Below are 112,633 nucleotides of genomic sequence, written 5' to 3'. Positions count from 1 at the left end.
GCGGTGTCGACGCCTCTGGAGGACGAGACGTCTCGTCAAAGGCCAGTCCGATCGTCGAATAGGACGCGGCCGGCGGCGTTTCGCCGATAAACGGCGAGGCGGCGGTCGCGCCGCCGAGCGATGCGCAATGCACGACGCAACAGACGTCGCCGTGCCGCGCCGGACGTGCGGGCGTCGCCGGATCGCCGGAAAGCGGCCCGGAAGCCTTGCTGAAGCAGATCGTGTTGGCGAAAAGGCCCGAACCGCGTCCGCTGAACGAAACGCCGACCGCGAGGCCTTGCAAAACAAACAGATAGGCGACGAGCAGCGTGACTGCCGTCGAACCGTACTGCGATGTTTTGACTTCGCTGCGCGTGCTCATAGCCCGTCGAAGCTATTCACTGATCTTGTCAAGGTCAATGGCGCCGCCGCGCGCCGGCGGCAATTAAGGGTTCGGGCCGCCCAGAGCGCTTATCGATCACATGGAATCATGGGCGCCAACTTTTTCGGCACCTGCTCTCGTCAGGGGGCCCAGGGCCCCCCGGCTTCCGACGCGCGCTCGTAAGCCTTTTGCGCCTCGATGGCGTCGAATACAGCGCGGAGCGCTTCCCTGACGCCGACGCGGCTCGCGGACGAAAGGAGCAGGGGCGCCGGATGGCGATCGTGCGTCTCGGGCCCGGCGGAGGCGATCGCCCGCTTCAGCCGCTCCCGCTGTTTCTTGAGATGGTCCGCGTCGACCGCATCGATCTTTGAAAGCGCGACGATTTCCGGCTTCTCGGCGAGACCGGCGCCATAGGCGGCGAGTTCGCCGCGGACGATCTTGTAATCCTTGCCGGCATGTTCGCCGGTCGCGTCGATGAGATGCAGCAGCGCCCGGCACCGCTCGACATGGCCGAGAAAGCGGTCGCCGAGGCCGTGGCCCTCATGCGCGCCCTCGATCAAACCCGGAATGTCCGCCAGAACGAGTTCCCTGTCGTCGATGCGCACGACGCCGAGACCGGGATAAAGCGTCGTGAAAGGATAGTCGGCGATCTTGGGCTTCGCCGCCGTCACCGTCGCCAGAAAGGTCGACTTGCCGGCGTTGGGCAGGCCGATCAGCCCCGAGTCGGCGATGAGTTTCAGCCGCAGGATGATGGTGCGCTCCTGGCCCTCGAGGCCCGGATTGGCGCGCCGCGGCGCCCGGTTGGTCGAGGTGGTGAAATGCGCGTTGCCGAAGCCGCCATTGCCGCCTTTGCAGATGACGACGCGCTGCCCAACCTCCGTCATGTCGGCGATGAGGGTTTCCCCATCCTCCTCAAAGATTTGTGTCCCGACCGGCACTTTCAGCACGGCGTCGGCGCCGCGTCCGCCGGCGCGGTTCTTGCCCATGCCGTGGCCGCCGGTCTTGGCCTTGAAGTGCTGCTGGTAGCGATAATCGATCAGCGTGTTGAGCCCGGCGACGCATTCGGCGACGACGTCGCCGCCGCGCCCGCCGTCGCCGCCGTCCGGTCCGCCGAATTCAATGAACTTCTCGCGCCGAAAGGAGACGGATCCCGCGCCGCCGTCGCCGGAGCGTACAAAAACGCGGGCCTGGTCGAGGAATTTCATCTGCCGCTCACGGTGAAAAGAATCGCGGCCGGCGGGCGCCGAACAGCGTATGCGCTTCGCCGCGCTTTAATTCGAAGAGCTCGACTTCCATTTCGCCGCCGCGCGCAGGCGCCGGCCGCATGCCGCGGCCCGTGCGGTGGAACCCCAGCTTCTCATGCACATGCAACGAGGAGCGATTATCCGGCCGCGCGGCGGAGACGATCCGATCCAGCGACGTGATTCCGAAGGCGAGGTCGATGAGGGCTCTGGCCGCCTCGGTCGTATAGCCCTGTCCCCAATAGGGCTTGCCCAGCCAATATCCAAGCGTCGCCGAGCCGCGACGGTCGGCGCCATGCAGGCTCACAAGCCCGATCGGCTCGTTGGGCCGATTCTTCGGGGTGATGACGAGATGGAGGCCGCCGCCGGCGCCGTTCTCCTGGCGCACCGATGCGATGAACGCGTCGGCGTCGTGTGGCGCATAAGGATGCGGGATGCTGGCGGTCATCAACGCGACGTCGGGATCGCCGACGTGCTGGCGAATCTCGTCGGCGTCAGCGGCGCGCGGCCAACGCAGCCACAGTCGTTCAGTCTCCAGCCGAAAAACGTCGTCGCGGGTAATTTCGGGAAACATTCATTGCTCCAAGCGACATCGGAAATATTGGCCTAAGAGCCTGAAAGGAGTGCGCTCCCCACTGGCCCTTCACGGCGCTTCCGGACATCTCGCCTGAAACGTTCCCGCCTGAATTCGCGAGAGTGGTAGTCGAGACGACTGTCCGCCGGAAGGCCGGCGGCGGGTCGTCCCCTACCGCCTTACTCGGCTGCTGCGGCGGGCGCCGGCGCCACCGATACGCTAGCGCGTCCGCCGCTGGACTTGAATTCGACGACTCCGTCGACGAGCGCAAAAAGCGTGTGGTCCTTGCCCATGCCGACATTGCGGCCTGGGCGCCACTTCGTGCCGCGTTGGCGCACGATAATATTGCCGCCGATGACGGCTTCCCCGCCGAATTTCTTGACGCCGAGGCGCCGCCCGTCCGAATCGCGGCCGTTGCGCGACGAGCCGCCTGCCTTTTTGTGAGCCATGGTCTTGCTCCGATCTTCCTATGCGGCGACTGGGGCCGCTTTATTCTGGGTGTCGCGAGAGGGCGGTCAGCTCTCGATCGCGGTGATTCTCACGAGCGTCAGGTCCTGGCGATGACCGCGCTTGCGCTTGGAATTCTGCCGGCGGCGCTTCTTGAAGGCGATCGACTTGGCGCTGCGGGTCTGCTCGGCGATCTCGCCGGAGACTTTCGCGCCGGCGATCGTCGGGGCGCCGACCTTGGGGCTGTCGCCCCCCAGCATGAGCACTTCGTCGAAGGTGACGGCGTCGCCAGGCGCGCCGTCGAGCGCCATGACGGTGATCACGTCCCCAGCGGCGACGCTATATTGCTTGCCGCCGGTTTTGATGACTGCGAACATCTTTTTTTCCTGTGTTCGTCCCGACGCTGGCGTTTCCGCCGGCCGGCTTCTTGGCAGTTAGTGGCTTCGCCTCGAACTTGCGCCAGGCGCAAACGAAAAGCGCGGCGAAACCGCCGCGCCGAAGCGACGTTCATCTACCCTTCAAAACCGGCGACTGTCAATATGTGGGGCGGTTGGGCATCTCAGTTTGAAATTTCAGCTTTGGGTAAAACAGAAGCTTTGCTGGCAGGGTTCTATTGCATCTGAGGCGTTGACTCTCTTGTCGCGATCCAGATGACGTGCCGGGCGCCGCCACGTTGGCCGTTGGCGCGCACCTTGACTTCATCCACGCGGAACCCGGCTTTGCGGAGGCGCGACGTGAAATTCCGATCCGGCCCCGATGACCAGACGGCCAACACCCCATCAGGGCGCAGCGCCTTGCGGGCCGCCCTCAATCCCTCGATATCGTAAAGTCCGTCATTGGCTTCGCGAATCAGGCCCTCGGGGCCATTATCGACATCGAGAAGGATTGCGTCATAAGTCGAGCGGCCAGACCGGATCAGGCGTCCAACATCCGCTTCCTCGATGCTGACGCGCGGATCCGTCAGGCTGGCGCCGAAGACTTCCGCCATCGGACCGCGCGCCCAGTCCACGACCGCCGGAATGAGTTCGGCGACAACGATCCGCGCTTTCGCCCCGAGGACAGTGAGCGCGGCGCGCAGCGTGAAGCCCATCCCCAGCCCGCCGATCAGAACGCACGGCTGTGGGCGCGCCTGAATTCTCTCGCAAGAGAGCGTGGCGAGCGCCTCCTCCGAGCCACTGAGGCGACTGTTCATCAGTTCGATATTGCCCAGCATGATCGAGAATTCTGCGCCGCGACGCTTGAGGCGGAGTTCGCCCTCGCCGCCGGGTATCGGCGCTGTGTCGAGCAGGGTCCAGGGAATCACTGATAACTCTCCGTTGGAGTTCGAACCCTTCACGAAAAATGGCGCAGCAGCGATAGGCCGGCGAGGAGGCCGGCCACCGCAAGGCCGACCGACGCCACGACATAGAAGGTCGCCATCGCCAGTTCGCCGCGCTCGTAGAGCAAAACCGTCTCGAGCGAGAACGCCGAAAAAGTGGTGAAGCCGCCAAGGATCCCGGTCGTGAGGAACAGGCGCCAGTTCTGAGACGCCTCGCCCTGGAAGGCGAAATAACCGACGATCACGCCCATCAGGAACGAGCCGAGCACGTTCACGGTCAGCGTCCCGAACGGAAAACCAACGCCGATCAGTCGGGCAAGAAGAAGATTGACCCCGTGGCGCGCGGCCGCGGCCAGTCCCCCGCCAGCAAATACAATGAAGAAGCCCATGACGTCGTCCTTTCGAGCGAGCGGACGACAAACATGCTGCGGCAAGGCGGCGTTTCAGACGCGCTCCTCCCGCAGGACGCGCGTCCTTGCGGCAGGAGCCATCAGCCTTCATCAGGCGGTTACCGGGAGCCCCATCCCGTGTGGAAGGCAGCATAGTCGAGCCGGCGCGAGCGATCAACGCCCCGGTCGCCAGCCGCAGTCAGGGCTTCGAACTCGGGTTAATTTCAGCTCCGTCATGCCCCGCCTTGTGCCGGGCATCCACGCCGGTCAACCGCGAAACGCATCGCGCGGAGACGGTAGGTTCGGCTCATATCCTCACATTTGCCTCGCGTCATCGCGTGGATGGCCGCGACAAGCGCGGCCATGACGCGGTGAGATGACGCCTCTCTAACCCGGATTCGGAGCCCGGCAGCCGCCGGTCATCGCCCGAGGGGAACGCTCGTCGGACATCGGCGTTATCCAACCGTTACGAAAGCATTTTTTGGAGAATTGCTATGCATTTACGTCTTGGCTTGCGCCTCTGCGCGCTCCTACCTTCGACCTTATTCGTGCTCTTCATAGCGACGTCATCGCCGGCGGTCGCCGCCGGCGGGGTCGGCGCCAAGTGCGGCGGCTTTGTGGGCCTTCACTGCGCGAAGGGCCTCTGGTGCGAGATGCGCCCGGGCTCCTGCCGCGTCGCCGACGCGTTCGGCCATTGCGCCGTCAGGCCGCACTTCTGTCCTCGCATTTTCAGGCCGGTTTGCGGGTGCGACGGCCGCACCTACGCCAACGACTGCGCGCGCCGCGCCGCGATGGTCAATAAGCGGCACAATGGTCGGTGCAGGGGCCATCACTGACCGCGCTTCGAAGCAACAAATTAAAGGAGGAGGATATGACGAAAATACTTTGGACATTAGCGAGCGCCCTGGCGCTCTCGCTCTTTGTTTCCGCGCCCGCCTCGGCCGCCAAGGTCGGCGAGATGTGCGCAGGCATCGCCGGCATTCAGTGCGACAAGGGCTTGTGGTGCGACCCCGAGCCGGGTCAATGCGGCGGAGCGGACATCGCCGGCAAGTGCGTGGAGGTTTCACAGATCTGCACCAAGGACTATCGCCCGGTCTGCGGCTGTGACGATAAAACCTACGGCAACGACTGCACGCGCATTGCCGCGAAGATCGCGAAAAAGTCCGACGGCGAGTGCCCGAAACCTTACAGGTGAGACCTGGAGATGGCGCGGCGCAATTGGGCCGCGCCATTTCTTCGGCTAGTTGAAGCAGCCGCTGGCCTGCATCTGCGCGAACCAGATCGCGCAGGCCGCCTTGGCGTTCTCGTAACGCCGACGGGGGGAGCCGCCGCCGTAACCGCCGTAACCGCCATACCCACCGTAGCCGCCATCGCCGTCATAATCGCCGTCGTCGTCGCCGCCGGGATAGCCGCCGCGATAGCCACGACCATAGCCTTGACCATAACCTTGGCCATAGCCCGGACCATAACCGCCGCCGCCGCGCCCGTACTGATGCTGGCGCATGCAGGTGTTGTAGTTTTCAGCGATCGCGAGGCACAGCGGCGCATTGGCCGCCTGCGCGATCGGCGTGAAGAGGATGCCGAGCGCGCAAGCCGCGCCGACGATAGAATAGGTCACGAGCCGCATGCGGCGTTTTCCTTGTTTGCGCCCCCCAGCGCTTTTGCCACTGCATCTTCGCGCGCGTCGGCTGAAACCAAGCTGAACGGCGTCTCAGCGCGCCGCGATCACCAGCCGGCGATGCGTCGGCATGACGTATCGCCCGCGCCAAAAGCGTAATGATCGCCGCAGGCGAAGGCCACCGGAGGTTCGCCGGTCTGTTCGAAGATGTCGTAGCCCTGCTTCAGATTGCGCCAGAATTCGGTCCAGTGCTGATAATTGCCGCCCGCGCCGACGAAGGCGAGCCAGCTGCCGCCGGTTTCCCGAGCGATCGCCTGCTCCGTCAAGCGGAAGGGAAAAATATGCACCTGCACTTCGTGCTGGCCGGCGCGCATCGCCGCCTCGACGAAGGCGTAGATTTCCTCGATGCCGCGGTCGGTCATGGCGAAGCAGCCGACCGACTTGCACGCGCCATGCACCATGACGAGGCCGCCGGTCCGGCCGTTCTGGCGATCGAAGGCGTTCGGATAGCCGACGTTGAACGCGCGGTGATAATTTGAATGCGGGTGCAGCTGCTTCGCCGAGACGCTGTAGAAGCCCTCCGGCGACTGGTAGTCGGCTTCCTTGAGCTTCGGCCCGAGCCTGCCTGACCATTTGCAAATTGGATAGGTCTTGTAGAGCGAGAAGCGGCTGTTGCTCTTTCGAAGCCAAAGCTCGAGCTGCCCTTCCTGCTTGAAGATCCGCACGAAGACCTGATCGCCCATGCCGAAGCGGATCGGGGCCTCCTGCTGAAACGCGTCCTCGGGCGCCGCCCGCAGAGTCGGCTCGACGGCGCGCGCCACCTGGGTCGGCGGCGCCGACGCAGGCGCCGACTCTTGCGCCGTCGGCGTCGCCTCAACCGCGGCTCTCGCCGACGACTCCTGCGGCCGCGCCGGCGGCAGCGGCGCATTGGCGAGCGCCGGCGCCGACGCCGGGACCTCGGCGGGCGCGGCCGGGGTCGCCTCGGCGGTTTGCGGCGGCTCAGCAGGAGCTGCCGCTGCCGTCTCGGCGAATTTGTCGGCAAGCTCGGCGAGATTGGCCGGTCGCGACGGGGGCAGCGGCGTGGGCTTTTCTACAATCTCCGGTCGCGCGGGCGGCGGCGCGGGCGGGAAGGACACCGACCCTTCGACGCCGTCGCCGCCTTGCGGCAGCGCCGCGACCTCGGCGGACGGCTCTTGCGGCGGCGGCGCGGCGACTGGCGGAGCAGGGGCAAAAGCGCCGGGCTTTATCCGCAAGGCCATGCGGCGCAGGCCGGTCGGCAGCGCGCCGCTCCAGGCGCTGCGCGCGGCGTCGCCGCGGACGGGAGAGGTGCTCCCAGCGTCGGGCATATAGCGGAGCGCCACGACTCCGCCGACGAGCGCGGCGAGGGCGAGCGCCGCCAGCGCCAAATGGGTCCGTCGCGGCGTCATGCGCCTATGCAAGCCTCTCACGGAGATTCTGAACTTCGAGCCTGGGCTGAGCAAGAACACCCGGAAAAAGGCGCTTTAGTGGCCTGCGAAGGCGACGAGCGTGCGCACCGGGACGCCGAGCGCCTGGAGCCTTTTCACGCCGGCGAGATCGGGCAGGTCGATGACGAAACAGGCGGCGACGACGTCCGCGCCGCCTTGGCGCAGGAGCTTCACCGCGCCCTCGGCGGTGCCGCCGGTGGCGATCAGATCGTCGACGAGAATGACGCGCTCGCCGGGGGACACCGCGTCTTCATGCATCTCCATTTCGTCGACGCCATATTCGAGCTCATAGGCGACCGAGACGACGCGATGCGGCAGCTTGCCCTTCTTGCGGATCGGGATGAAGCCGGCGGAAAGCTGATGCGCCACCGCGCCCCCCAGGATGAAGCCGCGCGCCTCCATGCCCGCGACCTTGTCGATCTTGCCGCCGCACCAGGGCTGTACGAGTTCGTCGACCGCCTTGCGGAACGCCTTGGCGTCGCCGAGCAGGGTGGTGATGTCGCGAAACAGGATTCCCTTCTTGGGATAGTCGGGAATGGTGCGAATGGCGGCGGCAAGCGGCATGAAACGGCCTTGCGATCGGCGGCGAGTGTGGCCGCGTGGAATGGACATGGCGAAACCGCCACGGTGAGAGGAATACACGGATGGCGGGGCGGGGCGCAAATGGGGGGGCGCGCGCCGGGGATCTGAATGGGAGGAACAATAACAAAACCTGACCGCAAAGGGCCGGCTACGAGGCTCCACGGCAAAAGCGGGCTGGGTCGTTAAGAACCATGCAAAAGCTTGCGGGTGATTTTGCGCCGACCGTGTACGACGCGAACAATGCTCACTGTGTCGTCGCCGGCAGCGTGGCGATAGATCACGAGATAAGGAACGACCACCCCGACTCGAATGTGCGCCCCGAGCTTCGGCCGCGCTTCGCAACTGTCAGGATGCTCGGCAAGCCTGTCGTAAAGACTTTCGATGCGAAAGTTGTATTTTTCGGCGGCGCGATAGCCTGCCTCACGTGTGATGTCTGCGAGAATCTCCGCCGTATCCGCGTCGGCAAGTTCGGTAACGATAACGCGAGTCATCGCCCTTTGAGCGCGGCGAGACGGGCGGCGTTACGCGCCTTGTGCTCCTCAATCGAAATAGTCTCGCCGCGTTCAAGCGCGGCCAGGCCTTCCTCAACGAGGGGCTTTGCCCAAGCCAAATCGTCTTTTTCAAGTTCACGCTCGACGATGCGCTCGTCGATGAGCTGACGGGCGGCCTCCTCGATCGAGGGAAAATCGCCGGTCGCGACATGCGCTTGAAGCCAAGCTTCTTGGTCGGGGGTGAGGGTGATCGCCATGAGCTTCCTATATCATGAAACGCCTTTGCCCTTCACCCTTCCCATCACCGCGTCGAGCTTCTTCAACAATTCCGGATCGCGCGCCTCGGAGGCGGTGACGATGGCGTTGTCGAGCGCGCGGTCGGAGCCGATCGGGCAGAGTTCGTGCTCGCGCGGAAAATCGGTCAGAACCCGCGCCAGCAAGCGCGCGACCGTCGCCGAATTCTTCTGAACGACCGCAATCACCGAGGCGATGTCGACATTGTCGTGCTCGGGATGCCAGCAGTCGAAATCCGTCACCATGGCGACGGTGGCGTAGGAGATTTCAGCCTCGCGCGCGAGCTTGGCTTCCGGCATCGCCGTCATGCCGATCACGTCATAGCCCGCGGCCTTATAGGTGAGCGATTCGGCATAGGACGAAAACTGCGGGCCTTCCATGCAGACATAGGTTCCGCCGGCGACATGTTCGATGTTCTCGTCTTTCGCCGCGGCGCCGATGCGCGCGGACAGCAGCGGCGCGATCGGATGCGCCATCGATACATGCGCGACGCAGCCGTCGCCAAAGAAGGAGGATTGCCGCGCGAAGGTGCGATCGACGAATTGATCGATCAGCACGAAGAGACCGGGAAAAAGCTCCGATCTGAACGAGCCGCAGGCCGAGACCGAAATCAGATCGGTGACGCCGGCGCGCTTCATCGCGTCGATGTTCGCGCGATAGTTGATGGTCGAGGGCGAGAGCCGATGGCCGCGCCCGTGCCGCGGCAAAAAGACCGCCTGGGTCGCGCCGAGTTCGCCAAAGACGAGTTCGTCGGAAGGCTCGCCCCAGGGCGTCGCGACCCGCTCGCGGCGGATGTTGGCGAGCCCCGGCAGATCATAAACGCCTGACCCGCCGATTATTCCGACGACCGCTTTGGTCATGAATATGTCTCCCTCGATAGCTGTTGCTTGGCCGGGTTTTGGGCCGGCGCCAAAAATCGCGGCAATGTGACAGGGTTGCGCCCCCAAAACGCCTGTGTTAGGGGACGCTCGCCTTGGAGCTGGGGCGCAGCGGCCCTCGTTCCTTTTCCTACAGCATCCGTCGTTTGAGGCTAACCGCTTAATCGTCGCGACCGTGCAACTTGCACTGCGAGCGGCGTCTCCAAACGGCGTAGATTGACGAGCGAACCAAGTGGCTCAAGACGGGGATTCCTTATCGGGCGTTGCAGGTCGCTACGCCTCCGCACTCTATGATTTGGCGACGGAAAATAACGCCGCCGATGACGTCGCCGCGGCGCTCGATCGATTCAAGACTCTGCTGGACGGCAGCGCCGATCTCAAGCGCATGGTCAAAAGCCCCGTGTTCTCCGCCAAGGAGCAGCTCGACGTCCTCGAGCCGGTTCTCAACAAGGGCCAGATCACCGGCATCGCCGCCAATTTCATCCGTCTCGTCGCCGCCAAGCGACGTCTCTTCATCATCTCCGACATGATCGCCGCCTATCGCCGCCTGCACGACAAGGCGAAGGGCCTGGTGCGCGCCGACGTGACGATCGCGGCGGCGCTGAAGCCGGATCATGAAGCCGCGCTGCGCGAGACGCTCGCCGGCGTCACCGGCGGCAAGACCATCGATCTCAAGGTGACGACGGATCCGTCGATCCTCGGCGGTCTGATCGTCAAAATCGGTTCACGCATGGTCGACGCCTCTGTGCGCACCAAGCTCAACTCAATCCGCACACGCATGAAAGAGGTCGGCTGATGGATATCCGCGCCGCAGAAATTTCCGCGATCCTCAAGAAGGAGATCGCCAACTTTGGCGCCGAGGCCGAAGTCACCGAGGTCGGCCAGGTTCTGTCCGTCGGCGACGGCATCGCGCGCGTCTACGGACTGGACAATGTGCAGGCCGGCGAGACCGTCGAATTCCAGGACGGCACCAAGGGCATGGCGCTCAATCTCGAAACCGACAATGTCGGCATCGTGATTTTCGGCGACGACCGCCACATCAAGGAAGGCCAGACGGTCAAGCGCACCGGCGCCATCGTCGAGGTTCCGGTCGGCAAGGAGCTCCTGGGCCGCGTCGTCGACGCGCTCGGCAATCCGATCGACGGCAAGGGCCCGATCAAGACGGCGCAGCGTTCGCGCGTCGACGTAAAGGCGCCCGGCATCATTCCGCGCAAATCCGTGCATGAGCCGATGGCGACGGGCTTGAAGGCCGTCGACGCGCTGATCCCGATCGGCCGCGGCCAGCGCGAACTGATCATCGGCGATCGCCAGACCGGCAAGACCGCCATCGCGCTCGACACGATCCTTAATCAGAAATCGCTGAACGACGGCGACGACGAGAAGTCGAAGCTCTACTGCGTCTATGTCGCCATCGGCCAGAAGCGCTCGACCGTGGCGCAATTCGTCAAGGTGCTCGAAGAGCGCGGCGCGCTCGAATATTCGATCATCGTCGCCGCGACGGCCTCGGATCCGGCGCCGATGCAGTTCCTCGCGCCCTTCTCCGGTTGCGCGATGGGCGAATATTTCCGCGACAACGGCATGCATGCCGTCATCATCTATGACGATCTGTCGAAGCAGGCCGTCGCCTACCGCCAGATGTCGCTGCTGCTGCGCCGTCCGCCGGGCCGCGAAGCCTATCCGGGCGACGTCTTCTATCTGCATTCGCGCCTGCTCGAGCGCGCCGCGAAGCTTTCCGACGATCGCGGGGCCGGATCGCTCACCGCGCTGCCGGTCATCGAGACGCAGGCGAACGACGTGTCGGCCTATATTCCGACGAACGTGATCTCGATCACCGACGGCCAGATCTTCCTTGAGACCGATCTCTTCTACCAGGGCATTCGTCCCGCGGTGAACGTCGGCCTCTCGGTGTCGCGCGTCGGCTCGTCGGCGCAGACCAAGGCGACCAAGAAGGTCGCCGGCAAGATCAAGGGCGAACTCGCGCAGTATCGCGAAATGGCCGCCTTCGCCCAGTTCGGCTCGGACCTCGACGCGGTGACGCAGCGGCTCCTGAATCGCGGCGCCCGCCTCACCGAACTCTTGAAGCAGCCGCAGTTCTCGCCCTTGAAGATGGAAGAGCAGACCTGCGTGATCTACGCCGGCGTCAACGGCTATCTCGATCCGCTGCCGGTCAATCGCGTGCGCGCGTTCGAGGACGGCTTGCTCGCGCTGCTGCGCTCGCAGCACAGCGACATTCTCGAGAGCATCCGCACGACGAAGGATCTCACCGACGAGACCGCGGCGAAACTCAAGAACGTCGTCGAGAGCTTTGCGAAGAGCTTCGCTTAACGCGCGCCCGGCCATATGGGCGTTGGTGAAACGAGACAGGCAAAAACGATATGCCCTCGCTAAAGGATCTTCGAAACCGCATCTCCTCCGTCAAGGCGACGCAGAAGATCACCAAGGCCATGCAAATGGTCGCCGCCGCGAAATTGCGCCGCGCCCAATCGGCGGCGGAGGCGGCGCGTCCCTATGCCGAGCGCATGGAGTCGGTGCTGGCCAATCTCGCGTCCAGCGTGACGGCGGGCGGACCTCCGCTCTTGGCCGGCAATGGCAAGGACGAGACGCATCTCCTCGTCGTCGCCACCGCCGAGCGCGGCCTGTGCGGCGCCTTCAATTCCTCCATCGTGCGACTCGCCCGCGAGCACATCGCGCGGCTTCAGGATCAGGGCAAGACCGTCAAGATCCTCTGCGTCGGCAAGAAGGGTTTCGAGCAGCTCCGCCGCCAGTATGAGCGCAACATCATCGAGGTCATCGAGCTGCGCGGCGTCAAGCAGATGGGCTTCGACACCGCCGATGAGATCGGCAAGAAGATCATCCGCATGTTCGAAGAGGGCGACTTCGACGTCGCGACGCTGTTCTTCTCGCGCTTCAAATCGGTGATCGCTCAAATTCCGACCGCGCAGCAGCTTATCCCGGCGCAAATTCCCTCGAACGAAAACGCGCCGCCCGTCGAAGGTCCGCAGGCGTCTTATGAATATGAGCCGGGACAGGACGAAATTCTCTCGACGCTGCTGCCGCGCAACATCTCAGTGCAGGTGTTCCGCGCGCTGCTCGAAAACGCCGCCTCGGAACAAGGCGCCCGCATGAGCGCGATGGACAATGCGACGCGCAACGCTGGCGATATGATCAAGAAGCAGACGACGATCTACAACAGGTCGCGTCAGGCGATGATCACCAAGGAGCTCATCGAAATCATCTCGGGCGCCGAGGCGCTCTGAGGCATTTTAGGACGAGGACCAAACATGGCCGCCAATAAGCCCAGCGGGCGCATCACCCAAGTCATCGGCGCCGTCGTCGACGTGCAGTTCGACGGGAATTTGCCTGAGATTCTGAACGCGCTCGAGACGACGAACCAAGGCAATCGCCTCGTTCTCGAAGTCGCGCAGCATTTGGGCGAAAATTCCGTGCGCACCATCGCCATGGATTCGTCCGAAGGCCTCGTGCGCGGTCAGGAAGTCACCGACACCGGCGCGCCGATTTCGGTTCCGGTCGGCGACGAGACGCTTGGCCGCATCATCAACGTCATCGGCGAGCCGGTCGACGAGGCGGGCCCGATGCTGACGAAGTCGCGCCGCGCCATCCACCAGCCGGCGCCCTCCTACGCCGAGCAGGCGACGGAAGCGCAGATCCTCGAGACCGGCATCAAGGTCGTCGATCTGCTCGCGCCTTACGCCAAGGGCGGCAAGATCGGCCTGTTCGGCGGCGCGGGCGTCGGCAAGACCGTGCTGATCATGGAGCTCATCAACAACATCGCCAAGGCGCATGGCGGCTATTCCGTTTTCGCCGGCGTCGGCGAGCGCACCCGCGAAGGCAACGACCTCTATCACGAGATGATTGAGGGCGGCGTCAACAAGAAGGGCGGCGGCGAAGGCTCGAAATGCGCGCTGGTCTACGGCCAGATGAACGAGCCGCCGGGCGCGCGCATGCGCGTCGCGCTGTCAGGCCTCACCGTCGCCGAAGATTTCCGCGACCGCGGCATGGACGTGCTGTTCTTCGTCGACAACATCTTCCGCTTCACCCAGGCGGGTTCGGAAGTCTCGGCGCTTCTTGGCCGCATCCCTTCGGCGGTGGGCTATCAACCGACGCTCGCCACCGACATGGGCGCGCTGCAGGAGCGCATCACCACGACGACCAAGGGCTCGATCACTTCGGTGCAGGCGATTTACGTCCCGGCCGACGATCTGACCGATCCGGCGCCCGCCACCTCCTTCGCCCATTTGGACGCCACGACCGTGCTGTCGCGTTCGATCGCGGAAAAGGGCATTTATCCGGCGGTCGATCCGCTCGATTCGACGTCGCGCATGCTGTCGCCGGCCATCGTCGGCGAGGAGCATTACGACGTCGCGCGTAAGGTGCAGTCGACGCTGCAGCGCTATAAGTCGCTGCAGGACATCATCGCCATTCTCGGCATGGACGAACTCTCCGAAGAGGACAAGCTCGTCGTCGCCCGCGCCCGCAAGATCGAGCGCTTTCTGTCGCAGCCCTTCCATGTCGCGGAAGTGTTCACGGGTTCGCCCGGCAAGCTCGTCGCGCTCGCCGATACGATCAAGGGCTTCAAGGGCCTCGTCGAAGGCGAATATGACCATCTGCCGGAAGCGGCTTTCTACATGGTCGGCTCGATCGAAGAGGCGGTGGAGAAGGCCGCCAAGCTCGCTAAGGAAGCGGCGTAACTTTTACAAAACGTCTGGCCGGACGTGCTCCGGCCAGGTCGCAGATCAGTTTTCGTGGATGGCCGGGTCAAGCCCAGCCATGACGGGCTGGACGCAAAGCGCCGTCGGAGAACATCATGGCCGCATTCCACTTCGAACTCGTCTCTCCCGAGAAGCATCTCTTCTCCGGCGAAGTCGAGTCGGTCGTCGCGCCCGGCGCCGACGGCCAGTTCACCGTGCTCAAGGACCATGCGCCGGTCATGACCACGCTGAAGGCCGGCGTGGTGACCGTTTCCGGCGGCGAGGGCAAGGTTGAAAAGCTTTTCGTGCGTGGGGGATTCGCTGACGTCAACGCGTCCGGCTTCACCATTCTCGCCGAACAGGCGATTCCTCTTGCCGAAATCGACGTCGCCAAGGTCGACGCCGACATTCGGAACGCACGCGAAGACATCGCCGACGCCAAGTCTGACGAAGCGCGTCTCGCCGCTTCCGACAAGCTCGCGCAGTTGCAGGAACTGCGCGCGGCGATCGGCGGCTAATCAGACCGCAGGGAAAGCCACATCCTCTCTACAGCGTTTGCCGAATCTCTCCGCGTCATGCCCGCGCTTGTCGCGGGCATCCACGTGAAGCCGTCCGGCGAGAGTCTCAACGTTTAAGCATCCTCTCGGCGTGGATGGCCGGGACAAGCCCGGCCATGACGGCTGAGTGATTGCGCAACGACATTAGAGCCTGCTTCCACTCGAGTGTCTCTTCGTCGCCATCCACTTCCTCTTCGCGTCATGCCAGCTTGTCGCGGGCATGCGCGGGGCGCTCTCACGCGGAACCGCTCAACGCAGCGTGAACTATGTCTCGTTCACGTCTTCCGACGCCGGCTCCTCGAGCTCCGCTTCAATCATGTCGCCGTGCCGCTCCGCCGGCGCGAGCTCGGATCGTGATTGGGCGACGTCGCGGATCGCCTCTCCAATCTCCGGATTGCGCTTGGTCAGCGTCTGCAGATCATAGGCGTCGAGGATAAGGAGTTTCGTTGGCGCAGTGGCCCGCACGTCGGCGGTGCGCGATGTTTTGTGCAGCACGGCGATCTCGCCGAAGAACTGCCCTTCGCCAAGTTTGACGTTTTCGCGCGCAAGCTCGACCTCAACCTCGCCCTCGGCGATGAAATACATCGAATGGGCGGGGTCGCCCTTGCGCACGATCATTGCTCCCCGGGGGATGGACTGCGCCCGAAGATAGCGCATGATCTCGGCGATCCCGGCCGCATCGAGGCCGCGAAACAGCGGCACGCTGGCGACCATCGTCCAGGTGACGACGAATTCGCGGCGGTGAATTTCTTCGGCGAAGGCGGTGGCGAGAATGCCGACCGGCAGGCCCAGCAGCAGAAAGCCGGTCACCATGGCGAAGGAGGCGATGAGCTTGCCCGCCAGCGTGAGCGGGATGACTTCGCCATAGCCGACGGTCGTCACCGTTTCGATCGCCCACCACATGGCGTCCGGAATCGTGCCGAATTTTTCGGGCTGCGCCTCATGTTCGGCGATATGCATCGCGGTCGAATAGAAGAGAACCGCGCCGAACAGAATGATCAGCCAGGCGAGCAGCGCCTTGCGCTCGGCCTCGATCACCGCCAGCAAGGTGCGGATGCCGGGAGAATAGCGCGCGAATTTGAAGAACCGCAGCAGGCGCAGCATCAAAAAGACGCGCAGATCCGCCGAGAAGTAGAACGAGAGATAGAAGGGCAGGAAGGCGGCGAGGTCGATCAGCGCCCAGCCTGATGTGATGAAGGCGAGCCGCGCCGCCGTCGGCGAGCGGCCGGCATAGAGCGCATGTTCGGGCGCGCACCAGACGCGCAAGACGTATTCGAGCGTGAAGGCGGCGACGGCGACATATTCGATAAGGTCGAAGACATCCGCATAGCTGTCACTGTATTCCGGCACCGATTCGAAAATCACCGAAACGACCGACAGCAGGACGAGCCCAATCAGCCCGCGATGCACGACGCGCGCGAGCCGGTCGTGGCTGCCGCCGTCCAGGACGACGTGGACGCGTCGCCGCAACAAAGCCAGACCGCGCCGCCGGTCCGGCTCGTTCATGGCGCGTCCGCTTTTCCGCGCAACGTGTCCTCGACGGAGGCGAGCGCCTGATCGATGGCCGCGGCGTTGGGGCCGCCCGCCTGCGCAAGGTCGGGGCGGCCGCCGCCGCCCTTGCCGCCGAGCATAACGCTTGCGACGCGCACGAAATCCACGGCGCTGTATTTCTCGGTGAGATCGTCGGTGACGCCGACGACAATGCCGGCCTTGCCGTCGGGCGAGGCGCTGGCGATCGCGACGACGCCCGAGCCGATCGCCTTCTTGGCGTCGTCGACCATCGACTTCAAGTCCTTGGCCTCGATGCCTTCGACCGCGCGCGCCAGCAGCTTGACGCCGCCGATGTCGCGCGGCTTATCGGCGGCGCCGTCGACAGCGCCCCCGCCCATCGCGAGCTTGCGTTTGGCGTCCGCGAGTTCGCGTTCAAGCCGTTTGCGTTCGTCGAGAAGAGCCGCAAGCCGCGCCGGCGCGTCTTCGACCGGGGCGCGCATCAGCGCCGCCATGTCGCGCAGCGCGCGCGATTGCGCGACAAGCTGGCTGCGCGCGCCCTCGGCGGTGCGCGCCTCGATGCGGCGCACGCCGGACGCGACCGCGCCCTCGCCGACGATGGCGACGAGGCCGATGTCGCCGGTACGGGCGACATGCGTGCCGCCGCACAGCTCGACGGAGAAGGGATGCGCGGCGCCGGGACTCACCGGGCCCATCGAGACGACGCGCACTTCGTCGCCGTATTTCTCGCCAAAGAGCGCGCGCGCGCCGGAGCGAATGGCGTCGTCCTGCGCCATCACCCGCGTCTCGACGGGCGCATTGTCCTGAACGATTTCATTGGCGAGCGTCTCGACGCGCGCCAGCTCCTCATCGGTGAGCGGCTTGGGATGGGTGAAGTCGAAACGCAGCCGATCTGGCGCAACGAGCGACCCCCTTTGCGCCACATGCTCGCCGAGCACCTGCCGCAGCGCCTCATGAAGAATATGGGTGGCCGAATGGTTGGCGCGCGACTGGGTGCGGCGCTCGTGATCGACGTCGAGCTCGAGCGCGAGGCCGGGCGTGATCTCGCCCTCTTCGACGACGCCCTCGTGAACGATGAGGTCGCCGAGCTTCTTAACGGTGTTTTCGACGCGAAAGCGCAGGCCGCGGGCGCGCATCACGCCGACATCGCCGACCTGTCCGCCCGACTCGCCGTAGAAGGGGGTCTGATTGAGGATCAGCGCCCCGCGCGCGCCCTCCTTCAGCGAAAAGGCCTCGCCGCCGTCATGAATGATGGCGGTGACGACGCCCTCGCTTCTTTCGGTTTCGTAGCCGAGGAATTCGGTCGCGCCGAGACGTTCCTTCAGCGCGAACCAGAGCGCTTCGGTCGCGGTTTCGCCGGAGCCGGCCCAGGCCTTGCGCGCGTCGGCCCGCTGGCGCTCCATCGCGGCGTTGAAGATTTCCTTGTCGACGCCGATGCCGCGCGGACGTAAGGCGTCCTCGGTGAGATCGAGCGGAAAGCCGTAAGTGTCGTAGAGTTTGAACGCCGTTTCGCCGGAGAGCTTGTCGCCCTGGCCGAGCGCCGCCGTCTCTTCGTCGAGGATCGCGAGGCCTCGCGCGAGCGTGGCGCGAAAGCGCGTTTCTTCGGAAAGCAGCGTATCGGCGATCAGCGACTGCGCGCGAACGAGCTCCGGATAGGCCTGGCCCATCTCGGCGACGAGCGTCGGCGCCAGCTTCCACATCAGCGGTTCTTTCGCGCCGAGCAGCTGCGCGTGCCGCATGGCGCGGCGCATGATTCGGCGCAGCACATAGCCGCGGCCTTCGTTCGACGGCGTGACGCCGTCGGCGACGAGGAAGGAGGAGGCGCGCAGATGGTCGGCGATGACGCGATGGCTCGCGCCCTGCGGGCCGTCGACCGGCGCGCCGGTGAAATCGGCGACCGCGCCGGTCAGCGCGCGGAAGAGATCGATGTCGTAATTGGAGGTCACGCCCTGCATCAGCGCGGCGATGCGCTCCAATCCCATGCCGGTGTCGATCGAGGGGCGCGGCAGCGGGGCGCGTTGCCCCGGCGCCACCTGCTCATATTGCATGAAGACGAGGTTCCAGAATTCCAGGAATCTGTCGCCGTCCTCGTCCGGACTGCCGGGCGGACCGCCTTTGAGCGTCTCGCCCTGGTCGTAGAAGATCTCCGAGCAGGGGCCGCAGGGACCGGTGTCGCCCATGCTCCAGAAATTGTCAGAACTGGCGATGCGGATGATCCGACTGTCGTTGAAGCCGGCGATCTTTTTCCACAGATCATAGGCCTCGTCGTCGTCGTGATAGACGGTGACGAGCAGCCGATCGACGTTGAGCCCGAATTCGCGCGTAATGAGGTTCCAGGCGAGTTCGATCGCGCCTTCCTTGAAATAGTCGCCGAAGGAGAAATTGCCCAGCATTTCAAAGAAGGTGTGATGGCGCGCGGTGTAGCCGACATTGTCGAGGTCGTTATGCTTGCCGCCGGCGCGCACGCATTTTTGCGCCGAGGCGGCGCGCGCATAGGCGCGCTTTTCGACGCCGGTGAAGACGTTCTTGAATTGCACCATGCCGGCGTTGGTGAACATCAACGTCGGATCATTGTGCGGCACGAGCGACGATGAGGCGACTTTCTCGTGCCCCTTGTGCGCGAAATAGTCGAGGAAGGCGGTGCGGATCTGGTTGACGCCACTCATGCGGTCACGGCTCGCGAATGCGCTCCCGTCGCCGAAGCGGCTTCTGCGCCGATGCGGGAGACGCGTTTAAACAATAACCTGGAGCGGCTTTTCGTTTCAACGAAACAGGGACGGCCCGAGGTTGCGGCGAAGGCTGCGGCAGGCGGCGCCGTCGCGCGCTTCGTCCTGCGCGATATGACAGTTTCGGGGGGAAACGGCAATGGCGAGGGGACCGTTAGGACCCCTGCGCTGTTCCAATCGCGGGCGCGCGAAGCGCCGCTTGACGCGCCGGCTGACTGCGACGCGTGAGCCGGCTAAGCCTCGCCCGCCTCGTTGTCATCGGGCGCGTCAAGAATACGCTCGGCGATCAGCCCGGCGTTCTCGCGGATCGCCTGTTCGATGCGCTGCGCGGCCTCGGGGTTTTGCTTCAAAAAGCTCTTGGCGTTCTCGCGGCCCTGGCCGAGCCTCTGGCTGTCGTAGGAGAACCAGGCGCCCGACTTCTCGACGACGCCGGCCTTGACGCCAAGATCGATCAATTCGCCGAATTTGGAGACGCCCTCGCCATACATGATGTCGAATTCGACCTGTTTGAACGGCGGCGCGACCTTGTTCTTGACCACTTTGACGCGGGTCTGGTTGCCGGTCGTCTCGTCGCGGTCCTTGATCGCGCCGATACGGCGGATGTCGAGCCGCACCGAGGCGTAGAATTTCAGCGCATTGCCGCCGGTCGTCGTCTCGGGCGAACCGTACATCACGCCGATCTTCATGCGGATCTGATTGATGAAGATGACGAGCGTGTTGGAGCGGGCGATCGAGGCGGTGAGCTTGCGCAGCGCCTGGCTCATCAGCCGCGCCTGCAGGCCGGGCTGCACGTCGCCCATCTCGCCCTCGATTTCGGCGCGGGGCGTCAGCGCCGCCACCGAATCGACGACGAGCACGTCGACGGCGCCCGAGCGCACCAGCGTGTCGGTGATCTCAAGCGCCTGCTCGCCGGTGTCGGGCTGCGAAATCAGGAGATCTTCGAGATTGACGCCCAGCTTGCGGGCGTAGATCGGGTCGAGCGCATGTTCCGCGTCGACGAAGGCGCAGACGCCGCCCAATTTTTGCGCCTCGGCGATGACATGCAAGGTGAGGGTGGTCTTGCCGGAGGATTCCGGCCCGTAGATCTCAACGACGCGGCCGCGCGGCAGGCCGCCGACGCCCAGCGCGATGTCGAGTCCCAGCGAGCCGGTCGAGATCGTCTCGATCTCAACGGCCTTCTGGTTCTTGCCGAGCCGCATGATCGAGCCTTTGCCGAAAGCGCGCTCGATCTGCGACAGAGCGGCGTCGAGCGCCTTGGTCTTGTCCACGGACGTCCCTTCCACGAGGCGGAGATTGGCTTGGCTCACGGCTGAAAATTCCTTCTGACAGGTTAGCTAGGCGCAGGCAATGCGGCTGCGAGGGGCGGGCCAAACGCGCCAAGGCGAGAAGGGGGACGGCGCGCTTGACCCTGACCTCCAGTGTGCACGATTTGTTCTTTTTGCCAAGTTCTTTTTTTGTTCGGGCTGGATCGAGCAGGTGATCTCGTTAAGCAAACAATTCGCGATCCCGAATCTTTCTGGCGTTTGTAAAGTCCTCAAGCCACCAAGGCTCCTCGGTCGGCGCGCGAGGCGGTCTAGCCAGCTTAAGTTGCTTCCTGGCGGCGGCGGCCTCCTCTTGCGCCACCCTGAAATGGTAGTGATCGAAGATGCGTATCGCCTCAATGACGTAGGAAACGGCGATGCGCCGATCCCGGATCAGGAGAAGATTTTCTCCATTCTTCAGATCGGCAGGGGAGGAGAAGTTATAGGATCCCAGATAAACGCGAGCGCTCGGTTTATCGAAATCGATAACGAGGAATTTATGGTGCATTCGGATGCCCCCTCCACCCGTGGGCTCCTCCGAAAAGGGTTCCGGAACGTTCTTGCCCAGCTTCTCAGGGAAAACCGGGGCGACGTTGCCGTCAGGCTTCTGCAAATCGATGCCGCCGACTTCGCGATCCGAAATGCCGTAAACAAAAAGGGCGTCGTCCTCGGTGACCTTTTTTATCGCATCGAATATCGGCCCCGGCGTCTGATACAGAAACGCCAGCGAATAAAACAAACACGAGGTGGTTTTATCGTGGATGTCATCAGCGACCTTCTTCAGTAGGGCGTTCTTGGTCGCGTGCGGCGAAAATGATAGTTTCGCGTCGATATCCGGCAAGTCCAGGTCGCCCCATTTGGCGCAATCGGTTTGGCCAAAGACTCTGGCTTCATCGGACTGCCAATAATTTTGGAAAGCTGCGCGAGATTGCTTTACTGCGCTCTTTCCTTGCAACACAAGCGCATTGTTGGATTGAACATAAAACCCGCGCCAACTGAAATTGGTCGAGCCACAAACGACCTTCTTCAGCTTGGAGCCGTCGACAACGATCGTCTTGTTGTGTTGAAGGCTGGCCATGTGCTGACGCTTGACATTATCGGCGCCAGCCGAAGCCATTAGCCGTTCTGCAGCCTCGTTCTCGCTGGAGCCCTCTTCGCCGTGATCCTTGCTGTCATCAATGATGATTTTCAGCCGCTTCCCTAGTTTCTCGAGACGCGACACGATTTCAGGCAAGTTCAGATCATACGCTACAACGAACACCTGCGCCTTCCGATCCGCAATCGCCTCATCAAGCGTTTCGAGGATTGCGTCGCGCGCCTCGAACCCCATCCATCGGTATGCTTCAGACGCCTTCGGATGAGTCGGCGCGAAGTCGAGCCCTTCTGCGGCCTTGCCCGGCAATAGTTTTGAGATAGGACCTGCCGACTCATATCTGTCGACGAACGCTTGAGATGACACAAAGCCGCGGGTGAATGTAACGTTGAGCACGTCCGGATAGGTTTCGCGCCGCAACTCTATCGCGGCTTCCTGCGCTACGCCGTAACTGAGCTCATCGAGCTCGTTCATGAAGACCGGCGTCACCCGATAGACGAATTCTCCCGAAAGCTCAGCGTTACGCGGAAAATGAACCCATCGGAACTTCTGGATCGGTGACCGCATGGTCGTTAGACTGGCTGGATCAATCGAACCATCATTGGCTGGAAACCCCAACCGGTTCTTCAATGCAAAAAAACGATCGCCACCGGGTTCTTTGTATTCGATGGCGAAGCCGACAAACTCGTTTGGTGGTCTGCCTTTCTTCCAATTCATCGCAATCAGCGTCATGCCATCTCCCCGGTGGAGCTTTAATGTAAAAAGCGCTTCAGAATTTTTGCCGCTAACCTGAAAATCACTTGCCATCGGAATCTCCCTCAGTAGAGAATAGCAATCAGTTCGAGCATCTGTATTTGTCACCTCGGCGACAAATAGGCTTATTGATATTATTGCGTAATTAGTACTGCAAGTTGCGGCCGCTCCGAATGGCTGAAGCCCGACCCGCCGCAGGATAAAACCTAGAATTAAGTCACGTCTGCCGAGAACCTCAAAAAATCATGCCCTCTGAAACTCCCGCCTCACCGCCCGCGCTTCCTCCCTTCCGCGAGCGGGCGCCCTGGTTTGGCGGCGATCTGCAGACGTTGCGCAACATCATCATCGGCGGGCCGCCGGAGCTTCCCGGCGGCGAGCGGCTGCTGCTCGCCATGCCCGATGGCGATCGTCTCGCGGCGCGGCTCGACCGGCCGGGCGCGGAGACGAACGCGCCGCTCATCGTTCTGACGCATGGGCTCGCCGGCTCCGAATCCAGCCGGCATGGAATGGCCACGGCGCGCTATCTCGTGAGCCAAGGCTGGCCGGTGCTGCGCCTCAATCTGCGCGGCGCCGCGCCCTCGCGCGCCACCTCGGGCGGGCGCTACCACGCCGGCAAGACCGAGGATCTCGTCGCGGCGCTGCGCGGCCTGCCGGCGGAACTCGTCAGTCGCGGCATTGTGCTCATCGGCAATTCGCTCGGCGGCAATCTCGTGCTGAAATTCATGGGCGAAGGCGGCCATGGGTTGCCGGTTCTCGCCGCCGTCGCCGTGTCGACGCCGATCGACCTCGCGGCGTCCTGCGCCCGGCTGATGGCGCGGCGCAATTTCGTCTATCATCGCTACATGCTCGATGAGATGAAACGCGAAGCGCTGGCGCCGAGCGCCGCGCTCACCGCCGCCGAGCGCGCCGCGATCGCCGGTGCCCGAACGCTTTACGAATTCGATGATCGCTTCGTCGCGCCGCATTTCGGCTACCGGGGCGCGCCGGACTATTACGAATCCAACGCCGCGAAGAATTTCCTCGCCGGCGCCACGCTGCCGACGCTGATCCTGCACGCGCTGGACGATCCCTGGGTGCCGGCGGAGAGTTATGCGGCGATCGACTGGTCGACTCTGCCGATGATCGAGGCGGCGCTGACGCAGGGCGGGGGACACATGGGCTTCCATGGCGTGGGGAGCCTGACGCCCTGGCATGATCGCGCTGCGGCGCATTGGCTGACGCAAAAGGGTCTCGGCCCGCAAGGCATGTTCGAGACGAAATGAGATCGCAGCAATGAATGCACGCCAGACGATGGTGTTCGGCGACAACGCGGGCGACTATCGCGCCTTTCGCCCGCATTATCCCGACGCGCTTTTCGCGTGGCTCGCAAGCGTCGCGAAACAGGATCGTCTCGCCTGGGATTGCGGCGCGGGAAGCGGGCAGGCGCTCGGGCTGTCGCGCCATTTCACGCGCGTGCTCGCGACGGACCCCGATCCCCGACAGCTGGCGCTCGCGCCAAAGGAGCCCAATGTCGATTATCGTCTGGCGCGCGCGGAAGATGATCTCGGCCTGCGTGCCGAGGTCGATCTCATCGCCTGCGCCTGTTCGATCCACTGGTTCGACCTGCCGAAATTTTACGCAAATGCGCGGCGCGCCTTGCGCCCCGAGGGGATCATCGCGGCATGGACCTACGACTGGCCGCGAACGCATGTCGAGCCGCTCGATTCGATCCTGCGCCGGCTGAAGGAGGATATTCTCGGCCCCTTTTGGGCGGAGAATTCGGCGCTCTATTTCAATCGCTACGAGACCTTGCCGTTCCCGTTCAAGGAGATTGATTGCCCGCTGTTTCAGACGCCCATCGCCCGATCGAAAAGCGAGTTCGTCAGCTTTCTGAAGACCTGGTCCGCGGTCGAGAAATACAGACTGCATTATGGCCGCGATCCGCTGGCGCTCGTCGATCGCGAGTTGGAGGAGGTCTGGCGCGCGCATCCGCCGGATATGCCGCTGTGCGTCCCGCTTTACATGCGCTGCGGCGTTAACACACCGTAAACTTAAGAATTGGCGCTCGCTATCCTACGTGTCGCCCGCAGCTTTCCCTAATTTTGCCCGTTTGTTGGCGACGATGAAGAGTCGTCGCGTTGAGCCAATGCCGTATCGCCCGAGGGGATCGTTCAGCAAAGGACAGCAATATGCTTGAGGCTGGCAAAATTTATAAAGTCACGACGCTTGTGAATTGCGAAGGCGCCTGGGACGAAGAGATCGATTTGTGGACCGTCACAGCGGTCGAAGGCACCTGCGCCAAGCTCAGCAATGAGAGTCGCGAAAACAGAATCGTCGACACGGCGTCCTGGAATTTCGTCAAAGCCGAAGCGGTCGAATAGGTTTCGCTTCGTCGGCTGTCGGGGGACGATGTCGTCCCCGCGACGAAGCATCGCCATCGCGCTTTGGCGGGCGCCGAAGCGCTGCTATTTGCACTTCATCAGCCGGGCGTCTTTCGTTAAGCCGGATTCGCTGCACAAGCCGAAGTGCCTGTCGGCGTCGTCGTTGTTCGGACAGCCGCCGCCGGATTGTTTGTCGTAAGCGGCGAAATAATAACTGTCGAAGTTCTGCTGGCGCGTTTTCCACGTGCTGAAATAATCAATTTCCGACTCGATGTTCATGTCCTTCATGCCGGCGTTGTTTCCACAGCTCGGCCAGCCTTCCTCGGTGACGATGACCGGCTTCGCGGTTTTGCTCGCTAAGTTGGTGACAGTGGCCTGAATGTCGTTTGCGACGCTCCTGCCGTTGACCTTCTCGGGCGAGCCGCCCCAGAACGGATAGATATTCGCGCCGATGACGGGGACGCTCTGCAGCACTTTTTGAGGATCGCTGGCGACGAGGCGAATCCAATCCGGCGCGCGTTGCGCCGTCGTCACCACAACCTTGTTGTTGGTCTTACTCCTGAGCGTGTTCATGTCGGCCACGATTCGCTGCTGCATCGCCGGCTGCGGATTGCCTTGCCAATTGAACATGTCTTCATTGCCGACGACGAATGCGATGACCGTTCCGGGGTAGCGGAAATTAGCGTCGACGGCGGCGCTGATCTGCGACTGCGTCCAGTCGGGATGATCGGGAAATTCGAAAACGCCGAGCATCAGGCGCATGTTTCTTGCCGACGCCAACTCAGCGATGCTCACGCATTGCTGCCCGTTGATCGTGCAATAGGTCGAGTAGAATGTTTTGACGCGCGAAAAGCCCAGCGTCCTGATCTGGGTGAGATCGTCGGCGACGACCTTCTTCATCGTCGCGACGTCATTTGCCTTCTGCGCCGCCAGGTAGGCGCCGCTGTGCGCAGGATCGTAATTTATGCCGTTCTCGGCGGCGTAGGCGTGGGACGACGCGAAGAAAAAAGCCGCAAGTGCGGCTCCAAACCAAGCCTTCATAAACTCCTCCAAAGACTATGTGAAACTGCTATTGAGCTTAACTTAGTCCGAGCTTTTAAAAACGTGGTAGCCGTGACAAATCCACTTTTCCACCACTTTTTGGAGAGTGGGTCCAACAAAGAGCGCAGCGCTTCGTCTTTGCCTGCTTGAGTGAAGCGGCCATCAAAGGGCTCATGCGCGCGAATTGCCCGAGGGGATTTCAATGTCGCAATTCACCGTCAACGCCGCACGCATCGATCCCTACAAAAACTTCAAGTTCCGATTGAAGTGGGACGGACGCTATGTCGCGGGCGTCTCGCTCGTCGGGCCGTTGCGGCGCACGACTGAAGTTATTGAATATCGGGAGGGCGGCAGCCCGTCATTGGCGCGCAAGCTGCCGGGCGTGACGACCTTCGCGCCGATCGTCGTCGAACGCGGCGTCTCACATGATCTTGAATTCGAGCGCTGGGTGAACAAGGTCTGGAGTCTTGACGGCGCGGCGGGCGTTGAATCTTCGCTCAAGGATTTCCGCAAGGACGTGGTCCTCGAACTTCTCAACGAAGCAGGCCAGGTGGCGATCGCCTATCTCATCCGCCGCTGTTGGCCGTCTTGCTTCGAGGCGTTGCCGACGCTCGACGCCAATGGCTCCGCTGTCGCCATTCAGCGGCTCGTGCTCGAAAACGAAGGCTGGGAGCGCGACCTTTCCGTCGCGGAGCCCGTCGAGCCGTCCTACGAGTGAGTTTCTGCAGACGGTCGTTGTAGCTCGGCGGCGACAGCCGCGCTATGAAGGAGCGAGTCGGCGTCGACGCCGCGCGCATCGGGAGGCGGGGATGTATAAGAAAATTCTGGTGGCGGTGGAGATCGGCGAGGACGAGGTCACGCAGCTCGCGCTCGACGCGGCGGTGGCGCTCGCAAAAGTGGAGCATGAGGCTGAGCTTCGGCTCATCAATGTCCAGCCGCTCGTTCCGGTGGCCTTCATTGACTACATTCCGCCCAATTTCGACGAGGAGATGCGCGAGGCGACCGAAAAGGACCTCGCCGTGCTGCGTGGTAAGATCGCCTATCCGGCGGAGCGCGTCTCCTCGATCGTGCGCTTCGGCGCCGTCTACCCCGAAGTGCTCGCCGAAGCCGAGGAATGGGGCGCGGACCTTATCGTGGTCGGTTCGCATCGTCCGACGATGGCGACCTATCTCTTGGGCTCCAACGCCAAGACCATCGTGCGTCACGCCAAATGTTCGGTGCTTATCGTGCGCAAATAGGGCGCGGTGACAGGCTCGGGGCGCGCGGCTAGACTTCGATGATGTTCCGATTCGCGCCTCTGGCGTTTACGACTTGCCTCTTGCTCGCCGCGGGCGCCGCTGCGGCGAAAGCGCCTGTCGACGCTCAATTGCTGAAGCGCGGACGGGCGATCGCGCAAGAAAATTGCGGCCGCTGCCATGCGGTCGGCCCGCGCGGCGAGAGCGCCAATCCGAAGTCGCCGCCATTTCGCCATCTGGCGCGGAAGTATCCGCTGAATAATCTCGAAGAGGCGCTCGCCGAGGGCATCGTGGTCGGCCACGAGGGCGTGGAGATGCCGCCGTTCCGGCTCAGCGCCGCGCAGATCGAAGCGCTGCTCGTCTATCTCAACTCCATTCAGAGATAGACCTGCGCGACCGCTGGCGCGGGAATGAATCGCGATGGTTGAACTCCCAATCGACACGCTCTACGCGGGGTGCCCGCGCGAGATCGCCCCCGGCCGCAAAAGCGCGATCTGCAAGGAGCCGCTTGAGCCGCCCTGGCGCATCGAGGCGGAAGGGCTCGTCGGCGATCGGCAGGCGGATCGGCGTTATCATGGCGGCGTCGAGAAAGCGCTGCACCACTATCCGCGCGAGCATTACGACGCCTGGCGCGCGGATGTGCCGGAACTTGCGCAAGAATGGCGTCCCGCCGCCTTTGGCGAGAACATCTCGACGCTCGGGCTCACCGAAGCCGAGGTCTGCGTCGGCGACGTCTTCGCGCTCGGCGGCGCGCGCCTGCAGGTGAGCCAGGGACGACAGCCCTGCCTGACCCTCAATTTTCGCTTTGATCGGCGCGACATGGCGCGGCGCACGCAGGAGACGATGCGCTGCGGCTGGTATTACCGCGTTCTCGAAACGGGCGCGGCGCAGCCCGGCGACTTGCTGCGGCTCATGGAGCGGCCGCGTGCCGATTGGCCGCTCTCGCGCCTATTCGCGCTGCTCCATGACCGCACGCAGGCTTACGATGAACTCTCTGAAATGGCCGCGCTGCCGGAGCTGGCGGAAAGCTGGCGGGCGCTCGCGCGCAGGCGAATCGAAAGCCGCAAGGTCGAAGACTGGAGGCGGCGGCTCGGAGGATAGGCGCAAAGGAGCTTTGGCGACAAAGTCGTTTGCGCCGGGCGGCGCCATGCGCGACGTTGACGCTGCGGCCTTCGACCATGCTAGGCGCTGCACATAGCTTGCAGGCAGGCGATGAAAGACTTGGACAGGAAGCAACATCCGGCGGTGCGTCGATTGCTGGATCTGATGGATCCGATCGGCTACCTGCTCACCGAACTCTTCCACCTTCTGGGACTGTTCGCGATCGGCGGCGCGACTGTCTGGGCGGCGGCGAAAGCGTTTCTCGAAATGGCGACGAAGGGTCACGCTTCGATCGAAGATTTGCTGCTGCTCTTTATCTATCTCGAAATCGGCTCGATGGTCGGCATCTATTTCCGCACCAACCACATGCCGGTGCGCTTTCTCCTCTATGTCGGCATCACGGCGCTCACCCGTCACATGATCGGCTATGTGCAGACGGAATCGGTCCCGGACGTCGGCATACTGATCCTCGCGGGCGCGACGCTCATTCTCTCGCTCGCCGTCCTCACGATCCGCTATGCCTCGGCGCGATTTCCCTCCAAGGCGTCGGACGGAATGGACGGCTGAACGCGCCCCTGAGGCGCGCCCCCGCCGTAGCGGCGGAAGCGCGGGAGACGATGCGTTATTTCTTCATTTGCGAGAGCGCATCGGCGCAATCCGGCGAGACTTCGGCCTTATGCGCCTGAAAACAGGCGAGGATGCGCCCGCCGCCAGGCATGATGCCGCTGCACAGCCTCGAATAGTCCGATTTGCATCTTACCTTCACGTCGTCGGGAATATCGCTTGCCGCCATGGCCTGCACGGGCGCGACGCTGGCGAAGAGGGCGATCAGCAACAGGCATACGGAATGGCGCATGTAGTTTTTCCTGGGTTGGGGTTGGAGACGAAGGCGATCGGTCGGGAGTGGGATTGTGACCCGCCTGCCGCGATCAGGGCAAGAGGGCGAGGAGGGCGGGCGGCGAGCCGAGCGGCGGCTGACCCGCAGCGCTTCAAAACGCCGCGCTCCGCCCTTTGCGGCCACGGCTTTGCGAGACAGGCCGCTCTAGTCTAAGAGAAAATGGCAAAATAGCCGAGGAAAGAATGTCCGCGATACCGAACTTTGCATCAATTCCCTTTGCGCCCGTCGCGCCCGAGCAGGAGCCAAAGCCCCGCCGCTGGCTGACGCCGGAAGGGATCGAGGTGAAGAACGCCTATGGCCCGCAAGATATCGAGGGCCTCGCCTTCGTCGACGGCTATCCGGGCGTCGCGCCTTACGTGCGCGGACCCTATCCGACGATGTATGTCGCCCAGCCCTGGACGATCCGCCAATATGCGGGCTTCTCCACGGCCGAGGACTCGAACGCCTTCTACCGGCGAAACCTCGCCGCCGGACAGAAGGGCCTCTCCGTCGCCTTCGATCTCGCGACCCATCGCGGCTATGATTCCGACCATCCGCGCGTGATGGGCGACGTCGGCATGGCGGGCGTCGCGATCGACTCGATCTACGACATGCGCACGCTGTTCGACGGCATTCCGCTCGATCAGATGTCCGTGTCGATGACCATGAACGGCGCGGTGCTGCCCGTTCTCGCGCTCTTCATCGTCGCGGCGGAAGAGCAGGGCGTGCCTGCCGAAAAGCTGACCGGCACGATCCAGAACGACATCCTCAAAGAATTCATGGTGCGCAACACCTACATCTACCCGCCCGACCCGTCGATGCGCATCGTGTCGGATATTTTCGCCTATACCTCCAAGCATATGCCGAAGTTCAATTCGATCTCGATCTCCGGCTATCACATGCAGGAGGCCGGCGCCTCGGCCGATCTCGAACTGGGCTACACGCTCGCCGACGGCGTCGAATATGTGCGCGCCGGCGTCGCAGCCGGCCTCGACATCGACGCCTTTGCGCCGCGTCTTTCCTTCTTCTTCGCCATCGGCATGAATTTCTTCATGGAGGTCGCGAAGCTGCGCGCCGCGCGCCTGCTCTGGGCGCGGCTGATGAAGGATTTGGGCGCCAAGTCCGAGAAGAGCATGACCCTGCGCACGCACTGCCAGACCTCCGGCTGGTCGCTGACGGCGCAGGACGTTTACGTCAACGCGATCCGCACTTGCGTCGAGGCGATGGCGGCGACGCAAGGGCATACGCAGTCGCTGCACACCAATGCGCTCGACGAGGCGCTCGCGCTGCCGACCGACTTTTCCGCCCGCATCGCGCGTAACACGCAGATCGTGCTGCAAGAGGAGAGCGGCACGACGCGGATCATCGATCCCTGGGGCGGTTCTTACTATGTCGAACGCCTGACCGCGGAGCTCGCCAAAGGGGCGTGGAAACATATCGAGGAGATCGAAACGCTAGGCGGCATGGCGAAGGCGATCGCCGCGGGCGTGCCCAAGCAGCGCATCGAAGAGGCGGCCGCGAAGACGCAAGCGCGCATCGACAGCGGAACGCAGGTCGTCGTCGGCGTGAACAAATATCAGCCGGTGAACGACGCCAAGCCCAATGTGCTGAAGGTCGACAACGCCGCCGTGCGCGCCGCGCAGCTCGATAAACTCAAGCGGCTGCGTGAAGAGCGCGACGAAGCGAAGACGCAAGCAGCGCTCGACGCGCTGACCGACGGCGCCACGTCGGGCGCCAATCTTCTCGATCTCGCGGTCAAGGCGGCGCGGGCGAAGGCCAGCGTCGGCGAGATCTCTTTCGCGCTCGAAAAAGTATTCTCCCGCCATCAGCCGAAGGCCAATGTGATTTCGGGAGTCTATGCGAAGGAAGCCGGCAAGGAGAGCGTTCATCTTGGCCGCGTCATCGGCATGACGCGCGACTTTGAGGACAACACAGGGCGCAAGCCGCGCATTCTCGTCGCCAAGATGGGTCAGGACGGCCACGATCGCGGCCAGAAGGTCATCGCCTCGGCCTTCGCCGACATGGGGTTCGACGTCGTGATCGGCGATCTCTTTGCGACGCCTGATGAAGTCGCCAGGAAAGCGGCGGAAGCCGACGTGCATATCGTCGGCGTCTCAACGATGACCGCCGGCCATCTGACTCTGACGCCGGAACTGCGCGACGCGCTCAAGCGCGCCGGGCGCGGCGACATCATGATGGTCGTTGGCGGCGTCATCCCGCCCGACGATTTCCAGGCGTTGTATGATTCTGGCGCGGCGGCGATCTTCCCGCCCGGCACCAATATTCCGCTGGCGGCGGAGAAGTTGCTGTATGAGCTGAATATCCGTCTGGGCTTTGCGCAGCGCGAAGTGGCGAAGGCGGTTTAGCCGAGTATCTCTAAGGAGTGATTGAGGGGCGGAAGGCGCCCCCACCCGGCGCGGCTTGAGCCGCGCCACCCTCCCCGAAAGGGGGAGGGATCGAACACGAAGGCCGTCGTCTTTCCTTGATAAGTTACTGCAATTTCGTGTCCGTCCGTTACGCGCGACGCTGATGCAGCGCCAATCCCTCCCCCTTGTGGGGAGGGTGGTTCGCGAAGCGAACCGGGTGGGGGCCTTCGATGCATGACGCCGCCTCTCCGTGTCCTATCTATTCGTACGTAAGCTAGGGAGCCGGGCGATGGACGAAGACGCTTTCAACATGGCGGTGCGGAAGTTTCTCAAGGAGGTGGGCGTCACCTCGCAGCGCGAGATCGAACGCATCGTGCGCGAACATAAGGCTTCGGGCGATCGATTGAAGCTGCGCATGACGTTGACGGCGGAAGGAACGCCGCTCAACCACGTCGTTGAAAGCGAGATCGACGTTCACTGAGCCAATCAGGATCGCCTTTGAGATGCAACCGCGCATTGCGCGGCTGCACTGCTCTTAGTCTCCAGACATCATAGCCAGGTCTGGACCGGGAGCTGTCACCAGCAGGTGCAGCCGCCGCCGTAGCCGTAGGCCGGGACAGCCGCGCCGTAGTAGCCCGGGGTGGCCGCGCCGTAGTAGCCAGGGTAGCCATAGCCGTACGGGGCGCTGGTCGCCGCGCCGAGCGCGAGTCCGGTGGCCAGGCCTGCGACGCCTAACCCTAGCCCGGCGCCTGAGCCCCAGTAGCCGCCGCGGCCCCAACCGCCGCCGTAACCCCAGTGGCGGCCCCATCCGCCTCCACCCCATCCGCCGCCACCCCAACGGCTCCACGCGGAGGCCGGGGTCGCGACCGACAACGCGCCAACAAGCATGGTTGCGGCGAGAGCAGTCGTAAGAAGCTTGCGTGAGTTTTTCATTCCAAAATCTCCAGGTCCTCAGGTGAGGAGCCCCCCGAGCACGCCTAACGCGACACCAGTACTGTTGTTCCGGGCGCAAAGGTGGGCGGGGAGGGCTTTATCCTGCGGAGGCCGAGGCTTGCGGATTGCACTTTCAACGCTGGAGCAAGGAAAAATCACAGGAATTCTATCGCGCTATCCAGAAACTTGCTGCTTGCGGTTCACGCTCGCCGGGCGCGGTGTGGAAACGTGCAAAATCGATCGGCCCGTGACGGCGCGCGCTGCGTGAGCGAGCGATCAGAACAAAGCGCGCTGATTTGAAACGATCGCAAAAATCGCCAGACCGGCGATGAGCGAGGTTTCTCTATGCTATGGAAGTTTTGGCGAGAGAGACGGGACTTGAACCCGCGACCTCCGGCGTGACAGGCCGGCGCTCTAACCAACTGAGCTACTCCCCCGCGAGCGCGCGCACGCGAGAGGCGCCAGATAGCGCAGCCGCATCTTGAGGTCAAGGAACTTCGCGAACGCGAAGCCTCAGACGAAGCGCCGCGGGGCCGGGCAAGCCGTGCGCGCGCCCCGCGGCTCGGCGTCTTTCCCTGACCTTCCTTTGCCTTTCCTTTGCGCCTGCATTAAGCCTCGCGCCATATAAGGAGACAGATGTTGGACGACGACATGCGCAGGCGGCGTATCCGGGTGCGCGCCTGGCGGCGAGGCATGCGCGAGATGGACATCCTATTGGGAGGCTTCGTCGACGCGCGCGTCGAGACGCTTCCCGCGCAGGCGCTTGACGAACTCGAGACTCTGCTCGACTTGCCGGACGCCGCGGTGTTCCGGTGGCTCTCGGGGGCTGAACAGCCGCCGGCCGAGCGCGACACGCCGCTTCTGCGGCAGATCATCGCCTTCCATCAACACGACGGGCCGATCCATTGAGCGCGGCTGCGACAAAGCTCAAGAAAGCGGCCGCGGGACTTCAAGCGGCGCGTTCCGGCCTCGTCAAAGGCGAAAGGCTGATTTTCGCCCATGCGCCGGACGGCTTCGACGCTTTCGTCAGCGCCGATCTTGCGCGCGCGCTCGCACGCGAGTCGGAAGGACATGCGGCGGTCTTCGTGCATGTCGCGCGCGACGGCGCGCGGTCGGCGGCCTTTCGCACCGCCCTGCGTTTCGCCAATCCCGACGTCGAAATCCTCGACATTCCGGGATGGGACTGCCAGCCCTACGATCGCGTGTCGCCGCACGCGGGCGTCGTGGCGCGGCGCATGACGGCGCTTTCGCGTCTGACACGGGCAAAATCCTCATCCGAACGTCCGCGCGTCGTCACGACCACCGTCGATTGCCTGCTGCAGCGCGTTCCGCCGCAGAGGATGGTCGCCGCGGAAAGCTTCGCCGCCGCGCCCGGCAATGTCGTGAAGCTCGACGAACTGGCGCTTTGGCTGGAGTCGAACGGCTATCTGCGCGCCAGCACCGTGCGCGAGACCGGCGAATACGCGCAGCGCGGCGGCATTGTCGATCTTTATCCGCCGGGGCTGCCGGCCCCGATCCGTCTCGATTTCTTTGGCGAAACGCTCGAATCGATCCGCTCGTTCGATCCCGATACGCAACGCGCAACGGGGCAGCTCCGTTCGCTCGACCTGACGCCCATGAGCGAACTGCGGCTGACGAGCGAGACGATGCGCCGCTTCCGGCAGTCCTACGCTGCGCGCTTTGGCGGGCAGACGCGCGGCGACGCCCTTTATGAGGCTGTCAGCGAAGGCCGGCGCTTCCACGGGATGGAGCATTGGCTGCCGCTCTTCTATGAGCGGATGGATACGCTCTTCGACTATCTGGGCGAGGCGCCTGTCGTACTCGATCCGCTTGTCGAGGATGCGGCGGCGGAGCGCGTCAAGCAGATCGAGGATTATTACGACGCGCGCAAACATGCGCATGATCTCGATCCCGCCGCCTCAAACTATAAGCCGCTCGAACCACGCGCGCTCTATCTGTCGCTCGAGGAATGGCGCGCGGCCATCGAGGGACGCGCGGCGGCGCAATTCACGCCTTTCGCGGCGCATGACGGCGAGAAAGTCATTGACTGCGGCGCGCGGCCCGGCCGCGACTTTGCGCCCGAGCGCAACACGCCCGACGTCAATGTCTTCCAGGCGGCCGCCGACCATGTCGAGGCGCTGCGCGACGCAGGCAGAACGGTCGTCGTCACCGGTTGGTCCGAGGGCTCCTGCGAGCGGCTCGGCCATGTGCTTGCGGAACACGGCTTGCCCGACTTGCCGCGCGTCGCGTCGCTTCCGCAGGCGTTGTCGAAGGCGGTCTCCATAGCCGTTCTCGGGATCGAACATGGCTTCGAGACGGATGCCTACGCGGTTCTGGGCGAGCAGGACATTCTTGGCGATCGCTTCGTTCGTCGCCGGCGCAAACGCAAGCCCAACGAAAATCTCCTGGGCGAAGTCGCCGCGCTCGCGGCCGGCGATCTCGTCGTGCATGTCGATCACGGCATCGGCCGTTTTATCGGCCTTGAGACGATCTCCGCCGCCGGCGCGCCGCATGATTGCCTCGAGCTCCACTACGCTGGCGGCGATAAGCTCTATCTGCCGGTCGAAAACATCGAACTCTTGACGCGCTATGGCGGCGAGGACGCCGAAGCGCAGCTCGATCGGCTTGGCGGCGCCGGCTGGCAGTCGCGCAAGTCGCGGATGAAGAATCGCATCCGCGAAATGGCGAAGGGGCTCATCGAGATCGCGGCGCAGCGGCAATTGCGCGAGGCGCCGAAGCTCGCCCCGCCCGAAGGACTCTACGACGAATTCTGCGCGCGCTTTCCTTATGATGAAACCGAGGATCAGCTCGCCGCCATCGATGCGACGCTCGATGATCTCGCCGCCGGCCGGCCGATGGATCGACTCGTTTGCGGCGACGTTGGTTTTGGCAAGACCGAGGTCGCGCTGCGCGCCGCCTTCTGCGCCGCCATCAATGGCAAGCAGGTCGCCGTCGTCGCGCCCACCACCTTGCTTGCGCGCCAGCACTACAAGACCTTCACCGAGCGCTTCGCCGGCCTGCCGGTGCGCATCGGACGATTGTCGCGCATGGTCGGAGCCGCGGAAACGCGCGAGACGAAGAAGGATCTCGCCGAAGGCCGCATCGAGATTTTAATCGGCACGCATGCCGTGCTCGGCAAGACGGTGAGCTTTAAGGATCTTGGACTCGTCATCATCGACGAGGAGCAGCATTTCGGCGTCGGCCATAAGGAACGGCTGAAAGAATTGCGCGCCGAGGTGCATGTTCTGACGCTCTCGGCGACGCCGATACCGCGCACGCTGCAGCTCGCGATGACGGGCGTGCGTGAGCTTTCGATCATCGCGACGCCGCCGGTCGACCGGCTGGCGGTGCGCAGCTTCGTCTCGCCCTTCGATTCGCTCATTGTGCGCGAAGCGCTGCTGCGCGAGCGCTATCGCGGCGGCCAGGCTTTCTTCGTCTGTCCGCGCATCGAGGACCTCGAGGAGGCCGCAGCGTTTCTGCGCGAAAACGTGCCTGAGTCAAAATTCGTCCTGGCGCATGGGCAGATGAGCGCGAGCGAACTCGAGGACAAGATGTCGGCCTTCTGCGAAGGCAAATTCGACATTCTGCTGTCAACGACGATCGTCGAGTCGGGCCTGGACATCCCACGCGCCAATACGCTGATCGTCTGGCGCGCCGATATGTTCGGCCTCGCGCAGCTCTATCAGCTGCGTGGCCGCGTCGGCCGCGCCAAATTGCGCGCCTACGCGCTGTTCACGACGCCCGCAACCCGCACGATCACGCCTCAAGCGCAAAAGCGTCTGGACGTGCTGCAGTCGCTCGATACGCTTGGCGCGGGCTTCCAGCTCGCCAGTCACGATCTCGACATTCGCGGCGCCGGCAATCTGCTTGGCGACGAGCAGTCGGGACATATCAGGGAGGTGGGCTACGAGCTTTACCAGCAGATGCTCGCCGACGCGATCACGCTGTTGAAAGCTGGAATCGAGGAGCCGCAGGAGGAAGCCTGGTCGCCGACGATCGCGATCGGCGCGCCGGTGACGATACCGGAAGATTATGTCGCCGACCTCACGCTGCGCCTGCAGCTCTATCGCCGTTTGTCGACGCTCGAAACGGATCAAGACATCGAAGCGTTCGCCGCCGAGATGATCGACCGTTTCGGCCCGATCCCGCCGGAGGTGGAACAGTTGCTCGAGATCGTCGCGATCAAGGCGCTCTGCCGGCGCGCCCATGTCGAAAAGATCGACGCCGGCCCCAAGGGCGTCATCGTCGCGTTCCGCGAAGACAAATTCGCAAACCCGGCGGGGCTCGTGCGTTATGTCGCGGAGCAGCGGTCAAGCGCCAAGGTGCGTCCCGACATGCGCGTTGTGTTCATCCGCGAGTTCGAGAACACGAAACAGCGCCTCGCCGGCACGCGCCAAATTCTGCGCGCGCTCGTCGAGATCGCGGAGAAGAAGGCCGCGTGAGTTTTGCGCCGCAACCCAGCGGCGGCATTTCGCTTGTGCGAAGAAAAGTAAGTTGGCGCGACCATTATTGAAGGATTTGCGACATCAAGAGGTTTGCGCCCAACCGTTTTTTGCGTCGCGGGACTTGTTCGAAAAAGCAAAGTTCGCTTGCGAAATTTCATGCGACTGCGTGACGATTCGCCCATCGCCTCACGGCTTGATCTGTGACAAAGTTGCAGACGTTCAACGGCGCCTGATGCTCGGTTAGGCGCTCAACATGCGCGAAACTCCACCAATGATTCGTCGCGCCAGCGACGACAGGAGCGACCGCGACAAACATTTCAAGGGAGGGCGCCATGACGACGCGAAAACAAGCCTCGCGGGGAAAATTGCTTGCGGCGAGCGCCGCCGCTTTGCTTCTCGCAGCTGGAGTATCGGTGGCGCAGGCGCAGCAGGGCGGCGCCGAACACACTGGCATGGACCATAACAAGATGGACCATGGCGCCATGGAGCATGGCAAAATGGACCACGGCGGCGGCGGCGCCCCGGCGCAGTGGGCGGACCCCGGCAAGGCGCAATCAGGCGGCGCTGAATCCGGCAAGGCCGACGAGCAGAAGAGCGAAGCGGGCAAGGCCGACGAAGGTCATGCAGGCCATCACGGCGGCATGTCGGGCATGGGCCAGGGCGGCGGCCAGAGCGGCGGCATGGGCGGCATGGGTGGCGGCATGGGCGGCGGCATGTCGGGCATGAGCCACGGCGGCGGCAAGGAGGGCGGCAAGGCCGGCGACGGCATGAGCGGCATGTCGCATGCCGGCGGCGGGATGATGAACAAAATGGTCTGCGGCTTCGCCGAACATGTCGATGGGCGGCTCGCCTATCTCAAGGCGGAGTTGAAACTGACGGCGACGCAAACCGGCGCCTGGAGCGCCTTCGACGAGGCATGGCGCGCCGCGGCGCAAAAGGCGAAGCAAAAATGCGACGCCGCCGACATGCGCATGGATCATTCCAAGCCGGAAGTGTTGAACAAGCTCACGATGATGGAGAACCATATGGTCGACCATCTCGAGGTCGTGCGCGCGCAAAAGGCTGCGATCGAGTCGCTCTTCACCGGTTTGAGCGATGAGCAGAAGAAGACCGCAAATGAGACGCTGAGCGGCATCATGAAGGTCGGCATGTCCATGGGCGACATGATGGGCGGCATGGGCGGCGGCATGATGGGCGGCGGCATGGGCGGCATGTCGCATTCCGGCGGCGGCATGGGCGGCATGGGCGGCATGCAGCATTAGTCGGCGTAACATCGCTCCCGGCGGGCCGAAGGCCCGACCGGGAGTGCGTTGAATAGACGGCTTTTCAGATTGAGTTTGATACACGGCTCTGGATTTGAGAATGCGCTTTGCGGCCGCGCGTCTTCAGCCGCTCTACTCCACCGAGAACTCGCGCATCATGCCAGCGTCCTCATGTTCGAGGTTGTGGCAGTGATACATGAAACGCCCTTTGAAATCGCCGAACGGCTTGATGATCCGCAGCCGCTCGCCCGGCGTGACGAGCACGGTGTCCTTTAGGCCGCTGTCAATGAGGCCCTCGCGGATAGAGGCGTAGGCGTCCTCGTCGCCTTCAAAGCGGCGCTCGACAATCTCGAATGGCTGGCCGTGCAGATGGATGGGATGCGCCATCGACATCATTCCCATGCCGCCCATCCCCATGCCGCCCATGCCGCCCATGCCGCCCATGCCGCCCATGCCGCCCATGCGGCCGCGCATCATGCGGCCGCCCATCATGCCGCCGCCCATCATGCCCATGCCGCCCATGCCCATCCCGCCCATGCCGCCGTGCTCATGGAAAATTTCGATGAGCTGCGTCGTGTCGACGGGGATGCGCTCGCGTGGCTGGATGTCATCGTGACCGTAAGGTCGTCCGTTCAGGAACATCGCCATATGCGCCATGGTGATGGCGATCGGCATCGGATCGTCGAGATTGGCGATCTCTTCCTTGCGAAAACGCCGTATCGTCGAGAGCTTTTCCGGTAGTTTCCACGAGTCGGTTGCAGCTTTCGTCACCCTGGCCGTAAATAAAGGGAATTCCTCGCCCATCGCGAGATCGCTTCCCATCATGCGCTGCGCCATCGGGGGAATCAGACCGTAGAATTCTCCACTCAGCATCGTCAGCTTCGCGCCTTGCGGACGTCCGCTGAAATCGACGATGAGATCGACGCGCTCGGCGGGCGCGAGCATCACATAGGGCCGCGTCTCCGCCTTCTCCAATAGGCCGCCGTCGACGCCGATCACGGTCAGCGGAGTCCGGTCGTCCCAGCACAGTTTGTAGATGCGCGCATTCGAGCCGTTGAGGAGTCGCAGACGATAGGCGCGGCTCGCAACGTCGAGCGTGAAGTCGCTTCGTCCATTGACGAGCACGCGGTCGCCATAAAAACCGAACATGCTCGTATGCATGTCGCCGCCGTAGGCGAGCTGATTGTCGTCGTCGAACGAGCGATCCTGGATGACGAGCGGAATTTCGAATTCGCCGGACGGCAGTCCGAGCGCGCGCTCTTCCTCGTCCTCGACGATGATGGCGCCGGCCAGGCCGCGATAGACTTGCGTCGCTGTCTTCTCGTGCGTGTGCGGATGATAGAAATACATCCCGGCGCGATTGCGGATCTCGAATTCGTAGACGTAAGTTTCGCCGGGATCGATCGCCGCCGCCGGATGGCCGTCCATGAGCATCGGCACATGCAGGCCGTGCCAATGCGTGATGGTTTCCTCCGGCAATTCGTTGCGAAGCCGAATGCGAACCTTTTGTCCCTTTTTGAAACGCAGCAGGGGGCCGACGTAAGCGTCAGGCAGCGCCGTCAGCGCATCCTGCGGACCTTTGATCAGATTGCCGACGTAGCGCCACACCCGCGTGGCTTTGCCCGTCAAGATGGAGGTTTCGTCACGCTTGCAGATTAATTCGAGTTCAATATCCGGCGTGAAAGCGTCGGACGCTCGGTTCGGCGCAATCCGGCGCATCGCATGACCCTGGCCCAAGGCCGGAGCGCTGATCGTCGCCGCTACGCCCGCGCCGATGAGAAATCCCCGGCGCGACAAGGGCCTAAAGCGTTTCATGCATCCCCCTGAGCGGCGTTCGAGCGCCACTTAAATTAGATACTGCTTATATATGCGGTCCCGGCGCATTGATAACTGCGGCAAATGGCGTCATGTTTTTGCGGGGGCGCGTTTTTGCCCAAAGGCGGCTATAATTTTAAAGTGACGCCCCCCGATCACCGACACAGTTCGATTATGCAAGCAGCGGCGGCGCTGGAGAGCGGCTTTCCATCCCAATGAACGACAGCAGCGGACAACGCGCCTTTAGCGCGACCTTGGCCGTGGACGCCCTTCGGCGGCGCCGCGCGCTCTTGGTGCGCCCGCGCTTCCTCCTGTTTCTGCTGCTGTGCCTGCTGGCGCATCTCTGCGTCCTGGCGTTCCTGCTCTTGGAAGACTGGCGCTCGGCCCGCGAAGCGCCGCGGATCGTCGAGGAAACTCCCGTCGAGGTGATCACCGAACCGCCCGCGCCGAAGCAGGAAGAGCCTCCTGCGCCCGAGCCGGAAAAGCCGCCGGAGCAGCAAAAGCAGCAGCAGAAGCCGCCGCCGCCTCCACCGCCCGTGGAAGAGGAAAAGCCGGCTTTCGACGCCCCCGAGGCCGAGAGCAAGACCAAATCCGACGTTAGCGCGCCGGAGGAGAAGGACATCAAGACGCCGAAGAACGCGGAGGAGAAGGACGCGCCCAAGGACGACAAGCCTCAGGGCATGAAGGACGCCGAGGACGAAGACGGAAAGGCGAAGGCTCCGGAGGAGACCAAGGAAACGCCGCTCGAGGACAAGAGCGACGCCGAGATCATCGAGCAGGCCGCGCCCGAAAAGAAGCCGCAGGAAAAGCCCGACCCGAACGAAAAGGGGTCGGTGAAGAAAGGCGAGGCGAACTCCATCGCCGATCAGCTCGCGGCGCTCGCGCCGATCCCCGACTACAAGCTCGCCGCGCCGCGCAAGTTCTCGCCGGTTGGCGGCGGCCATGCGAAGACGACCTATCTGACGATTCTCTACGGCCTGATCATGCCGCATATGCGTATTCCGCCGCGCGTGCGCGGGAGCGGCGCGATAGGCAGGGGCGCGGTTGTCTTTTACATCGACGAGATGGGCAACCTCACCCATCAGGCTGTGCACCAGCCGAGCGGCGCGCCAGATCTCGACGCCGCCGCTCTTGCAGCCGTGCGCCGCGCTGCGCCTTTCCCGGCGCCGCCGCGCGGCCTGCCGCACTCGATGATCTTCAGCTACGCGACAAAGTAGACCTGTCGCCAGGGTGAATTTTGGATGTCATCCTGGCGCGCACTTTATGCGCGATCGGAAAACCCGAGCAATTCCAGGATGTGTTCCGTCTCTCTGGGTTCCCGGTCAGGCGCGAACCGCTCGATTCACGCATCATACGACATCCGTTCGAATGGCTCGGATGTCATTCCCGACGCTCGCGAAGCGAGCGATCGGGAATCCAGAGCAAGACGAGCATTCCTGGATTGGCTCTGGATTCCCGGTCAGGCCTTCGGCCTGCCGGGAATGACAAGACCCAAGCGAACGGATCAGGCGGAATTCGCATCAGACGAGCGCGATCGCCGAGACGAGGCGCCCATAGTCGGGCTCGCGGCGATGGACGCTGCGGCGGTAGCTGAAGCAGCGCGCTTCATCGGCGTAAGTGTCGACGCCGAGGTCTTCGAAAGAGGCGACGTCCAGCGTCGCGACGCGTGAGGCGATGAACCCCGGCAGATCGAAGGTGGCATGGCCTTCGCGCGCCGTCGGCGTAAAGAAGCGCGAAAAGGACTCGTGCGCTTCGCGAAACTGATCGATGAATTCCGGCCCGACTTCATAGCTCGTCGCGCCGATCGCCGGGCCGAGCGCGACATGGATGTTGGCGCGGCGCGCGCCATGCGCCTCCATCTCTCTGACGGTCGCTTCGATGACGCCGCCGAGCGCGCCCTTCCAGCCGGCGTGGCAAGCGCCGATGACGGCCGCCTTCGCGTCGGCGAAAAGCAACATGCCGCAGTCGGCGCCGGTGACGCCGAGCGCGAGCGAGACTTCCGCCGTCACCACGCCGTCGCATCGCGGCCGCGCGTCGGCGCTCCACGGTTCGCGCACGGCGCGCGCCTCCGCGGAATGGATCTGGAACGGCACCAGCAGGCGCTCGGCCTCAACGCCGAGACGCGCCGCCATGCGGGCGCGATTCTCCTCGACATGCGGCGGCGCGTCGCGCGAGCCGACGCCGCCATTGAGCGAGGCGTAGACGCCTTGGGACACGCCGCCGTCGCGGGTGAAAAAGGCGTGGCGCAGGCCGGGCAGGCTGAGATTTCGCGCGGTCAGCGCAGGCGTTTCGAACGTCATCGCGTCAGATGTTACACGAAAAATCCCGGCAGGTCGGGCATGTCGGGATGCGTCACCGCCATCACCTTAAACAGTCCGCCCATCTGATGGCGCGCATCGTCGACGCCGGCGAGACGTTCGAAGGCGTCGATGATCGACTGCGCCTGTTCGGGCGTCGCCTTTTTCGACAAGGTCTCGGCGCGGCGTTCGATGCCAAGCTGCAGCAGAAATTGCGCTTGCGTGACCGGGCCCATCACCTTGGCGCCGCGCGCGCGCGCGGCGCGCGCCAGAGCCGCGAAATCGACATGCGCGGTCAGATCCGCATCTCCCGGGGTAGCGAGCGGATCGACATAGGCGTGGCGGGACACCGCCTGCAGGCTTTCGCCAAGCGACGTCTGCTCATAGCCATAGTCAATGAGCAGCAGCGCGCCGCCCTCGGCGACGAGGCGCGCGGCGATGTCGCCGATGAGCTTTTGGCTTGCGGCGCTGACTTCTATGATTGAGCCGTCGAGCGCCGGAACATTGAGCGTCGGTTCGATCTGATCGGACAGTCCGAAGGCGAGTTCGCCTTGAGCGTCGAGCCCGACAAGTTGTTCGCGCCAGCCGCCGGCGGTCTTGACGAAGTGCCTGACGGGCAGGGCGTCGAAAAACTCGTTGGCGAGGATGAAGGCCGGACCGGGCGGCGTCTCGGCAAAATCCAAATGCCACTGGATCGGCTTTGCGGCCCTGGCCAGCGTCTGGCGTTGCGTCTCGCGCAGAACCGGACTGGTTTCGACGAGATGCACGCTGACGGCGGAATAGAAGTTGGGCGCGATCGGCGTCACCCGCAGCACGTCCGACATCAGCGTGCCGCGGCCGGGTCCGAGTTCGACAAGCCTTGCCTCAGTCGGCGCGCCCGCGGCGCGCCAGGCCTCGGTGACCCAGACGCCGAGCAATTCGCCAAACATCTGGCTGATCTCCGGCGCGGTGACGAAATCGCCGCCCGCGCCGAATGGATCGCGCGTCATGTAATAGCCGTAGCGCGGATGCGTCAGACAGAGCGACATGTAGCGCTCGAGCGTCATCGGACCGTCATGCGCAATCGTCTCGACGATCTCTCTCTTTAAGGCGCTCATGCCGTGGCGCTCCTTGGGCGCAGCGCGAACAGGATCGCCGCGGCGCCAATCAAAACAAGCGGCGTCGAAAGGACCATGCCCATGGTCAATCCATGGGGCAGCGCTTCCTGCACCGGGTCGGGTTCACGAAAAAACTCGCAGAAAATGCGCGCCAGTCCGTAGCCGACGCCAAAAAGGCCGGTGGCGAGACCCGGGTGTTTGAGCGCGCCGTGGCGCGCGGCGAGCCACAACAGCAGGCCCAGCGCCACGCCTTCAAGCCCCGCCTCATAAAGCTGGCTGGGATGGCGCGGGATGTCGCCCGCGCCGGGAAAGACCATCGCCCAGGGAACGTCGGTTTCGCGCCCCCACATCTCGGGCTTAATGAAATTGGCGAGGCGGCCGAAGAAAAGTCCGATCGGCGCCACCACCGCGCAAATGTCGCTCACGGTGAGCAGCGGCATGCCGCTGCGGCGCGCGTAAAGGACCATGCCGATGGTCGCCCCGACGAGGCCGCCGTGGAAGGCCATGCCGCCCTTCCATGTCTGGAAAATTTCCAATGGGTGCGCGAGGTAAAAGCCCGGATCGTAGATCAGCACATGCCCCAGTCGTCCGCCGATGACGACGCCGAAGGCGACGAAGACAAGAAGATCATCGAGAGACTCTCGGCTTGGTCGCGGTTGGCCGCGCTTCCAGAGCGCGTCGTTGGCGGCGAGTGCGCGCAAGCCGAGCCAGCCGAAGATGAAGCCGCCGATATAGGCGAGCGCATACCACCGCAGCGGCACGGGCCCGATGTTGACGGCGACAGGATCGATCACGGGAAAGGGAAGCACAAAAATCGCCATTAACCAGGTCCGGGCGCGGGCGCGCGTTTCGAACCTACACGTCCAGCCTGTCTTTTACTCGTCGGCCCTGCGGATGTCATGTCCCCTAAAGGTGAAGCGCCCTCGCAGCGTGCGTTCAGAGGCGGTCCCTCGTCAGCGGCTCTCAGGATGAGGGGCCTCAGCTCTGCATTTTGCATGCTCGATGAAGCAGCCCTCATGCTGAGGAGGTCGCGAAGCGACCGTCTCGAAGCACGAGGGCTGCGATGCCGAATGCAACTACGCCGCCAATTTCTGCGGCATGAACCGTCCGTAGAAAGTTTCGCCTTTCGCCGCCATGTCGCGCAGCAGTTGCGGCGGCTCGAAACGCTTGCCGTATGTCGCGGCGAGCTTGTCGCACAGCGCGACAAAGGCCTTCGCGCCCATGCCGTCGATGTAGGAGATGACGCCGCCGGTGAAGGGCGCGAAGCCGAATCCGAGAATGGAGCCGACGTCGGCCTCGCGCGGATCGGTGACGACGCCCTCCGCCATGGCGCGCGCCGCCTCGACCGCCTGCGTGACGAGAAAGCGCTGCTTCATTTCGGCGACGTCGAGCGTATCGGGGTCGATCTCATTCTGCGCCAGGGCCGAGAGACCGGGCCAGAGGCTTTTCGTTCCATTGGCGTGATAGTCGTAAAAGCCCTTGCCGTTCTTGCGGCCGAAGCGGCTGTTTTCCTCGACCATGAAGCGCAGCACGCGTTCTTGCGCGGGATCGACGGAGCCTTCGCCGAGGTCCTTCTTCGTCGCCTGCAGGATTTTCCACCCGAGATCGAGCGCGACTTCGTCATTGAGCGACAACGGCCCGACCGGCATGCCGGCCATGCGGGCGACATTTTCGATCATCGCCGGCGGCACGCCGTCGACAAGCATGATCTGCCCTTCGCGAACATAATTGAGCACGCAGCGATTGGCGAAGAAGCCGCGCGAGTCGTTGACGACGATCGGCGTCTTCTTGATGATGCGGACGAAGTCGAGCGCCGTGGCCAGCGCGCGATCGCTCGTTTTCTCGCCCATGATCACTTCGACGAGCAGCATCTTCTCGACCGGCGAGAAGAAATGGATGCCGATGAAGTTCTCGGGCTTCTGCGTGGTTTCCGCGAGCGATGTAATCGGCAGCGTCGAGGTGTTCGAGGCGAAGATCACGTCGGCGCCCACAACCTCCTGCGCGCGCTTGGTGACGTCCGCCTTGACCGCGCGATCCTCGAAGACGGCTTCGAGGACGAGATCGCAGCCTTTGAGCGCGGCATAATCGGCGGTGGCGACGACGCGCGCCATCAGCGAATCCTTGTCGGCGGCGGTGGCGCGGCCCTTGCTGACGGAGCTCGAGATGAGCTTGTCGATCGTGGCCACGCCCTTGTCGGCGCTTTCCTGATCGCGGTCGATGAGAACGACGTCGAGGCCGTTCAGCGCGCTGATATAGCCGACGCCCGCGCCCATGAAGCCCGCGCCGATAATGCCGATCTTCTTAAGATTCGTCGGGCCGACGTCCTTGGGCCGATGTGCGCCCTTGTCCAAATCGTTCTTCGAGAGAAACAGCGAGCGGATCATCGCCGCCGCTTCCTTCGAGCGCAGGATATGTGCGAACCAGCGCGACTCGACGGTCAGCGCCTGGTCCATCGGCAATTGCAGCCCTTCATAGACGGCGTGCAGAATGGCCTTGGCGGCGGGATAATTGTCGTAGGTCTCGCGGCGATAAATGGCGTTGGCGGCAGGCCAGATCATCATGCCGGTCGGCGAGAACACCCTGCCGGACGGAGTCTTGAACTCCTTGGCGTCCCACGGCGCCTGCGCCTTGCCGCCGTTGACGATAAAGGCGCGGGCGCGATCGACGATCTCGGCCTTCGGCGCGATCTCGTGCACAAGCTTGGCGCCGAGCGCGGCTCTCGGCTTGATCTGATCGCCCCTGAACAGGAATTGCAGCGCATCGCCCGTCTGCATGATGCGCGAAACACGCTGCGTGCCGCCGGCGCCCGGAAAGAGCCCGACCTTGATTTCCGGCAGCCCGACCTTTGTCTTGTCGTCGTCGGCCATGACGCGGTAGTGGCAAGCGAGCGCAAGTTCGAAGGCGCCGCCAAGGCAGACGCCGTGAATGGCGACGGCGAAAGGTTTGCCGCAGGTTTCCAGTTTGCGGTAGAGCAGCGAAAGGCGGCGCGAAAACTCGAAGAAATGCTTGTTCGCCGCGTCTTCGCCCTGCTCCTTGAGCGCCCTGGCGTATTGCGCGGCGCCATGCTGCAGCATGGAAAGATCGGCGCCGCCGGAAAAGGCGGTCTTGCCCGACGCGATCACGCAGCCTTTGACGTCGGGCGCGGCGACCACCGCGTCGATGAGCTGCTCCAGCTCGTCCATCACTTCGGGCGTGATGACGTTCATCGTGCGCTCGGGCATGTCCCAGGTCGCAACCGCGACGCCGTCGGGATCGATTACGAATTTGAAATTCTGGAGGTTCATCGAAGACTCCCTTGAACGAGCGATTTGCGGCGCCGAGACCGAACGTATGGATCGTTATTCCGGCAGCGTAACTGCGCCGGCATCGTCGAGAGGGAAGCCTGGGTTCCATGCGACTTCCCAGAAGTGTCCGTCGAGGTCTCGGAAATAACCCGCATATCCGCCCCAGAATGCTTCTTGCGCCGGCTTTACAATCGTCGCCCCGGCGGATGTCGCCTCCGCAAGGACGGCGTCGACATCCTGTTTCGAGCGCGTGTTGTAGGCGAGCGTGACGCCGCTAAACCCGCGCCCATCGGGCGGCGCTCCGGCGTCCGCCGCCAATTTCAATCGGGGATAAAGCGATATGGCGACGCCGCCGCACTGGAAAAACGAGACGCCCTGCACCTGTTTGACCGATCGGCGCCAGCCCAGCCGTTCAAAAAAGGCCGTGCTCTCTGCAAGATCGTTCACGCCGAGCGTAATAAGGGAGATTCTTTGTTCCATTATCGTGCGGCTCCGCGCCAGGATCACACCCGCTCCACAATCGTCGCCGTGCCCATGCCGGCGCCGATGCAGAGCGTGACGAGCGCGGTCGATTTTCCCGTGCGCTCCAATTCGTCGATTGCGATTCCAATCAGCATGGCGCCGGTCGCGCCGAGCGGATGGCCCATGGCGATGGCGCCGCCATTGACGTTGACCTTCGCCGGGTCGAGGTCGAAGGCTTCGAGGTAGCGCAGCACGACGGCCGCGAAGGCTTCGTTCACTTCGAAAAGATCGATGTCGTCGACGGTCATGCCGGCGCGACGCAGCACTTTCTTTGTCACGTCGACAGGGCCGGTGAGCATCAGCGCCGGGTCTGAACCGATATTGGCGTAGGCGCGAATCTTCACGCGAGGTTTCATGCCGAGCTTCTCGCCCGCCTCTTTCGAACCGACGAGCACTGCTGCGGCGCCGTCGACGATGCCCGACGAATTGCCGGCATGATGCACGTAATTCAATTTCTCGACTTCGGGATGCGCCTGAATCGCCACGGCGTCGAAGCCGCCCTGTTCCGCGTAAAAGGCGAAGGACGGCTTTAGCGCCGCGAGCGACTGCATGTCGGTTCCCGGCCGCATATGTTCGTCGCGGTCGAGCAGGGTGATTCCGTTGACGTCCTTCACCGGCACGATCGAATGTTTGAAGCGGCCTTCTTCCCAGGCCTTCGCCGCGCGCTTTTGCGATTCGACGGCATAGGCGTCGACGTCATCGCGCGAGAAACCGTATTTTGTCGCGATGAGATCGGCCGACACGCCCTGCGGCATGAAGTAGGAGGGAATGGCGATCGTCGGATCGACGGGCCAAGCGCCGCCGGACGCGCCGATGCCGACGCGGCTCATGCTCTCGACGCCGCCGCCGATCGCAAGATCATGCTGGCCGGACATGATCTCGCCGGCGGCGAAATTCACCGAATCCAATCCGGACGCGCAGAAGCGGTTGATCTGCACGCCGGGGACTTTGTACGAATAGCCCGATGAAATCGCCGCGGCGCGGGCGATGTCGCCGCCGGCTTCGCCGACCGGATCGACGCAGCCGAGGATCACGTCGTCGATTTCGGGACCTTCGAGCTTGTTGCGCTCCCTGACCGCTTGCAGCGCCGTGACGGCGAGGCCGAGCGAAGAGACCTCATGCAGCGAGCCGTCCGGCTTGCCGCGACCGCGCGGCGTGCGAACGGCGTCATAGATAAAAGCATCGGCCATGAAGCGTTCCTCTTCTCGAATCTTTCCAGCGCGTCCCTCTCCCGCTTGCGGGAGAGGATGGCCCCTTAAAACATCTCCTCGGCGAGCGACATCATCGTGTCGGCGCCGGTTGAAATGCGCGTCAGGCGCAGGCCCGTTTCCGGCAACATGCGCTCCATGTAGAAGCGCGCGGTCAGGAGCTTGGCGTCCATGCGCGCCGCTTCATGAGGCTCGCGCGCCTTCTTCTCCATCGCCGCCTGCGCGATCTTCACCCACATCACGCCGAGCGCGACGCGGCCGAAGAGATGCATATAGTCGTAAGAAGCGGCGCCGGCGTTGTCGGGCTTCGTCATGGCGTTCTGCATCAGCCACATCGTCGCCTTTTGCAGATCATCGAGTGCCGCCTTCACCGGCGCGGCGAAGGACTTCATCGCTTCGTCCGAAGCGAGCGGCGCCAACAGCTCCGTCGTGTCCTTGAAATAGGCCATGATCGCGCGGCCGCCGTCGCGCGGCAGCTTGCGGCCGACGAGGTCGAGCGCCTGGATGCCATTGGCGCCCTCGTAGATCATGCTGATGCGCGCATCGCGCACGAACTGCTCCATGCCCCATTCGCGAATATAGCCGTGTCCGCCGAGCACCTGCTGGGCCTTGACGGTGTTTTCGAAGCCGATGTCGGTGAGCACGCCCTTGAGCACGGGCGTGAGCAGGCCGAGCCGGTCTTCCGCCGCCTGGCGCGAGGCCGCGTCATCTGATCGATGCGCGATGTCGCTGTCGAGCGCGGCCGACAGCGCGAAGCCGCGCGCCGCTTCGTTGAAGGCCTTCATCTCGAGCAGCATCCGCCGCACGTCCGGATGCACGATGATCGGGTCGGCCGGCTTTCCGGGGTCTTTCGGTCCGGAAAGCGCGCGGCCTTGCAGACGCTCCTTGGCGTATTGCGCCGCGTTTTGGTAGGCGACCTCGGACTGGGCGAGGCCTTGCATGGCGACGCCGAGCCGCGCCTCGTTCATCATCACGAACATGGCGTTCAGTCCGCGATTGGCTTCGCCGACGAGAAAGCCTTGCGCGCCGTCGTAATTCATCACGCAGGTGGCGTTGCCGTGGATGCCCATCTTTTCTTCGATGGAGCCGCAGCTGACGCCGTTGCGCGCTCCAAGCACGCCGTCGCCGTCGACCAGGAACTTCGGCACGACGAAGAGCGAGATTCCTTTGACGCCAGCGGGCGCGCCTTCGATGCGCGCGAGCACGAGATGCACGATGTTTTCGGTCAGATCGTGCTCGCCGGCGGAGATGAAGATTTTTTGTCCGGTGATCGAATAGGAGCCGTCGCCGCGCGGCGTCGCCTTGGTCGTCAGCAGTCCGAGATCGGTGCCGCATTGCGGCTCAGTCAGATTCATCGTGCCTGACCAGCGGCCTTCGGCCATCTTGGGCACATAAAGCTTCTTCTGCTCGTCGTCGCCATGGCGCAGCAGAGCGGCGAGCGCGCCTTGGGTCAGACCCGGATACATGGCGAAGGACATATTCGCGGAGGAGGCGAACTCGTTCATCGCCATGGCGAGCGTATAGGGCAGGCCCTGTCCGCCATATTCTTCGGGCACGGCGAGACTGATCCAGCCTCCTTGAGCGAAAGCGTCATGCGCCTCCTTGAAGCCCGGCGGGGTGGAGACGGAGGCGTCGGCGTGGCGCTTGCAGCCCTTTTCGTCGCCAATCTGGTTGAGCGGCGCGAGCGCCTCCTCGCAGATCTTTCCCCCCTCCAGGAGGATTTGCGACAGGACGTCCGGCGTTACGTCCGCGAAGCCTGGGAGATTGCCGAAACGCTGAAAATTCAAGACATCATTTAGCAGGAAGAGGGTGTCGTCTACAGGCGCCTTGTAGCTCGGCATCAACGCCTCCTTGCAAGCCGGCGCTTGGGGCCGAGCCGTCGCGCCGCGATTCTCTCGGGCTGCGTCATAGGTAGAGAGGCGCCGGCGCGGGCGCAAGCGAGCCGCTGTGTGACAATCGTGAACGCGACGGGTCTTTAGAGCCGTTTCTTAACGGCTTCTTTACTGCGATCGACGGAAAGTCACGGCGGTCGGCGGCCCGCGCCGACAGTAGCGCGCGATTCGCGCGTTCCACCGCGTTTTTGTCACAATTTCCACGGGTCGGTCCCGCCGGACAGCCACATGACCAAGGCGCAATTTCCTGATCAGGGTCGTCCGAATTCCGAGTCGCCCGAAGATAAGCGCGAGACCGGACATCGGGGGGGAAATCTTCCCAACGCGGAAGAGCCACGCGACGAGAACCGTGGCGTCGACGAAGACTCCATCTGGCGGTCGATCGCCGCGCTCTCCAAAAGCCGTATCGAGAGCCAGCTCGGCGAGCAGCCGGCCGCGAATGCGCGGCCGATTCGCAGCGCGCTGGCGGAGCTCGAAGCGCGGCTCTCGCGGCTATCGGGCGAACATCGCGGCGCCGACGTCGAGAAGACGCTGCGCGGCCTTGATCAGCATCTCGCCGATATTGCAGGACGCCTGGACGACGATACGGCGCGCAGGCGCGTAGCGAAGCCAGCGGTGACGTCGGGCGCCTCAGCCGGCTCGCGGAACGCCAGCTCTCCGGACGGTGGGCGCGAGGCGCGCAGCGCGGATGCGGCCGCCCGGCCAATTCTGGAAGCGTTCGCAAAAATCGCGCAGCGCCCACGCGCGCTCGACGACGCCCTCGGCGGATCTGAGAACGCGTCCGGATCGCGCTTTGAGGCGTTGCAGCGCTCGATCGATTCCGTCACGCAGGGTTTAGACAGCTTTCGCGAGGACGCCGCCGAGCGCGGCGACCAGCAGCTCGTGATGATGCGACAAATCGAAAACGTCCGTCGCGAACTCCAGGATATGGCGCAAGCCATCGGCGAACTCGCGCCGCGCGCATCCGTCGCCGCCATCGAAACGGCGATGGGCGATCTCCGCCAGGGCATCGAGTCGCAACGCGGCCGCGGCGTTCCAGACGAGACGCTCGCGCCTGCCGAAAGAATCATCGGCGAATTGCGTGCCGTGATCGAAGATCTCGATCCGACGCCCATCGTGCGTAACCTGCGCGCCGACGTCGAAACGATCGGCTTCAGGCTCGAGAAGCTGCAGAATGGAGACGTTGCGAACGCTTCGGCTGTGCGCGACCTCGCGCGTGAAACTCATGAGATCAAGGAACAGCTGACGGCGCTTATGGCGCGCCCGCTGCCGCTTGAGAGGATCGAAACACGCATCATCGACGTCACGCAGCGAGTCGACGCGCTGGCGCTTTCACGTGGCGCGTCCGGCGCGGATCTCGGCGAAGTGGTCAAGGCGATCCGCTCCATCGTCGCGGCGGAAACAGGCAAGGGACTGGAGACCTTCAACAAGCGGCTGGAGCGGCTCGCGCGCAAGCTTGACGTCGTCGTCGAACAAACGGCGGCGGCGCGATTCGATGAAATCGGCGCGCGCATCGACGAACTCGGCAAGACGCTGACTCAGCGCATCGATCGCGGCGCCGCGAACATGGCCCCCCTCGAAGCGCTCATCACAACCCTCGCCAAAAAAATCGATACGGCGCTGGACGGCGACAGTCACGCCTCGGCGTTCGAGGAGATTGGCCGCAGGTTCGATCGCTTCGAGTCCCGCGTCCGCGACAGCGCGCCGACAGAATCGCTCGCGCGCATCGAGGCCATGCTTGCCGAACAGAACGCCGAGCGTCAGTTCGCCGATCTCGCCCAGCGCATCGACGAGCTACGACAGACGATCGCCGCGCGGTTGGAAAACCCCGGGAGCTTCGGCGATTCCGAACATTTCGCCGCGCTCGAGAATTTGGTGCGCGGCCTCGACAGAAAAATGGACGCCGCGTTCGCCGCCGATGCGCGGGACCTCGATCTTCAGGCTGTCGAGCGTCAGCTCGCGCAGCTTTCGTTCAAGATCGACCGGCTCGACGATCCATTCTCAGCGCCGAGATTTGGCGAACAGAACGCTCGGCTCGACGAAATCGTCGAGCGCCTCGACCGGATGCACGCCGCATTCGCGCAGCGGGTCGAAGAGGACGAGAGCGTCGAGAAACGAGAGGGCGAGTTGGCGGCTCTCGTCGGGTCGCTCGCCGACCGCATGAAACAGTCGGCTGATCCCACGGCCGATGACGGCGCGCTCAAGTCGCTTGAAACTCAGATCCGCGCCCTGGCGCAGCGGCTCGAACGGATCGACGCGGGGAGCGGCGCGCTCATCGGCTTTGAGTCGAAGATCAACGATCTTTTCGCGCGCCTGGAGGACACGCGGTCCGCAACGACGCAGGCGGCGGAGGCGGCGGTTCGCCGGGCCGCCACGGAGGTTCTCCGCGATGCGGCGGGCGTTCAGCCGGCGGCCGTGCGCGTCGCTGTGCAGCGCGAATTGAGCGAATTGCTCAGGACGCAAGACGCGAGCGGTCAACGCACGAATGAGACGCTGACGGCGGTGCATCAAACGCTCGAGCGCGTCGTCAAACGTCTAGGCGTGGTCGATGACGAATTGACCGAGAAGCGCGGCGTCGCGCGGCGCTCGCCCGATGCAGAACTCGGGGTCGAATTTTGCGGCGATGATGCACGCGAGCGTCTCGGCGCTCCGTCTGCCGCTGACGCCTCAGATGCTGACGGCGAAGCCTTGGCGCCGGTCGATCCGATGGAGTTCCTGCTGCCGGTCGGCGAGAGCGTCGTGGAACGGCGTGAGCCTTTCATTGCGCCGCCAGGATCGGACGCCGATCAGGCCGCGCATCGCAACTCGATTCAGTCGGACTTCATCGCCGCCGCGCGCCGCGCCGCGCAAACGCCTGCGGCCGAAGCTGACGCTCAGTCGGCCGAAGCGGCGCGCCACGCGGGACAGGCTCAGGAAAAGCCGCAGGGCGCCGCCGTCGTCAATTTCAGCGCCCTCATCCAAGACCGCAAGCGTCCGCTGCTCTTAGGCATTGGCGCGGTCATGCTGCTGATCGGCGCCTATCAGATCGCGCGCATGGAGGGGCAGGGCGGCTTGACGCTCGGGCCGTCGCTCAGACAGCAGGAGGCGAAGGCGCCAGCCAAGGCGGTTCGGCCGGCGTTGTCGCCGGAAAAGCGTCTAGCCTCTAACAGCGCCTCGTCGCCGGCGGTCGCCCAACGCCCGACCAAAGAACTTCCCTCTGGCGCGGCGCCGGCGGCGTCGGTCGCGCGACCCATCGTTGCGCAGCAGAACATCGATCCGACCCCCACCGGAACGATCGAGGCGCCGCCGCTCTCGCCCGGCGACGCCTTGGCGACGATCGAGCGCCTCGCCGTCGAGGGCAATCCGGCCGCCCAATACGAAATGGGCGCGCGTCTTGTCGAGGGACGCGGCGCCGCGCGCGACGCCAAAGCGGCCGCGCATTGGTTTGAAAAGGCGGCCGAAATGGGCCTGGCGCTCGCCCAGTACCGGTTGGGTTCGATGTATGAGAGGGGCGTTGGGGTCGCGCGCGACTACGCCCGCGCCAGGCAATGGTACGAGCGCGCGGCCGAGTCCGGCAACGCCCGCGCCATGCATAATGTCGCCGTGCTTCTCGCCGAGGGCGGCGACGGCAAGCCGGATTACGCCGCCGCTGCCGAGTGGTTCCGTCGGGCGGCCGAATACGGCATCCGAGACAGCCAGTTCAATCTCGGCATCCTCTACGCTCGGGGCCTTGGGATCGGCCGCGATCTGCAGCAATCCTACGTTTGGTTTTCCGCCGCAGCCGACCAGGGCGATGAAGACGCGGCCAAAAAGCGCGACGAAATAGGCGCTCGGCTCGATTCCAAGGAGCTTGCCGCGGCTAAGGCGCTGGCGGCCGCGTTCCGCGCCAAAACACCGACGTCGGAGGCGAATGACGCGCCGGCGCTCCGGACAGGCGGCGGCGAGGGCGCGAGGGAGCAGGCGCCGCTCAAGCCGACGCCGAAGTCGCCTTCCGGCAAGCCGCGGGTCTCGCAGCTTTGAAGCTTCGCTTGGCGGGCCATTAACGATTCGTCTACGGGATCGCTCCTATTGTCCCATCGAGCGAGCTTGCCGGCGCAGCGCGTGCGGACATATGGCTCGCCCGTCTTGGGAGAATACGATGCGCAGAACTATTGCGACGCTTTCGGCGGCTTTGGCTCTCGGCGCCGCAGCCCTGGCGCCGATTGCCCCGGCGCACGCTGATTCCGCCGGCCCCGCCATTGCGGCGGGCATTGGCGGGTTTGCGCTTGGCGCCATCACCGGCGGGGCGCTCGCCAACTCGGGGCCGCCCGTGGTCTATGCGCCTGCGCCCGTCTATGTCGCGCCGCCGCCGGTGTGCTGGGTCGAGCGCCGTCCGGTCTTCGACGAATATGGCGAGGTGATCGGCTCCCGCCCGCGCCGCGTCTGCGAGTGACGCGGTCTTTTCACGACCGATGCGGCTCATGAAAAAGCCGCGTCCTTACGCTAGAATTCGCGGGATGAAGGCACATCATCTTCTGGCGGCGCTTGCCGCGCTCATGCTCACGGCCGCGCCGGCCCGCGCCGAATGGTCGAGCTGCCTCTCCAGCCTGCGCTCGGCGGCGGCCAGCGCCGGCGTCGGCCAGCAGACGATCGCGTCGGCGACGAATGGGCTCACCCCCAACGACGCCGTCAGCTTCATGGACAAGCAGCCGGAGTTTACGACGCCCGTCTGGGACTATGTCGCCGGGCTCGTCGACGAGGAGCGCGTCGACGAAGGGCGCGTGATGCTGCATCAGCATGCCCGCGCGCTGCACGCGGCTGAAAGCCGCTACGGCGTGGACGCTCCGACGATCGTCGCCGTGTGGGGCGTCGAATCCGATTTCGGCAAGAGTTTCGGCAAGCGCCCCGTGGTGCAGAGCCTCGCGACGCTGGCCTGCGAAGCGCCGCGCCGCAACGACTATTGGCGCAAGGAATTCATCGCCGCGCTCAAAGTCCTCGACCACGGCGATATCGCGCCGGAGGAGTTCTACGGCTCCTGGGCCGGCGCCTTCGGCCATACGCAATTCATGCCGTCGACCTTTCTCGGCATGGCGGTCGATCTTGACGGCGACGGGCGGCGCAATATCGCCAGCTCCGCAGCCGACTCGCTCGGCTCGACGGCGAATTATCTGCGCAAGAGCGGCTGGCATTCCGGAACGCCTTGGGGCTTCGAGGTGCGTCTGCCGGAAACCTATTCCGGACCTTCTGGACGCAAAGGCCGCCAATCGATGGGCTACTGGCAGTCGCGCGGCGTGACGCGCCTCGATGGCGGCGGCCTTGGCGAGGGAACTGCGGCGCTGCTCTTGCCGGCGGGGCGGAACGGACCCGCGTTCCTGGTGACGAAAAATTTCGACGCGGTCTACGCCTATAACGCCTCTGAGTCTTACGCGCTGGCGATCTGCGTCCTGTCCGACAGGCTGCGCGGAAGGCCGGGCATTCAGACGCCGTGGCCGACAGACGATCCGGGCCTCTCCCGCGCCGAGCGCCGCGAATTGCAAGCGCTTCTGACCCGCAGCGGCTACGACGTCGGCGACTCCGATGGCGTGATCGGAACGAAAACCAAAGAGGCGATCGCCGATTTTCAGTCGCGCGCCGGCTTGCAGCGTAATGGCCGCGCCGGCCTAAAGGTTCTTAACGCCTTGCGCGGACGATAGCGCCGGCGACGCCTCCACCTTGAAGTCGGGCTCGGCGGCCGTTTCGTTGACCAATCTGAGGTCGTCGGCGATCCACGCCTTCGTCAGCTCCCAAACGACGGCGAGCACGACCGGTCCTGCAAACAGGCCGGCGATGCCATGCGCGAGAACGCCGCCGATCACGCCCACGAAAATCACTGGTATTGGGGTCGACAGCCCATGCGCGAAAATGAACGGCTTCAGCACATTGTCCACGTAATTGACGCTGAGCATGCAGACCGTCAGCGCCAGCGCCGGCCCGGTCGCTAACGTCGTCCACCCCCAGAAGATGACGGGCGCGACGACGAGCAACGGCCCGATCTGAATAATGCCGAGGACGAGGATGGCGAGAGTCAAAAGGCTCGCGCCCGGCACGTCGGCGAGATACATGCCGGCGCCGCCAACGACGGCCTGCAAGAGCGACAGGCCCATGACGCCGCGCGAAACCGCGTTGATCGTTGCGCCGGCGAGATCGACGAATTTCTCGCCGCTCGAAGGATCGATCCGCCGCGACAGCGCGCGGGCCCCTGCGAGCATTTGCGGCGCGGCGGCGAGAATGAAGCCCATGAGCAGGACGGAGACCAGAAATTTGAGCGTGCCCGCGCCGGCGCTCTTCGCCATGTCCAGCAAGAATTCCCCGGCGGGCTTCAGCTGCGGCAAAACTTGGGTGAAGGCGCTGCGCAGATTGGTCGAGGCCAGCAGCCAGAATGAATAGAGCTGCTCGCCGATGAATGGCCAATCCTTGATCGACGGCGGCGGCGGCGGAACGGCGATATCGCCGGTTTCAATGCCCGCCATCACCGCCTTGATGGGGTCGATGGCGCCGACGGCCATCCAGGTGACGGGCCCGATGATCAGCACGAGGCCGGCGATCGTCATCAAAATGGCGGCGGCGATCGGCCGGCCGCCCAATATTTCGGCCACAATGCGAAAGATCGGATAGAGCGCGACGGCAAGTACGACGCTCCACAGAATAATCGCCGCGAAAGGCAGAACGATGATGAAGGTCCAGTAGATCAGCGCGCCGATCGCGAACAGCCGGATTGCCAGTTCGATGACCAGCGTATTGAAGCGGCGGTCGGAGCCGTTGAGGCCATTGGTCGGATCGTTCACCGGCGTTCTCTCTTCGCGATTTTGCGTCGCAATAGAGTGAAGACTTGGCGGGCGTCTGACAAGAGGAGCAGTTTGGGCGTCACCGGGCGGGTCGGTTCCGGGCGGGCCTGCAGCCCCGTCCGAAGGCCAACCGAAGCCCTGCGGGTTCAACCGGCCCTAATAGTCGCCGCTTCCAACCAAAGGATGGATGCCGCCGGCGCCGCTGTGATCGGCGTTCTGCCGATTGCGCTTGCCGGTTTTTGTCGCCTGGTCCGATTTTGCGGCCGAAACGGATTTGCCGGTGGATTTCGAGGACGCCGCGGAGGCGGGCGGCGCAGCAATTGCGCAAGCGACAATCAAAGCAAGAATGTAACGCATGGGGTTACTCCCTGGGCCAGGAGGTCCATCGACCAGGGCCCAGCCATTAGTTAGCACAATTCGCCGCGCAGGCGAGCGAGTGGGGCGCGAACCCGCGGCGCTTCGACAAGCCTTGCGCATTCTGCGATAGACTATCCGCTCCACATCGAAAGATTCGAGCCGCATGACCATCCGCCTCCACCAGGGCGATCTCCCCGAGGGGATCGGCGCTGGCGCCATTGTTGCGATCGACACCGAGACTTTGGGCCTCAATCCGCATCGTGACCGTCTGTGCCTGGCGCAGCTTTCCTTCGGCGACGGCAACGCCGAGCTCGTCCAGTTCGGGCGCGGTCAGACGCGCGCGCCCAATCTCGAGCGCCTGCTCGCCGACCCGGCCATTTTGAAGCTCTTCCACTTCGCCCGTTTCGACATTGGCATATTGGCCAAGACCTTCGGCTTCGTTCCGGCGCCGGTCTATTGCACCAAGATCGCCTCCAAGCTCGCCCGCACCTATACGGACCGGCACGGCCTAAAGGATCTCGTGCGCGAGCTTCTTGGCGTCGAGATTTCGAAGCAGCAACAGTCGTCGGACTGGGGCGCGCCGGTTCTTTCCGACGCGCAGCAGACCTATGCGGCGTCGGACGTCCTCTATCTGCACCAGCTCAAGGACAAGCTCGACGCCATGCTGGTCCGTGAGGGCCGCGCCGAACTGGCGCAGGCCTGTTTCGACTTTCTTCCCGCCCGCGCCCGGCTCGACCTCGCCGGCTGGCCGGAAACGGATATTTTTGCCCATGAGTAAGGCTCTGGCGATCGAGGCTTTGGCTTTGCCTCGAATTCGCCACCTGCACGCCTCATGATCACGTCATGACCGACGTCTTGCCGGCGCCCAGCGCCCGCGATCGCCTGGGCGGCCTTGTTGCGCCGCGCCAGAGTGCCTTTCCGGAGGCGCTGCGCCACACGACGCGCGTTGCGCACCTGCGCCGCTGGATCCTTTGGGGGGCGGGCGGCGTCGTTGGCATCGTCGGCCTCGGCCTTCTGATCAGCTCGCTGCGGTTTCTGCCCGCCGATCTGAGCCTCGCGCGCGTCGCGCTCAAGGGATCCCGCATCGTCATCGAGAGCCCCAAGCTCGTCGGCTATCGCAAGGACGGGCGTCCCTACGAGGTGCGCGCGCTCGTGGGCACGCAAGATCTGGCGAAGCCTGATGTCTTCGAACTCGATCAGCTCGAGGTCCGGGTCGAGAACGCCAAGGACAATTCCATCGTCCTGAAGGCGGCGAAGGGCGTCTACAATCGGAAAGCCGATCGGGCCGATATGACCGGCGGCGTCAATATCCACGAAGACAACAACTTCGATATGAAGCTCGAGTCGGCGGTCATGGATTTCAAGGACAGCGTGATGACGTCCGACAAGCCCGTGCTGTTGAAGATCGACGGCGGCGAGGTCACCGCGCAGTCTGTCGCATTTTCCCAAAAGGACCGTCACGCGAGTTTCGCGGGCGGCGTCCATTCGGTGCTATACGGTGAGGGCGATGCGCCTTCGCAAACTTCGGGCGCAGCGATCAAGGATTAAATGCGCCGCCACCTCTTCGTTCTCTCCCTAGCTGCGCTCGTCGCCGCGACGCCGGCCAGCGCCGCGGGCCGCTCGGGCGGCATTCTGCCGGGCGCCTCCGCCAAGGATCCGCTCAACATCGACGCGGGCAAGCTCGATTATTTCGAGAAGGAGCAGAAGCTCATCTACTCCGGCAGCGTGATCGTCACGAATGGGCCCTCGACGCTCAAGGCCTCGCGCCTCATCATTTTTCTCGAGGGAAAGGGCGCCGGACAACCCGCCGCGACGACCAACGACCGCGTCAAACATATCGACGCCGAAGGTCCAGTGACGCTGGTTTCAAAGGACCAGATCGGCACGGGCGACCGGGGCAGCTACGACAAGGCCGAAAACAAGGTATATCTCATCGGCAACGTCACGCTCACCCAGGCCGAGAACATCGTGAAAGGCGATAAGCTCGTCTATGACGTGACGACCGGCATGGCGACCGTTCAGGGCGGCGCGGCCCAGGGGGGCCGGGTGCGCAGCACCTTCACCCCGAAAAACCAATAAGGCTTTTAAGACTTAGTGGGAGGCGGACGTCACCAACTCGTCGAGCATCCGCTTGCGCTTCGCCTCGTAGTAGTACCCGCCGGCGTAAAGCTTGATCGCCCGGCCTTCATCGCCGCCGCTGACCTTATAGGCGTTGGCGAGATACGGCACCGCGAAAGCAAGATTGGTGTCGGCGTCGAGAAGACCGCTCGCCGGGCCCTGATAGCCCATGTGCCGCGCCGTGTCGTGGCGGATCTGCATCAACCCCCAATAGGGTCCGTGCCGGGCGCTGGGATTGTAATTGCTCTCGCGGCGGATCGAGCGATGAATGAGCGATTCCGGAATGTCATAGACGCGGGCGTAATGGGAAATTCGCGCATGCAGCGCATCCTGGCCGGTAAGCTCGGTCGCCTTGGCGGCCTCTTCATAGGCGGCGGGAGCTGACGCGACGGGCGACTCCTGCGGCGCGCAGCCCGCGAGCGGCAGAGCGCCGATGGCGAAAAAGGCAGCGGCTCGGCGGAATAGTCTCATCTAAAAAATCCCTCGTGGCCGCCCACGGCCCAGCTGGGAAATGCGCCACGCGCAGATGGCGAATTCGTGGCGGCCACGCTTCGGGGACATTGATTTCTGTGGGCGGCCGACTACCTGGCCAAGGCTCCTGACCCTGACAAGCGCTCCAGAGATGAGGCGGATGATGGCGCAAAGGCAGCCGAAAAGCCGCGCGCCGGCAAAAACTTCAAAGACGGCGACCAACTACTGGTCGGGCGAGGTCACGAGCCACAGCGACGCGCTCGATCTCGATGCGGGGGTGTTCACATGGGACGACCCCGTGAAAATCGCCCGCTCCCTGAAGCGGTCGGCGGAGGCGAGCGAGCGGCGCAAAGCGGACCCGTTCCGTTCCGCCATGTCGATGCTGACCTTCTACATCAACAGGGCTGGCAAGGATTTGCCCGACGCGCGCCGACAGGTGCTGGAGCAGGCGAAGGACGAGCTGCGCAAGGCGTTTGGACGCACGCCTTACTAAGCGCAGATTGACGCTTCGATCGAGGGGGTATTACTCTTCTTGCGCGAGTATTACCCTTTGGCGCCATGAGCACAAAAGTCACCATAAAGGGCCAGGTCACCTTGCCAAAGGCCGTACGCGAAGCGGCTGGCATCCGGCCCGGCGACCGCGTCAGCGTGCGCGCAAGGCCGGAGGGCGGTGTGCTGGTGGAGCGAAGCGATCCAGCTCAGGCGGACCCCGCGGCGCTGAAGGCGGCGAGGAGCAAGATTGAGCGGGCGCTCGCCGCGCTGGATCGCAAGGGCGTGAAATTTCGAACGACGACTGACGAGTGGATGCGTCTCCTGCGGGGCGACGATTGACGCTTGTCGACACCAATATCTTCATCGACCTGCTGACGCGCAATGCCGATTGGTTTGAAGCGTCGCAGCAGGCGCTCGAACGAAGAATGTCGCTTGGACCGATCTTGATCGTCGATGCCGTCTTTGCGGAACTGGCGACCGGCTTTACGGCCGAAGCCGATTGTTCCGACTTTTTAGGTACGCTCGGGGCTGAACATTCGGCGATGTCGCGTCAAGCCCTCTGGCGCGCCGGGCAGGCGTTTCGCGACTATCGGATACGCGGCGGCGCCAAGACGAACGTATTGGCGGATTTCTTCATCGGCGCGCAGGCGGAAACTCTCGGCGCTCCCCTGCTGACCCGAGACGTTGCGAGTTATCGGACGTATTTCCCGGAGGTCGCGATTGTAACGCCCGGCTGAGAATGGAGCAGGCTATTCAAGCAAGACGAACTTGAATTGAGAAGCTTTTGCGGCGTATGCAAGCACACCGCCAAAGTGCATCAGCCTCTTACCGCGCGAACTTCTTATATTTCAGCCGGTGCGGAATGACGCTGTCGATCCCGAGGCGCCGCTTCTTGTCTTCCTCGTAATCGGCGAAGTTGCCTTCGAACCATTCGACATGGCTGTCGCCTTCATAGGCGAGAATATGCGTCGCGATGCGGTCGAGGAAAAAGCGGTCATGCGAGATGATGACGGCGCAGCCGGCGAAATCGACGAGCGCCTCTTCGAGCGCGCGCAGCGTGTCGACGTCGAGATCGTTGGTCGGCTCGTCGAGCAGCAGCACATTGGCGCCGCTCTTCAGCATCTTGGCGAGGTGCACGCGGTTGCGTTCGCCGCCTGAAAGCTGCCCGACCTTCTTTTGCTGATCGGCGCCTTTGAAATTGAAGGCCGAACAATAGGCGCGGCTGTTGATCTCGCGCTTGCCGAGATAGATCACCTCATTGCCGTCCGAGATTTCCTCCCAGACGGACTTGTTGGCGTGCAGCGCGTCGCGCGACTGGTCGACATAGCCGAGCTGCACGCTGTCGCCGATCTCGATCGTCCCGTTGTCGGGCTTCTCTTGTCCGGTGATCATGCGAAACAGCGTCGTCTTGCCGGCGCCGTTCGGCCCGATCACCCCGACGATGCCGCCGGGCGGCAATTTGAAGGAGAGATCGTCGATCAGAAGCGTGTCGCCATAGCCTTTCGACAGATGGTCGAAGTCGATGACATTGTCGCCGAGACGCTCGGCCACCGGAATGACGATCTGCGCGGTCGTCGGCGCCTTGTCGTTCTGCTTGGCGACGAGTTCCTCATAGCGCTGAATGCGGGCCTTGCTTTTCGCCTGCCGCGCCTTTGGCGAAGCGGCGATCCACTCGCTCTCGGCTTCAAGCGCGCGTTGGCGCGCCTTGTCCTCGGAGGACTCCTGAGCCAGCCGCTTCTGCTTCTGCTTCAGCCAGCTGGTGTAATTGCCCTCGTAGGGGATGCCGCGGCCGCGATCGAGCTCCAATATCCATCCGGTGACATTGTCCAAGAAATAGCGATCGTGGGTGACGATCAGGATTGCGCCGGGATACTGGCGCAGATGTCCTTCGAGCCAGTTGACGGTTTCAGCGTCGAGATGGTTCGTCGGTTCGTCGAGGAGCAGCATTTCCGGCTGTTCGAGCAGCAATTTGCACAGCGCGACGCGACGCCGCTCGCCGCCTGAAAGCTTGGTGACGTCAGCGTCGTCTGGCGGACAGCCGAGCGCGTCCATCGCCTGGTCGACCTGGCTGTCCAAGTCCCAGAGACCTTTGGCCTCGATTTCGTCCTGGAGCTTTGTCATCTCATCGGCGGTCTCGTCCGAATAATTCATGGCGAGATCGTTATAACGATCGAGAATGGCCTTCTTGTCGGCGACGCCGAGCATGACATTGCCGCGCACGTCGAGCGTCGGGTCGAGCTGCGGCTCCTGCGGCAGATAGCCGACCCGCGCGCCCTCGGCGACGAAGCCCTCGCCAGAATATTCCTTGTCGGCGCCCGCCATAATTCGCAGCAGCGTCGATTTGCCGGAGCCGTTGACGCCCAGAACGCCGATCTTCGCGTCGGGGTAAAAGGAGAGGTTGATGTTCTCCAAGACCTTCTTGCCGCCCGGATAGGTCTTGCTGAGGCCCTGCATGTGATAGATGAACTGCCGCGCCATATCGCCTCGCAAAGAGAGATTGCGCTGTCTTTAGAGCATTTTCACTCCGGGAGGGAAGCCGTCTGGGGCCTCGACGAGTCAGAAAAATGCCCCCGACGGCTGGTCGGGGGCATTTGTCCCGCAGGTGTCCCGCAGGCGCTGCGCTCAGGTTCGCATGAAGCTCAGAACCGTGGCGCTAAGGGTGCTGCCCGTGAGCACGATCGTCGAGCCGAGCGCAAGCAGCGCGACCAGGTTCAGGGTCAAATCGGCGGGATTGCCGGCAAGCGCCAGAATGCCGAGGACGATCGCCGCCAGACCTGCGAGCGCCTGAATGCCCGCTGAACCCGACGCCATTTCGCTCGCCAGCATCTCGGCGCCGACATGTTGCGACTGTCCGATCGCGGTCTCCATCTGAGCGGAAGCGCGTCGCAGCACATAGAGGCGCCAGACAGCGTTGCTGCTCAGCAACAGAGCGGTGCCATAGCCGATCGCGGCGACCGGGGTCAGGATTGCCGGACTGATTCCAAGGAGCGACAGAACGCCCAGCACAATACCGGCGGCGCCGACGAGGAAGACGAGCGCGAGACTATTGCCGCCCATCTGCTCGACGGAAGCGGTGCGAACGCCGCCGGGAAACACGACCTGCATATATTCCGACAGCATAGCCCCGCCCTGAATTAACAATGCGACGCCAAACACGATCGTCGCGATCGCGACCATCATGGGGGGCGCTATTCCAACTAAACCGCAAATCACAAGGACGATGGTGGCGACGCCGCCAATGGCGTCAATAAGGCCGCCATAGGCGACCGCATTGTCGTGCGTTGCGATATCTCGGGTAATGGACATGTGGGACACTCCAGCCGCTAGCCCCCGGACCGATAGCTAGCGGCGCTTACGCAACGGGCAAGCACAGCATTTCGGGAGCGGATTGCCTTTTGGCGTCCGCGCGCTCTAGAAGCGGAAACGAAGCAACCGGGCGAGTTTAATGAATGTTCTTCTGATCGGATCGGGCGGCCGCGAGCATGCGATCTCCAATGCGCTAACAAAAAGCCCGCTGCTGACGCGGCTCTATATCGCGCCAGGCAATCCTGGGACGGCTCGCGTGGGAGATAACGTCGATCTCGACGTCGCCAACCACCCCGCCGCGATCGACTTTTGTCGCGATGCGGGAATTGCGCTCGTCGTTGTCGGACCCGAGCAGCCGCTGATCGGCGGTCTCGTCGACGAATTGGAAAAGCACGGGGTCCTCGCCTTCGGACCGACGCAGGCGGCGGCTCAGCTGGAAGGCTCCAAAGGTTTCACAAAGGATTTGTGTCGCGACTACGGGATTCCGACCGCGAGCTATGCGCGGTTTGCTGCGCTTGAGCCGGCGCTACACTATCTGCGTGAGCAAGGTGCGCCGATCGTCGTCAAGGCGGACGGGCTCGCCGCCGGCAAAGGCGTCGTCGTGGCTGGGACGCTTGAGGAAGCGGAATGCGCTGTTCAGGCCATGTTCGCGGGCGCGTTCGGCCTGTCGGGCGCGGAGGTCGTCATTGAGGAATGTCTCGTAGGCGAAGAGGCGTCGTTCTTTGCAATTTGCGACGGCGTTCGCGCGCTGCCGTTCGCGACGGCGCAGGATCATAAGCGAGTCGGCGACGGCGACACGGGACCAAACACGGGCGGCATGGGCGCCTATTCGCCGGCTTCCGTCGTGACGCCCGATATCGAAGCGCGCGTTATGGCCGAGATCATCGAGCCGACGATGCGCGCCATGCGCGACAGGGGCGCGCCCTTCAAGGGCGTGCTCTACGCCGGACTCATGCTGACGCGGGACGGACCGAAGCTCATCGAATACAATTGCCGTTTCGGCGACCCCGAGGCGCAGGTCATTCTGCCCCGTCTCGAGGGCGATCTTCTTGAGCTGATGCTTGACGCCGCCCGGGGCGGATCGCCTTCGCAGCGACCGCGGTTTTCGCCGCTCGCGGCGCTGACGGTCGTGCTGGCGGCGAAAAACTATCCGGGAACGCCGATGACCGGATCGGAAATCCGCAACGTCGAATGCGCCGAAGCCGTCGAGGGCGTCGCGATCACCCACGCCGGCACGCGCGAGGAAGGCGGCCGCCTGCTCGCCGCCGGGGGTCGCGTGCTGAATGTCACGGCGTTAGGCGAAAGCGTCGCCGAGGCCCAGGCGCGCGCTTACGCGGCGGTCGACCTCATCGATTGGCCGGGCGGCTTTTGCCGCCGCGACATCGGCTGGCGCGAAGTCGCGCGCGAACGAAAGTCCACCTGAGCGTGGACGCGCCCCCCGCGCCCAGCCAAGAGCCGGCCCGCTACATCACATAGATTTTGTCCGGCAGTTCGTCGCCGCTCACGCCGGGCGGCGCATGCCGCGCCAGGAGTCGCGCGCATTCCTCTATCGCCGCGACAAAGCCGTCCGCCAGCCGTTCGCGTTGCAAGTCTCGAAGCAGCAGATCGAGAGCGGCCTGCCATTCATCATTGCTGATCTTTGCGGCGATGGCGTCATCCGCGACGATGCGCGCGTAACGCTCGGCGAATGAGACGAATATGAGCACGCCCGTGCGCGCCTTGGTGGCGGAGACGCCGCGCGAGAAAAATTGTTCAATCGCCTCACGCGCGGCGCGGGCGCGCTTCACGGCGCGCGGCGTCAAGAAAAAGCGCACCGGTCCCCATGAAACGACGAGCGTGGCGACGATAAAGATGGCGATCTGCGCTGCGAAAATCTCACGAGGCGAAAGTTCGGTGAAAAGCAGCATGGGCCAAGGCGACGCTAGCGCGATAAATGCGCCCCAGAGCGGGGGCACGAAGGCGTAATCGGATGAGCGACGCGCCAGCACGCAGACGATCTCGCCGGAGGTTTTTTCTTCGGCCCGGTGAATAGCCTCCGCGATGCGCTCGAAGTCGTCCGCCGTGAGCTGCATCACCAATCCCCCGAAGCGCCGCCGCCGCCCGATGAGCCACCGCCGCCGGAAAAGCCGCCGCCGTCTCCGAAACCGCCTCCCCCTCCCCACCCGCCGCGAGAATCATCCCCCCAGAAGCCGCCGCTTGGGGGCAAGACGATGAAAGGGGGGCCGCCGCGCCTGTAACTCCGCTGGTACCGTTGCCGGCCGCGCGCGCTACGCGCCATCCAGACCACGATGAACAGAAACAGGGCGAAAAAAATGAGCGGGGAAAGCTCATCGAAGGTCGTGGACTGCGGGCCGCGCGCGCGTTTCGTCCATTCGGCGGAATCGCCGGAGAGCACCTCGATGATCCCCTCGACGCCGCGTTCGATCCCCGCGCCGAAGTCCCGCGCTTTGAATCGCGGCGCCACCGCGCTTGTCAAAATGATCTTCGATAGCGCGTCGGTGAGCGTTCCTTCAAGGCCATAGCCGACTTCGATGCGCATTTTGCGCTCGTTCGGCGCCACCAGAAACAGCACGCCATTGTTCTTTTTTGCTTCACCGAGCTTCCACGCGCGAAACAGGCCGTTGGCGTAGGTTTCGACGTCCAGGCCGTCCAGCGAATTGACAGAGGCGACGACGAGCTGAATGCCGGATTTATCCTCGAGATCCCTCAGCTTTGTCTCGATCGCGCTTTTCGTTGACGGCGGAATGACATCGGCCTGGTCAACCACCCGACCAGTGAGCAGCGGATAATTCACCGCCGCGAAGGCCAGCGACGCGACAAGAAAGAAGAGCGGCGCGAGCCAGCGCGCGGCGCCGCGCATGGCTATTTGCCTTCGCACCGGGCGCAGCGCCCGGCGATTTCCACGACGCGCGTGCGGGCGCTGAAATGCGCCGCTCCGACGAGAGCCGCGAGTTCGCGGGCAAATCCTGGCGACGTCGCCTCTTTCACCTCGCCGCATTGCTCGCAAATGATGAAAACGACCGGCTCCTCGGCCTCATGCGCGTGGCCGCAGACGATATAGGCGTTTTTTGACGCAAGCCGATGCGCAAGGCCGTTGTCCATGAGGTAGCCGAGCGCGCGATAGACGGAGACGGGCGCGGGCCGCTTGCCCTCTTCGTCGGCCATGAGATCGATCATCTCATAAGCGCCGACCGGCCGGTTCGCTTGCGTGAGAATGTCGAGCGCGCGCCGGCGCGCCGGCGTCAGGCCGGCGACCTTGGACCGTGTGGGGCTTTTTGTCGAACGGCTGCTCATTGCGCCAATTTAGGGGGCTCCGACGTAAAAAACGAGGCTTTAGCGTTTGGCGCAGGCCGCGGCGAATTTCTTGAATTTCTCCGCGGCGTCGGCGAGGGGCGCCGATCGCTTTGTTCCGCCAACGGCGATGTCGAGCGTTTCCCCGCCGACCATCGCCGCGAAGATCGGGTCTTTCGCCGGCAGGCTCCCTTCGAAGCTCGGCACGCCCGCTTCTTCATTGGGCACGAGCTTGCCGGCGACCTTCGCCGTCTTTTCGCCGACCGAAAAGATCGCCGTCGACTTGCCTCCCGCTTTGAGCTTGTTGCTTGTTTCGGCGATCCAGATTTTGACCAAGCCGCTCCCTGGCGCGCAGGTGAAGCTCCCAAGGCTGTCGTCGCTTTCCGGCACCCCATAGCCAAGATAGATGCTGTCGGCGTTTTTCTCCTCCAGTCCGCCAAGCGTCCAGACGCGCTGGTCGGTTTGCGCGCAGAGACCTGATAGCCCCAGAAAAGAAAGGACGCCCGTCAGGGCGAATGTTCGCTTCACGCTGTTTCTCCTGCGCCGACGTGGGCCGCGTCGCGCCGCCTTGCGCTCGGGCCCGCGGCGCCTATAGTCCGCGCGCAAATCGCCTCCCGCCGAGCCAGAGCCAAAATGACCCGCCAGAAAAAAGAAATCAAACGCGTCGTCCTCGCCTATTCCGGGGGGCTCGACACCTCGATCATTTTGAAATGGCTCCAGACGACCTATGGCGCGGAAGTCATCACTTTCACCGCCGATCTCGGTCAGGGCGAGGAACTCGAGCCCGCGCGCGAGAAGGCTCTGCTGCTGGGCGTGAAGCCTGAAAACATCTTCATCGAAGATCTGCGCGAAGAATTTGTGCGCGATTACGTCTTCCCGATGTTCCGCGCCAACGCCCAATATGAGGGGCTCTATCTGCTTGGCACCTCGATCGCGCGCCCGCTCATCGCCAAGAAGCAGATCGAGATCGCGCGCAAAATGGGCGCCGACGCGGTCTGCCATGGCGCGACCGGCAAGGGCAACGACCAGGTGCGGTTCGAACTCGGCTATTACGCGCTCGAGCCCGATATCACCGTAATCGCGCCATGGCGCGAATGGGACTTCGTCTCGCGCGCCGATCTCATCGCCTTCGCCGAAAAGAACCAGATCCCGATCGCCAAGGACAAGCGCGGCGAAGCGCCGTTCTCGACCGACGCCAATCTTCTGCACACGTCTTCGGAAGGGAAGGTGCTCGAAGATCCGACTCAGGAAACGCCCGATTACGTCTATTCGCGCACCGGCGATCCCGAAGATGCGCCGAACGAGCCGCAATATGTCACGATCGACTTCGAGAAGGGCGACGCGTCGGCCGTGGACGGCGTCAAGCTTTCGCCGGCGGCGCTTCTCGCCAAGCTCAATGATCTGGGGCGTCTTCACGGGATCGGGCGACTCGATCTCGTCGAAAATCGCTTCGTCGGCATGAAGTCGCGCGGCATGTATGAGACGCCGGGCGGCGCGATTCTGCTCGTCGCGCACCGCGGAATCGAAAGCCTGACGCTCGACCGCGGCGCCGCGCATCTCAAAGACGAGTTGATGCCGCGCTACGCCGAATTGATCTATAACGGCTTCTGGTTCGCGCCGGAGCGCGAGATGCTGCAGGCCGCGATCGACAAGAGCCAGGAGCATGTCACGGGCCGCGTGCGCATCAAGCTCTACAAGGGCTCGGCGACGCTCGTCGGTCGCGAAAGCCCCTGGTCGCTTTACGATCAGGACCTTGTCACTTTCGAAGAAGGCGGAACCTACGACCAGCGCGACGCGGAAGGTTTCATCAAGCTCAACGCGCTGCGCCTGCGCACGCTGGCCAAGCGCGCGGCGCGGGGAGCGAAGCAATAACGGACCGCGCGGATGATTTTCTCGCGGAACGCTTGCCGCTGGATCAAGACGCAGCTGCGCTCATTCGCGCGCCGTCACGCACGCTTACCTCGATCGCCGATCTGGTTGACGCGCGCCTCATGAGCGAGGTCAACGGTCTCGATCAGGTGGCGCAGCGCTACAGCATCGCCGTCACGCCGGAGATCGTGGCGCTGATCGACCCCGACGATCCGAATGATCCGATTGCGCGGCAATTTATTCCCGATCTTCGCGAGGTCGCGACGACGCGGCAGGAACGCGCCGATCCGATCGGCGACGACGCGCATTCGCCGCTGCCGGGGATCGTGCATCGCTATCCCGACCGCGTGCTCCTAAAACTGCTGTCCGTCTGTCCCGTCTACTGCCGTTTTTGTTTCCGGCGCGAGACGGTCGGTCGCGGCAAAGGCGATCTGCTGCCCGAGCGTCACGTCGCGGCGGCGCTCGACTACATCGCGCGGCGACCGCAGATTTTCGAAGTGATCCTCACCGGCGGCGATCCCTTGATGCTGTCGGCGCGTCGACTCGGCGCCGTATCGCGCCGGCTTGCCGCAGTCCCGCACGTTCAGCTGTTGCGCGTCCATACGCGCGCGCCGACGGTCGCGCCCGATCTCGTGACGCGCGATCGGCTTGCAGCGCTTCGCGAAAGCGGCAAGACGCTGTTCATCGCCTTGCATGTCAATCATGCGCGCGAATTGACCGAGCCGGCGCGCGCGGCGATCGCTCGGTTGCGCGAGGCCGGCGCAGTCCTTCTCTCCCAGACCGTGCTGCTCAAGGGCGTCAATGACGACGTCGACGTCTTGGAGCGGCTGATGCGCGATTTGGCAGGTTTGGGCGTTCGGCCCTATTATCTGCACCATCCAGATCTCGCGCCGGGGACCGCGCATTTTCGGCTCAGCCTCGCGGCGGGCAGGCGAATTTACGCAGAGCTCTCGCGCCGCGTGACCAGCGTTGCGCTGCCGGCCTATGTGCTCGACATTCCCGGCGGGTTTGGCAAGGCGCGGGTCGCCGAGGGCGCCGCCGCGCCGGACGGGCAGGGGGGGTGGACCGTGGTCGACCGGAACGGCGACAAACGGTCCTACCGCGACGAACTCGAACCGCCGCAAGATTGACCTTTCGCCTGCGTGCTCGAAACCGGTTTGATCGGCTCGCTCCACCCAAGGACCGCATGTGCGCATACTGACGCTCCTGATCGCCATCCTGATTGCGACGCTCGCCGCCCCCGGACTGCGCGCCGACGAAGCGCCGGCTTCGATCGAACAGTTCAACGCGCGTCTCGATCGCGCGCGCGCCACGTTGGACGAGGTGCAGAAGACGCTTGAGCAGCCCGAGCTTTCCGACGCCGCGCTGCGCAGTCTGCGCGCGCGTATCGAACCCTTGCCGCACGAACTGGAAGAAACGATCGAAAAGCTGACGCCGCGTCTTGCCGCGATCGATGCGCGGTTGAAGGAGCTTGCGCCCGCCGCCGCAAAACCCCAGGAGCCGCCAAAAGAGGCTCCAAAAGCGCTTGAGAAGCCGGCGGAGTTCAAGCCCCAGGCCAAACCTGCTGTAAAGAACGGCGCCGCGAATCCGCCGCCGGCGAGAGGGCCGCCGGTCCCCGCGCCCGAAGCGACGCCGAACGGGCCCGAATCCGCCGACGCGGCCGCGCGCGTCAGCGCTGACGCCGAACTCCAAGAGCAGCGTCGCCTGTACGACGCGGTCGACGCGACTCTCAAACGCGCGCGCGCCATGTTGCTCGAAACGCGGCAGGTCGCCGTCACGATCGTCGCGCGCCAGCGCGGGCTCTTTGCGAAGAATCTTTTTCTGCGCACGGACGGTCTATTCTCGCCGTCGCTGTGGCGCGCCGCGCTCGACGGGGCGCCCGCCGTGATCAGCGATTCTGCGACCTTTCTTTCCGATCGAACGGCGAACGTCGTAGATCGCGTCAACAATGGTCGACGCGCGCAGTTTTTGGCCATAATTTTTTTGATCGCAGCGAGCGTCGCCTTGGCGCTCTTCATGGCGCGACGCGTCGTAAGGCGTTCGGAGGACGAGTCTGCTCCGACGCCTTTGCGCAAAGCGGCCGCCGCCGGATGGACGGCGCTCGTCATAGTGGCCGCGCCGGTCGCGGCGGTCGGCGCGTTAAGCCTCGCCTTCGACGCCTATGATCTTATCGACGCCGCGCTCGAGCCGATCTGGCGACGCTTTGTCGAGGGCGTGGCGCGCATCGCCTTCGCCTACGCCATCGCGCGCGCGGTCCTTGCTCCCGCGCATCCGAACTGGCGGCTGATTGATCCGGGCGATCGGCTTGCGAAACGTCTCACGCAACTCGTCACGCTGGCCGCGGTGACTCTTTCCGCGGCGCGTTTCCTGGAGCAGTTGGAAGAGTCCGTGCAGGGGGGGCTTCCTATCGTGATCGTGACGCGCGGCCTCGGCGTTATGATCGTCGCGGCGCTCATCGCGATCGCGCTCTTCAATCTGCCGAGCCGAGTCGAAGCCGAGGAAGGCGCCGCTGTCGCCACCCCCGAGGGTCGCGACTGGATGAGCGCCGCGCGCTTCTTCGGCGCTCTTATCGTGCTCGTGCTCGTCGGGGCGTGCGCGGCCGGCTATGTCACTTTCGCCAATTTCGTCATTCTGCAGATCGGCTGGACGGCAGCGGTCATCGCCATTCTGTATGTCGTCGTCACCCTCTCGCGCGGCGGCATCGAGGCGGCGCTTGCGCCGACGAGTTTCCTCGGTCGCAAAATGATCAGCGGTCTTGGCGTGCGCCGTGAGCAGCTCGCGCCGCTCGCCGTGCTCCTGTCCGGCATTGTCACGCTCCTCTGTTTCCTCGCGGCGGCGTTGGTGGCGCTTGCGCCGCTCGGCTATGAGTCGGGCGATTTCCTGGGCAATATTCGCTCGGCGTTCGTTTCCTTCAAGATCGGCGACGTCACGATTTCTCCTTCAAGCGCGCTTGTGGCGATGTTGCTCTTCGCTGCGGCGCTCGCCGCAACACAGGGGCTGCGGCGCTGGCTTGACGCGCGTTTTCTGCCGCTCACCCGACTCGATCTCGGTTTGCGCAACTCCATCAGCGCGACGCTTGGCTACGCCGGCTTCATTTTCGCGGCGGCGCTCGCACTGTCCTATGTCGGGCTCGGGTTCGAAAAACTCGCGATCGTCGCCGGCGCGCTCTCGGTCGGCATCGGCTTTGGCCTGCAATCGATCGTCAACAATTTCGTCTCCGGCCTCATCCTGCTGTGGGAGCGCGCCATTCGCGTCGGCGACTGGGTCGTGGTCGGCGACGAGCAGGGCTATGTCAAACGCATCAATGTCCGCTCCACCGAGATCGAGACCTTCGATCGCGCGACGATGATCGTGCCGAATTCGAATCTCGTCGCGGGCGTCGTGAAGAACTGGCTGCGCGGCGACAAGGTCGGCCGCATCAAGATCGCCATTTCGCCGCATGTCGGCGTCGATCCGGAAAGGATGCGCGACATTCTTCTTGCGGCGGCGCGCGCGCAGGAAAGCGTTTTGCGGATACCCGCGCCGCAGGTGATGTTCCTCGGCATGGAGGCGAACATCTTTAAATTCGAGCTTTGGTGCTACGTCGAGGATGTCGAGCAGTCCGCGCGCGTGCGCAGCGACCTGCACTTCGATCTCTATGAGCGCCTCCACGACGCCGGAATCTCGATCGGTCCGGCGGCTTCGCCGCCGCCGCCGACAATCGTCAACATACCCGAACTCGACAAGCTGGCCGCAGCGGCCGTGGCGAGCGCGCTGGCGATCGAAGCCAATCTGGCGGGCGGCAAGAGCGAAGATGAGCGGACCGAACGGTCCGACGACCCGAAGGAGGACGCTGCGACGCCGGACGATGCGCAAGCAAAGTAATGCGCAACCAAAGTAAATCCTGCCATTCATTGTTTCTCAAACAATGAGGCGCGAGATGCGCTCGATGTCTTTGTTGTCTCCTCTCCGCATCGCCACTCTCCTCGCGTTCGGCGCGCTTGCCGGCTGCAACGCCGGGCAAGAGCCTGCGCCTCGGTCGACCGGGCCGGAGCCGCCGATGTATCGTTCGTTGGCGGCAACCGGCGCGCACGTCGATCCCGTGACCGCGCGCGACATGATCTCGCTTTATCGACGCAACAGCGGGCTCGGCGCTCTGACCCTGGATGACGGACTGCAACGCGTCGCGGAGGCGCAGGCGCGGGACATGGCGCAGAGCGGCGATCTTGCGGCGCGCGGCGAACTCGGGGACCGCCTCGCAGGCGCCGGCATTCAAACGCCGGCGGCCGTGGAGAATGTATCGGCGGGCTACCGCACGCTGGCGGAAGCTTTTTCCGGCTGGCGCGATTCCGCGCCGCATAATGCGCGCATGCTCGATAAGCGCGTGAAACGGATGGGCATCGCGACGGCGTACGCGGTCGGGGCGAAATATAAGGTCTACTGGGCGCTTGTTCTTGCCGACTGAGGTCAGGCGCGGACCCGGCGCCTGGGCTTGCCGCCGCCCGGCGGCGCGCCGCATGACTCCGGAGCGGGCTTCTCCTGCGGAGTGACCAGGGCGTCCTCCATCCGCACATATCGCACGCCGAGAAAGAACAGGATCTGTGCGTCGCGTTCGGGCGCCTCGCGGCGTTTCGACGCCGCTCTCGTGCGCGGCTGGAAGGCGATGACCTTCCCCATGGCGATTTCTCCAAGCTCGTTCCGCCGACGATGAATCAGCCGTCCCTAACGATTAGGAATTGGCGAGGGTTAATGCTCCGTCAACGACCGGATGCTAAATTTTCTGCAAGTTGCGTATGGGTTCGAGTGGTGAAGTGATGGGCGCCGATAGAGAACAGCGTCGGATGGTCGACGCGTCGCTGCTTCGAGCGGTCGTCGATCAGTTTGTCGAGCGATCGATGCATCCGACGGCCGACATCCGGCAGTTCGAACAGCTCGCGCTCGGGCTCATCGATATTGTCGATGCTGAGACAGTGGCCCGTGCGGCGCTGCCGCTCTGCTTCCATCCCGAAACGCCCGCCTCGATTTTCGCGCGTCTTTTCGATAAGGGCGGCGCTGCGGCCGCGCTTGCCTTTCAATTCGCGCCTAAGCTCGCGCAGCGGGACATGATCGCCACCGCCGAGCAGGGGCCGGCGCAATTCGCGGCGGCCGTCGCCCGCCGCCGCGACCTTGATCGGGAGACGATGCTGGCGCTTGCCTCACGCCGCGAGGGCGAGGTGCTTCGCGGGCTTGCGGGCAATCTCGCCGCGCATTTCGATTCGGCGTCCAGGCGCGCACTGGTCGTGGCGGCGCGCGATGATCTGACGCTTGCGCGCATGTTGCTCGACCGCGACGATCTTGATCTCGATCCAGAACCGCTTTTCCTTGCGGCGAACAGACTTGAGCGCACGGCGATCGTGCTCAACGCCTGCCGCCAAATATTGGCGAGCGGCGCGACGGAAGCGCCGCTTCGCGCCGACCACGCTTTCGTCGAGAAACTGGAAGCCGCGGCGCAACGCCATGATCGCAACGCGATGGCCGCTCTCCTCTCCGAGGCGCTTGAGTGCCGAAAGGAACGCGCGCGCGCGCTTGTCGTCGATCATCTTGGCGAGGCGCTCGCTCTGGCGCTTAATGCGATCGGCGTACCGCTCGAATCGGCGACGCGCATTCTTCTTTGCGCCGAGCCTGGCGCTGCCCGTGACGTCGAGGTCGTGCAGGCGTTGCTCGGCGTGATGCGCTCGACGCCGCAGCGCGCGGCGGCGCGCATCGTGGGCGCAATGACCGGCGCGGCGCGATCGGAGCGCGAAAATTCACGCCGTGCGGCGCGAGAAGATCTGGGTGCGCTGACGCGGCGTCGCGCGGCGCCGCAGCAATCACTGGCGCGGCCATCGCGCAAACTCGATCAATCCGCTTAGAGCGCCTGTCGGCTTTTTCGCAAACCTGCTTGCGCTAAGCGGCGAGGTCGACGAACACGCGGCCGTCCGGGTCCTCGATCTCGACGATCCAAAGGTCCGGGTCGAACATGATCTCGCGCTTGAGCCTCTGCTCGGCCTCCCCCGGATCGAGCCAGTCGCCTGCATGGACGCGCGCGAACAGCCGATCGACTCCCTCCGGCGGCTCTTCGCTCTGCGGGGCAGGGCCATAGACGGCGGCGCGCCCATCAAGCCGATCGAGTTTGACAAAGATCGCGCCGGCTTCGGCGGCGCCGCGCCGGCGCAGCATGGCGACCGCGCCTTGCACCTCAGCTCGGCGGATCAGCGCGGAAACGAATATGTCGGATCTCAGTCGCATGGCCGCAAACTAGCGCTTGAGCGGCGGGATTGTCGAACGCGCGCGACTCAAGGGAGGGGGAGGTGAGAGCGCGCCGCAAGCTGCTGCAGCACTTTCGGCGTGATCCGGCCCTTGACCGGCAGTCCGGCGTCGCCCTCGAACTTCTCCAAGGCGTGGCGCGTCGCGCCGCTGAGAACGCCGTCGGAGCGCACCACGTAGCCGAGCTTCAGGAGCGCGCGCTGTGCATAAAGAACGTTTTTGTCGACAGGCGCAGTTTTGTCGGTGCTAGCGGCCTTGTCCGCCTTTTCGACTTTCTCCGCCTTATCGGCCCTGTCGGCGCTTGCCTTAAGCGGCGGCGGATCGCCGACGATCAGCAGGCCGATCGCGTCCCGCTTCTTGTCCGCTGTGTGCGGCGGATCCGCTTTCGCCGGCGCGCTCTTGCCCCCATCTGGGCTTTTGGCGACGTCAAGCTTTTCGATCTTGCTGGCGATGAGGTCTTTCGGAGTGGCGCGCGCGGGGGCATTCGCGTCTCGCTCCGTGCGGGCTTCGACGGCGGGCGCGCGCGCCGGCGGCGTTGGCGCGCGCAGGACCGCGTTCGAAGACTGAGTCGAGAAGAGCGGCGCCGGATGTCTTCCGTCCTGGAGGAACAGCGCGTTCATAGGCACGCCGATCGCCGCCACGGCGGCGATGCCGAGGATGAGCGTGACGCCGATCGACTTCGCGCCGAACATGCGCGCAAGGATTGAGCGACGCCCAGTGCGTCGTGTGTCGCGCGGCGGGGCGCGATCGGCGGGGGAAGCCTGAAAGCGAGAGGCGTAGAGCGAGGCGTCACGCAATTTTCTTCACCGTTGCTGGTTCTGCGCCGCCGACCGCGGCCACGCTGAGCGGCGCGCCGAGTCGGGCGATCGTCTGGATTTTTGCCGGACCGCCGGTTGCGCCGCTGTTACGGCAGTTGAGCGGCAGGCGCACGGAAACCGCCGTGCCGACCTGCAGGCCGCTTTCGATGGTGATCGAACCGCCGTGCAGCCCCACGAGTCCGCACACCATGGAAAGGCCGAGGCCAGTTCCCTCGCGCCCGCTGTCGAGCGACGCGCGCGTCTGAAAGAAGGGATCGCCGAGCCGCGCGAGATCGCCTGCGGCGATGCCTGCTCCATCGTCGGCGACGGTGACGACGACGTGATTTCCTTCAAGCAGAAGCGCCAGCTTCACCGTGCCGCCGCGCGGCGTGAATTTCACTGCGTTAGAGAGCAGGTTGATCAGGATCTGTCTGCAGCCGCGTTTGTCGGCGACGATCTCGCCAAGGGTTTCGGCATATTCGCGCGCGAGCGTCACGCCAGACTGATCGGCCTGCAGCTGCATCATGTCGCAGCACTGATCGGCGAGCGTCGGCAGGGCGAAGGACTCAGGGGCGATTTCCATCGCGCCGGATTCGATCTTGGACAGGTCCAGGATGGAGTTGACGATCTCGAGCAGATGGTTGCCGGAGTCGCTGATGATCGACGCATACTCCCGCTGTTTGGCGGGTTCGGAAGGCGCAATCTTGTCGGTCGCCAACATTTGGGAAAAGCCGATGATGGCGTTGAGCGGCGTGCGCAGCTCATGGCTGACATTGGCGAGAAGGCGCACGTTGCTGGTTGCAGCGCGCTCGGCTGCCGCATGAGCCGCCGCAAGCGCGATATCGGCTTCGAGCGTGGCGTGTACGTCTCGCAGGGCGCAGACGACGGCCTCCGCTGCGCATTCCTCGTCGTTTGATTGAGCGCGGCGCAGGCGCGCCTCGAAAGAGTTGAAAACGGGCGCGACGAATTCGCTGGACGCATTGCGCGCAACGCCAACCTGAACGCGAACGGCCGCGGGCGCCACCGCCTTGCCGTCGACGGCGTCGGAGACCGCCTTGAGGAAGCTCGGCCGGTCGGCGACGTGAATCCGCGTGAAGAATTCACGGCCGACCAGATCGCGCTTGAGATCAAAGACGTGGCGCCCGTCGCCCAGGACCGCGTTGACGACGCCGGCGCGATCGAGGTGCAGCAGGATGTCGCCAACGGCGCCTGTCAGGAGCATGAGGTCGCGGTCGTTGCGCGCTTCGGCGCGGGTGCGAGCCTGCTCGACCCGGACGGCGCCGAAGACGAGAGCGGCGATATAGAGAAACAGCGGCGCTCCGAGAAGGATCGTCGTCGTTGCATGTTCCGTCAACAGTTCGTGCGGCGCCTGCAGATTGAGACCGGCTGTCAGCGCGAGGGCGGCGATGGCGACCACTTCTATGACGATGACTGTCCCGACGTGCGGCGTCAGGGCAGCCTCAACGAGCGCAACGAGCAGCAGCGCGATTGAAAGCGCGTCGTAGCCCGGCATTAGCGCGTGGATCGCTGTCGCCATCGTCAGCCAGCCGCCGATCGAGAGGCTCCGCGCGATACGCAAATCTCCCGTGCGCGACAACACCATCACGGAGGCGAGTGGGATCTGCGCCAGAAGGAAAAGGACCAACTCGCTTGTCGTCGGCGCGCCATCAAAGAAAAGAAACAGCGGCGCCGAGAGCAGGACGCAGGCGGAGACGGTGAGCCGAGCGACGATGAACGCCCGATGACGCGCCTCTTCCACCGGTCGTCCGGCGACCCGCTCATGCAAGGCGGCGTCCACGCAAGACGGGTAGTGGCTGTCCTCGGCGATGCTACTCAAGGCGTACGCTCCTTATCGCCAACAGCGATAGCAGGGCGTCCTTAAGCAGCCGCTAAGCCGATGCGAAAGCTTCCACCGTTGCTCGGCGACGCATCGACATGGTTTGCAGTTTATTGCCGTGACTTTCAGGGAAAGAATTGAAGGCGCGTTTACGAAGGCTCAACCCCGCCGCGCCATCACTTACAAGAAAACCGCTTTCGCTAATGGAGACGAGTTTGGTTTTTCTCGCCAAATGCGCGATTTGCATTCTCCTCGTCTGCGTCGCTCTGCAATGGCGCGCTGATCACGCGCCAGTTGCGCCGAAAAGCGCAGCCGTCCGCGCCTCTGCGCCGCAGCACGCGGCTGGCTTCGTACAGGACGCGATCGAGAAAGCGTCCGCGCTGATTCGCGCCGGCGGCGACGCGCTCGCCGGCGCCGCGCGCGATAAATGTCTGGCGGCGCCGCGCGACTGCCTCTCGGCGGCGCAGCGCGTGCAGTCGGGTCGCGCGCAGTAACAGCCAATCCACGAGGGCGCAGTGTGCAATAGCTGCGCAGCTGCGCCGGTTTTGCAGAATCAATTTTTTGACACTAAACATGTTCGCGCTTGGCGCGCGATTTTGAGGCCGAACCGCCACCGAGGCCATTCCGTTTTTGCTCGCGCGACCCGTTCGCACATCGCGAGCCATCCTCTCCCTAAAGGAGGCGGCCATGTCCGAAGAAACTTCCTCGCAACCCGAAGATACGGTTTCCCGCTCCGAACTGACCAATCTGCAGGAGCAGCTCAAAGCGACGCGCATGGAGCGCGACCGGCAGATTTTCGAGAAGTCCGAGATCGTGGCGAAGGCGAACGCCTACGCCAAGGAGCGCGACGATGTTCGCGACAGCCTGGCGGCGATGACCGCGGAGCGCGACCGCCTCGCCGCGGAAAGCGCCGGGGCGTCGACGAAAGCGCTTGAGACGTCTCGGCAGCTCGAAGCCGCCAATCGCCGGGCCGACGAGGCGACGGCGGAGGTCGTGCGGCTGCGCCACGCGATCGCCAACGCGCCTTCGTCCGATCCCGCAGTCGTGCTGTGGGGCCTCATCTCGGAAAAGACCAGGGATGGCGTCGCCTGGGTCAGGGGCAAATTCCCCGCCGACAGCCCGGCTTTGCCCTGGTTCGACAAGACGGTCTCGCTCGTGACCCAGATCGGCTGCATGGCCGTGAGGGCGACGGACGCCTTCATCCGTTGGGCCGTGCCCAAAGCTATCGAGCTTTTTAATAAGGGCAAGGCGGAGCTCGAGGCGCGGATGGAGAAGAAGTAGCTTTCCCGAAGGCTTCGGCGGCGCCCTGGGGCGCCCGCCTGGGAATGAAATGATGCCGTGCGCGGGCTGGCGCGCCCTTTCATTCCTTGGCGGGCGCTGCTATCCCCGCGCACATGACCGCCCACAAGATCGAAAACATCCGCAATTTCTCGATTGTCGCGCATATCGACCACGGCAAATCGACCCTGGCCGACCGGCTCATTCAGGAGACAGGGACGGTCGCCGCGCGCGACATGGTCGAGCAGGTGCTCGATTCGATGGACATCGAGCGCGAGCGCGGCATCACCATCAAAGCGCAGACGGTGCGCCTCAACTACAAGGCCAAGGACGGCAAGGATTACGTCCTCAATCTGATGGACACGCCGGGCCACGTCGACTTCGCCTATGAGGTGTCCCGCTCGCTGAAGGCCTGCGAAGGCTCGCTGCTTGTCGTCGACGCCTCTCAGGGGGTCGAAGCGCAGACGCTCGCCAACGTCTATCAGGCGATCGACGCCGGCCATGAGATCGTTCCCGTCCTCAACAAGATCGATCTGCCGGCGGCCGAGCCCGACCGCATCAAGGAGCAGATCGAGGAGGTCATCGGGCTCGACGCCTCGGGCGCGGTGCTCATTTCGGCCAAGACCGGCATCGGCATTCCCGACGTGCTCGAGGCGATCGTCACGCGCCTGCCGCCGCCAAATGGCGACGAGAAGGCGCCTTTGAAGGCGCTGCTCGTCGACAGCTGGTATGACGCTTATCTCGGCGTCGTCGTGCTGGTGCGAATCTTCGATGGAACCCTGAAGAAGGGCCAGAAGATCAAGATGATGGCGGCCGACGCCCATTACGAAGTGGATAAGATCGGCGTCTTTCGTCCCAAAATGCAGGATGTCGCGGCGCTTGGTCCCGGCGAAGTCGGCTTCATCACGGCGCAGATCAAGCAGGTGGCGGATACGCGCGTCGGCGACACGATCACCGACGACAAGAAGCCGACCGCCGAGGCGCTCCCGGGCTTCAAGCCGGCGCAGCCCGTGGTGTTCTGCGGATTGTTCCCCGTGGACGCCGCCGATTTCGAGGATTTGCGCGCGGCGATCGGCAAGCTGCGCCTGAACGACGCCAGCTTCTCTTATGAGATGGAGACGTCAGCCGCGCTCGGCTTCGGATTCCGCTGCGGTTTCCTGGGCCTGCTCCATCTCGAAATCATTCAGGAGCGGCTGCAGCGGGAATTCGATCTCGATCTCATCGCGACGGCCCCGTCGGTCATCTACAAGATCAGCATGACCAACGGCGACGAGATCGAGCTGCACAATCCGGCCGACATGCCGGACGTCGTGAAGATCGAGGAGATCAATGAGCCCTGGATCAGGGCGACGATCCTGACGCCCGACGACTATCTCGGCTCGGTGCTGAAACTCTGTCAGGACCGGCGCGGCGTGCAGGTCGATCTCAACTATGTCGGCAAGCGCGCCATGGCGGTCTACGATCTGCCGCTCAACGAGGTGGTGTTTGATTTCTATGACCGGCTGAAGTCGATCTCGAAGGGCTATGCGTCCTTCGATTATCAGATCACCGACTATCGCGCCGGCGATCTCGTGAAGCTCAGCATTCTCGTCAACGCCGAGCCGGTCGACGCACTGTCAATGCTCGTCCATCGCACCCGCGCTGACTCGCGCGGCCGCGCCATGTGCGAGAAGCTGAAAGAGCTGATCCCGCCGCATATGTTCCAGGTGCCGATTCAGGCGGCCATTGGCGGCAAAATCATCGCGCGCGAAACCGTGCGCGCCTTCCGCAAAGACGTGACTGCGAAATGTTACGGCGGCGACGTTAGCCGCAAGCGCAAGCTCCTGGAGAAGCAGAAGGAAGGCAAGAAGAAGATGCGCCAGTTCGGCCGCGTCGAGATTCCGCAGGAGGCGTTCATCGCCGCGCTGAAAATGGAGGAGTAGGGGCGGCGCCAACGCGCTCGAAGGTTCGCGTGAATACCTCCCCCTTGCGGGGAGGTCGATCGCCGCAGGCGATCGGGTGGGGGTGAAAACCCAACATCCTTGAGGTTTCACCCCACCCGGCTCGCTTCGCTCGCCACCCTCCCCGTAAAGGGGAGGGATTCGCGCCTCTTCCGAATCTCGCGTTCTTCAGCGCCCGGACAAGCCCGGCCATGACGCGTTGAACCCTACTCCCTTGCTAGCGCGATCATCACGGCGCCGATCAGCATCACCGCCGCGCCAAGCAGCCGGCTGCTTGACTCTTCCTTCAGCACACGTCCGCTCGCGACAACCGTGAATAGCGCCGACAGACGCTTGATGGCGATGACATAAGGCGTGAACAGCACGGTGAGCGCCCACATCTGCAAAGTGTTGCCAAAGGCCATCGCCGAACCCGCGCCGATGGCGTAACGCAAATCGAACGCGCTTGGCGCGGCGCGCCGCCCGGCAAGCCAATAGAGCAGGGCGCAAAACGCGATGACGATCGTCACCGCCGCGATCCAGATCAGCGGCGTCGACGCCTTGACGCCGAGCTTGTCGATATTGGCGGTGACGCTCCAGATCACCGCGGTGCCGATCATCATCCGCGCGCCCTTGTCGCGCGCGAAGACATGGAAGTTGAAACGGCGCCCGCTTTCTTGGTCAACATCGAGCAAGCCGACGCCGAGCACGGTGAACAGCACGCCGAAGACGCCCATCGGCGGCGCGTGCTCGCCGGTCATGATCGGCGAGGTGAACAGCATCAACACAGGGGTGAGCAGCACAAGCGGCGCGACCAGCGATGCGTCGGACAGTCGAAAGGCGCGGATATACAGCACATAGGCGATGACGTTGAGCGCGCCCGACCAGGCCAGCAGAGTCCAAAAACCAGGCTTCGTGAGCGACTCCAGCGTCTCGCGCGGCGCGCTGAGCAGGCCCGGATAGAGGACGAGGCAAGCAAGGCTCAGCAGGACAGCGCCCGCGCACCATTGTGCGGCGAGAATGGCGCGATCGTCGGCCGTTCGCGTCGCGGCCTTGGTGCCGAGATCAGTGACGGATTGGCAGATGGCGGTGACGAGCGAGGCGAAGAGAGCGAGAAGCGCGAGGTCCATGGCGCGCTATAGCGCATGATCAGCGAGAGTGGGAACTGCGTTGCGAGCTAGTTTCTCGTGTCATTCCCGACGCGCGCTTTGCGCGCGATCGGGAATCCAGAGCGAGAAGTTCAGCACCCTGGATTCCCGGGCGAGCCTCCGGCTCGCCGGGAATGACATGCTGGTATACTAAAGCGGCCTCACGCGCCCGGCTTCACCGCGGTCACCAGCGTGTCGACGCCGTCGCGGAATTCAACCGCGACCGGCGCGAAGCCCGCGGCGCGCAACTGCTCGAGCGCCGGCTCGAAAGGCATAATGTGCAGAGGCGATTCGTCGCTCAAGAGATGCACAATCCAGTCTTCGAGCAGATCGAGTCGGTTCATCTTCGTGAAAATCTTGAACCAACCCCGCACCACGGCTTGCGTATCGGCAAGATGCGCCGCCGGGTCGTCCATCGCGTAGCGGTCGCCGTTGACGAAAATTCCGCCCGGCTTCAGGACGCGGAAAATCTGCGAAACCGCGGCCTTACGGTAGTCGTCAGGGAAGTTATGGATCGCGTAATTCGAAATGACGACATCCATGCGCGCATCGGGCAGCGCGCGGAGCGCCGTCAGCGCATCGGCTTCGACAAATTCGACGCGTCCCGCCAAGGCGTATTCGGCGAGATTGGTTCGCGCCTGATCGAGCATTTCGCCGGCGCTGTCGATCGCGGTGAGCTTTAGGTCGTCCCGCGCCGAGAGCGCCGCCAGCGTGCTGATCCCCGTTCCGCAGCCGATCTCGAAGCCGTCGAGCGGCCCTGCGTCGGAACGCCAAGCGGCGATTCGGTCGCCGATCTTTTTGGCGAGCGTGGCGGCGTTTGGACACATCAGCCGCAGCACGTCATATTCAGCCGCCAAGGGCCCAGTGAACGGATTCTCTTGAAGCGCGGACATGCGGCTTTTTTTCATATCGCGACAGGCCTCGCAAGGGCGGCCTTTCTTGAGGGCGGCTTTTCTTGCCGGGGCCGCCATGTTAGCGAAACTCCAGCATATCCAGTGAGAAAGCTATGACGCAGGCATTACGCAGCGAGCCGCAGGCAGGCGGGGCAGACGCGACGATGAGCGACTCGTTCGTCGCGCTCGGGCGCGCCGCGCGCGCAGCGGCGCGGGCGGTGGCGCTCGCCTCCACCGACGCCAAGAACAAGGCGCTGCGCGCAGCCGCCGGCGAAATTCGCCGCCAGAGCAACGCCATACTCGCCGCCAACGCGCTCGACGTCGCTGACGCCAAGGCGCGTGGAACGGCGGCGTCCTTCCTCGACCGGCTGACGCTTGATCCCGCCCGCGTCGAGGCGATCGCCCGTGGCCTGGAGGAGATCGCCGATCTGCCGGACCCTGTCGGCCGCGTTCTGGCGAGTTTCGACCGACCGAACGGCCTGAAGATCGAGCGCGTCTCGACGCCGCTTGGCGTCATCGGCGTGATCTACGAAAGCCGGCCGAACGTCACCGCCGACGCTGGCGCCCTGTGTCTCAAGGCCGGCAACGCCGCGATTCTGCGCGGCGGCTCGGAGAGCCTGCGTTCGTCGGCCGCCATCCACGCCTGCCTCGTCGCAGGGCTGAAAGCCGCAGAGCTTCCCGAAGCGGCGATCTCGCTTGTCGCGACGGCGGATCGCGCCGCCGTTGGCGCGATGCTCGCGGGCCTCGACGGCAATATCGACGTGATCGTGCCGCGCGGCGGCAAGAGTCTCGTCGCCCGCGTCCAGCATGAGGCGCGCGTGCCGGTTTTCGCGCATCTTGAAGGCATCGTTCATGTCTTCGTGCATAGGGACGCCGATCTCGACATGGCGAGGCGCGTGCTGCTGAACGCCAAGATGCGGCGCACCGGCATATGCGGCGCGGCGGAGACGCTGCTCGTCGACAGGGCCTGCGCCGCGACCCACCTTCAGCCGCTCGTTGCGATGCTGATCGATTCAGGCTGCGAAGTGCGCGGCGACGCTGCAACACAAGCCGCCGACGCGCGCGTGAAGCTGGCGCGGGAAGACGACTGGCGCGCCGAATATCTTGACGCCATCATCGCGGCGCGGGTCGTCGACGGGCTAGAGGGCGCGATCGATCATATCGAGACCTATGGCTCGCACCACACCGATTGCATCATCACGCGCGACGCCACTGCGGCGCAGCGCTTCATGAACGAGGTTGATTCCGCGATCGTGCTGCACAACGCCTCGACGCAATTCGCCGACGGCGGCGAATTCGGCTTCGGCGCCGAGATCGGCATCGCCACGGGCCGCATGCATGCGCGCGGACCCGTCGGCGTCGAGCAGCTGACCTCGTTCAAATATCGCGTCTATGGCGACGGCCAGGTGCGTGGGTGAGTGGTATTTTTTCGTGTAGGGTCGGCCAGGGATGTCTTTCCCGGCAGGCTGAGGGCCTGATCGGGAATCCAGAGCCGATCCACGAATGCTGGCCTTGCTCTGGATTCCCGATCACTTCGCGATCGCGAAGCGTCGGGAATGACATCCTCGCTGTTCAGCTGGATATGGCATGACGCAGCCCTTGCCGCGTCTCCCGCCGCACGCGCCCGGCATGCGCATCGGTCTCTTCGGCGGATCTTTCGATCCGCCGCATGAGGGCCATGCGCTTGTCTCGCGCGTCGCGCTGACGCGCTTGAAGCTCGATCGGCTGTGGTGGATCGTCTCGCCTGGCAATCCGCTCAAGAACGCAAGCGAACTGCCGTCGATTGGGGACCGAATAGCGGCGGCGAAAAAAATCCTGCGCGATCCGCGGGTCGCCTTCACCGGGTTCGAAGCCGAGATCGGCGCGCGCTACACCTGCGACACGCTCGCTTGGCTGCACGCGCATTGTCCGGGCGTGCGTTTCGTCTGGATCATGGGCGCAGATAATCTTTTGCAGTTTCATCGCTGGCGGCGATGGCAGGACATTGCGCGGACGACGCCCATCGCCGTCATCGACCGGCCGGGCGCGACGGTCAAAGCTGCCAACGCCAAGGCGGCGGTCTTTTTCAAGAGCGCGAGGATTCCCGAGAGCGAGGCCGGCATGCTCGCCGTGACGCCGCCGCCAGCGATCGTCTACCTGCACGGGCCAAGAATCGAGCGCTCTTCGACCGAGTTGCGCGCCGGAGCGCGTTCATAAGCGCGCTCCGGTTTGTTGATTTGACGCAATTTCGGACGCGCCGGCTTCGCCTTCGGCGGGGAATGCTTCCCTATTTGCGCTCGAAGAGCGGCAATATCCAGCGCTTATAGGCCCAGAAGCTCAGGGGAATGCCGACGAAGATTGCGACCCACATCAGCGCCGAATTGTCCGTGCTGTGCTCGTAAAAGCCGCCGCCTTCGGTCACCGACTGCGTATAGGGATTGCGCACAAAGAGCGTAATCGCGAATGAGCCGATAAGGATCAGCGCCGTGGCGATGTAGAGGCTGCGCGGAATGACGAACTTCGGCAGCTGCGGCTGCGTCGGCCTATCGGGCATTGGCGCCGGGGTTTCCTGCGGCGTGCCCTTGTCTTGCGGTTCTTCGGTCATGGCGCTTCTCTCCCAAATCTATCCTTGGCTCCAATATAGGGCTGCTCTAGGTCGCTGCGCCATAGACGTCATAGGCCTCCGAGCGTTCAATTTTCGCCGTGATGATGTCGCCCGCGCGCAGCGGGCGCCGCGATGCGATAAAGGCCGCGCCGTCGATCTGCGGCGCGTCGGCCTTGGTGCGGCCCTTGGCAAGCGCGCCCGATGGTCCGCCGCCCGGCTCGTCGATGATGACTGAAAGGCGCTTGCCGATTTTGCGTTTCATCAACCGCGCGCTGATCGCCTGCTGCTTCTCCATGAAGCGCTTCCAGCGCGTCTCCTTCACGTGGTCGGGAACGGCAGGTAGGCCAAGCGCCTCGGCCGGCGCGCCGGCGACAGGCTCATATTTGAAGGCGCCGGCGCGGTCGATCTCGGCCTCCTCCAGCCAATCGAGAAGATATTCGAAATCCGCGTCAGTCTCGCCGGGAAAGCCGACAATGAACGTCGATCGCAACGCAAGGTCTGGACACGCCTCGCGCCAGGCTCGAATGCGCGCCAGAGTCTTTTCATCGTTTCCTGGGCGTTTCATGGCCTTCAATACGCTCGGCGCGGCATGCTGAAAGGGAATGTCGAGATAGGGAAGAATTTTCCCTTCCGCCATCAATGGCATCACCTCATCGACATGAGGGTAGGGATAGACGTAGTGAAGGCGGACCCAAAGGCCGAGATCGCCTAGTTCGCGCGCCAGGTCGAAAAAGCGCGCACGCACGCTACGGTCGCCCAACATGCTTTCGGCATAGCGGATGTCGCGGCCATAGGCGCTCGTATCCTGCGAAATGACGAGCAGCTCCTTGACGCCGGCGCGCGCGAGCTTCTCCGCCTCGCGCAGCACATCGGCGGCCGGCCGCGAGACGAGCGGCCCGCGCAGATGCGGGATGATGCAGAAGGAGCAGCTGTTGTCGCAGCCTTCGGAGATTTTCAGATAGGCGTAGTGGCGCGGCGTGAGCTTCACGCCATGTTCGGGAAGAAGATCGACAAAGGGGTCATGCGCGGGCGCGGCGGCGCGATGCACCGCATCGACGACGCTCTCATATTGCTGCGGGCCGGTGATCGCCAGCACCTGCGGGAAGCGCGCCGTAATCGCTTCAGGTTCGGCGCCCATGCAGCCGGTGACGATCACCTTGCCGTTTTCGTTCAGCGCGGCGCCGATCGCTTGGAGCGACTCCGCCTTGGCGCTATCAAGGAAGCCGCACGTGTTGACGATGACGACGTCCGCCCCGGCGTGGGTGCGCGACAGCTCGTAGCCTTCGGCGCGCAGCTGCGTGATGATCCGTTCGCTATCGACGAGGGCCTTCGGACAGCCGAGCGAGACGAAGGAGACGCGCGGCGCGGCGCTCAGCGGCCTCTGTTGTTCCTGCATGGCGCCCCTTGCCATGCGGCGGCGGACTTTGCAATCGCGGGCTCGGCGTTACGCCGTCAGCGCGCCAATGAGAGCGAAGAGCGCGACGGCGGCAAAGATGATAGCGTGGACCATAACGCAACTCCGACGAGCCCAGATTTGTCTAGTTGCGCGCGCTTTAAGAAAGCGTTGACGGCCTCGTTTTGGGACAGTCTGCCGTCGCCGGCGCAAAAAAGCCAATAAGTCAGCGACGATGAGGGGGCCTTGCCGGAGCCAAAAAAGAAAAATTTGCGCTCGGCCTGAGCCGCTCTTAATGAATAGCGCCTCGCTACGAGCTTCAGCCACGCCGTCTCAGAAGGAAGCGCCACGTCTTGACGAATTCCATAGTTCTCGGAACCGGGTCTTATGCGCCGCAGCGCGTCGTCTCCAATGCCGACCTCGAGAAAATCGTCAGGACGAATAACGAGTGGATCGTCAGCCGCACCGGCATCAAAGAGCGCCGAGTGGCCGCAGATCATGAGGCCACATCCGATCTGGCGGCCGCCGCCGGGCGCGAGGCGCTGCAGTTCGCTGGCGTAAAGCCCGACGACGTCGACATGATCATCGTGTGCACGGTGACAGGCGACACGCCGACGCCGTCCTGCGCGTCATTTGTTCAGGCGCAGCTCGGCGCGAGAAACGCCTTCGCCTTTGACGTCGGGGCCGCTTGCGCCGGTTCGCTTTACGGGTTGTCGATCGCCGACCAGTTTATCAGAAGCGGCAAGGTCAAGCGCGCGCTGGTGATCGGCGCCGAGACCCTCAGTCGCTTCGTCGATTGGACAAATCGCGAGACATGCGTGCTGTTTGGCGACGCCGCCGGCGCGATTTTGCTGGGCGCCAGCGAAGAAGAAGGGCGCGGCGTGCTCGCCGCCAGCCTGCGCACCGACGGCTCAATGACCGGCATTCTCGGCATCTATGGCGGCGGCAGCCGCCGCCCGCCATCTGCTGAAATGCTCGAAGAAAAGGCCGGCAAAATCAAGATGCGCGGGCGCGAGGTCTATAAGGTGGCGACGCGCCTGCTGCCTGAAGTGGTCGGCGAAACGCTCGAAGCCGCCGGTCTGACCGCGGCCGACGTCGATCACGTGATCGCCCACCAGGCCAACAAGCGCATCATCGAGTCCGCAATGCAGAATCTCGGCGTTCCGTTCGAGAAATGCTGGATCAACATTGACCGCTACGGCAATACGTCGAGCGCCTCGATGCCGATCACGCTCGATGAGGCGAATCGCGCCGGAAAGCTGAAAAAGGGCGACGTCATCGCGATGATGGCGATTGGCGCGGGAATGACCTGGGGCGGCGCAGTTCTGCGCTGGTAGGCGTTACCTTTCGCGGCCGTCCACACTCGAAGCTCCGCTGACGTCACGGAGGCTTGACCCGCGCTTTTTCCGCCTTGCCCAATCAGTCTACTCATGCTAGTGATTTTGTAGACTGTTGGAGAGGCGTCACCATGAGCGAGAAATTGCAGAAAAGTCTGGGAATTGGAATTTTAGGGGGATTGGTTGCCCTCACGATGCTGGCGAGCGCGCATTCTCAAGCGGGCCAGACGTTCCTGAACGTCTCCTATGACCCGACGCGCGAACTCTACAAGGCGATTAATCCGGCCTTCGCGGCGGACTGGAAAGCCCGGACGGGCGAAACGATCGAACTTTTGGCGTCGCATGGCGGCTCTGGCGCGCAGGCGCGCGCGGTGATCGAGGGGCTGAACGCCGATGTCGTGACGCTGGCGCTCGCCGCCGACATTGACGCGATCGCCAGCAAGAGCGGCAAGATTCCGGTCGATTGGCAAAAGCGCCGACCGAATAACTCGTCGCCCTATACGTCGACGATCGTTTTTCTTGTCCGCAAGGGCAATCCGAAAGCCGTCAAGGATTGGGACGATCTGGCGAAGCCCGGCGTCGCGGTGATCACGCCCAACCCGAAGACGTCCGGCGGCGCGCGCTGGAATTATCTTGCGGCCTGGGGCTACGGGCTGAAGAAATTTAGCGGCGACGAAGCCAAGACCAAGGATTTCGTCAAGGCGATCTACAAGAACGCCCCGGTCATGGACACGGGCGCGAGAGGCTCGACGATCACCTTCGCCCAGCGCGGCATCGGCGACGTGCTCCTCGCATGGGAGAACGAAGCCTTCCTTGCGCTCAAGGAATTCGGCGCTGACAAGTTCGAGATCGTGACGCCGTCGCAGTCCATTCTGGCGGAGCCGCCGGTCGCCGTCGTAGACGCCAACGCCGACGCCAAAGGCAACAGGCAGCTCGCGGAAGCCTATCTCGACTTCCTCTATTCGCCGGCGGCGCAGGCGATCATCGCACGCAATTTCTATCGTCCCGTTCATCCCGAATATGCGGCGAAGGACGACGTCAAGAAATTCGCCAAGATCGAATTCATCACCGTCGATAAAAGTTTCGGCGGCTGGGCGGCGGCGCAAAAGAAGCATTTCGCCGACGGCGGCATTTTCGACGACATCCAGAAACAAGAGCTGACAAGGTGACCTCCCCGAGCCTTGTCGGCAAAAACGCTCGGCGCTTCGCGGCGCCGAGCGTCATTCCAGGCTTCGGCCTGACCTTCGGCTATACGCTGATCTATCTTGGCGTGATCGTCCTCTTTCCGCTCGCCACGCTCATCTGGTGGTCGTCGGGATTGGGATTTTCCGGGCTCTACGCGATCGCCTCGGAGCCGCGCGTCGCCGCGTCGCTGCGCACGACCTTCTTCATCTCCTTCGCCGCCGCGGTCGTCGATCTTTTCTTTGGCCTGATCGTCGCCTGGGTGCTCACAAGATACGATTTTCCCGGCCGTCGACTGCTCGACGCGTTCGTCGATCTGCCCTTCGCGCTGCCGACGGCGGTCGCCGGCATTTCGCTTGCGGCGCTGTATTCGCCCAATGGCTGGTTTGGCGCGCCGCTCGCCGACTACGACATCAAGATCGCCTTTACCCGCTGGGGCATTCTGGTCGCGCTGATCTTCATCGGACTGCCGTTCGTCGTGCGCACGGTGCAGCCGATTATTTCCGAGCTCGAAGCGGAACTGGAGGAAGCCTCCGCCACGCTCGGCGCGGGCAGGCTGCAAACCGTCATCCGTGTGATGCTGCCGCCCCTGGCGCCGGCGCTGCTCACCGGCTTCGCGCTCGCCTTCGCCAGATCCATTGGCGAATATGGCTCGGTGATCTTCATCGCCGGCAATATCGCTTACGTCTCTGAGATCGCGCCGCTGCTCATCGTCGTGAAGCTTGAACAATATGACGTCCCGGGCGCGACCGGAATCGCAACGATCATGCTGGCGATTTCTTTCGCCGCGCTGCTGCTCATCAATCTGGTCCAGGCATGGAGCCGCAGGAGATTCGGCCATGTCTGAGATGGCGGTCACGTCCAGCGGCCGCAGTCGCGGCGTCAAATTCCGGCCGGTTACGCACGACTCGTCGTTCGCGCGCTATACGCTTATTGCGACCGCGGTGCTGTTTCTCGCTCTCTTCCTTTTTGCGCCGCTGGCCATCGTCTTCGTCGAAGCCTTCAGCAAAGGGATCGGCCCTTTTCTGACTGCGTTCGGCGATCCAGACGCGCGCGCCGCGATCCGTTTGACGCTTCTTGTCGCGGCGATTTCCGTTCCGGCGAATCTTGTGTTCGGGCTCGCGGCGTCCTGGTCGATCGCCAAATTTTCCTTTCCCGGCAAGAGCGTTCTGATCACGCTGATCGATCTTCCGTTCTCCGTCTCGCCGGTCGTCGCCGGCCTCGTCTATGTTCTCGTGTTCGGGGGCCAGGGCCTCTTCGGCCCGTGGCTCGCGGCTCACGGCGTGCAGATCATCTTTGCCGTGCCCGGCATCGTGCTGGCGACCATCTTCGTCACTTTTCCTTTCGTTGCGCGCGAACTCATTCCGTTGATGGAGGAGCAGGGCAAGATCGAGGAGGAAGCGGCGCTCACGCTCGGCGCCTCCGGCTTCAAGACTTTTCTCACCGTGACGCTGCCCAACATTAAATGGGGCCTGCTGTACGGCGTGCTGCTGTGTAACGCCCGCGCCATGGGCGAATTCGGCGCCGTTTCGGTCGTATCGGGCCACATTCGCGGCTTGACCAACACAATTCCGCTTCAGGTGGAGATACTCTACAATGAGTACAATAATGTCGCCGCTTTCGCGCTCGCGGTCCTTCTTGCAGGCTTGGCGCTCGTCACACTCGGGCTCAAGACGTTCCTCGAATGGCGTCATGCTGACGCGCTCTCCGGACGCGCTCGCCGCCACTGAGGGAAGTAAGCGCGGAACTTCCATTCGCATCGAGGGGGTCGAGCAGGATTTCGGCGCCTTTCCGGCTTTGCGCGACGTCAGCCTCGACATTCAGCCTGGCGAACTCGTCGCGCTGCTTGGACCCTCAGGCTCCGGCAAGACGACGTTGCTGCGGGTGATCGCGGGCCTCAATTCTCCCGATCGCGGCCGCATCCTTTTCGACGGCGAGAACGCGACCAATCTGCCCGTGCAGGACCGCCATGTCGGCATGGTGTTTCAGAACTATGCGCTCTTCAAACATATGACCGTCGCCGACAATATCGCCTACGGTCTGAGAGTTCGTCCCAGACGCACGCGTCCCTCGCGGGCGGCGATCAAGGCGCGCGTTGCGGAGCTTCTGCAGTTCGTGCAGCTCGACGGACTCGGCGGCCGCTATCCGGCGCAGCTCTCCGGCGGCCAGCGTCAGCGCGTCGCCCTGGCGCGCGCGCTCGCCATCGAACCGCGCGTGCTGCTGCTCGACGAGCCCTTCGGCGCGCTTGACGCGCGCGTGCGCAAGGATTTGCGCCGCTGGCTGCGCGACATTCACAAGCAAACGGGATTGACGACGGTCTTCGTCACGCATGATCAGGATGAGGCGATGGAGCTTGCGGATCGCGTCGTCGTGCTCAACGAAGGCCGCATCGAACAGATTGGGACGCCTGAAGAGCTCTACGACCGCCCGGCTTCGCCCTTCGTCATTTCCTTCGTTGGCGAAGCGGTCGCCTTGCCGGTCACCATCGCTGGCGGCCATGTGACGTTCGGCGGACGCGAATTGCACATTGATACGCATGGCTTGCGCAGCGGACCGGCGAGGGTGTTCTTCCGGCCCGCCGACATCGCCGTCGCCGCTGAAGGGAACGGCGATCTTGAAGGCCGCGTCGAGAGCCTGCGACGCACGCCTGCCGGCGTTCGCGCCACGATCGCCATCGACGGCTACGATCAAACCCTCGAAATCGACTCGCCGCTCGACCGCTCAGCTTCGCTCGCCGGCCGCGTCCCGCTTTCGCTGGCGAAAGCCCGCATCTTTCCCGCCGACGAGAATGGCGACTATGTCAACGCCGGAGACGGCATTTGAGCGCGGCGCCTGCTGACGGGATCGACGAAAGGCGCGCGACAAACGACTGGAATTCGGCGCTCTATCTGAAATTCGAAGCGGAGCGCACGCGCGCCGCCCGCGACCTGCTCGCGCACGTGCCTTATTGCGACACGCAACGGGTTTATGACCTCGGATGCGGACCCGGCAACAGCACGCAGCTCCTCGCGATGAGCTTTTCCGGCGCCGACATCATCGGGATCGACAAATCCGACAACATGCTATCGGTCGCCCGCGCGCGCACGCCCACAGCGACTTTTATCAAGGAGGACATCGCGCATTGGCGCCCGTCAGAGCCCGCCGATCTCATCTTCGCCAATGCGGCTCTGCATTTCCTCCCCGACCATCGCGGGTTGATGACAAGGCTTTTGAGTTATTTGCGGCCCGGCGGACGTCTTGCGGTCCAGATGCCGAACAATACGCATGAGCTTTCGCACGCGGCGATGCGCATGGTCGCGGCGGATGGCCCCTGGGCCTCGCGTCTGCTTCCAGTCGCCAAGTCGATCATGGTGCTCGGTCCGCTCGAGGAATATTACAATCTGCTCGCGCCGCTCTGCAGTACGATCGATATTTGGCAGACGGTCTATGTCCATCCGCTCGACGGCCCGGACGGCGTGGTCGAATGGTTCGAAGGATCGGGCCTTCGTCCCTTCCTCGACTTGCTCGATGCAAATGAGCGCGTCGAATTTTTAGCGCGATACAGAGGGAGGCTTGCACAGGCCTATCCGCGGCAACCGGACGGCAAAGTTCTTCTTCGGTATCCGCGCCTCTTCTTCGCCCTGCAGAAATAGGGCGGCGGGCTAGGTCTCTGCTCGCTATGGCGGCGCCCAATCTCTCAAACTGTGACATTACAGCAACGCTTTCGCTCGACGTGCAGAGTTGTCTACTAAATCGATAGACAAAAAGCAAAAGTTTCGCTTTACTGCCTCTTGCGACGTGGACGGAAAATGGTCGCAGAAGGGCAGCCTCTGCGGCCAAAGAGAGAGCTGGAATGTCAAATCTAAAATTAAACGGGCGGGCTGGGGTGCGGTTACTGTGGCTATTTCACAACAGCGCAAGTCGAAAATCGAGTTGACTAAAACATGAGCTTAACAGATCGACCTTAACGGCATATCCGATATGTACACGGTTTACATATCGGTCCGTCGATCAGAGCGCCAACCGGAGTCCGGGTTAAGCGATACGGGACAGAAGTCGATGTCGACAAGCAAAAATAGAAAGAAGTTAAGATTAGCCGCGTTTGGCGCCGTTGTCGGCGCTGCCCTTAGCGTTCCCGAAATAGCAGGCGCCGAAGACAAAGCACCCTCGAAGGAAGTTGCTGGAAAAGAGGGGCAGTCGGATAACGGCGCAAAAGCGGCCGCGCCGAAAAAAGGGTCAGTGAAGACGAAGACCGAGCGCAAGGGTGTCGCGGCTGGTCTCGGGGCGCCACCGTCTCCTCTGGAGAAGAAGAGCTACTATGTGCCAACGCGCGGCTATCGTTTGGAGCCGCAGCCCGACATTCCGCCTTATGTGCGAAATCTGGCGAAGACCTACAAGGAATTCGAAGGCATCGACTGGCTGAACGTCGGCCTCGATTCGCGCGTGCGTTTTGAATATCGCAAGGACGATTATCGGCCGTGGACGAGCACGACGACCGATCCGCCGACGTCGCAGCGCAAGTATTTTCCCAACTCGCTTTGGCTGTCGCGCACGCGGGCGTATCTGGGCGTGCAGAACATTCTCGATCCCTTTCGATTCGTCGTCGAGTTTCAGGACTCGCGCGCCTACAACAGCATCTATCAATATCAGGGCCAGGAGATCAATCAGACGGAGCTCATTTCGGGCTATGGCGAACTGTTTTTCAAGGACGCCTTCGGCAAGGACGATCTCGGCAATGATCGGCCTCTAACGCTTCGCGCCGGACGCTTTCACCTCGAACTGCTTGACCGCCGCCTGATCGCCGAGAATGAGTTCCGCAACACGACCAACAATTTTGATGGTTTCCGGATCAAAATCGGCAAGAAGGATAATGACTGGGACATCGACAGTTTCCTGATGCGGCCGGTCATTCGTTATCCATATCAGTTCGACCGACCTGACTGGCAGAACTGGATCTACGGCAGCGTGTTCAGCATCCGCCGCTGGTCGGAATATGCGACGATCCAGCCTTATTTCTTGGGCCGCAAGCAATATGGGGATCCGCTCAACGTCTCGAACGCGCTGAAGTTTCATCGCGACACTTATGCGCCTGGCCTGCGCGTCTATGGCGTGATCAACAACTTTGATTACGACTTCGACATCAACAAGCAGTTTGGCGAAACCGGCGAATTCCGCCAGTTCAGGAATGTTCAGAACGCCGTGCAGACGACGGTGCAGCACGACGCCATCGCCTATGCGTTCGAGGCGGGCTACACATTTTCAGAGCACCCGTGGAAGCCGCGGATCAGCGCCAATTACGCCTATGGCTCAGGCAACAAGAGCCCCTACGACAGCACCAATCAGACCTTCGACATTTTTTACGGCTTCAATCAGCCGTTCTCGCGCAACGACTATATCGCCTGGAACAATGTGAAGGCGCCCAAGGCGCGCTTGGAATTTTCGCCGTTCAAAAATCTCCAGATCGACACGGCGTTCAGCGCCTATTGGCTGGCGAGCGCGGCGGCGGCCTGGGACCGCGCCAATCTGTTTGCGCCGCTTGGCAACAGAGGCACGTTCATTGGCACGGAATATGATCTGCGCATCCGCTACAAACTAAATCAGTTCATTAATCTGACCGCGAGCTACGCGCGCTTCTGGCCAGGTTCGTTCACGTCGAGCTTCGCGCCGCCGGTCGCGCTGCAGCCGTTCTTCCCGCAATCTTTTTCCGGACAGACCACGACCACGAATGGCCTGACCGGGCGGCCGACCGACTTCTTCTATCTGGAAGTCACCGCCAATGCCTTTGGCGACGGCAATCCGATCACCAAGCCGCCGGGCTCGGACTTTCTCGCTCTCTTCTCGCCTGAGGGGCCTCCGCCGCGGCCTGCGCCGCCGCCAAGCTGGTCGGACGTTTACGTGGGCCTCAACGGCGGCGGAGCTTGGTCGAGCCCGCGATCGTTCGTGCAGCCCTGGCCCTTCGGCGCAGCCGCCGCGAGTCCGGCCGTGGCTGTTAGCGCGACGCCGATCGACCAGACAAACCATCTCGCCGGCTTCATCGGCGGTTTCCAGATTGGCGCCAATTGGAAGTTCTTCGACAGCTTCTTGGCCGGCGCCGAGGCCGATCTGCACGGCGTTTCGGGCAACACCGACACGAGATGGCAAGCGACCCTCGCGCAGGGGGGCGGCAATAGCTTCGCCACCTATGCGCAGCGCACCGCGACCCTCAATTATCTGGGAACGATCCGTGGCCGACTGGGCTATCTCGTCACCCCGACGCTCGCTCTCTATGGCACGGGCGGCATGGCCTATGGCGGCGTTACCTCCAACGCCGCGATCTTTACCCGCCGCATCGGCGGCACGAACCAGACGCTGGTCAATCCCGTCTATCAGGACAGCTTGATCGGCTGGACGGCGGGCGGCGGCGCCGAATGGATGTTTACGCCCGAGTGGAGCGTTAAGATCGACTATCTTCGCTACGATCTCGGCGCCGCTCAAGGGTTCAATTTCGCGGCGCAGACGAACGGCTTTTACGCCTATGGCGCGTCAAGCTCGACGCGCTTCAACGGCAACCTCATCCATGCCGGCGTCAACCGCCACTTCGATCTCATCAGCATCGCAGAAACGAAATAGGCTCTAGCTGAAGTGCGAGGCGCTGCGTCAGTTAAGGCAGCGCCAGTTCGCTTCGGAAGCGCGCTTTCGTGGGCGCTTCAGTCGCGCTCTCGCCTTCAGATCCGTTCGGCCGGGAACTGCGATGGCCGCTGCACAGTTCAACACTGCGCCAGCCCCAAGTGTTGGCGAACGCCGTTGAAAGGTCATACGTGCCGCTGCCCGAACAGCAACTGCAGACCTCCCAAGAGGAGCCTTCGCCTGCGGTCGGCGTCGCACCGTGCGAGCCGGCAAATTCGGGCGACGTAAAGGGCATCACGAAGCGTGAGATTATCGATATCGAAGAGCGAGCGCAGCCACGCACGCCCGTCATCTATGAGGTCGTGCGTCGCATGGGTGAAGAAGAACTTGCGCGCCCGGCAGTGTCGCTGTGGTGGTCCGGCGTGGCGGCAGGTCTTTCAATAAGCTTCTCGCTGCTCGCTCAGGCGGTGCTTCAAACGCATCTTCCTGAGAAAAGCTGGAGTCCTCTGGTCGTCGCAGCCGGCTACCCGGCCGGCTTTCTGCTGGTCGTTCTCTCTCGCCAACAGCTCTTCACCGAGAACACGATTACAGCCGTGTTGCCGTTGTTCAAGAGCTTCACCGCCCTGAACCTGGGTCGCGTTATTCGACTGTGGAGCGTCGTCTTCGTGGCGAACATGCTTGGCGCTTTCGTCGCCGCTCTGTTTTTTGTATTTACGCCCGCGCTCTCGTTGGAACTGCGCGACGGCGCCTTCGAGATCAGCCGCCAGATGCTGACGAACAGCTCAAGCGAGATGTTTTTCCGGGGTATCCCTTCCGGCTTTTTGATCGCGGCGATGGTCTGGCTTGTTCCCAACGCCGACACTGCCCGATTTCATATGATCAGCCTGTTGACCTATCTCATCGCGGTCGGCGGCTTCACCCATATTGTCGCGGGAAGCGTCGAGGCCTTCCTTCTTGTACTGACCGGCGAACTTGCGACGGGGCAGCTGGTCGGGCATTTCATAATGCCCGTCCTGGCCGGCAATATCATCGGCGGAACCGTGCTGTTCGCGTTAATCTCATACGCTCAAGTCATGCGAGAAATTTGAAACCGAGACTTGGCTGCGAACGCGTCAAAAATAATGAATGCCTGCCAAGCATTGGCGGCAGCTGAGGCCGGGACTGCTGCTATCGCACCGTTCCAAAAATTCGCCTTCACGGTCTTCAGAGCTGACGAACTGTGCATTTTGTTCCCTCCTAGGAACATTTCTCAAGTTCCAGAGTTTTCCTTCGGCCGTGACAGGCCTGTACGCCGCCGCTGCGCGTCGCCACGGTTGCGTTGTTCGCAGCCAAAAAAGCGAAAGCTGAGCAGGCTAGCCCCGGTTTGAAACTTTCCGTCGCCACGTCTTTTGGTGAAAGGATTGACCGATGGCTCCAGACCCCCATCCTGTTCCCAAAGGAAAAGAGCGGCCTCCATCCACAATCGAAGAGCTTGACGTGCTCTGGCTTACGGCGGGACTGAGTTGCGACGGCGACTCGGTCTCGATCACCGCCGCGAGCGAACCAAGCATAGAGGACGTCATCCTCGGAGCGATCCCCGGCCTACCGAAGGTGCGCTTGCACAATGCAGTGCTGTCCTACGAAGTGGGCGATGACTTCATGAAGGCCTTCCATCAAGGCGCGCGGGGCGAACTCGAAAACTTCGTGCTTGTGGTCGAAGGCTCCATCCCGAACGAGAAGCTGAGCGGCGACGGATATTGGGCGGCGATTGGCACGGATGCGGCGACGGGACAGCCGATTAAAACCACCGAATGGATTGATCGTTTGGCGCCAAAGGCGCTTGCCGTGATCGGCGCCGGAACGTGCGCCACATATGGCGGCATTCATGCAATGAAGGGAAATCCCACCGGCTGCATGGGCCTTCAGGACTATCTTGGCGCTGAGTGGAAATCAAAAGCCGGTCTGCCGATCGTCAACGTCCCGGGCTGCCCTGTGCAGCCCGACAATTTCATGGAGACATTTCTCTATCTGCTGCGCCAGCTCGCTGGTCTGGCGCCGATGATTCCTGTCGACAGACTCGGCCGCCCGCGCTGGCTGTTTGGTCCCACCGTTCATGAGGGATGTGACCGCGGCGCTTATTACGAAGAAGCCGATTTCGCGCAAGAGTATGGCTCGCGGAAATGCCTGGTGAAGATCGGCTGCTGGGGACCGGTCGTGCAGTGCAACGTGCCCAAGCGCGGTTGGATCGCGGGTCTCGGCGGCTGCCCGAACGTCGGCGGCATTTGCATCGGCTGCACCATGCCAGGCTTTCCCGACAAGTTCATGCCGTTCATGGACGAACCGCCCGGCGCCCGCATTTCATCGGTGCTGGTCAAGCCGTACGGCGTGTTGATCCGCAATCTGCGCAAAATCACCAATCACACCCTCAACAAGGAGCCGAAGTGGCGCAACAGGGAGCCGACCTACACCACTGGTTACGAGCCTGATCGGCCGAACAAGACTCATCCACTCTAGCTAAGGATCGCGACCATGGTCGACCTCGCAACCCGTCCTTCGGCGCCTCCGAGCCAGAGAAAAGCGTCGCCCAATCTCGTCGAGATGAATTGGGATCCGATCACCCGGATCGTCGGCAGTCTCGGAATTTTCACCAAGATCGATTTTGAGAATCGGCAGGTCGCCGAATGTCACAGCACGTCGTCGATCTTTCGCGGCTACAGCATTTTCATGAAGGGGAAAGATCCCCGTGACTCCCACTTCATCACCAGTCGAATCTGCGGAATCTGCGGCGACAATCACGCGACGTGCTCGGTCTATGCGCAGAATATGGCCTATGGCATCAAGCCGCCGCCGCTCGCCGACTGGATCATCAATCTCGGCGAAGCCGCAGAGTATATGTTCGACCACAACATCTTTCAGGACAATCTCGTCGGGGTCGATTTCTGCGAGCAGATGGTCAAGGAAACCAATCCAAGCGTCTGGGTAAAGGCGCAACGTACACCCGCTCGAAACTCGGACGCTCACGGCTATCGCACGATCGCCGAGATCATGACCGCGCTCAATCCATTTTCCGGCGAATTCTACCGTGAGACATTGATTGTCAGCCGCTACACGCGTGAGATGTTCAGCCTGATGGAGGGGCGCCATGTGCACCCCTCCACTCTTTATCCTGGCGGCGTCGGCACCGTGCCGTCGAACCAGCTCTTCACCGAATATCTGACGCGACTCGTGCGCTACGCCGAATTCATGAAGAAATGCGTGCCGCTGCACGATGATCTATTCGACTTTTTTTACGAAGCTCTACCCGGCTACGAGGAAGTCGGACGTCGACGAATTCTGCTCGGGTGCTGGGGCGCGTTTCAGGACCCGAACCATTGCGACTACAATTATAAGCATATGACCGACTGGGGCCGGAAGATGTTCGTCACCCCGGGCGTTGTCGTCGACGGCAAGCTTGTCACGACCGACCTTGTCGACATCAATTTGCAGATTCGTATTCTCCGCGGTCAGTCCTATTACGAGGACTGGGACAATTGTGAAACCTTCGTCAAGACGGACCCGCTGGGAAATACGGTCGATCAGAAGCATCCGTGGAATCAGACGACCATTCCGCGGCCGCAGAAGCGCGACTTCGACAAGAACTATTCCTGGGTCATGTGTCCGCGCTGGCTCGACAAGAGCAGCGGAGATCATCTGCCGCTCGACACCGGCGGAGGCGCCTTCGCGCGCCTGTTCTCGACGGCGCTGGCAGGGCTCGTCGACATGAACGGCTATGTCAAAGCGACAGGCGACAGCGTGAAGATCAATCTCCCCAAGACGGCGCTCAAACCTGCGGTGGAGTTTGAATGGAAGGTCCCAAAGTGGAGCAACGCGATCGAACGCGATCGGGCGCGCACTTATTTTCAAGCCTACTGCGCCGCTGCGGCATATTATTTCCTGGAGCAGGCCTTTACAGAGATTCAGGCGGGCCGCACCAAGACTTTTACGCCATTCGAGGTTCCGGACGAGGCGATCGGCTGTGGCTTCCACGAGGCGGTGCGCGGCGTGCTGTCGCACCATCTCGTCATAAAGGACAAGAAGATCGCCAATTATCATCCCTATCCGCCGACGCCGTGGAATGCGACGCCGCGAGACGATTTCGGAACGCCTGGACCTTACGAGGACGCGGTTCAAAACACGCCGATCTTCGAAGAGAACGGTCCGGACAAGTTTAAGGGCATCGACATCATGCGCGCGGTGCGCAGTTTTGATCCCTGTCTGCCCTGCGGCGTGCATATGTATGTGGGCGGCGGCAAGACCGTTAAGACCACGCATTCCCCCATGTTCGGCGCTTCGCGAAAGCCGTCGCCATGAGCGTAGAAGCGCGCGAGACGGAGACGCTGGAGCAGTCGCTGGCCCGGTTGGAAAAGCTGATGGCGACGCTCGAGAGCATCGCCGACGCCACAGGGCGGGAGGCGGCGCGTGAGTTGCTGGCGCTCGTGCTCGATTTGCACGCGCGTTCGCTGGCGCGCCTCAGCGCAATTATTGCGGCATCTGACAATGGCGCCGCTTTACTGGAAAAGATCGTCGAGGATCGGGACCTACGGGCGATATTGCTGCTTCACGGCCTGCATCCGCAAAGCGTCGAGGAGCGTCTACAGGAGGTCGTCGCGCGCATGCAGCCGCAGTGGCGCGCGCGCGGCCTCCATGTGAGCCTCATGAGTGCGAGTAAAACCTTTGCAATGGTTCAGCTGCAAAGGAATGGCGTCGCTGAGCCTACCGACCAGTTGCGGCTGGAGATCGAGAACGCTCTCACCGACGCCGCGCCCGACCTCGACGATATTTTGATCGAAATGGACATGACATCCCTTTACGCCGAAACCGCCGCCTAGACACAAAGAGCCGCGAGAGCATGGAAAGAATAGAATCGGGGAATTGGGCGTCTCGGCTGCGGCGCTTCGTGCGCACGGCGGAAGAAGAGCATTGCGAATTCTGCTCGAAGGCCATCGATTCCCGGCACGCGCATTTGGTGGAGCGCGCGACGCGAAAGTTCTTTTGCGCTTGTCCACAATGTGCGTTCCTCTTGAGCGGGGGCGAGCGTTTTGCCGCCTTGCGGGCACGCGCCGATGCGCTTCACGACTTCGATCTGAGCGACGAGGAATGGCAGGACTTTCGTATTCCGATTGATCTCGCCTTCGTGTTTCACAGCACGCCGGCGCAGGGTCCCGTGGCGATGTATCCAGGGCCGGCCGGAGCGATCGAGTCTCCTTTTGTCCCCGACGGCTGGTCGCGACTGGTCGCGGCCAATCCGACGCTGGCCGACCTTGATCCGGATGTCGAGGCGTTGCTCGTCAATCGAATGAATGGCGCACGGCAATACTATCTCGTTTCGATTGATCGCTGTTATGCGCTCGTCGGGCTGATCCGAAGGCATTGGCGCGGATTGTCGGGCGGCGCAGAGGTCTGGGAGGCCGTTCGCGACTATTTCAGGACGCTGCGAGACGACGTCGAGACGAAGGACAGGGTTCATGGTTGATCTCGACTTTCGCATCGAAGACGTCAAAGTCGAGAAATATTCGGCGGCGCCGCTGCTGTTGTTTGAGTTGCATGTCGTAAACAAGACGCCGGATCTGCCCATTCTCAACGTGATGTTGAACTGCCAGATTCGCATCGAGCCTGCGCGGCGGCGCTATGACGGCGACGAGCGTGATCGGCTTTCCGATCTCTTCGGACAGCCGTCGCGCTGGGGCGAGACCATGCGGAGTTTCCTTTGGACGCATGCGAGCGTTTCCATTCCCGCCGTCGACGCTGAGCGCATGGTCGATCTGCCGGCGCCCTGCAGTTATGACTTCAACATTGCAGCGACAAAATATTTTCATGGCTTGGAGCAGGGCGACGTTCCGCTCAATTTTCTGTTCAGCGGCTCGATTTTTTACCGCGACAGCGAAGGCAGGTTGCAGATCGAGCAAGTCGCTTGGAGCAAGGAATGCGCGTATCGCCTGCCGTTAAGCGTATGGCGCGCGATGATGGACCACTACTATCCGCAGAGCATGTGGCTCTGCCTGCATCGCGACGCTTTTGAGGAGCTGGACCGTTACCGGCGCCGGCAAGGACTTCCGACATTTGAACGCGCGTTGCAGGCGCTACTCGAAGCCAACGCTGCGGAGGCGACATGAAACTCGACTCCATCAGAGCGATCGCCAACGCCGTTCTTTACGAGGGCTACATCCTTTATCCCTATCGGCCATCGTCAATAAAAAATCGTCAGCGCTGGACGTTCGGCGGCGTCTTTCCGAAGGCGTTCGATCAGCAGGGCGACGCCTCGCGCATGGAGACGCAGGCGCTCTTGCGGGGCGGAGAGCAGGCGGCGTTCAACGTGCATTTTCGATTCCTGCAGGTCATGACGCGCGAGGTCGGACAGCTGGCGACGCCGACGCGAGAGCTTCCGGACGAGGGCGAACCGGCGCTCACGCGCGTTCCGAGCCTTCATGTCGACGATCGGGAGTTGCTGGCCTGGGAGGAGGCGATCGAACGGGAGATCGACTTAGGGCCGCTGCGGCCCGGCGATGTTCAAGGCGCCGCCAGCGTGACGCCGTTTTGCTTTAATGGCGCGCGCGAATTCGAGCCAGTCCGAGATCGGAGCGGTCGCATCGTCGCCGCTCTCATTCGCACGTCTCAAACGATCCAAGGCGTGGTCGAAGTGAAGGCGGAGAAGCTCGCGACTGATTTGTGGAAGCTGACGATCGGGATCGAGAACGTCACGCCGCTTACGGGCGCGGTTCGTGAGGAACGCGCAGCCGCGCAACTTCGCGCTTTCGCCTCGACGCATGCGATCCTCACCGTCGAAGATGGCGCGTTTGTTTCGTTGCTAGATCCTCCCGACGATCTGCGAGAGGCTGCCGGGGCGTGCCGAAATGTCGGAGCCTTTCCGGTGCTGGTTGGCGGTCAGGACAATAACGCCATGCTCGCTTCGCCGATCATCCTCTATGATCATCCGGCGATCGCGCCCGAAAGTCCTGGAGACCTCTTCGACGGCACTGAGATCGATGAAATCTTGACGCTTCGTATCCTCGCGATGACCGACGCCGAGAAACGCGAGATGGCGTCCGTCGACGCCCGTGCGCGCGCGCTTCTGGAGCGCACGCATGCTCTGACCGCCGAGGATATGGCGCGGCTTCATGGCGTCATGCGCAATCACCAGTCTCAGGCGAGCGAAATTGAACCGCCGCCGATGGGCGGGGACCATGAGAAGCCTCGCCTCGTCTCGCTGCTGGAGAGCGGACGCAGTCTATGCGTCGGCTCCCGCGTGCGACTACGCCCAAAATCGGGCGGAGACATCATGGATATCGTGCTCAAAGACAAGATCGCGGTCGTCGAGGCGATCGAGCGCGATTTCGAGGACCGGATCCATGTCGCGGTGACATTGATTGACGATCCGGGCAGGGATCTCGGCGCGGCGGGCTTTCCTGGACATCGGTTCTTTTTCAGTCAGGAGGAGATCGAGCCGATTGCTGCGGGTGATGGGCCATGACCTCGATCCTCGTCGCGTGCGTCGGCAACATCTTCAATGGCGATGACGCCTTCGGCGTCGAGGTGGCGCGCAGGCTTTCACAGGCGAAGCTGCCGGACGGCGCGCGAGTGATCGATTTCGGCATTCGCGGGATCGATCTCACTTATGCACTGATGGACGGCTATGACGCTGTGATCCTTGTCGATGCGGCGCAGCGGGGCGAAGCGCCGGGCGTCGTCTCAGTGGTTGAGCCCGACCCGATCGCGGCGGCGGACTCCATACCCGAGGATCTGGCGCTTTCGCCGCATGAGCTCGATCCCGCGAAAGTTCTTCATTTGGTGTCGGCGCTTGGCGGAAATTGCCGGCGCGTCCTGCTGGTCGCCTGCGAGCCGTGGACCTTCGGTGGGGACGAAGGCGTCATGGGGTTGAGCGAGCCTGTCGCGGCGGCGGTCGGCGTCGCTGCGGAGACGGTCGAAGAGCTGATTGAGGAGATGATGGCGGCGTAACATAACGCGATCGCACTGGCGCCGCGCATCGGGTAAATGGAGAAATGTCATGAGCGGATGGGAGATTACAGGCATCGTCCTGGGGCTTATCATCCTCGGACTGCTGATCATGAACGCGAAGGACCTGTATCGCTATATCAAGATCAGCAATATGTGAGGCTGACAGGGATCATGAGTTTTGCGGCGGTAGAGCCATCGCAGGCGCTCGAATTTCGGGTGCGCGGGCGTGTGCAGGGGGTGGGCTTTCGCCCGGCGGTCTGGCGCATGGCGCGTGAACTGGGGCTTGCCGGCGAGGTGCTCAATGACGGCGAGGGCGTATTATTGCGCGTCAGCGGCGACCCGTCGCGGATCGCGACGCTGCTTCGACGAATCGAACGAGACCCGCCGCCGCTCGCACATGTCGACAGCATCGAAAGGCGATACTACAGCGGCCATCTGCCGCTAGATTTCGGTATCGCCGAGAGCATCGGCGGACCCGCATGCACCCAGGTGGCGCCAGATGCGGCGCTCTGCGGCGCATGCGCCGCGGAGCTGCGTGATCCAAACGAACGCCGCTATCGCTATCCATTCACCAATTGCACGCATTGCGGCCCGCGCCTCAGCATTGTGACGGCCATTCCGTATGATCGCGCGACGACCACGATGGCGCCCTTCGCCTTGTGCGCGGCATGTAAGGCGGAATATCACAATCCGAACGATCGCCGTTTTCACGCCGAAGCGGTGGCCTGCCCATCCTGCGGGCCGACCGCATCGGTTGTTGCGTTAGGCCAAGCGGAAGCGCCGCGCGCCGGCGGCGCCGACGCGGTCGAAATTGCAGCGCGTCTTATCGCGCGTGGTGCGATCATCGCCGTCAAGGGTCTGGGCGGCTATCATCTCGCATGCGACGCGACGAATGCCGAGACTGTCGCGCGCCTGCGCCGATTGAAGCGCCGTGACGCAAAGCCCTTCGCGCTGATGGCGCGGGATCTTGCCGTTATCCGTCGCTACTGCGCAATCGACGCCGTCGAGGAGCGCGCGCTCACAAGCGTTGAGGCGCCGATCGTGCTGCTGCGCGCAAATTCGGAGCATTTGCCTGAGGCCGTTGCGCCTCGACTTGCCACGTTTGGCTTTATGCTGCCGACGACGCCGCTGCATCTGCTATTGATGGATCAGTTCGAGCATCCGCTCGTGATGACGAGCGGCAATATCTCGGACGAGCCCGCCGTCGTCGATGACGCGGAGGCGTACCGACAGCTTGCCGAAATCGCCTCCTTCGCATTGACGCATAATCGCGCCATCGCCAATCGCGTTGACGACTCGGTTGTGCGAGTTATGAGCGGGCGGCCGAGGGTTCTTCGCCGCGCCCGCGGCTACGCGCCCGCGCCGCTGCGATTGCCGAGCGGCTTCGAAAAGGCGCCCGACCTGTTGGCGATGGGCGGGGAGCTGAAGGCGACCTTCTGCCTGGTCAAGGACGGTCAGGCCATCTTGTCGCCGCATCAGGGCGATCTCGAGAACGCGGCGACGCTGGATGATTACAAAAAAAATCTTGCTCTCTTTCGGAGCCTGTTTGATCATGCGCCGACGGCGATCGTCGTCGACCGGCATCCTGAATATCTGTCGTCGAAACTCGGACGCGCAGAGGCCGACACACGGGCCTTGCCGTTGATTGACGTTCAACATCATCACGCCCATGTCGCCGCCTGCTTTGCTGAAAATGGCCGACCGCTCCATGCGCCGCCGGCGCTCGGCATCGTGCTCGACGGATTGGGCTTTGGCGATGACGGGACGATATGGGGCGGCGAGTTCCTGCTCGCCGACTATCTTGGCTACGAGCGGCTGGCGCGGTTGAAGCCCGTCGCCATGCCCGGCGGCGCACAGGCGGTGCGCGAACCCTGGCGAAACCTCTATGCGCATCTTAGGGCCGCGGGCGCGTTCGAAGCGAAGCCTTCTGCGCCGGGCGATTGGCGCGCCTTGGAGGGCAAACCGCTTGCGACGCTCGACCGGATGATCGCCCAAGGCCTCAATTCGCCATTAGCCTCCTCGTGCGGACGTCTGTTCGATGCGGTCGCCGCCGCGCTCGGCGTTTGCGCCGACCGTCAGGCCTATGAAGGCGAAGCCGGGGCGCGACTTGAGGCGCTGGCGGCCGCGGCGCCAAACGAGACACGCGGCTATGCGCTGAGGATTGCCGAGTCGGAGCTCATCGACATCGACGCGGCGCCGATGTGGCGCGCAATTTTCGATGATTTGCGGCAGGGCGTTTCGGCGCAGACCATTGCGCGCGGTTTTCACCTCGGTCTGGCGCAGTCAATCACTGAAGTCGCCGTGCGGCTGGCGGCTGCGCGGCGATTTGAAATGGTGGCGCTGTCGGGCGGCTGCTTCCAGAACCGCCTGCTCTTCGAAAGCGTCTACGACGGTTTGTGCGAGGCTGGCTTCACGGTGCTCACACATGTTGATGCGCCCACCAATGATGGCGGGCTCTCGCTGGGTCAGGCCGTCATCGGCGCCGCGCATCTGATGAGAACCGACATGACAAGAGATGGAAAGGACGGCGCATGTGCCTCGGCATCCCCGGCTGCATCGTTAGCATAGACAATGCCGACGATCTCGTCGCGACCGTTGACGTGAGCGGGGTGCGCCGGCAGATCAACATCAGCTGCGTCGTGGATGAAGCGCATCCTGTGGAGTCGTGCGTCGGCGATTGGGTTCTCGTCCATGTCGGTTTTGCGATGAGCCGGATCAATGAGGCCGAGGCGGCTGAGACGCTCAGATTGCTGCAAGAGCTTGGCGAACTCCAAGCCGAACTTGAGACTATGCAAACGCTCACCGACGCAGTCGCGGCGGAGGAATAGGATCATGACCAGCAAGAGCGCATTGGAGGTCCTTTATCCGTTCCTGCATGGCAAGGAGCAGGATCCCGCCGCCGTCGATGCTGGGTTGCTGCACTCTATTGAAGAGAAAGCGCGCGAGTCGCGCGAGACCAGCGTGAGATTTTTTGGCGAGCAGGCGCCTGTCCTGCTCGACGCGGCGAAGGCGCTTGCCGCCGTTTATCGACGCGGCGGCCGGATGTTCACCATGGGCAATGGCGGCTCGAGTTGCGACGCCTCGCATGTGGCCGTGGAGTTTCTCCATCCGATCACCGCCGGTCGGCCGGCGCTTGCGGCGATAAATCTCACCGCTGACGTTGCGATGACGTCCGCGGTGGGCAATGACGTGGGCTTCGAGCATATTTTCGCGCGCCAAATCATTGCGCATGGCCGGGCGGGAGACGGGCTTGTCGGCCTCTCCACCAGCGGCAATTCGGCAAATCTGATCGCCGCCTTCGTGAAGGCGAGGGAGATGGGTCTGACGACCATTGGCTTTAGCGGCGGCGACGGCGGCAAGATGGCCTCTGGGATCTGCGATCATTTCCTCGTCGTGCCAACGACGTCGGTCCACCGCATCCAGGAGTGTCACGTTGCCGCCTATCACATCCTGTGGGACCTGGTTCACACGCTGCTCGCCGACGATCGCGGCTCGGCCATAAGCAAGGACGTCGCGGCATGAGATATGTCGATGAATTTCGCGATCGGGCGAAGGCGGACGTTCTGATCAAGGAGATCGAGCGCCTGCTTGCGCGAATCGGGCGCGATGAAAGTCGGCCGCTGCAGATCATGGAAGTCTGCGGCGGGCACACGCATTCGATCTTCCGCTACGGCGTCGAAGGGATGCTGCCGAAGTCCATCGAGTTGGTGCATGGACCCGGCTGCCCTGTTTGCGTTCTGCCGATGGGACGCGTCGACGATTGCGTCGCCATCGCCGAGCGTCCGGAGGTGATCTTCACCACCTTCGGCGACGCCATGCGCGTGCCGGGCTCACGCAAGAGCCTGCTGCAGGCGAAGGCCGACGGCTGTGACGTGCGCATGGTCTATTCGCCGATGGACGCGCTGGCGCTCGCGCGTAAAAATCCCGCGCGCGAGGTCGTTTTCTTCGGAATCGGCTTCGAGACCACCATGCCGTCGACGGCGTTGACCGTGCTGCAGGCGGAGCGTGAAGGGATCAAGAACTTTTCGATCTTCTGCAATCACATCACCATCGTTCCGACCATCAAGGCGATTCTCGATAGCCCGGATCTGCGGCTCGACGGATTTCTGGGGCCGGGCCATGTGTCCATGGTGATCGGCGATGCGCCCTATGAATTTATCGCGCGTTACTACAAGAAGCCGATGGTGATCGCGGGGTTCGAGCCTCTCGACATTTTGCAGTCGATCTGGATGTTGCTGAAGCAAATCGACGAGGGACGCTGCGAGATTCAAAATCAATATGCGCGCGTCGCGCCAGCAGGGGGCAACGCCGTGGCGCTGCAGGCGGTTGCGCAGGTTTATGAACTGCGCGAATTCTTCGAATGGCGCGGGCTCGGCTCCATCGATCACTCTGGCGTCAAAGTGCGCGACGCCTATGCGGGCTTTGACGCCGAGCGGAAATTCGCCGTGCCCAATGCAAGAATCGCCGATCCAAAATCCTGCCAGTGCGGCGAGGTCCTCAAAGGCGTCATCAAGCCCTGGCAGTGTAAAGTGTTCGGCCGCGCCTGCTCGCCGGAGACGCCGCTCGGCGCGCTGATGGTGTCGTCCGAGGGCGCATGCGCGGCCTATTACCAATATGGCGGCATTAAGCGGGGCCGCGACGACGAGGCGAGCGCCGCATGAACATGATTTCCATCCCGCCCCGACGTCCGCGCGGCAAGGTGCATGTGCCGATCGTCACGCTGGCGCATGGCGGCGGCGGCAAGGCGATGAAGGATTTGATCGACGACGTCTTTGTCGCGGCCTTCGACAATCCGCTGCTGGCGCCGCTCGACGATTCTGCGCGGATGGATCTCTTGGAGCTTGCGCAATATGGCGACCGGCTGGCCTTCACGACCGACTCATTCGTTGTCGATCCGCTGGTGTTCCCCGGCGGCGACATCGGCAAGCTCGCGGTCTGCGGCACGGTGAACGATCTCGCCGTGGGCGGGGCGCTTCCGCTCTATCTTTCCTGCGCAGTTATCATCGAAGAGGGCGTCTCGATCAATTTTCTGCGGCAGATCGCAAGGTCCATGGCGGCGACGGCGCAAGAGGCCGGGGTGAAGATCGTCACCGGCGACACCAAGGTCGTGAACAAGGGCGCCTGCGACCAGATGTTCATCACCACGACCGGCGTTGGCGTCGTCGCCGCCGGCGTCGAGCTTGGCGCGCATCGCGCGAAACTCGGAGACGCGGTGCTCGTCAACGGACTTCTCGGCGATCATGGCGCGGCAATTCTAGGCGCGCGCGGCGATATGGCGTTGCAGTCGCCGATCGAAAGCGACTGCGCGCCGCTGCAGGGCCTTATCGCAAGCCTGCTCAATGCGGCGCCGAACACGCGGTTCATGCGCGATCCGACGCGCGGCGGAGTCGCGACCGTGCTCAATGAAATCGCCGAAGCGGCACAGATCGCCATAGACATTGACGAGGCGGTCACGCCGCTGCGCGATGAGGTGCGCGGCTTTTGTGAAATTCTCGGCCTCGATCCGCTCTATCTCGCCAATGAGGGGAAGATCGTCGCAATTGTTCCGCCCGACGAGGCCGAGCAGGCGCTCGAGGCCATGCGGGCGCATCCGCTGGGCCGACAGGCGGCCGTCATCGGTAGCGTCGTCGCGGGCGAGCCGGGCCGCGTCACCATGCGCACGATTTTCGGCGGCCGGCGCATCGTCGACATGCTGGTCGGCGAGCAACTACCGCGCATCTGCTAAAGGAGCCGACGTGCACGAACTCTCGATCGTTTGCAGCATTGTCGAACTGGCGTCGCAGGCCGCGCAAGGGCGTAGCGTGCGCCGCGTGACGCTCGAGATCGGCAAACTGTCGGGCGTCGAGCCGCAGGCCGTCGCGTTCTGTTTTCCGGAAGTCGCCCGAGGCACGCCGGTTGAAGACGCGACGCTGGACATCCGCGAAGTCGACGCCGAGGCGCGCTGCGACGTCTGCGGCGCGGAATTTCCCACGCCCGACATGCTCTCGGCGTGTCCATGCGGCTCTCGTCAATTCCAGCGCCTGCGCGGCGAAGAGCTGAACATTAAGAGCATCGAAGTCGAAGAGGCTGCATAATGTGCACGAGCTGTGGCTGCCGAGGGCAGGGGACTACGATGACCAATCTGCAGACCGGCGTGCGTGCGGAGATCGCGGCGGGGCCGGAGCATGACGGCGCGGCCCATTCGCATGGGGAGCATGGCCATGGTCATTTTCACGGCGAACATCAACATGCTCATGATCATCATCACGGGCACGAGCAGGGTCATGCACACGGGCATGATCACAGCCACGCGCATGCGCACGATCACAGCGATCATGATCAGGCGCACGAGGATTCCCACCGTCGCCTCGACCTGGAAGCGCGCATTCTCGCGAAGAACGACGCGATCGCCGCCAAATGTCGCGCCTGGCTTGCGGGTCGCGAGATCCTGGCGCTCAATCTCGTCAGCTCGCCCGGCGCGGGAAAGACGACGCTGCTCGAGCGCGCCATCGCCGACCTCTCAGGCGAACTGCCGCTGTTCGTCATCGAGGGCGATCAGGCGACGTCGAATGACGGCGAACGCATTCGCGCCGCGGGCGCGCCGGTGGTTCAGGTCAACACCGGCACGGGATGCCATCTCGACGCGGAAATGATCGCGCGCGCGCTTTCCGAACTCAAGCCGAGCGTCGCTTCGCTCGTCTTCATCGAAAATGTCGGCAATCTCGTCTGCCCGGCGCTGTTCGACCTTGGCGAGCACGCCAAGGCGGTCATCTTTTCGACCACGGAAGGCGAAGACAAGCCGCTCAAATATCCGCATATGTTCAGCGCCGCGAAGCTCGTCATCTTCAACAAGATCGACCTTCTGCCGCATCTGGATTTTTCGATGGAGCGGGCGAGGGAGAATATTCTCCGCGTCAATCCGGATGTTGAGATCGTCGAAGTCTCCGCCAAGACCGGCGCGGGCATGCGGCAGCTCTACGACTGGATTCGCGCGCAGCGTACGGCGGTGAAGGAACAGGCGCTTGTGTAAAGACAGCGGTAAGGGCGTTCTTCCTAAATCGCTGCTTCTTTCACGTCGACGCTGACATCCAAATCTTGATCGCCGGCGCCGATGATCACGCCGTCGATCGGCGAAACATCCGCATAGTCGCGTCCGATGGCGATGGCGATATGGTCGTTGCCGACGACAATCGCGTTCGTCGGATCAAGGTCGAAGAAGCCAAATTCCGGGCCGCACCACACCGAAACCCACGCATGGGTCGAATCGGCGCCTTCCAGCCGCGCCTGGCCTGGCGCTGCGAAAGTTCGAAGATAGCCGCTGACATAAGACGCCGCCAATCCGACGCCGCGCAAAGCCGCGATCATGATATGCGCAAAATCCTGGCAGACGCCGCGACGGCGTTCGAACGCCTGCGCGATCGGCGTCGCGATATGCGTCGCATCCGGATCGTAGGCGAAGTCGGCGTTGATGCGCTGCGTTAGTTCGATTGCGCCTTCGAGGATCGGCCGCCCGGGCGAAAAGCTTTCGCGCGCATAATGCGTCGCCGCGTCGAACAACGGCGCAAAGCGGCTTGCATAAATGTAATGGGCGGGAGAGGAGGCTGCGAGCGAGTCGGACGCGTAGGCGGCGTTCCTCACGATTTCCCATGACGGCGTCAGCGCCGGCGCAGGCGGCGGCGCCCGTTCGACGGCGACGCGCGCCGCGAGGGCGATCTGCAGCTTCGTGTGGGGCTTGAGGATGCGGGCTTCGCAGACCCGGTTTCCGTGAAAGTCGATCCTCTCATTGAGGATTTCGGCCGATGGCGACAGCTCAATACGATGGGACAGCACTGTTTGGCCGCGATCGTTGCGCGGGATCAGGCGCATGGCGCAGCGCGCCGAAGCGACCGGCGCGTCATATTTGTAGATCGTGCGATGGGCGATATCGTAGATCACGCGATCCGCGACGGCTGAGAATTTGCTGCGCCATCGGCGCCATGCGTGAAATAGCGCTCGGCGATTTTGTCGGCGAGAGACATCAGGCGTTGCTCAAACCCAAGAATGATCGCGGCGTCCAAGCGGCGCGCATCTTCCGACTCGAGTTCGGCGCGCAGCTTGACGGAGAGTCGCCGCGGCGGCTCCATGACTCCATCGTCTCGCAGAGTCGGCAGCGCCGCGAGATGTTCGTCGATATGCATCGCCTGGAAGAGGACGGATCGCGGATTGAACGGATCGAGCATGGCCATGTCGAGAACAGGCGCCAGTGCGGCGCCGGCGATGTAGCGGGAGCGATAGGTGATCTGCGAATCGAGTAGATCGAGCAGGGCGTCCAGCGTCTCGACCGTCGCATCGTCGCCGGCAAATTGCCGGGCGAAGCGGCACGTCCCGATGGCGCGTTCGATTCTGCGCCCGAGATCGATAAAGCTCCAGCCGGCGACGCGATTGAAATTTTCGTCGATCAGTCCGGACAAAGCTGCCAGCGTATGGAGCGAACGCTCCACAATTTCGAGCGCCTCGGGCTCCGTTATCGCGCCGGCGCCGGCGCGCGTCAGGCGTGTCTCGATACGTCCGATGAGTTGCCAGACATCTTGGGACAGGCGCTCGCGCACGATCGACGCCGCGCGTCTCGCATTGCGCACGACCGACAACGCGGAACCGTAATCGTCGGCGCCGGCTGCCGCGGACCATGCAATCTGCGTCGGGTCCATGTCCGGCGCGTCTTCGGGGGCGGCGCCCCAGGCGATCAGCAGTCGCGCAAG

At 63.4% G+C, this 112,633-nt stretch carries 109 protein-coding genes, 1 tRNA gene and 1 riboswitch (2 of these 111 cut by a window edge); of the genes, 63 read left to right on the top strand and 47 right to left on the bottom strand.

Translation table 11 applies throughout. The features are described from left to right. The 7 genes from ACPS74_RS06145 to crcB all read right to left on the bottom strand — a co-directional run. A protein-coding gene (locus tag ACPS74_RS06145) for a DUF2946 family protein (RefSeq protein WP_029650102.1) crosses the window boundary here: on the bottom strand, positions 1-361 show its 5' portion. The gene continues 35 nt to the left of window position 1, outside the view; the window shows 361 of its 396 coding nt (coding positions 1-361); it begins with the start codon at positions 359-361; the stop codon falls past the left edge of the window. A gap of 140 nt (positions 362-501) precedes the next feature. Next, positions 502-1,566: a GTPase ObgE gene (obgE, locus tag ACPS74_RS06140; RefSeq protein WP_029650100.1), complete on the bottom strand. Its 1,065-nt coding sequence runs from the start codon at positions 1,564-1,566 to the stop codon at positions 502-504. Between the two features lie 7 nt (positions 1,567-1,573). Beyond that, complete coding sequence (locus ACPS74_RS06135) at positions 1,574-2,176, bottom strand: GNAT family N-acetyltransferase (protein WP_029650098.1); 603 nt, start codon at positions 2,174-2,176, stop codon at positions 1,574-1,576. Positions 2,177-2,355: 179 nt separating this feature from the next. Further along, complete coding sequence (rpmA, locus tag ACPS74_RS06130) at positions 2,356-2,625, bottom strand: 50S ribosomal protein L27 (protein ID WP_018409147.1); 270 nt, start codon at positions 2,623-2,625, stop codon at positions 2,356-2,358. Positions 2,626-2,691: 66 nt separating this feature from the next. Beyond that, positions 2,692-3,000 carry a 50S ribosomal protein L21 gene (rplU, locus tag ACPS74_RS06125; RefSeq protein WP_018409146.1) on the bottom strand — a complete coding sequence of 103 codons (309 nt, stop codon included), beginning with the start codon at positions 2,998-3,000 and terminating at the stop codon, positions 2,692-2,694. 233 nt (positions 3,001-3,233) lie between these two features. Further along, positions 3,234-3,926, bottom strand: a complete 693-nt coding sequence (locus ACPS74_RS06120) for a spermidine synthase (protein ID WP_029650096.1) — start codon at positions 3,924-3,926, stop codon at positions 3,234-3,236. Positions 3,927-3,955: 29 nt separating this feature from the next. Continuing rightward, complete coding sequence (crcB, locus tag ACPS74_RS06115; RefSeq protein WP_029650094.1) at positions 3,956-4,330, bottom strand: fluoride efflux transporter CrcB; 375 nt, start codon at positions 4,328-4,330, stop codon at positions 3,956-3,958. Positions 4,331-4,415: 85 nt separating this feature from the next. Further along, a riboswitch (Fluoride riboswitch) is annotated at positions 4,416-4,478 on the bottom strand. Positions 4,479-4,824: 346 nt separating this feature from the next. On the opposite strand from crcB, the gene ACPS74_RS06110 reads away from it, so the two are divergent. Both ACPS74_RS06110 and ACPS74_RS06105 read left to right on the top strand, forming a co-directional pair. Further along, entirely contained in the window at positions 4,825-5,166 is a 342-nt protein-coding gene (locus ACPS74_RS06110) for a Kazal-type serine protease inhibitor family protein (protein WP_029648371.1), read from the top strand. A 35-nt stretch (positions 5,167-5,201) separates the two neighbouring features. After that, positions 5,202-5,525, top strand: coding sequence for a Kazal-type serine protease inhibitor family protein (locus tag ACPS74_RS06105; RefSeq protein WP_029648372.1), 324 nt, complete (start codon positions 5,202-5,204; stop codon positions 5,523-5,525). A gap of 45 nt (positions 5,526-5,570) precedes the next feature. Here the strand turns inward: ACPS74_RS06105 and ACPS74_RS06100 are convergent, their stop codons facing one another. From ACPS74_RS06100 to ACPS74_RS06075, 6 genes are all read right to left on the bottom strand, one after another. Then, positions 5,571-5,957, bottom strand: a complete 387-nt coding sequence (locus ACPS74_RS06100) for a hypothetical protein (RefSeq protein WP_029648373.1) — start codon at positions 5,955-5,957, stop codon at positions 5,571-5,573. Between the two features lie 98 nt (positions 5,958-6,055). Next, positions 6,056-7,375, bottom strand: a complete 1,320-nt coding sequence (locus tag ACPS74_RS06095; RefSeq protein ID WP_239754027.1) for a L,D-transpeptidase family protein — start codon at positions 7,373-7,375, stop codon at positions 6,056-6,058. A 75-nt stretch (positions 7,376-7,450) separates the two neighbouring features. Continuing rightward, positions 7,451-7,978 carry an adenine phosphoribosyltransferase gene (locus ACPS74_RS06090; RefSeq protein WP_029651084.1) on the bottom strand — a complete coding sequence of 176 codons (528 nt, stop codon included), beginning with the start codon at positions 7,976-7,978 and terminating at the stop codon, positions 7,451-7,453. Between the two features lie 200 nt (positions 7,979-8,178). Then, positions 8,179-8,487 carry a type II toxin-antitoxin system RelE/ParE family toxin gene (locus ACPS74_RS06085; protein ID WP_051381793.1) on the bottom strand — a complete coding sequence of 103 codons (309 nt, stop codon included), beginning with the start codon at positions 8,485-8,487 and terminating at the stop codon, positions 8,179-8,181. Next, complete coding sequence (locus tag ACPS74_RS06080) at positions 8,484-8,744, bottom strand: hypothetical protein (protein WP_029651081.1); 261 nt, start codon at positions 8,742-8,744, stop codon at positions 8,484-8,486. Before ACPS74_RS06080 ends, ACPS74_RS06085 begins: the two co-directional genes overlap by 4 nt. A gap of 12 nt (positions 8,745-8,756) precedes the next feature. Beyond that, positions 8,757-9,641: an S-methyl-5'-thioadenosine phosphorylase gene (locus ACPS74_RS06075; protein ID WP_029651080.1), complete on the bottom strand. Its 885-nt coding sequence runs from the start codon at positions 9,639-9,641 to the stop codon at positions 8,757-8,759. Positions 9,642-9,891: 250 nt separating this feature from the next. On the opposite strand from ACPS74_RS06075, the gene ACPS74_RS06070 reads away from it, so the two are divergent. The 5 genes from ACPS74_RS06070 (at position 9,892) to ACPS74_RS06050 (ending at position 14,886) form a co-directional block, all read left to right on the top strand. Beyond that, positions 9,892-10,455: a F0F1 ATP synthase subunit delta gene (locus ACPS74_RS06070; protein WP_029651079.1), complete on the top strand. Its 564-nt coding sequence runs from the start codon at positions 9,892-9,894 to the stop codon at positions 10,453-10,455. Beyond that, complete coding sequence (atpA, locus tag ACPS74_RS06065) at positions 10,455-11,984, top strand: F0F1 ATP synthase subunit alpha (RefSeq protein ID WP_018409135.1); 1,530 nt, start codon at positions 10,455-10,457, stop codon at positions 11,982-11,984. Before ACPS74_RS06070 ends, atpA begins: the two co-directional genes overlap by 1 nt. A 50-nt stretch (positions 11,985-12,034) precedes the next feature. Continuing rightward, the gene (locus tag ACPS74_RS06060; RefSeq protein ID WP_029651078.1) at positions 12,035-12,916 is read left to right on the top strand and encodes a F0F1 ATP synthase subunit gamma; all 882 of its coding nucleotides are present in this window, start codon (positions 12,035-12,037) and stop codon (positions 12,914-12,916) included. Positions 12,917-12,940: 24 nt separating this feature from the next. Further along, positions 12,941-14,368 carry a F0F1 ATP synthase subunit beta gene (gene atpD / locus ACPS74_RS06055; protein ID WP_018409133.1) on the top strand — a complete coding sequence of 476 codons (1,428 nt, stop codon included), beginning with the start codon at positions 12,941-12,943 and terminating at the stop codon, positions 14,366-14,368. Between the two features lie 116 nt (positions 14,369-14,484). Beyond that, a complete protein-coding gene (locus ACPS74_RS06050) occupies positions 14,485-14,886 on the top strand; it encodes a F0F1 ATP synthase subunit epsilon (protein ID WP_029651076.1) in 402 nt (133 codons plus the stop codon). 303 nt (positions 14,887-15,189) lie between these two features. Here ACPS74_RS06050 and ACPS74_RS06045 read toward each other — a convergent pair whose 3' ends face one another. The 4 genes from ACPS74_RS06045 to ACPS74_RS06030 form a co-directional block, all read right to left on the bottom strand. Then, on the bottom strand, positions 15,190-16,431 hold the full coding sequence (locus tag ACPS74_RS06045; RefSeq protein ID WP_029651075.1) for a cyclic nucleotide-gated ion channel: 1,242 nt from the start codon (positions 16,429-16,431) through the stop codon (positions 15,190-15,192). Further along, positions 16,428-19,100: an alanine--tRNA ligase gene (alaS, locus tag ACPS74_RS06040; protein ID WP_029651074.1), complete on the bottom strand. Its 2,673-nt coding sequence runs from the start codon at positions 19,098-19,100 to the stop codon at positions 16,428-16,430. Before alaS ends, ACPS74_RS06045 begins: the two co-directional genes overlap by 4 nt. A gap of 293 nt (positions 19,101-19,393) precedes the next feature. Then, complete coding sequence (gene recA / locus ACPS74_RS06035; protein ID WP_018409129.1) at positions 19,394-20,467, bottom strand: recombinase RecA; 1,074 nt, start codon at positions 20,465-20,467, stop codon at positions 19,394-19,396. A 178-nt stretch (positions 20,468-20,645) separates the two neighbouring features. Beyond that, positions 20,646-22,361 carry a phospholipase D-like domain-containing protein gene (locus ACPS74_RS06030; protein ID WP_029651070.1) on the bottom strand — a complete coding sequence of 572 codons (1,716 nt, stop codon included), beginning with the start codon at positions 22,359-22,361 and terminating at the stop codon, positions 20,646-20,648. 191 nt (positions 22,362-22,552) lie between these two features. On the opposite strand from ACPS74_RS06030, the gene ACPS74_RS06025 reads away from it, so the two are divergent. From ACPS74_RS06025 to ACPS74_RS06015, 3 genes are all read left to right on the top strand, one after another. Then, positions 22,553-23,569: a YheT family hydrolase gene (locus tag ACPS74_RS06025; protein WP_029651069.1), complete on the top strand. Its 1,017-nt coding sequence runs from the start codon at positions 22,553-22,555 to the stop codon at positions 23,567-23,569. A 10-nt stretch (positions 23,570-23,579) separates the two neighbouring features. Continuing rightward, positions 23,580-24,335, top strand: coding sequence for a class I SAM-dependent methyltransferase (locus tag ACPS74_RS06020; protein ID WP_029651068.1), 756 nt, complete (start codon positions 23,580-23,582; stop codon positions 24,333-24,335). 140 nt (positions 24,336-24,475) lie between these two features. Beyond that, complete coding sequence (locus tag ACPS74_RS06015; RefSeq protein WP_029651067.1) at positions 24,476-24,667, top strand: hypothetical protein; 192 nt, start codon at positions 24,476-24,478, stop codon at positions 24,665-24,667. An 84-nt stretch (positions 24,668-24,751) separates the two neighbouring features. Here the strand turns inward: ACPS74_RS06015 and ACPS74_RS06010 are convergent, their stop codons facing one another. After that, positions 24,752-25,708 (bottom strand): glycoside hydrolase, encoded by a 957-nt coding sequence (locus ACPS74_RS06010; protein ID WP_029651066.1) that lies wholly within the window; start codon positions 25,706-25,708, stop codon positions 24,752-24,754. Between the two features lie 202 nt (positions 25,709-25,910). Here ACPS74_RS06010 and ACPS74_RS06005 point away from each other — a divergent pair, with 202 nt between their 5' ends. From ACPS74_RS06005 to ACPS74_RS05985, 5 genes are all read left to right on the top strand, one after another. Next, positions 25,911-26,426: a phage tail protein gene (locus ACPS74_RS06005; RefSeq protein ID WP_029651064.1), complete on the top strand. Its 516-nt coding sequence runs from the start codon at positions 25,911-25,913 to the stop codon at positions 26,424-26,426. A 91-nt stretch (positions 26,427-26,517) separates the two neighbouring features. Further along, positions 26,518-26,946: a universal stress protein gene (locus ACPS74_RS06000; protein ID WP_029651063.1), complete on the top strand. Its 429-nt coding sequence runs from the start codon at positions 26,518-26,520 to the stop codon at positions 26,944-26,946. Between the two features lie 38 nt (positions 26,947-26,984). Next, a complete protein-coding gene (locus ACPS74_RS05995; protein ID WP_051381792.1) occupies positions 26,985-27,329 on the top strand; it encodes a c-type cytochrome in 345 nt (114 codons plus the stop codon). Positions 27,330-27,363: 34 nt separating this feature from the next. Then, on the top strand, positions 27,364-28,044 hold the full coding sequence (locus ACPS74_RS05990) for an MOSC domain-containing protein (protein ID WP_029651060.1): 681 nt from the start codon (positions 27,364-27,366) through the stop codon (positions 28,042-28,044). 111 nt (positions 28,045-28,155) lie between these two features. Then, positions 28,156-28,611 (top strand): phosphate-starvation-inducible protein PsiE, encoded by a 456-nt coding sequence (locus ACPS74_RS05985; protein ID WP_029651058.1) that lies wholly within the window; start codon positions 28,156-28,158, stop codon positions 28,609-28,611. Positions 28,612-28,666: 55 nt separating this feature from the next. On the opposite strand, the gene ACPS74_RS05980 is transcribed toward ACPS74_RS05985, so the two are convergent. Continuing rightward, a complete protein-coding gene (locus tag ACPS74_RS05980) occupies positions 28,667-28,900 on the bottom strand; it encodes a hypothetical protein (RefSeq protein WP_029651057.1) in 234 nt (77 codons plus the stop codon). A 224-nt stretch (positions 28,901-29,124) separates the two neighbouring features. Between ACPS74_RS05980 and scpA the strand changes: the two genes are divergently transcribed. Beyond that, a complete protein-coding gene (scpA, locus tag ACPS74_RS05975; protein ID WP_029651056.1) occupies positions 29,125-31,287 on the top strand; it encodes a methylmalonyl-CoA mutase in 2,163 nt (720 codons plus the stop codon). A 289-nt stretch (positions 31,288-31,576) separates the two neighbouring features. Then, positions 31,577-31,768: a DUF6494 family protein gene (locus ACPS74_RS05970; protein ID WP_029651053.1), complete on the top strand. Its 192-nt coding sequence runs from the start codon at positions 31,577-31,579 to the stop codon at positions 31,766-31,768. Between the two features lie 812 nt (positions 31,769-32,580). Here ACPS74_RS05970 and ACPS74_RS05965 read toward each other — a convergent pair. Continuing rightward, positions 32,581-32,657: transfer RNA gene (locus ACPS74_RS05965), tRNA-Asp, on the bottom strand. Positions 32,658-32,856: 199 nt separating this feature from the next. On the opposite strand from ACPS74_RS05965, the gene ACPS74_RS05960 reads away from it, so the two are divergent. The 3 genes from ACPS74_RS05960 to ACPS74_RS05950 all read left to right on the top strand — a co-directional run bounded on the left by ACPS74_RS05960 (position 32,857) and on the right by ACPS74_RS05950 (position 37,927). After that, positions 32,857-33,129 (top strand): succinate dehydrogenase assembly factor 2, encoded by a 273-nt coding sequence (locus tag ACPS74_RS05960; protein WP_029651050.1) that lies wholly within the window; start codon positions 32,857-32,859, stop codon positions 33,127-33,129. Beyond that, entirely contained in the window at positions 33,126-36,662 is a 3,537-nt protein-coding gene (gene mfd / locus ACPS74_RS05955) for a transcription-repair coupling factor (protein WP_029651048.1), read from the top strand. The genes ACPS74_RS05960 and mfd overlap by 4 nt, the downstream gene beginning before the upstream one ends. Before the next feature lie 335 nt (positions 36,663-36,997). Further along, positions 36,998-37,927 carry a Spy/CpxP family protein refolding chaperone gene (locus ACPS74_RS05950; RefSeq protein ID WP_029651044.1) on the top strand — a complete coding sequence of 310 codons (930 nt, stop codon included), beginning with the start codon at positions 36,998-37,000 and terminating at the stop codon, positions 37,925-37,927. Between the two features lie 132 nt (positions 37,928-38,059). Here the strand turns inward: ACPS74_RS05950 and ACPS74_RS05945 are convergent, their stop codons facing one another. Next, positions 38,060-39,742: a multicopper oxidase family protein gene (locus ACPS74_RS05945; RefSeq protein WP_239754031.1), complete on the bottom strand. Its 1,683-nt coding sequence runs from the start codon at positions 39,740-39,742 to the stop codon at positions 38,060-38,062. Positions 39,743-39,957: 215 nt separating this feature from the next. Here ACPS74_RS05945 and ACPS74_RS05940 point away from each other — a divergent pair, with 215 nt between their 5' ends. Beyond that, positions 39,958-40,959: a TonB family protein gene (locus ACPS74_RS05940; RefSeq protein WP_029651608.1), complete on the top strand. Its 1,002-nt coding sequence runs from the start codon at positions 39,958-39,960 to the stop codon at positions 40,957-40,959. Positions 40,960-41,262: 303 nt separating this feature from the next. Here ACPS74_RS05940 and ACPS74_RS05935 read toward each other — a convergent pair whose 3' ends face one another. The 7 genes from ACPS74_RS05935 to ACPS74_RS05905 form a co-directional block, all read right to left on the bottom strand. Then, entirely contained in the window at positions 41,263-42,042 is a 780-nt protein-coding gene (locus tag ACPS74_RS05935) for a polyphenol oxidase family protein (RefSeq protein ID WP_029651609.1), read from the bottom strand. A gap of 11 nt (positions 42,043-42,053) precedes the next feature. Next, positions 42,054-43,136, bottom strand: a complete 1,083-nt coding sequence (locus ACPS74_RS05930; protein ID WP_029651610.1) for a class I SAM-dependent methyltransferase — start codon at positions 43,134-43,136, stop codon at positions 42,054-42,056. Then, entirely contained in the window at positions 43,133-43,957 is an 825-nt protein-coding gene (lgt, locus tag ACPS74_RS05925) for a prolipoprotein diacylglyceryl transferase (RefSeq protein WP_029651611.1), read from the bottom strand. Before lgt ends, ACPS74_RS05930 begins: the two co-directional genes overlap by 4 nt. Positions 43,958-44,212: 255 nt before the next feature. Next, positions 44,213-46,420, bottom strand: coding sequence for a 3-hydroxyacyl-CoA dehydrogenase NAD-binding domain-containing protein (locus tag ACPS74_RS05920; protein WP_029651612.1), 2,208 nt, complete (start codon positions 46,418-46,420; stop codon positions 44,213-44,215). A 54-nt stretch (positions 46,421-46,474) separates the two neighbouring features. Then, positions 46,475-46,900, bottom strand: a complete 426-nt coding sequence (locus tag ACPS74_RS05915) for a VOC family protein (protein ID WP_029651613.1) — start codon at positions 46,898-46,900, stop codon at positions 46,475-46,477. Between the two features lie 23 nt (positions 46,901-46,923). Beyond that, on the bottom strand, positions 46,924-48,132 hold the full coding sequence (locus ACPS74_RS05910) for an acetyl-CoA C-acetyltransferase (protein WP_029651614.1): 1,209 nt from the start codon (positions 48,130-48,132) through the stop codon (positions 46,924-46,926). A gap of 65 nt (positions 48,133-48,197) precedes the next feature. After that, positions 48,198-49,991, bottom strand: coding sequence for an acyl-CoA dehydrogenase C-terminal domain-containing protein (locus ACPS74_RS05905; protein ID WP_029651615.1), 1,794 nt, complete (start codon positions 49,989-49,991; stop codon positions 48,198-48,200). Positions 49,992-50,270: 279 nt separating this feature from the next. On the opposite strand from ACPS74_RS05905, the gene ACPS74_RS05900 reads away from it, so the two are divergent. The 3 genes from ACPS74_RS05900 (at position 50,271) to ACPS74_RS05890 (ending at position 55,693) form a co-directional block, all read left to right on the top strand. Further along, the gene (locus ACPS74_RS05900) at positions 50,271-54,041 is read left to right on the top strand and encodes an SEL1-like repeat protein (RefSeq protein ID WP_029651616.1); all 3,771 of its coding nucleotides are present in this window, start codon (positions 50,271-50,273) and stop codon (positions 54,039-54,041) included. Between the two features lie 118 nt (positions 54,042-54,159). Beyond that, positions 54,160-54,453: a hypothetical protein gene (locus ACPS74_RS05895; protein WP_029651617.1), complete on the top strand. Its 294-nt coding sequence runs from the start codon at positions 54,160-54,162 to the stop codon at positions 54,451-54,453. A gap of 64 nt (positions 54,454-54,517) precedes the next feature. Continuing rightward, positions 54,518-55,693 (top strand): lytic murein transglycosylase, encoded by a 1,176-nt coding sequence (locus ACPS74_RS05890; RefSeq protein WP_029651618.1) that lies wholly within the window; start codon positions 54,518-54,520, stop codon positions 55,691-55,693. On the opposite strand, the gene ACPS74_RS05885 is transcribed toward ACPS74_RS05890, so the two are convergent. Both ACPS74_RS05885 and ACPS74_RS05880 read right to left on the bottom strand, forming a co-directional pair. Then, complete coding sequence (locus ACPS74_RS05885) at positions 55,661-56,824, bottom strand: AI-2E family transporter (protein ID WP_029651619.1); 1,164 nt, start codon at positions 56,822-56,824, stop codon at positions 55,661-55,663. The genes ACPS74_RS05890 and ACPS74_RS05885 overlap by 33 nt on opposite strands. A gap of 156 nt (positions 56,825-56,980) precedes the next feature. Beyond that, the gene (locus ACPS74_RS05880; RefSeq protein WP_029651620.1) at positions 56,981-57,181 is read right to left on the bottom strand and encodes a hypothetical protein; all 201 of its coding nucleotides are present in this window, start codon (positions 57,179-57,181) and stop codon (positions 56,981-56,983) included. 163 nt (positions 57,182-57,344) lie between these two features. On the opposite strand from ACPS74_RS05880, the gene ACPS74_RS05875 reads away from it, so the two are divergent. The 3 genes from ACPS74_RS05875 to lptA all read left to right on the top strand — a co-directional run bounded on the left by ACPS74_RS05875 (position 57,345) and on the right by lptA (position 59,260). Next, a complete protein-coding gene (locus tag ACPS74_RS05875; protein ID WP_029651621.1) occupies positions 57,345-57,959 on the top strand; it encodes a ribonuclease D in 615 nt (204 codons plus the stop codon). A 65-nt stretch (positions 57,960-58,024) separates the two neighbouring features. Then, positions 58,025-58,729, top strand: a complete 705-nt coding sequence (lptC, locus tag ACPS74_RS05870; RefSeq protein ID WP_029651622.1) for an LPS export ABC transporter periplasmic protein LptC — start codon at positions 58,025-58,027, stop codon at positions 58,727-58,729. After that, positions 58,730-59,260 (top strand): lipopolysaccharide transport periplasmic protein LptA, encoded by a 531-nt coding sequence (gene lptA / locus ACPS74_RS05865; RefSeq protein ID WP_029651623.1) that lies wholly within the window; start codon positions 58,730-58,732, stop codon positions 59,258-59,260. 12 nt (positions 59,261-59,272) lie between these two features. Here the strand turns inward: lptA and ACPS74_RS05860 are convergent, their stop codons facing one another. After that, on the bottom strand, positions 59,273-59,770 hold the full coding sequence (locus ACPS74_RS05860; protein WP_029651624.1) for a lytic transglycosylase domain-containing protein: 498 nt from the start codon (positions 59,768-59,770) through the stop codon (positions 59,273-59,275). A 163-nt stretch (positions 59,771-59,933) separates the two neighbouring features. On the opposite strand from ACPS74_RS05860, the gene ACPS74_RS05855 reads away from it, so the two are divergent. The 3 genes from ACPS74_RS05855 (at position 59,934) to ACPS74_RS05845 (ending at position 60,999) form a co-directional block, all read left to right on the top strand. Next, complete coding sequence (locus ACPS74_RS05855) at positions 59,934-60,263, top strand: DUF3175 domain-containing protein (RefSeq protein ID WP_029651625.1); 330 nt, start codon at positions 59,934-59,936, stop codon at positions 60,261-60,263. Positions 60,264-60,328: 65 nt separating this feature from the next. After that, complete coding sequence (locus tag ACPS74_RS05850; RefSeq protein ID WP_029651626.1) at positions 60,329-60,601, top strand: AbrB/MazE/SpoVT family DNA-binding domain-containing protein; 273 nt, start codon at positions 60,329-60,331, stop codon at positions 60,599-60,601. Continuing rightward, positions 60,598-60,999 carry a type II toxin-antitoxin system VapC family toxin gene (locus tag ACPS74_RS05845; RefSeq protein WP_029651627.1) on the top strand — a complete coding sequence of 134 codons (402 nt, stop codon included), beginning with the start codon at positions 60,598-60,600 and terminating at the stop codon, positions 60,997-60,999. The genes ACPS74_RS05850 and ACPS74_RS05845 overlap by 4 nt, the downstream gene beginning before the upstream one ends. A gap of 88 nt (positions 61,000-61,087) precedes the next feature. Here ACPS74_RS05845 and ettA read toward each other — a convergent pair whose 3' ends face one another. Continuing rightward, positions 61,088-62,740, bottom strand: a complete 1,653-nt coding sequence (ettA, locus tag ACPS74_RS05840; protein ID WP_018409087.1) for an energy-dependent translational throttle protein EttA — start codon at positions 62,738-62,740, stop codon at positions 61,088-61,090. Positions 62,741-62,884: 144 nt separating this feature from the next. Then, positions 62,885-63,568: a hypothetical protein gene (locus ACPS74_RS05835; protein WP_029651628.1), complete on the bottom strand. Its 684-nt coding sequence runs from the start codon at positions 63,566-63,568 to the stop codon at positions 62,885-62,887. Between the two features lie 139 nt (positions 63,569-63,707). Between ACPS74_RS05835 and purD the strand changes: the two genes are divergently transcribed. Next, positions 63,708-64,991 carry a phosphoribosylamine--glycine ligase gene (gene purD, locus ACPS74_RS05830; protein WP_029651629.1) on the top strand — a complete coding sequence of 428 codons (1,284 nt, stop codon included), beginning with the start codon at positions 63,708-63,710 and terminating at the stop codon, positions 64,989-64,991. Between the two features lie 40 nt (positions 64,992-65,031). Here purD and ACPS74_RS05825 read toward each other — a convergent pair whose 3' ends face one another. Genes ACPS74_RS05825 through ACPS74_RS05810 form a run of 4 tightly spaced genes read right to left on the bottom strand, consistent with a single transcriptional unit; the run spans position 65,032 to position 67,387 of the window. Beyond that, the gene (locus tag ACPS74_RS05825) at positions 65,032-65,640 is read right to left on the bottom strand and encodes a TPM domain-containing protein (protein ID WP_029651630.1); all 609 of its coding nucleotides are present in this window, start codon (positions 65,638-65,640) and stop codon (positions 65,032-65,034) included. Next, positions 65,640-66,428: a TPM domain-containing protein gene (locus ACPS74_RS05820; RefSeq protein ID WP_029651631.1), complete on the bottom strand. Its 789-nt coding sequence runs from the start codon at positions 66,426-66,428 to the stop codon at positions 65,640-65,642. The genes ACPS74_RS05825 and ACPS74_RS05820 overlap by 1 nt, the downstream gene beginning before the upstream one ends. Before the next feature lie 2 nt (positions 66,429-66,430). Further along, positions 66,431-66,862, bottom strand: a complete 432-nt coding sequence (locus ACPS74_RS05815; protein WP_029651632.1) for a transcriptional repressor — start codon at positions 66,860-66,862, stop codon at positions 66,431-66,433. A 39-nt stretch (positions 66,863-66,901) separates the two neighbouring features. Beyond that, positions 66,902-67,387: a hypothetical protein gene (locus ACPS74_RS05810; protein WP_239754046.1), complete on the bottom strand. Its 486-nt coding sequence runs from the start codon at positions 67,385-67,387 to the stop codon at positions 66,902-66,904. 105 nt (positions 67,388-67,492) lie between these two features. Between ACPS74_RS05810 and ACPS74_RS05805 the strand changes: the two genes are divergently transcribed. The 4 genes from ACPS74_RS05805 to ACPS74_RS05790 all read left to right on the top strand — a co-directional run bounded on the left by ACPS74_RS05805 (position 67,493) and on the right by ACPS74_RS05790 (position 73,172). After that, positions 67,493-68,731, top strand: coding sequence for an argininosuccinate synthase (locus tag ACPS74_RS05805; RefSeq protein ID WP_029651634.1), 1,239 nt, complete (start codon positions 67,493-67,495; stop codon positions 68,729-68,731). A gap of 119 nt (positions 68,732-68,850) precedes the next feature. After that, positions 68,851-69,858 carry a lysine-2,3-aminomutase-like protein gene (locus ACPS74_RS05800; protein ID WP_051381835.1) on the top strand — a complete coding sequence of 336 codons (1,008 nt, stop codon included), beginning with the start codon at positions 68,851-68,853 and terminating at the stop codon, positions 69,856-69,858. 58 nt (positions 69,859-69,916) lie between these two features. Then, entirely contained in the window at positions 69,917-72,592 is a 2,676-nt protein-coding gene (locus tag ACPS74_RS05795) for a DUF3772 domain-containing protein (RefSeq protein ID WP_029651636.1), read from the top strand. A gap of 55 nt (positions 72,593-72,647) precedes the next feature. Then, positions 72,648-73,172: a CAP domain-containing protein gene (locus tag ACPS74_RS05790; RefSeq protein WP_029651637.1), complete on the top strand. Its 525-nt coding sequence runs from the start codon at positions 72,648-72,650 to the stop codon at positions 73,170-73,172. Positions 73,173-73,174: 2 nt separating this feature from the next. Here the strand turns inward: ACPS74_RS05790 and ACPS74_RS05785 are convergent, their stop codons facing one another. Beyond that, entirely contained in the window at positions 73,175-73,384 is a 210-nt protein-coding gene (locus tag ACPS74_RS05785; protein WP_029651638.1) for a hypothetical protein, read from the bottom strand. 116 nt (positions 73,385-73,500) lie between these two features. Here ACPS74_RS05785 and ACPS74_RS05780 point away from each other — a divergent pair, with 116 nt between their 5' ends. Then, complete coding sequence (locus tag ACPS74_RS05780) at positions 73,501-74,598, top strand: DUF2336 domain-containing protein (RefSeq protein WP_425622391.1); 1,098 nt, start codon at positions 73,501-73,503, stop codon at positions 74,596-74,598. Between the two features lie 34 nt (positions 74,599-74,632). Here ACPS74_RS05780 and ACPS74_RS05775 read toward each other — a convergent pair whose 3' ends face one another. The 3 genes from ACPS74_RS05775 to ACPS74_RS05765 all read right to left on the bottom strand — a co-directional run bounded on the left by ACPS74_RS05775 (position 74,633) and on the right by ACPS74_RS05765 (position 77,626). After that, on the bottom strand, positions 74,633-74,974 hold the full coding sequence (locus tag ACPS74_RS05775) for a DUF1491 family protein (protein ID WP_018409075.1): 342 nt from the start codon (positions 74,972-74,974) through the stop codon (positions 74,633-74,635). A gap of 47 nt (positions 74,975-75,021) precedes the next feature. Next, on the bottom strand, positions 75,022-75,684 hold the full coding sequence (locus tag ACPS74_RS05770; RefSeq protein WP_239754092.1) for a peptidoglycan-binding domain-containing protein: 663 nt from the start codon (positions 75,682-75,684) through the stop codon (positions 75,022-75,024). 97 nt (positions 75,685-75,781) lie between these two features. Continuing rightward, positions 75,782-77,626, bottom strand: a complete 1,845-nt coding sequence (locus tag ACPS74_RS05765; RefSeq protein ID WP_239754101.1) for a sensor histidine kinase — start codon at positions 77,624-77,626, stop codon at positions 75,782-75,784. 203 nt (positions 77,627-77,829) lie between these two features. Here ACPS74_RS05765 and ACPS74_RS05760 point away from each other — a divergent pair, with 203 nt between their 5' ends. The 3 genes from ACPS74_RS05760 (at position 77,830) to lepA (ending at position 80,826) form a co-directional block, all read left to right on the top strand. After that, positions 77,830-78,120, top strand: coding sequence for a hypothetical protein (locus ACPS74_RS05760; protein ID WP_029651642.1), 291 nt, complete (start codon positions 77,830-77,832; stop codon positions 78,118-78,120). 193 nt (positions 78,121-78,313) lie between these two features. Continuing rightward, entirely contained in the window at positions 78,314-78,907 is a 594-nt protein-coding gene (locus tag ACPS74_RS05755) for a hypothetical protein (RefSeq protein ID WP_029651643.1), read from the top strand. 113 nt (positions 78,908-79,020) lie between these two features. Beyond that, positions 79,021-80,826, top strand: a complete 1,806-nt coding sequence (lepA, locus tag ACPS74_RS05750; protein ID WP_029651644.1) for a translation elongation factor 4 — start codon at positions 79,021-79,023, stop codon at positions 80,824-80,826. Between the two features lie 224 nt (positions 80,827-81,050). Here lepA and ACPS74_RS05745 read toward each other — a convergent pair whose 3' ends face one another. Together ACPS74_RS05745 and ACPS74_RS05740 are read right to left on the bottom strand one after the other, a co-directional pair. Then, complete coding sequence (locus tag ACPS74_RS05745; RefSeq protein WP_029651645.1) at positions 81,051-81,953, bottom strand: DMT family transporter; 903 nt, start codon at positions 81,951-81,953, stop codon at positions 81,051-81,053. Positions 81,954-82,132: 179 nt separating this feature from the next. Next, on the bottom strand, positions 82,133-82,864 hold the full coding sequence (locus ACPS74_RS05740) for a class I SAM-dependent methyltransferase (RefSeq protein ID WP_029651646.1): 732 nt from the start codon (positions 82,862-82,864) through the stop codon (positions 82,133-82,135). Positions 82,865-82,977: 113 nt separating this feature from the next. Between ACPS74_RS05740 and ACPS74_RS05735 the strand changes: the two genes are divergently transcribed. Further along, positions 82,978-84,282, top strand: coding sequence for a glutamate-5-semialdehyde dehydrogenase (locus tag ACPS74_RS05735; RefSeq protein WP_029651647.1), 1,305 nt, complete (start codon positions 82,978-82,980; stop codon positions 84,280-84,282). 169 nt (positions 84,283-84,451) lie between these two features. Then, positions 84,452-85,060 carry a nicotinate-nucleotide adenylyltransferase gene (locus ACPS74_RS05730; protein WP_029651648.1) on the top strand — a complete coding sequence of 203 codons (609 nt, stop codon included), beginning with the start codon at positions 84,452-84,454 and terminating at the stop codon, positions 85,058-85,060. Between the two features lie 70 nt (positions 85,061-85,130). Here the strand turns inward: ACPS74_RS05730 and ACPS74_RS05725 are convergent, their stop codons facing one another. Further along, positions 85,131-85,448, bottom strand: a complete 318-nt coding sequence (locus tag ACPS74_RS05725) for a hypothetical protein (protein ID WP_029651649.1) — start codon at positions 85,446-85,448, stop codon at positions 85,131-85,133. Positions 85,449-85,494: 46 nt separating this feature from the next. Further along, on the bottom strand, positions 85,495-86,844 hold the full coding sequence (rimO, locus tag ACPS74_RS05720; RefSeq protein ID WP_029651650.1) for a 30S ribosomal protein S12 methylthiotransferase RimO: 1,350 nt from the start codon (positions 86,842-86,844) through the stop codon (positions 85,495-85,497). Positions 86,845-87,194: 350 nt separating this feature from the next. On the opposite strand from rimO, the gene ACPS74_RS05715 reads away from it, so the two are divergent. From ACPS74_RS05715 to hypB, 22 genes are all read left to right on the top strand, one after another. Further along, positions 87,195-88,178: a 3-oxoacyl-ACP synthase III family protein gene (locus ACPS74_RS05715; protein ID WP_029651652.1), complete on the top strand. Its 984-nt coding sequence runs from the start codon at positions 87,195-87,197 to the stop codon at positions 88,176-88,178. A 194-nt stretch (positions 88,179-88,372) separates the two neighbouring features. Then, entirely contained in the window at positions 88,373-89,347 is a 975-nt protein-coding gene (locus tag ACPS74_RS05710; RefSeq protein WP_305037668.1) for a sulfate ABC transporter substrate-binding protein, read from the top strand. Next, positions 89,344-90,207 (top strand): sulfate ABC transporter permease subunit CysT, encoded by an 864-nt coding sequence (gene cysT / locus ACPS74_RS05705; protein WP_029649895.1) that lies wholly within the window; start codon positions 89,344-89,346, stop codon positions 90,205-90,207. The genes ACPS74_RS05710 and cysT overlap by 4 nt, the downstream gene beginning before the upstream one ends. Beyond that, positions 90,200-91,090 (top strand): sulfate ABC transporter permease subunit CysW, encoded by an 891-nt coding sequence (cysW, locus tag ACPS74_RS05700; protein WP_029649897.1) that lies wholly within the window; start codon positions 90,200-90,202, stop codon positions 91,088-91,090. The genes cysT and cysW overlap by 8 nt, the downstream gene beginning before the upstream one ends. After that, positions 91,053-92,183 carry a sulfate/molybdate ABC transporter ATP-binding protein gene (locus ACPS74_RS05695; protein ID WP_029649899.1) on the top strand — a complete coding sequence of 377 codons (1,131 nt, stop codon included), beginning with the start codon at positions 91,053-91,055 and terminating at the stop codon, positions 92,181-92,183. The genes cysW and ACPS74_RS05695 overlap by 38 nt, the downstream gene beginning before the upstream one ends. After that, positions 92,180-92,992 carry a trans-aconitate 2-methyltransferase gene (gene tam, locus ACPS74_RS05690; RefSeq protein WP_036241721.1) on the top strand — a complete coding sequence of 271 codons (813 nt, stop codon included), beginning with the start codon at positions 92,180-92,182 and terminating at the stop codon, positions 92,990-92,992. The genes ACPS74_RS05695 and tam overlap by 4 nt, the downstream gene beginning before the upstream one ends. Positions 92,993-93,578: 586 nt before the next feature. Beyond that, positions 93,579-95,948, top strand: coding sequence for an alginate export family protein (locus ACPS74_RS05685; protein ID WP_425622390.1), 2,370 nt, complete (start codon positions 93,579-93,581; stop codon positions 95,946-95,948). Positions 95,949-96,016: 68 nt separating this feature from the next. Further along, the gene (locus ACPS74_RS05680) at positions 96,017-97,033 is read left to right on the top strand and encodes a formate/nitrite transporter family protein (RefSeq protein WP_239754106.1); all 1,017 of its coding nucleotides are present in this window, start codon (positions 96,017-96,019) and stop codon (positions 97,031-97,033) included. A gap of 319 nt (positions 97,034-97,352) precedes the next feature. Then, positions 97,353-98,438 carry a hydrogenase expression protein HypE gene (locus ACPS74_RS05675; RefSeq protein ID WP_029651412.1) on the top strand — a complete coding sequence of 362 codons (1,086 nt, stop codon included), beginning with the start codon at positions 97,353-97,355 and terminating at the stop codon, positions 98,436-98,438. A gap of 15 nt (positions 98,439-98,453) precedes the next feature. Beyond that, positions 98,454-100,274, top strand: coding sequence for a nickel-dependent hydrogenase large subunit (locus ACPS74_RS05670; protein ID WP_029651411.1), 1,821 nt, complete (start codon positions 98,454-98,456; stop codon positions 100,272-100,274). Next, a complete protein-coding gene (locus ACPS74_RS05665; protein ID WP_029651410.1) occupies positions 100,271-100,792 on the top strand; it encodes a hypothetical protein in 522 nt (173 codons plus the stop codon). Before ACPS74_RS05670 ends, ACPS74_RS05665 begins: the two co-directional genes overlap by 4 nt. Before the next feature lie 20 nt (positions 100,793-100,812). Beyond that, positions 100,813-101,436 carry a DUF5947 family protein gene (locus ACPS74_RS05660; RefSeq protein WP_029651409.1) on the top strand — a complete coding sequence of 208 codons (624 nt, stop codon included), beginning with the start codon at positions 100,813-100,815 and terminating at the stop codon, positions 101,434-101,436. Beyond that, positions 101,429-102,076, top strand: a complete 648-nt coding sequence (locus ACPS74_RS05655; RefSeq protein WP_029651408.1) for a DUF6084 family protein — start codon at positions 101,429-101,431, stop codon at positions 102,074-102,076. The genes ACPS74_RS05660 and ACPS74_RS05655 overlap by 8 nt, the downstream gene beginning before the upstream one ends. Further along, entirely contained in the window at positions 102,073-103,431 is a 1,359-nt protein-coding gene (locus ACPS74_RS05650) for a hypothetical protein (RefSeq protein WP_029651407.1), read from the top strand. The genes ACPS74_RS05655 and ACPS74_RS05650 overlap by 4 nt, the downstream gene beginning before the upstream one ends. Continuing rightward, positions 103,428-103,916 (top strand): hydrogenase maturation protease, encoded by a 489-nt coding sequence (locus ACPS74_RS05645; RefSeq protein ID WP_029651406.1) that lies wholly within the window; start codon positions 103,428-103,430, stop codon positions 103,914-103,916. The genes ACPS74_RS05650 and ACPS74_RS05645 overlap by 4 nt, the downstream gene beginning before the upstream one ends. Positions 103,917-104,087: 171 nt before the next feature. Next, a complete protein-coding gene (gene hypF, locus ACPS74_RS05640) occupies positions 104,088-106,484 on the top strand; it encodes a carbamoyltransferase HypF (RefSeq protein WP_029651405.1) in 2,397 nt (798 codons plus the stop codon). After that, positions 106,448-106,744, top strand: coding sequence for a HypC/HybG/HupF family hydrogenase formation chaperone (locus ACPS74_RS05635; protein WP_029651404.1), 297 nt, complete (start codon positions 106,448-106,450; stop codon positions 106,742-106,744). Before hypF ends, ACPS74_RS05635 begins: the two co-directional genes overlap by 37 nt. Before the next feature lie 4 nt (positions 106,745-106,748). Next, the gene (locus tag ACPS74_RS05630; protein ID WP_029651403.1) at positions 106,749-107,438 is read left to right on the top strand and encodes a D-sedoheptulose-7-phosphate isomerase; all 690 of its coding nucleotides are present in this window, start codon (positions 106,749-106,751) and stop codon (positions 107,436-107,438) included. Continuing rightward, the gene (gene hypD, locus ACPS74_RS05625; protein WP_029651402.1) at positions 107,435-108,577 is read left to right on the top strand and encodes a hydrogenase formation protein HypD; all 1,143 of its coding nucleotides are present in this window, start codon (positions 107,435-107,437) and stop codon (positions 108,575-108,577) included. Before ACPS74_RS05630 ends, hypD begins: the two co-directional genes overlap by 4 nt. Beyond that, the gene (hypE, locus tag ACPS74_RS05620) at positions 108,574-109,641 is read left to right on the top strand and encodes a hydrogenase expression/formation protein HypE (RefSeq protein WP_029651401.1); all 1,068 of its coding nucleotides are present in this window, start codon (positions 108,574-108,576) and stop codon (positions 109,639-109,641) included. The genes hypD and hypE overlap by 4 nt, the downstream gene beginning before the upstream one ends. 10 nt (positions 109,642-109,651) lie before the next feature. Then, entirely contained in the window at positions 109,652-109,990 is a 339-nt protein-coding gene (locus ACPS74_RS05615; protein ID WP_018409037.1) for a hydrogenase maturation nickel metallochaperone HypA, read from the top strand. After that, positions 109,990-110,925 (top strand): hydrogenase nickel incorporation protein HypB, encoded by a 936-nt coding sequence (hypB, locus tag ACPS74_RS05610; protein WP_029651400.1) that lies wholly within the window; start codon positions 109,990-109,992, stop codon positions 110,923-110,925. The genes ACPS74_RS05615 and hypB overlap by 1 nt, the downstream gene beginning before the upstream one ends. Before the next feature lie 23 nt (positions 110,926-110,948). Here hypB and ACPS74_RS05605 read toward each other — a convergent pair whose 3' ends face one another. Then, a complete protein-coding gene (locus ACPS74_RS05605) occupies positions 110,949-111,830 on the bottom strand; it encodes a transglutaminase family protein (RefSeq protein ID WP_029651399.1) in 882 nt (293 codons plus the stop codon). Further along, positions 111,827-112,633 carry the 3' portion of a circularly permuted type 2 ATP-grasp protein gene (locus ACPS74_RS05600; protein ID WP_029651398.1) on the bottom strand. It continues 1,707 nt past the right edge of the window, so 807 of the gene's 2,514 nt are visible here — the last part of the coding sequence; its start codon lies beyond the right edge, outside the window; its stop codon occupies positions 111,827-111,829. Before ACPS74_RS05600 ends, ACPS74_RS05605 begins: the two co-directional genes overlap by 4 nt.

Origin of the sequence: Methylocystis sp. SB2, assembly GCF_049817085.1 — a bacterium.
Lineage (GTDB): Bacteria > Pseudomonadota > Alphaproteobacteria > Rhizobiales > Beijerinckiaceae > Methylocystis > Methylocystis rosea.
The sequence above is the reverse complement of the archived record's forward strand: the minus strand, read 5'-3'. Positions and strand labels throughout refer to the sequence as shown.

Coding starts and splice junctions, on each gene's coding strand:
- rplU (WP_018409146.1), bottom strand. CDS start 3,000: ATGTTCGCAGTCATCAAAACCGGCGGCAAGCAATATAGCGTCGCCGCT.
- ACPS74_RS05730 (WP_029651648.1), top strand. CDS start 84,452: ATGACGCAGCCCTTGCCGCGTCTCCCGCCGCACGCGCCCGGCATGCGC.
- ACPS74_RS05935 (WP_029651609.1), bottom strand. CDS start 42,042: ATGACGTTCGAAACGCCTGCGCTGACCGCGCGAAATCTCAGCCTGCCC.
- ACPS74_RS05805 (WP_029651634.1), top strand. CDS start 67,493: ATGACCCGCCAGAAAAAAGAAATCAAACGCGTCGTCCTCGCCTATTCC.
- ACPS74_RS06045 (WP_029651075.1), bottom strand. CDS start 16,431: ATGAACGAGCCGGACCGGCGGCGCGGTCTGGCTTTGTTGCGGCGACGC.
- ACPS74_RS05895 (WP_029651617.1), top strand. CDS start 54,160: ATGCGCAGAACTATTGCGACGCTTTCGGCGGCTTTGGCTCTCGGCGCC.
- ACPS74_RS05800 (WP_051381835.1), top strand. CDS start 68,851: ATGAGCGAGGTCAACGGTCTCGATCAGGTGGCGCAGCGCTACAGCATC.
- ACPS74_RS05725 (WP_029651649.1), bottom strand. CDS start 85,448: ATGACCGAAGAACCGCAAGACAAGGGCACGCCGCAGGAAACCCCGGCG.
- ACPS74_RS05770 (WP_239754092.1), bottom strand. CDS start 75,684: ATGTTCGGCGCGAAGTCGATCGGCGTCACGCTCATCCTCGGCATCGCC.
- hypF (WP_029651405.1), top strand. CDS start 104,088: ATGAGTTTTGCGGCGGTAGAGCCATCGCAGGCGCTCGAATTTCGGGTG.
- ACPS74_RS06050 (WP_029651076.1), top strand. CDS start 14,485: ATGGCCGCATTCCACTTCGAACTCGTCTCTCCCGAGAAGCATCTCTTC.
- scpA (WP_029651056.1), top strand. CDS start 29,125: ATGTCCGCGATACCGAACTTTGCATCAATTCCCTTTGCGCCCGTCGCG.
- hypE (WP_029651401.1), top strand. CDS start 108,574: ATGAACATGATTTCCATCCCGCCCCGACGTCCGCGCGGCAAGGTGCAT.
- ACPS74_RS05825 (WP_029651630.1), bottom strand. CDS start 65,640: ATGCAGCTCACGGCGGACGACTTCGAGCGCATCGCGGAGGCTATTCAC.
- ACPS74_RS05950 (WP_029651044.1), top strand. CDS start 36,998: ATGACGACGCGAAAACAAGCCTCGCGGGGAAAATTGCTTGCGGCGAGC.
- ACPS74_RS06090 (WP_029651084.1), bottom strand. CDS start 7,978: ATGCCGCTTGCCGCCGCCATTCGCACCATTCCCGACTATCCCAAGAAG.
- ACPS74_RS06010 (WP_029651066.1), bottom strand. CDS start 25,708: ATGAAGGCTTGGTTTGGAGCCGCACTTGCGGCTTTTTTCTTCGCGTCG.
- ACPS74_RS05980 (WP_029651057.1), bottom strand. CDS start 28,900: ATGCGCCATTCCGTATGCCTGTTGCTGATCGCCCTCTTCGCCAGCGTC.
- ACPS74_RS06105 (WP_029648372.1), top strand. CDS start 5,202: ATGACGAAAATACTTTGGACATTAGCGAGCGCCCTGGCGCTCTCGCTC.
- ACPS74_RS05850 (WP_029651626.1), top strand. CDS start 60,329: ATGAGCACAAAAGTCACCATAAAGGGCCAGGTCACCTTGCCAAAGGCC.
- ACPS74_RS06110 (WP_029648371.1), top strand. CDS start 4,825: ATGCATTTACGTCTTGGCTTGCGCCTCTGCGCGCTCCTACCTTCGACC.
- ACPS74_RS06005 (WP_029651064.1), top strand. CDS start 25,911: ATGTCGCAATTCACCGTCAACGCCGCACGCATCGATCCCTACAAAAAC.
- ACPS74_RS06020 (WP_029651068.1), top strand. CDS start 23,580: ATGAATGCACGCCAGACGATGGTGTTCGGCGACAACGCGGGCGACTAT.
- rpmA (WP_018409147.1), bottom strand. CDS start 2,625: ATGGCTCACAAAAAGGCAGGCGGCTCGTCGCGCAACGGCCGCGATTCG.
- ACPS74_RS05735 (WP_029651647.1), top strand. CDS start 82,978: ATGACGCAGGCATTACGCAGCGAGCCGCAGGCAGGCGGGGCAGACGCG.
- ACPS74_RS05970 (WP_029651053.1), top strand. CDS start 31,577: ATGGACGAAGACGCTTTCAACATGGCGGTGCGGAAGTTTCTCAAGGAG.
- ACPS74_RS05775 (WP_018409075.1), bottom strand. CDS start 74,974: ATGCGACTGAGATCCGACATATTCGTTTCCGCGCTGATCCGCCGAGCT.
- obgE (WP_029650100.1), bottom strand. CDS start 1,566: ATGAAATTCCTCGACCAGGCCCGCGTTTTTGTACGCTCCGGCGACGGC.
- crcB (WP_029650094.1), bottom strand. CDS start 4,330: ATGGGCTTCTTCATTGTATTTGCTGGCGGGGGACTGGCCGCGGCCGCG.
- ettA (WP_018409087.1), bottom strand. CDS start 62,740: ATGGCGCGGCAGTTCATCTATCACATGCAGGGCCTCAGCAAGACCTAT.
- ACPS74_RS05910 (WP_029651614.1), bottom strand. CDS start 48,132: ATGGCCGATGCTTTTATCTATGACGCCGTTCGCACGCCGCGCGGTCGC.
- ACPS74_RS05920 (WP_029651612.1), bottom strand. CDS start 46,420: ATGAACCTCCAGAATTTCAAATTCGTAATCGATCCCGACGGCGTCGCG.
- ACPS74_RS06060 (WP_029651078.1), top strand. CDS start 12,035: ATGCCCTCGCTAAAGGATCTTCGAAACCGCATCTCCTCCGTCAAGGCG.
- hypB (WP_029651400.1), top strand. CDS start 109,990: ATGTGCACGAGCTGTGGCTGCCGAGGGCAGGGGACTACGATGACCAAT.
- ACPS74_RS06075 (WP_029651080.1), bottom strand. CDS start 9,641: ATGACCAAAGCGGTCGTCGGAATAATCGGCGGGTCAGGCGTTTATGAT.
- hypD (WP_029651402.1), top strand. CDS start 107,435: ATGAGATATGTCGATGAATTTCGCGATCGGGCGAAGGCGGACGTTCTG.
- ACPS74_RS05890 (WP_029651618.1), top strand. CDS start 54,518: ATGAAGGCACATCATCTTCTGGCGGCGCTTGCCGCGCTCATGCTCACG.
- ACPS74_RS05905 (WP_029651615.1), bottom strand. CDS start 49,991: ATGCCGAGCTACAAGGCGCCTGTAGACGACACCCTCTTCCTGCTAAAT.
- ACPS74_RS05785 (WP_029651638.1), bottom strand. CDS start 73,384: ATGGGGAAGGTCATCGCCTTCCAGCCGCGCACGAGAGCGGCGTCGAAA.
- ACPS74_RS05660 (WP_029651409.1), top strand. CDS start 100,813: ATGGAAAGAATAGAATCGGGGAATTGGGCGTCTCGGCTGCGGCGCTTC.
- ACPS74_RS05915 (WP_029651613.1), bottom strand. CDS start 46,900: ATGGAACAAAGAATCTCCCTTATTACGCTCGGCGTGAACGATCTTGCA.
- ACPS74_RS05940 (WP_029651608.1), top strand. CDS start 39,958: ATGAACGACAGCAGCGGACAACGCGCCTTTAGCGCGACCTTGGCCGTG.
- ACPS74_RS06030 (WP_029651070.1), bottom strand. CDS start 22,361: ATGGCAAGTGATTTTCAGGTTAGCGGCAAAAATTCTGAAGCGCTTTTT.
- ACPS74_RS05985 (WP_029651058.1), top strand. CDS start 28,156: ATGAAAGACTTGGACAGGAAGCAACATCCGGCGGTGCGTCGATTGCTG.
- ACPS74_RS05880 (WP_029651620.1), bottom strand. CDS start 57,181: ATGCGTTACATTCTTGCTTTGATTGTCGCTTGCGCAATTGCTGCGCCG.
- ACPS74_RS05670 (WP_029651411.1), top strand. CDS start 98,454: ATGGTCGACCTCGCAACCCGTCCTTCGGCGCCTCCGAGCCAGAGAAAA.
- ACPS74_RS06025 (WP_029651069.1), top strand. CDS start 22,553: ATGCCCTCTGAAACTCCCGCCTCACCGCCCGCGCTTCCTCCCTTCCGC.
- lgt (WP_029651611.1), bottom strand. CDS start 43,957: ATGGCGATTTTTGTGCTTCCCTTTCCCGTGATCGATCCTGTCGCCGTC.
- ACPS74_RS05635 (WP_029651404.1), top strand. CDS start 106,448: ATGTGCCTCGGCATCCCCGGCTGCATCGTTAGCATAGACAATGCCGAC.
- atpA (WP_018409135.1), top strand. CDS start 10,455: ATGGATATCCGCGCCGCAGAAATTTCCGCGATCCTCAAGAAGGAGATC.
- alaS (WP_029651074.1), bottom strand. CDS start 19,100: ATGAGTGGCGTCAACCAGATCCGCACCGCCTTCCTCGACTATTTCGCG.
- ACPS74_RS05760 (WP_029651642.1), top strand. CDS start 77,830: ATGGAGACGAGTTTGGTTTTTCTCGCCAAATGCGCGATTTGCATTCTC.
- ACPS74_RS06135 (WP_029650098.1), bottom strand. CDS start 2,176: ATGTTTCCCGAAATTACCCGCGACGACGTTTTTCGGCTGGAGACTGAA.
- lptC (WP_029651622.1), top strand. CDS start 58,025: ATGACCGACGTCTTGCCGGCGCCCAGCGCCCGCGATCGCCTGGGCGGC.
- atpD (WP_018409133.1), top strand. CDS start 12,941: ATGGCCGCCAATAAGCCCAGCGGGCGCATCACCCAAGTCATCGGCGCC.
- ACPS74_RS05675 (WP_029651412.1), top strand. CDS start 97,353: ATGGCTCCAGACCCCCATCCTGTTCCCAAAGGAAAAGAGCGGCCTCCA.
- ACPS74_RS05655 (WP_029651408.1), top strand. CDS start 101,429: ATGGTTGATCTCGACTTTCGCATCGAAGACGTCAAAGTCGAGAAATAT.
- ACPS74_RS06095 (WP_239754027.1), bottom strand. CDS start 7,375: ATGACGCCGCGACGGACCCATTTGGCGCTGGCGGCGCTCGCCCTCGCC.
- ACPS74_RS05875 (WP_029651621.1), top strand. CDS start 57,345: ATGACCATCCGCCTCCACCAGGGCGATCTCCCCGAGGGGATCGGCGCT.
- ACPS74_RS05630 (WP_029651403.1), top strand. CDS start 106,749: ATGACCAGCAAGAGCGCATTGGAGGTCCTTTATCCGTTCCTGCATGGC.
- ACPS74_RS05995 (WP_051381792.1), top strand. CDS start 26,985: ATGATGTTCCGATTCGCGCCTCTGGCGTTTACGACTTGCCTCTTGCTC.
- ACPS74_RS05860 (WP_029651624.1), bottom strand. CDS start 59,770: ATGAGACTATTCCGCCGAGCCGCTGCCTTTTTCGCCATCGGCGCTCTG.
- lptA (WP_029651623.1), top strand. CDS start 58,730: ATGCGCCGCCACCTCTTCGTTCTCTCCCTAGCTGCGCTCGTCGCCGCG.
- ACPS74_RS05960 (WP_029651050.1), top strand. CDS start 32,857: ATGTTGGACGACGACATGCGCAGGCGGCGTATCCGGGTGCGCGCCTGG.
- ACPS74_RS05820 (WP_029651631.1), bottom strand. CDS start 66,428: ATGCGCGGCGCCGCGCGCTGGCTCGCGCCGCTCTTCTTTCTTGTCGCG.
- ACPS74_RS05645 (WP_029651406.1), top strand. CDS start 103,428: ATGACCTCGATCCTCGTCGCGTGCGTCGGCAACATCTTCAATGGCGAT.
- ACPS74_RS05745 (WP_029651645.1), bottom strand. CDS start 81,953: ATGGACCTCGCGCTTCTCGCTCTCTTCGCCTCGCTCGTCACCGCCATC.
- ACPS74_RS05990 (WP_029651060.1), top strand. CDS start 27,364: ATGGTTGAACTCCCAATCGACACGCTCTACGCGGGGTGCCCGCGCGAG.
- ACPS74_RS05930 (WP_029651610.1), bottom strand. CDS start 43,136: ATGAGCGCCTTAAAGAGAGAGATCGTCGAGACGATTGCGCATGACGGT.
- ACPS74_RS05855 (WP_029651625.1), top strand. CDS start 59,934: ATGGCGCAAAGGCAGCCGAAAAGCCGCGCGCCGGCAAAAACTTCAAAG.
- ACPS74_RS05900 (WP_029651616.1), top strand. CDS start 50,271: ATGACCAAGGCGCAATTTCCTGATCAGGGTCGTCCGAATTCCGAGTCG.
- ACPS74_RS05755 (WP_029651643.1), top strand. CDS start 78,314: ATGTCCGAAGAAACTTCCTCGCAACCCGAAGATACGGTTTCCCGCTCC.
- ACPS74_RS05790 (WP_029651637.1), top strand. CDS start 72,648: ATGCGCTCGATGTCTTTGTTGTCTCCTCTCCGCATCGCCACTCTCCTC.
- purD (WP_029651629.1), top strand. CDS start 63,708: ATGAATGTTCTTCTGATCGGATCGGGCGGCCGCGAGCATGCGATCTCC.
- lepA (WP_029651644.1), top strand. CDS start 79,021: ATGACCGCCCACAAGATCGAAAACATCCGCAATTTCTCGATTGTCGCG.
- ACPS74_RS06000 (WP_029651063.1), top strand. CDS start 26,518: ATGTATAAGAAAATTCTGGTGGCGGTGGAGATCGGCGAGGACGAGGTC.
- ACPS74_RS05650 (WP_029651407.1), top strand. CDS start 102,073: ATGAAACTCGACTCCATCAGAGCGATCGCCAACGCCGTTCTTTACGAG.
- ACPS74_RS05945 (WP_239754031.1), bottom strand. CDS start 39,742: ATGAAACGCTTTAGGCCCTTGTCGCGCCGGGGATTTCTCATCGGCGCG.
- rimO (WP_029651650.1), bottom strand. CDS start 86,844: ATGCAGGAACAACAGAGGCCGCTGAGCGCCGCGCCGCGCGTCTCCTTC.
- ACPS74_RS05815 (WP_029651632.1), bottom strand. CDS start 66,862: ATGAGCAGCCGTTCGACAAAAAGCCCCACACGGTCCAAGGTCGCCGGC.
- ACPS74_RS05665 (WP_029651410.1), top strand. CDS start 100,271: ATGAGCGTAGAAGCGCGCGAGACGGAGACGCTGGAGCAGTCGCTGGCC.
- cysW (WP_029649897.1), top strand. CDS start 90,200: ATGTCTGAGATGGCGGTCACGTCCAGCGGCCGCAGTCGCGGCGTCAAA.
- ACPS74_RS05835 (WP_029651628.1), bottom strand. CDS start 63,568: ATGTCCATTACCCGAGATATCGCAACGCACGACAATGCGGTCGCCTAT.
- ACPS74_RS06100 (WP_029648373.1), bottom strand. CDS start 5,957: ATGCGGCTCGTGACCTATTCTATCGTCGGCGCGGCTTGCGCGCTCGGC.
- ACPS74_RS06085 (WP_051381793.1), bottom strand. CDS start 8,487: ATGACTCGCGTTATCGTTACCGAACTTGCCGACGCGGATACGGCGGAG.
- ACPS74_RS05695 (WP_029649899.1), top strand. CDS start 91,053: ATGCTGACGCGCTCTCCGGACGCGCTCGCCGCCACTGAGGGAAGTAAG.
- ACPS74_RS05740 (WP_029651646.1), bottom strand. CDS start 82,864: ATGTCCGCGCTTCAAGAGAATCCGTTCACTGGGCCCTTGGCGGCTGAA.
- ACPS74_RS05710 (WP_305037668.1), top strand. CDS start 88,373: ATGCTGGCGAGCGCGCATTCTCAAGCGGGCCAGACGTTCCTGAACGTC.
- ACPS74_RS06080 (WP_029651081.1), bottom strand. CDS start 8,744: ATGGCGATCACCCTCACCCCCGACCAAGAAGCTTGGCTTCAAGCGCAT.
- ACPS74_RS06015 (WP_029651067.1), top strand. CDS start 24,476: ATGCTTGAGGCTGGCAAAATTTATAAAGTCACGACGCTTGTGAATTGC.
- ACPS74_RS05780 (WP_425622391.1), top strand. CDS start 73,501: ATGGGTTCGAGTGGTGAAGTGATGGGCGCCGATAGAGAACAGCGTCGG.